This window comes from Candidatus Nanopelagicales bacterium (assembly GCA_041393815.1).
GTDB lineage: Bacteria > Actinomycetota > Actinomycetes > S36-B12 > JAWKJK01 > JAWKJK01.
On record JAWKJK010000001.1, the window covers coordinates 1 to 115,343 of the forward strand.

At 74.1% G+C, this 115,343-nt stretch carries 103 protein-coding genes and 1 riboswitch (1 of these 104 running past the window's edge); of the genes, 54 read left to right on the plus strand and 49 right to left on the minus strand.

The features are described from left to right. The first annotated feature begins 29 nt into the window (after positions 1 to 29). Together R2737_00005 and R2737_00010 are read left to right on the plus strand one after the other, a co-directional pair. Complete coding sequence (locus tag R2737_00005) at positions 30 to 1,538, plus strand: alpha/beta fold hydrolase (protein MEZ5114618.1); 1,509 nt, start codon at positions 30 to 32, stop codon at positions 1,536 to 1,538. A gap of 90 nt (positions 1,539 to 1,628) precedes the next feature. Next, a complete protein-coding gene (locus tag R2737_00010) occupies positions 1,629 to 2,291 on the plus strand; it encodes a hypothetical protein (GenBank protein ID MEZ5114619.1) in 663 nt (220 codons plus the stop codon). Positions 2,292 to 2,403: 112 nt separating this feature from the next. Here the strand turns inward: R2737_00010 and R2737_00015 are convergent, their stop codons facing one another. Beyond that, positions 2,404 to 3,807 (minus strand): DUF222 domain-containing protein, encoded by a 1,404-nt coding sequence (locus R2737_00015; protein ID MEZ5114620.1) that lies wholly within the window; start codon positions 3,805 to 3,807, stop codon positions 2,404 to 2,406. Positions 3,808 to 4,058: 251 nt separating this feature from the next. Between R2737_00015 and R2737_00020 the strand changes: the two genes are divergently transcribed. Genes R2737_00020 through R2737_00030 form a run of 3 tightly spaced genes read left to right on the plus strand, consistent with a single transcriptional unit; the run spans position 4,059 to position 6,529 of the window. Continuing rightward, entirely contained in the window at positions 4,059 to 5,048 is a 990-nt protein-coding gene (locus R2737_00020; protein MEZ5114621.1) for an SPFH domain-containing protein, read from the plus strand. After that, positions 5,048 to 5,257, plus strand: coding sequence for a PTS ascorbate transporter subunit IIC (locus tag R2737_00025; GenBank protein ID MEZ5114622.1), 210 nt, complete (start codon positions 5,048 to 5,050; stop codon positions 5,255 to 5,257). Before R2737_00020 ends, R2737_00025 begins: the two co-directional genes overlap by 1 nt. Before the next feature lie 60 nt (positions 5,258 to 5,317). Next, positions 5,318 to 6,529 carry an FAD-dependent oxidoreductase gene (locus tag R2737_00030; GenBank protein ID MEZ5114623.1) on the plus strand — a complete coding sequence of 404 codons (1,212 nt, stop codon included), beginning with the start codon at positions 5,318 to 5,320 and terminating at the stop codon, positions 6,527 to 6,529. A gap of 23 nt (positions 6,530 to 6,552) precedes the next feature. On the opposite strand, the gene R2737_00035 is transcribed toward R2737_00030, so the two are convergent. The 3 genes from R2737_00035 to R2737_00045 form a co-directional block, all read right to left on the minus strand. Beyond that, on the minus strand, positions 6,553 to 7,893 hold the full coding sequence (locus tag R2737_00035; protein MEZ5114624.1) for an NAD-dependent succinate-semialdehyde dehydrogenase: 1,341 nt from the start codon (positions 7,891 to 7,893) through the stop codon (positions 6,553 to 6,555). Between the two features lie 128 nt (positions 7,894 to 8,021). After that, entirely contained in the window at positions 8,022 to 8,363 is a 342-nt protein-coding gene (locus R2737_00040) for a hypothetical protein (GenBank protein ID MEZ5114625.1), read from the minus strand. Positions 8,364 to 8,388: 25 nt separating this feature from the next. Further along, positions 8,389 to 8,907: a hypothetical protein gene (locus R2737_00045; protein ID MEZ5114626.1), complete on the minus strand. Its 519-nt coding sequence runs from the start codon at positions 8,905 to 8,907 to the stop codon at positions 8,389 to 8,391. A 65-nt stretch (positions 8,908 to 8,972) separates the two neighbouring features. On the opposite strand from R2737_00045, the gene R2737_00050 reads away from it, so the two are divergent. Continuing rightward, on the plus strand, positions 8,973 to 9,176 hold the full coding sequence (locus tag R2737_00050) for a Rho termination factor N-terminal domain-containing protein (GenBank protein MEZ5114627.1): 204 nt from the start codon (positions 8,973 to 8,975) through the stop codon (positions 9,174 to 9,176). Positions 9,177 to 9,257: 81 nt separating this feature from the next. Here R2737_00050 and R2737_00055 read toward each other — a convergent pair whose 3' ends face one another. After that, the gene (locus R2737_00055; GenBank protein ID MEZ5114628.1) at positions 9,258 to 9,689 is read right to left on the minus strand and encodes a universal stress protein; all 432 of its coding nucleotides are present in this window, start codon (positions 9,687 to 9,689) and stop codon (positions 9,258 to 9,260) included. A gap of 343 nt (positions 9,690 to 10,032) precedes the next feature. Here R2737_00055 and R2737_00060 point away from each other — a divergent pair, with 343 nt between their 5' ends. After that, complete coding sequence (locus R2737_00060; GenBank protein ID MEZ5114629.1) at positions 10,033 to 10,791, plus strand: thioredoxin domain-containing protein; 759 nt, start codon at positions 10,033 to 10,035, stop codon at positions 10,789 to 10,791. Here R2737_00060 and R2737_00065 read toward each other — a convergent pair whose 3' ends face one another. Beyond that, complete coding sequence (locus tag R2737_00065; GenBank protein ID MEZ5114630.1) at positions 10,792 to 11,520, minus strand: DUF4386 domain-containing protein; 729 nt, start codon at positions 11,518 to 11,520, stop codon at positions 10,792 to 10,794. A gap of 207 nt (positions 11,521 to 11,727) precedes the next feature. Between R2737_00065 and R2737_00070 the strand changes: the two genes are divergently transcribed. Beyond that, positions 11,728 to 11,919 carry a hypothetical protein gene (locus R2737_00070; GenBank protein ID MEZ5114631.1) on the plus strand — a complete coding sequence of 64 codons (192 nt, stop codon included), beginning with the start codon at positions 11,728 to 11,730 and terminating at the stop codon, positions 11,917 to 11,919. Between the two features lie 137 nt (positions 11,920 to 12,056). Here R2737_00070 and R2737_00075 read toward each other — a convergent pair whose 3' ends face one another. The 4 genes from R2737_00075 to R2737_00090 form a co-directional block, all read right to left on the minus strand. Beyond that, positions 12,057 to 13,646: an MFS transporter gene (locus R2737_00075; protein ID MEZ5114632.1), complete on the minus strand. Its 1,590-nt coding sequence runs from the start codon at positions 13,644 to 13,646 to the stop codon at positions 12,057 to 12,059. Between the two features lie 161 nt (positions 13,647 to 13,807). Then, entirely contained in the window at positions 13,808 to 14,788 is a 981-nt protein-coding gene (locus R2737_00080) for a WYL domain-containing protein (GenBank protein ID MEZ5114633.1), read from the minus strand. After that, positions 14,785 to 15,726: a WYL domain-containing protein gene (locus R2737_00085; protein MEZ5114634.1), complete on the minus strand. Its 942-nt coding sequence runs from the start codon at positions 15,724 to 15,726 to the stop codon at positions 14,785 to 14,787. The genes R2737_00080 and R2737_00085 overlap by 4 nt, the downstream gene beginning before the upstream one ends. Before the next feature lie 324 nt (positions 15,727 to 16,050). Then, positions 16,051 to 16,953 (minus strand): hypothetical protein, encoded by a 903-nt coding sequence (locus R2737_00090; protein MEZ5114635.1) that lies wholly within the window; start codon positions 16,951 to 16,953, stop codon positions 16,051 to 16,053. 281 nt (positions 16,954 to 17,234) lie between these two features. Here R2737_00090 and R2737_00095 point away from each other — a divergent pair, with 281 nt between their 5' ends. The 9 genes from R2737_00095 to R2737_00135 all read left to right on the plus strand — a co-directional run bounded on the left by R2737_00095 (position 17,235) and on the right by R2737_00135 (position 35,899). After that, on the plus strand, positions 17,235 to 24,374 hold the full coding sequence (locus R2737_00095) for a hypothetical protein (GenBank protein ID MEZ5114636.1): 7,140 nt from the start codon (positions 17,235 to 17,237) through the stop codon (positions 24,372 to 24,374). Further along, on the plus strand, positions 24,371 to 27,517 hold the full coding sequence (locus R2737_00100) for a hypothetical protein (protein MEZ5114637.1): 3,147 nt from the start codon (positions 24,371 to 24,373) through the stop codon (positions 27,515 to 27,517). Before R2737_00095 ends, R2737_00100 begins: the two co-directional genes overlap by 4 nt. Positions 27,518 to 27,555: 38 nt before the next feature. Further along, positions 27,556 to 27,981: a type VI secretion system tube protein Hcp gene (locus R2737_00105; protein MEZ5114638.1), complete on the plus strand. Its 426-nt coding sequence runs from the start codon at positions 27,556 to 27,558 to the stop codon at positions 27,979 to 27,981. A 50-nt stretch (positions 27,982 to 28,031) separates the two neighbouring features. Further along, complete coding sequence (locus R2737_00110; protein ID MEZ5114639.1) at positions 28,032 to 29,372, plus strand: hypothetical protein; 1,341 nt, start codon at positions 28,032 to 28,034, stop codon at positions 29,370 to 29,372. A gap of 7 nt (positions 29,373 to 29,379) precedes the next feature. Next, on the plus strand, positions 29,380 to 30,735 hold the full coding sequence (locus tag R2737_00115; protein ID MEZ5114640.1) for a hypothetical protein: 1,356 nt from the start codon (positions 29,380 to 29,382) through the stop codon (positions 30,733 to 30,735). Beyond that, on the plus strand, positions 30,732 to 32,129 hold the full coding sequence (locus R2737_00120) for a CHAT domain-containing protein (GenBank protein ID MEZ5114641.1): 1,398 nt from the start codon (positions 30,732 to 30,734) through the stop codon (positions 32,127 to 32,129). Before R2737_00115 ends, R2737_00120 begins: the two co-directional genes overlap by 4 nt. Further along, entirely contained in the window at positions 32,126 to 33,556 is a 1,431-nt protein-coding gene (locus R2737_00125; protein MEZ5114642.1) for a hypothetical protein, read from the plus strand. Before R2737_00120 ends, R2737_00125 begins: the two co-directional genes overlap by 4 nt. 45 nt (positions 33,557 to 33,601) lie before the next feature. Further along, on the plus strand, positions 33,602 to 34,624 hold the full coding sequence (locus R2737_00130; GenBank protein MEZ5114643.1) for an FUSC family protein: 1,023 nt from the start codon (positions 33,602 to 33,604) through the stop codon (positions 34,622 to 34,624). Positions 34,625 to 34,720: 96 nt separating this feature from the next. Continuing rightward, the gene (locus R2737_00135) at positions 34,721 to 35,899 is read left to right on the plus strand and encodes a multidrug effflux MFS transporter (protein ID MEZ5114644.1); all 1,179 of its coding nucleotides are present in this window, start codon (positions 34,721 to 34,723) and stop codon (positions 35,897 to 35,899) included. Between the two features lie 12 nt (positions 35,900 to 35,911). Here R2737_00135 and R2737_00140 read toward each other — a convergent pair whose 3' ends face one another. After that, complete coding sequence (locus tag R2737_00140) at positions 35,912 to 36,403, minus strand: SRPBCC domain-containing protein (protein MEZ5114645.1); 492 nt, start codon at positions 36,401 to 36,403, stop codon at positions 35,912 to 35,914. Continuing rightward, positions 36,400 to 36,750 carry a metalloregulator ArsR/SmtB family transcription factor gene (locus R2737_00145; protein MEZ5114646.1) on the minus strand — a complete coding sequence of 117 codons (351 nt, stop codon included), beginning with the start codon at positions 36,748 to 36,750 and terminating at the stop codon, positions 36,400 to 36,402. The genes R2737_00140 and R2737_00145 overlap by 4 nt, the downstream gene beginning before the upstream one ends. A 104-nt stretch (positions 36,751 to 36,854) precedes the next feature. On the opposite strand from R2737_00145, the gene R2737_00150 reads away from it, so the two are divergent. Further along, positions 36,855 to 39,023 (plus strand): glycoside hydrolase family 3 C-terminal domain-containing protein, encoded by a 2,169-nt coding sequence (locus R2737_00150; protein MEZ5114647.1) that lies wholly within the window; start codon positions 36,855 to 36,857, stop codon positions 39,021 to 39,023. Here the strand turns inward: R2737_00150 and R2737_00155 are convergent. Beyond that, positions 39,001 to 40,023, minus strand: a complete 1,023-nt coding sequence (locus R2737_00155; protein ID MEZ5114648.1) for an NAD(P)-dependent alcohol dehydrogenase — start codon at positions 40,021 to 40,023, stop codon at positions 39,001 to 39,003. The two genes, R2737_00150 and R2737_00155, sit on opposite strands and share 23 nt — an antisense overlap. Before the next feature lie 114 nt (positions 40,024 to 40,137). On the opposite strand from R2737_00155, the gene R2737_00160 reads away from it, so the two are divergent. Continuing rightward, the gene (locus tag R2737_00160; protein MEZ5114649.1) at positions 40,138 to 41,196 is read left to right on the plus strand and encodes a hypothetical protein; all 1,059 of its coding nucleotides are present in this window, start codon (positions 40,138 to 40,140) and stop codon (positions 41,194 to 41,196) included. A 44-nt stretch (positions 41,197 to 41,240) separates the two neighbouring features. On the opposite strand, the gene R2737_00165 is transcribed toward R2737_00160, so the two are convergent. Continuing rightward, entirely contained in the window at positions 41,241 to 42,224 is a 984-nt protein-coding gene (locus tag R2737_00165) for a hypothetical protein (GenBank protein MEZ5114650.1), read from the minus strand. Between the two features lie 57 nt (positions 42,225 to 42,281). Here R2737_00165 and R2737_00170 point away from each other — a divergent pair, with 57 nt between their 5' ends. Continuing rightward, positions 42,282 to 43,043 carry an SDR family oxidoreductase gene (locus tag R2737_00170; GenBank protein MEZ5114651.1) on the plus strand — a complete coding sequence of 254 codons (762 nt, stop codon included), beginning with the start codon at positions 42,282 to 42,284 and terminating at the stop codon, positions 43,041 to 43,043. Between the two features lie 14 nt (positions 43,044 to 43,057). On the opposite strand, the gene R2737_00175 is transcribed toward R2737_00170, so the two are convergent. Both R2737_00175 and R2737_00180 read right to left on the minus strand, forming a co-directional pair. Then, a complete protein-coding gene (locus tag R2737_00175) occupies positions 43,058 to 44,023 on the minus strand; it encodes a pirin-like C-terminal cupin domain-containing protein (protein ID MEZ5114652.1) in 966 nt (321 codons plus the stop codon). A 67-nt stretch (positions 44,024 to 44,090) separates the two neighbouring features. After that, entirely contained in the window at positions 44,091 to 44,774 is a 684-nt protein-coding gene (locus R2737_00180) for a TetR/AcrR family transcriptional regulator (GenBank protein MEZ5114653.1), read from the minus strand. A gap of 114 nt (positions 44,775 to 44,888) precedes the next feature. Here R2737_00180 and R2737_00185 point away from each other — a divergent pair, with 114 nt between their 5' ends. The 6 genes from R2737_00185 to R2737_00210 all read left to right on the plus strand — a co-directional run bounded on the left by R2737_00185 (position 44,889) and on the right by R2737_00210 (position 50,801). Continuing rightward, a complete protein-coding gene (locus tag R2737_00185; GenBank protein MEZ5114654.1) occupies positions 44,889 to 45,896 on the plus strand; it encodes an NAD-dependent epimerase/dehydratase family protein in 1,008 nt (335 codons plus the stop codon). Positions 45,897 to 46,026: 130 nt separating this feature from the next. Next, positions 46,027 to 47,286, plus strand: coding sequence for a hypothetical protein (locus R2737_00190; GenBank protein ID MEZ5114655.1), 1,260 nt, complete (start codon positions 46,027 to 46,029; stop codon positions 47,284 to 47,286). A gap of 58 nt (positions 47,287 to 47,344) precedes the next feature. Further along, positions 47,345 to 47,463, plus strand: a riboswitch (SAM riboswitch). A 15-nt stretch (positions 47,464 to 47,478) separates the two neighbouring features. Further along, on the plus strand, positions 47,479 to 47,967 hold the full coding sequence (locus R2737_00195; protein ID MEZ5114656.1) for a hypothetical protein: 489 nt from the start codon (positions 47,479 to 47,481) through the stop codon (positions 47,965 to 47,967). Next, entirely contained in the window at positions 47,964 to 49,007 is a 1,044-nt protein-coding gene (locus tag R2737_00200) for an HD domain-containing protein (GenBank protein MEZ5114657.1), read from the plus strand. The genes R2737_00195 and R2737_00200 overlap by 4 nt, the downstream gene beginning before the upstream one ends. Positions 49,008 to 49,032: 25 nt before the next feature. After that, on the plus strand, positions 49,033 to 49,458 hold the full coding sequence (locus R2737_00205; GenBank protein ID MEZ5114658.1) for a cupin domain-containing protein: 426 nt from the start codon (positions 49,033 to 49,035) through the stop codon (positions 49,456 to 49,458). Further along, positions 49,455 to 50,801 (plus strand): amidohydrolase family protein, encoded by a 1,347-nt coding sequence (locus R2737_00210; protein MEZ5114659.1) that lies wholly within the window; start codon positions 49,455 to 49,457, stop codon positions 50,799 to 50,801. Before R2737_00205 ends, R2737_00210 begins: the two co-directional genes overlap by 4 nt. Positions 50,802 to 50,831: 30 nt before the next feature. On the opposite strand, the gene R2737_00215 is transcribed toward R2737_00210, so the two are convergent. Both R2737_00215 and R2737_00220 read right to left on the minus strand, forming a co-directional pair. After that, a complete protein-coding gene (locus R2737_00215; GenBank protein MEZ5114660.1) occupies positions 50,832 to 51,593 on the minus strand; it encodes a hypothetical protein in 762 nt (253 codons plus the stop codon). Continuing rightward, positions 51,590 to 52,288 (minus strand): TetR/AcrR family transcriptional regulator, encoded by a 699-nt coding sequence (locus R2737_00220; GenBank protein MEZ5114661.1) that lies wholly within the window; start codon positions 52,286 to 52,288, stop codon positions 51,590 to 51,592. Before R2737_00220 ends, R2737_00215 begins: the two co-directional genes overlap by 4 nt. A gap of 84 nt (positions 52,289 to 52,372) precedes the next feature. Between R2737_00220 and R2737_00225 the strand changes: the two genes are divergently transcribed. Beyond that, a complete protein-coding gene (locus tag R2737_00225) occupies positions 52,373 to 53,329 on the plus strand; it encodes an NAD(P)-dependent alcohol dehydrogenase (GenBank protein MEZ5114662.1) in 957 nt (318 codons plus the stop codon). Between the two features lie 17 nt (positions 53,330 to 53,346). Here R2737_00225 and R2737_00230 read toward each other — a convergent pair whose 3' ends face one another. The 3 genes from R2737_00230 to R2737_00240 are packed head-to-tail and all read right to left on the minus strand — an operon-like array spanning position 53,347 to position 56,646. Further along, the gene (locus R2737_00230; protein ID MEZ5114663.1) at positions 53,347 to 53,772 is read right to left on the minus strand and encodes a VOC family protein; all 426 of its coding nucleotides are present in this window, start codon (positions 53,770 to 53,772) and stop codon (positions 53,347 to 53,349) included. Continuing rightward, positions 53,772 to 56,096, minus strand: coding sequence for an ATP-binding protein (locus R2737_00235; protein ID MEZ5114664.1), 2,325 nt, complete (start codon positions 56,094 to 56,096; stop codon positions 53,772 to 53,774). Before R2737_00235 ends, R2737_00230 begins: the two co-directional genes overlap by 1 nt. Before the next feature lie 7 nt (positions 56,097 to 56,103). Then, positions 56,104 to 56,646, minus strand: coding sequence for a heme NO-binding domain-containing protein (locus tag R2737_00240; protein MEZ5114665.1), 543 nt, complete (start codon positions 56,644 to 56,646; stop codon positions 56,104 to 56,106). Between the two features lie 79 nt (positions 56,647 to 56,725). On the opposite strand from R2737_00240, the gene R2737_00245 reads away from it, so the two are divergent. Next, positions 56,726 to 57,895, plus strand: coding sequence for a DUF3089 domain-containing protein (locus R2737_00245; protein MEZ5114666.1), 1,170 nt, complete (start codon positions 56,726 to 56,728; stop codon positions 57,893 to 57,895). Positions 57,896 to 57,922: 27 nt separating this feature from the next. Here the strand turns inward: R2737_00245 and R2737_00250 are convergent, their stop codons facing one another. The 6 genes from R2737_00250 to R2737_00275 all read right to left on the minus strand — a co-directional run bounded on the left by R2737_00250 (position 57,923) and on the right by R2737_00275 (position 64,456). Then, positions 57,923 to 58,525: a nitroreductase family deazaflavin-dependent oxidoreductase gene (locus R2737_00250; GenBank protein ID MEZ5114667.1), complete on the minus strand. Its 603-nt coding sequence runs from the start codon at positions 58,523 to 58,525 to the stop codon at positions 57,923 to 57,925. A 42-nt stretch (positions 58,526 to 58,567) separates the two neighbouring features. Next, positions 58,568 to 58,966, minus strand: coding sequence for a DCC1-like thiol-disulfide oxidoreductase family protein (locus tag R2737_00255; protein MEZ5114668.1), 399 nt, complete (start codon positions 58,964 to 58,966; stop codon positions 58,568 to 58,570). A 20-nt stretch (positions 58,967 to 58,986) separates the two neighbouring features. Continuing rightward, positions 58,987 to 59,898, minus strand: a complete 912-nt coding sequence (locus R2737_00260) for an ABC transporter permease subunit (GenBank protein MEZ5114669.1) — start codon at positions 59,896 to 59,898, stop codon at positions 58,987 to 58,989. Next, positions 59,895 to 62,447, minus strand: a complete 2,553-nt coding sequence (locus tag R2737_00265; GenBank protein ID MEZ5114670.1) for an alpha/beta fold hydrolase — start codon at positions 62,445 to 62,447, stop codon at positions 59,895 to 59,897. Before R2737_00265 ends, R2737_00260 begins: the two co-directional genes overlap by 4 nt. 141 nt (positions 62,448 to 62,588) lie before the next feature. Continuing rightward, the gene (locus R2737_00270) at positions 62,589 to 63,650 is read right to left on the minus strand and encodes a cobalamin-dependent protein (protein ID MEZ5114671.1); all 1,062 of its coding nucleotides are present in this window, start codon (positions 63,648 to 63,650) and stop codon (positions 62,589 to 62,591) included. Beyond that, the gene (locus tag R2737_00275; GenBank protein MEZ5114672.1) at positions 63,647 to 64,456 is read right to left on the minus strand and encodes a GGDEF domain-containing protein; all 810 of its coding nucleotides are present in this window, start codon (positions 64,454 to 64,456) and stop codon (positions 63,647 to 63,649) included. The genes R2737_00270 and R2737_00275 overlap by 4 nt, the downstream gene beginning before the upstream one ends. A 127-nt stretch (positions 64,457 to 64,583) precedes the next feature. Here R2737_00275 and R2737_00280 point away from each other — a divergent pair, with 127 nt between their 5' ends. The 6 genes from R2737_00280 (at position 64,584) to R2737_00305 (ending at position 72,510) form a co-directional block, all read left to right on the plus strand. Continuing rightward, complete coding sequence (locus R2737_00280; protein MEZ5114673.1) at positions 64,584 to 65,756, plus strand: histidine kinase; 1,173 nt, start codon at positions 64,584 to 64,586, stop codon at positions 65,754 to 65,756. After that, positions 65,753 to 66,403 (plus strand): response regulator transcription factor, encoded by a 651-nt coding sequence (locus R2737_00285; protein ID MEZ5114674.1) that lies wholly within the window; start codon positions 65,753 to 65,755, stop codon positions 66,401 to 66,403. The genes R2737_00280 and R2737_00285 overlap by 4 nt, the downstream gene beginning before the upstream one ends. Before the next feature lie 167 nt (positions 66,404 to 66,570). Beyond that, positions 66,571 to 67,326 (plus strand): ABC transporter ATP-binding protein, encoded by a 756-nt coding sequence (locus R2737_00290; GenBank protein MEZ5114675.1) that lies wholly within the window; start codon positions 66,571 to 66,573, stop codon positions 67,324 to 67,326. 5 nt (positions 67,327 to 67,331) lie between these two features. Continuing rightward, a complete protein-coding gene (locus R2737_00295; protein MEZ5114676.1) occupies positions 67,332 to 69,842 on the plus strand; it encodes an ABC transporter permease in 2,511 nt (836 codons plus the stop codon). Between the two features lie 168 nt (positions 69,843 to 70,010). Beyond that, positions 70,011 to 71,051: a GGDEF domain-containing protein gene (locus tag R2737_00300; protein ID MEZ5114677.1), complete on the plus strand. Its 1,041-nt coding sequence runs from the start codon at positions 70,011 to 70,013 to the stop codon at positions 71,049 to 71,051. A 145-nt stretch (positions 71,052 to 71,196) separates the two neighbouring features. Continuing rightward, on the plus strand, positions 71,197 to 72,510 hold the full coding sequence (locus R2737_00305) for a serine hydrolase domain-containing protein (protein ID MEZ5114678.1): 1,314 nt from the start codon (positions 71,197 to 71,199) through the stop codon (positions 72,508 to 72,510). A gap of 186 nt (positions 72,511 to 72,696) precedes the next feature. Here the strand turns inward: R2737_00305 and R2737_00310 are convergent, their stop codons facing one another. Continuing rightward, positions 72,697 to 74,004: an aminotransferase class III-fold pyridoxal phosphate-dependent enzyme gene (locus R2737_00310; protein MEZ5114679.1), complete on the minus strand. Its 1,308-nt coding sequence runs from the start codon at positions 74,002 to 74,004 to the stop codon at positions 72,697 to 72,699. Between the two features lie 124 nt (positions 74,005 to 74,128). Between R2737_00310 and R2737_00315 the strand changes: the two genes are divergently transcribed. Beyond that, positions 74,129 to 75,421, plus strand: a complete 1,293-nt coding sequence (locus tag R2737_00315) for a serine hydrolase domain-containing protein (GenBank protein MEZ5114680.1) — start codon at positions 74,129 to 74,131, stop codon at positions 75,419 to 75,421. Between the two features lie 104 nt (positions 75,422 to 75,525). Next, entirely contained in the window at positions 75,526 to 76,896 is a 1,371-nt protein-coding gene (locus R2737_00320) for an aminotransferase class I/II-fold pyridoxal phosphate-dependent enzyme (GenBank protein MEZ5114681.1), read from the plus strand. On the opposite strand, the gene R2737_00325 is transcribed toward R2737_00320, so the two are convergent. The 4 genes from R2737_00325 to R2737_00340 form a co-directional block, all read right to left on the minus strand. Further along, entirely contained in the window at positions 76,862 to 77,338 is a 477-nt protein-coding gene (locus tag R2737_00325; GenBank protein ID MEZ5114682.1) for a CoA-binding protein, read from the minus strand. The two genes, R2737_00320 and R2737_00325, sit on opposite strands and share 35 nt — an antisense overlap. A gap of 21 nt (positions 77,339 to 77,359) precedes the next feature. Beyond that, positions 77,360 to 78,166: an alpha/beta fold hydrolase gene (locus tag R2737_00330; GenBank protein ID MEZ5114683.1), complete on the minus strand. Its 807-nt coding sequence runs from the start codon at positions 78,164 to 78,166 to the stop codon at positions 77,360 to 77,362. A 70-nt stretch (positions 78,167 to 78,236) separates the two neighbouring features. Continuing rightward, positions 78,237 to 78,521 (minus strand): ubiquitin-like small modifier protein 1, encoded by a 285-nt coding sequence (locus R2737_00335; GenBank protein ID MEZ5114684.1) that lies wholly within the window; start codon positions 78,519 to 78,521, stop codon positions 78,237 to 78,239. Further along, entirely contained in the window at positions 78,521 to 79,597 is a 1,077-nt protein-coding gene (locus tag R2737_00340; GenBank protein MEZ5114685.1) for a hypothetical protein, read from the minus strand. The genes R2737_00335 and R2737_00340 overlap by 1 nt, the downstream gene beginning before the upstream one ends. Before the next feature lie 74 nt (positions 79,598 to 79,671). Between R2737_00340 and R2737_00345 the strand changes: the two genes are divergently transcribed. Both R2737_00345 and R2737_00350 read left to right on the plus strand, forming a co-directional pair. Beyond that, complete coding sequence (locus tag R2737_00345) at positions 79,672 to 82,164, plus strand: amidase (GenBank protein ID MEZ5114686.1); 2,493 nt, start codon at positions 79,672 to 79,674, stop codon at positions 82,162 to 82,164. 22 nt (positions 82,165 to 82,186) lie between these two features. Continuing rightward, positions 82,187 to 82,861 (plus strand): DUF6629 family protein, encoded by a 675-nt coding sequence (locus tag R2737_00350; protein MEZ5114687.1) that lies wholly within the window; start codon positions 82,187 to 82,189, stop codon positions 82,859 to 82,861. Here R2737_00350 and R2737_00355 read toward each other — a convergent pair. The 6 genes from R2737_00355 to R2737_00380 all read right to left on the minus strand — a co-directional run bounded on the left by R2737_00355 (position 82,827) and on the right by R2737_00380 (position 89,681). Further along, positions 82,827 to 84,281, minus strand: a complete 1,455-nt coding sequence (locus R2737_00355) for an alpha-L-fucosidase (GenBank protein MEZ5114688.1) — start codon at positions 84,279 to 84,281, stop codon at positions 82,827 to 82,829. The two genes, R2737_00350 and R2737_00355, sit on opposite strands and share 35 nt — an antisense overlap. A 30-nt stretch (positions 84,282 to 84,311) precedes the next feature. Further along, positions 84,312 to 85,652: a hypothetical protein gene (locus R2737_00360; protein ID MEZ5114689.1), complete on the minus strand. Its 1,341-nt coding sequence runs from the start codon at positions 85,650 to 85,652 to the stop codon at positions 84,312 to 84,314. A 119-nt stretch (positions 85,653 to 85,771) separates the two neighbouring features. Continuing rightward, positions 85,772 to 87,055 carry an MFS transporter gene (locus R2737_00365; protein MEZ5114690.1) on the minus strand — a complete coding sequence of 428 codons (1,284 nt, stop codon included), beginning with the start codon at positions 87,053 to 87,055 and terminating at the stop codon, positions 85,772 to 85,774. 32 nt (positions 87,056 to 87,087) lie between these two features. After that, entirely contained in the window at positions 87,088 to 88,029 is a 942-nt protein-coding gene (locus R2737_00370) for a hypothetical protein (GenBank protein MEZ5114691.1), read from the minus strand. Continuing rightward, positions 88,026 to 88,412 carry a VOC family protein gene (locus R2737_00375; protein MEZ5114692.1) on the minus strand — a complete coding sequence of 129 codons (387 nt, stop codon included), beginning with the start codon at positions 88,410 to 88,412 and terminating at the stop codon, positions 88,026 to 88,028. The genes R2737_00370 and R2737_00375 overlap by 4 nt, the downstream gene beginning before the upstream one ends. 75 nt (positions 88,413 to 88,487) lie before the next feature. Continuing rightward, on the minus strand, positions 88,488 to 89,681 hold the full coding sequence (locus R2737_00380) for a hydroxymethylglutaryl-CoA reductase (protein MEZ5114693.1): 1,194 nt from the start codon (positions 89,679 to 89,681) through the stop codon (positions 88,488 to 88,490). A 24-nt stretch (positions 89,682 to 89,705) separates the two neighbouring features. On the opposite strand from R2737_00380, the gene R2737_00385 reads away from it, so the two are divergent. Next, complete coding sequence (locus R2737_00385; GenBank protein ID MEZ5114694.1) at positions 89,706 to 90,704, plus strand: patatin-like phospholipase family protein; 999 nt, start codon at positions 89,706 to 89,708, stop codon at positions 90,702 to 90,704. A gap of 36 nt (positions 90,705 to 90,740) precedes the next feature. On the opposite strand, the gene R2737_00390 is transcribed toward R2737_00385, so the two are convergent. Both R2737_00390 and R2737_00395 read right to left on the minus strand, forming a co-directional pair. Then, positions 90,741 to 93,488, minus strand: coding sequence for a hypothetical protein (locus tag R2737_00390; GenBank protein MEZ5114695.1), 2,748 nt, complete (start codon positions 93,486 to 93,488; stop codon positions 90,741 to 90,743). Between the two features lie 12 nt (positions 93,489 to 93,500). Beyond that, positions 93,501 to 94,178 carry a hypothetical protein gene (locus R2737_00395; GenBank protein ID MEZ5114696.1) on the minus strand — a complete coding sequence of 226 codons (678 nt, stop codon included), beginning with the start codon at positions 94,176 to 94,178 and terminating at the stop codon, positions 93,501 to 93,503. 220 nt (positions 94,179 to 94,398) lie between these two features. On the opposite strand from R2737_00395, the gene R2737_00400 reads away from it, so the two are divergent. The 5 genes from R2737_00400 (at position 94,399) to R2737_00420 (ending at position 99,118) form a co-directional block, all read left to right on the plus strand. Continuing rightward, the gene (locus R2737_00400; GenBank protein MEZ5114697.1) at positions 94,399 to 94,785 is read left to right on the plus strand and encodes a DUF6394 family protein; all 387 of its coding nucleotides are present in this window, start codon (positions 94,399 to 94,401) and stop codon (positions 94,783 to 94,785) included. Between the two features lie 19 nt (positions 94,786 to 94,804). After that, positions 94,805 to 96,550 (plus strand): potassium channel family protein, encoded by a 1,746-nt coding sequence (locus R2737_00405; protein ID MEZ5114698.1) that lies wholly within the window; start codon positions 94,805 to 94,807, stop codon positions 96,548 to 96,550. Positions 96,551 to 96,570: 20 nt separating this feature from the next. Beyond that, a complete protein-coding gene (locus tag R2737_00410) occupies positions 96,571 to 97,302 on the plus strand; it encodes an SHOCT domain-containing protein (GenBank protein MEZ5114699.1) in 732 nt (243 codons plus the stop codon). Positions 97,303 to 97,415: 113 nt separating this feature from the next. After that, positions 97,416 to 98,882, plus strand: a complete 1,467-nt coding sequence (locus tag R2737_00415; protein MEZ5114700.1) for a glycosyltransferase family 2 protein — start codon at positions 97,416 to 97,418, stop codon at positions 98,880 to 98,882. Beyond that, positions 98,879 to 99,118 carry a hypothetical protein gene (locus R2737_00420; GenBank protein ID MEZ5114701.1) on the plus strand — a complete coding sequence of 80 codons (240 nt, stop codon included), beginning with the start codon at positions 98,879 to 98,881 and terminating at the stop codon, positions 99,116 to 99,118. Before R2737_00415 ends, R2737_00420 begins: the two co-directional genes overlap by 4 nt. Here R2737_00420 and R2737_00425 read toward each other — a convergent pair. Next, entirely contained in the window at positions 99,097 to 100,035 is a 939-nt protein-coding gene (locus tag R2737_00425; GenBank protein ID MEZ5114702.1) for an ion transporter, read from the minus strand. The genes R2737_00420 and R2737_00425 overlap by 22 nt on opposite strands. Positions 100,036 to 100,250: 215 nt before the next feature. Between R2737_00425 and R2737_00430 the strand changes: the two genes are divergently transcribed. Continuing rightward, positions 100,251 to 101,369 carry a Glu/Leu/Phe/Val dehydrogenase gene (locus R2737_00430; protein ID MEZ5114703.1) on the plus strand — a complete coding sequence of 373 codons (1,119 nt, stop codon included), beginning with the start codon at positions 100,251 to 100,253 and terminating at the stop codon, positions 101,367 to 101,369. Here the strand turns inward: R2737_00430 and amrA are convergent. Genes amrA through R2737_00450 form a run of 4 tightly spaced genes read right to left on the minus strand, consistent with a single transcriptional unit; the run spans position 101,342 to position 104,229 of the window. After that, positions 101,342 to 101,923, minus strand: coding sequence for an AmmeMemoRadiSam system protein A (amrA, locus tag R2737_00435; protein ID MEZ5114704.1), 582 nt, complete (start codon positions 101,921 to 101,923; stop codon positions 101,342 to 101,344). The genes R2737_00430 and amrA overlap by 28 nt on opposite strands. 27 nt (positions 101,924 to 101,950) lie before the next feature. After that, complete coding sequence (gene amrB / locus R2737_00440) at positions 101,951 to 102,787, minus strand: AmmeMemoRadiSam system protein B (protein ID MEZ5114705.1); 837 nt, start codon at positions 102,785 to 102,787, stop codon at positions 101,951 to 101,953. Next, positions 102,784 to 103,905: an AmmeMemoRadiSam system radical SAM enzyme gene (amrS, locus tag R2737_00445; GenBank protein ID MEZ5114706.1), complete on the minus strand. Its 1,122-nt coding sequence runs from the start codon at positions 103,903 to 103,905 to the stop codon at positions 102,784 to 102,786. The genes amrB and amrS overlap by 4 nt, the downstream gene beginning before the upstream one ends. 9 nt (positions 103,906 to 103,914) lie before the next feature. Then, on the minus strand, positions 103,915 to 104,229 hold the full coding sequence (locus R2737_00450) for an antibiotic biosynthesis monooxygenase (protein ID MEZ5114707.1): 315 nt from the start codon (positions 104,227 to 104,229) through the stop codon (positions 103,915 to 103,917). A 112-nt stretch (positions 104,230 to 104,341) separates the two neighbouring features. Between R2737_00450 and R2737_00455 the strand changes: the two genes are divergently transcribed. Then, positions 104,342 to 105,181 carry a carbohydrate kinase family protein gene (locus R2737_00455; GenBank protein MEZ5114708.1) on the plus strand — a complete coding sequence of 280 codons (840 nt, stop codon included), beginning with the start codon at positions 104,342 to 104,344 and terminating at the stop codon, positions 105,179 to 105,181. Positions 105,182 to 105,230: 49 nt separating this feature from the next. On the opposite strand, the gene R2737_00460 is transcribed toward R2737_00455, so the two are convergent. Beyond that, a complete protein-coding gene (locus R2737_00460; protein MEZ5114709.1) occupies positions 105,231 to 105,851 on the minus strand; it encodes a TetR/AcrR family transcriptional regulator in 621 nt (206 codons plus the stop codon). 121 nt (positions 105,852 to 105,972) lie between these two features. Between R2737_00460 and R2737_00465 the strand changes: the two genes are divergently transcribed. The 5 genes from R2737_00465 to R2737_00485 all read left to right on the plus strand — a co-directional run bounded on the left by R2737_00465 (position 105,973) and on the right by R2737_00485 (position 111,343). Further along, the gene (locus R2737_00465) at positions 105,973 to 106,713 is read left to right on the plus strand and encodes a type 1 glutamine amidotransferase domain-containing protein (protein MEZ5114710.1); all 741 of its coding nucleotides are present in this window, start codon (positions 105,973 to 105,975) and stop codon (positions 106,711 to 106,713) included. Beyond that, a complete protein-coding gene (locus R2737_00470) occupies positions 106,706 to 107,365 on the plus strand; it encodes an NAD(P)-binding domain-containing protein (protein ID MEZ5114711.1) in 660 nt (219 codons plus the stop codon). Before R2737_00465 ends, R2737_00470 begins: the two co-directional genes overlap by 8 nt. Further along, positions 107,362 to 108,558 (plus strand): low temperature requirement protein A, encoded by a 1,197-nt coding sequence (locus R2737_00475; protein MEZ5114712.1) that lies wholly within the window; start codon positions 107,362 to 107,364, stop codon positions 108,556 to 108,558. Before R2737_00470 ends, R2737_00475 begins: the two co-directional genes overlap by 4 nt. A 164-nt stretch (positions 108,559 to 108,722) precedes the next feature. Beyond that, on the plus strand, positions 108,723 to 109,661 hold the full coding sequence (locus R2737_00480) for an ABC transporter ATP-binding protein (protein ID MEZ5114713.1): 939 nt from the start codon (positions 108,723 to 108,725) through the stop codon (positions 109,659 to 109,661). Beyond that, positions 109,658 to 111,343, plus strand: coding sequence for an ABC transporter permease (locus R2737_00485; protein ID MEZ5114714.1), 1,686 nt, complete (start codon positions 109,658 to 109,660; stop codon positions 111,341 to 111,343). Before R2737_00480 ends, R2737_00485 begins: the two co-directional genes overlap by 4 nt. 21 nt (positions 111,344 to 111,364) lie before the next feature. On the opposite strand, the gene R2737_00490 is transcribed toward R2737_00485, so the two are convergent. Together R2737_00490 and R2737_00495 are read right to left on the minus strand one after the other, a co-directional pair. Continuing rightward, positions 111,365 to 111,496: a hypothetical protein gene (locus R2737_00490; GenBank protein MEZ5114715.1), complete on the minus strand. Its 132-nt coding sequence runs from the start codon at positions 111,494 to 111,496 to the stop codon at positions 111,365 to 111,367. A gap of 152 nt (positions 111,497 to 111,648) precedes the next feature. Further along, positions 111,649 to 111,912 carry a hypothetical protein gene (locus R2737_00495; protein MEZ5114716.1) on the minus strand — a complete coding sequence of 88 codons (264 nt, stop codon included), beginning with the start codon at positions 111,910 to 111,912 and terminating at the stop codon, positions 111,649 to 111,651. Positions 111,913 to 112,009: 97 nt separating this feature from the next. On the opposite strand from R2737_00495, the gene R2737_00500 reads away from it, so the two are divergent. The 3 genes from R2737_00500 (at position 112,010) to R2737_00510 (ending at position 114,722) form a co-directional block, all read left to right on the plus strand. After that, positions 112,010 to 112,498, plus strand: coding sequence for a DUF1622 domain-containing protein (locus R2737_00500; protein MEZ5114717.1), 489 nt, complete (start codon positions 112,010 to 112,012; stop codon positions 112,496 to 112,498). Between the two features lie 739 nt (positions 112,499 to 113,237). Beyond that, positions 113,238 to 113,777, plus strand: a complete 540-nt coding sequence (locus tag R2737_00505; protein ID MEZ5114718.1) for a DUF222 domain-containing protein — start codon at positions 113,238 to 113,240, stop codon at positions 113,775 to 113,777. Between the two features lie 348 nt (positions 113,778 to 114,125). After that, positions 114,126 to 114,722, plus strand: a complete 597-nt coding sequence (locus R2737_00510) for an HNH endonuclease signature motif containing protein (protein MEZ5114719.1) — start codon at positions 114,126 to 114,128, stop codon at positions 114,720 to 114,722. Between the two features lie 140 nt (positions 114,723 to 114,862). Here the strand turns inward: R2737_00510 and R2737_00515 are convergent, their stop codons facing one another. Then, positions 114,863 to 115,343, minus strand: partial view of an alpha/beta hydrolase gene (locus R2737_00515; protein ID MEZ5114720.1) — the 3' portion only. 317 nt of this gene lie beyond the right edge of the window; only the last 481 of its 798 coding nucleotides appear in the window; the start codon falls outside the window, past its right edge; the stop codon is at positions 114,863 to 114,865.

Genomic DNA, 115,343 nt, shown 5'->3' on the forward strand with positions numbered 1-115,343 from the left:
GTCGTCGCCACGCGTGGTAGGGAGTTGCGATGATCGGTCGCCGTCGCGTCGTCGTCCTGAGTGTCTCCGTCGCGTGCGTGGCGGGAGTCGCCGTCGTACCACCGACCCTCGCGGCAGCGGAGCAGGCGCCGCGGGCGACCGCGTTGCGGTGGGCCCCCTGCGCCGACGAGGCGCTGGCGGACGGCGGGTTCGAGTGCGCCTCGATGAAGGTGCCCCAGGACCGGCGCAGGCCCGCCGGCCCGACGTTCACGCTGGCCCTGGTGCGGCATCGGGCGAGTGGTACGTCGGAGGAGCGGATCGGCTCGCTGATCTACAACCCCGGGGGCCCCGGCGGTTCGGGCCTGGACACGATCGCGGGCAACTGGGACCGGCTGCCGGACGTGGTGAAGCAGCGCTTCGACCTGGTGTCGTGGGACCCGCGCGGGGTCAACCAGTCCAGCCCCTCCCTGGCGAAGGAGGGCTGCCGGACGGCCTGGCCCCAGCGGCCCCTGACCGGCCCGGTGGACTGGGCGGCGGTGACTCGCCGCTTCATCACCGACCTCGGGGCCGTCAACCGCCAGTGCGAACGGAAGGTCGGTGCGGCCCTCGAGCACATGGGCACGATGGAGGCGGTGGCGGATCTCGACCGGATCCGCGCCGCGGTCGGTGACGAGAAGCTGACGTACTGGGGGCTGAGCTATGGCACTCGGATCGGCTACGTCTACGCGCTGCGCTACCCCGACCGGGTCCGCGCCATCGTGCTGGACGGTTCCATCGACCCGGCCTCGACGGCACTGAGCCTGACCGAGGGAGGCGTCGGGCCGGACCAGGCGTACGGGTCCTTCGCCGACGTCTACCCGGAGTCGAACCGTCGCTGGCTGCGGGTCATGTCGGTGCTCAACAGGCGCACCGTGAAGCTTGCCGACGGCCAGGTCCTCGACCGGTCCGTCGCGCTCGACTTCGTGTACGGCTTCATCGCCCAGCAGAGCGCCTACCCGGTGGTGGCGACCTTCGTGGACGCCTGGCACGCGGCGATCTTCGGCACGGGCGCGGCGCAGCAGGAGGGCCGGGAGGCCGGGGCGCAGGCGGTGGAGTTCCAGCGAGCTCTGCCCAACAGCAACGCCGGCGGTGTCTTCTCGGTGGTCAACTGCCTGGACTACGCCGACCGCCCGTCGACGGCACAGGTCATCGCCGCGGTCCGCCAGACGAAGCGCTGGGCGCCGCGGTACGGGGCCGCGTTGGCGCTGATGTTCGGCGCGGGGTGCTCCGGGCTGAGCGTGAAGCCGGACCCGATCCCGGTCATGACCGGGGCCGGTTCGTCGCTGCCGGTCCTCATCCTCGGGTCGTCCCGGGACGGGTCGACCGTCGTGCAGTGGACCGCGCGGATGTCGCGCGCGTTCCCCCGGTCCCGCACCGTGACGTACGCCGGCGGCCAGCACGTGACGTGGGGCTACGCCGGGTCCGAGTGCGTGAACGAGGTCGCGAACGCCTACGTCCTCGACCTCACTCTGCCGCCCACCGACCGGGCCTGCCCGAACTCGCTGGAGGTCGCGCAGTAGCCGAGCAGGGGGCTGTTCCCCTGGTGCGTGCGGGTCTACCCTGCCGAAGTCGCCGTCGATGGGCGACGGCCGGCGCCCCAGGGGTAGACCATGCGCGGACTCACGACACCGATCCTGCTGACCCTGACCGGCGCCCTCGCGGGCTTCGTCGCCGCCGGCGCTCTCGTCACCGGATCCCCGCCGACGATCGCCACCGTGCAGCAGGTGGCGGCCTCCGCACCGCAGGCGACCGCGTCGACGTACCGCGCCTGCGCGAACAAGAAGACCGGTGCGATGCGGCTGCTCGTCGGCGGCGCGAAGAAGTGTCGGGCGGCCGAGGTGGCGCTGCAGTGGAACCTCCGCGGACCGGCCGGGCCGACGGGGAGCCCGGGTCTGGCCGGGGCGGCAGGTCCGGCCGGACCCCAGGGCCCGGCCGGCGAGCCAGGACCCGCGGGGCCGGCCGGGCCGGCGGGGCCGGCAGGCCCGGCGGGTGTCTCCGGCTACCAGATCGTCACCGAGTCCAAGCCCTGGGCCGCCGGTACCACCTCCGCCTGGGGCAGCGCCACGGCGACCTGTCCCACCGGGATGCGAGCCGTCGGCGGGGGTGGGTCGTTCTACACGTCCAGCGGCGTCTGGATCAACACCAGTGCCGCCAGCGTCTCGTCGTCGGGCCCGACCGACGGCGGGGCCGGCTGGCTCACGTCCTACAGCGTGACCTCGACCGTGGCGACGGCCGGGTTCCGCGCCTACGCCGTCTGCGTCAACGCGACGTAGTACCCCGTCGGACGACGCCACCCCGCCGGAGCAGGGCTGGACGGCCCGGCTCTCCCGCGGTGGGTGGGCCGGCCCCGTCGCCCGTCAGACGGTTGCGGTCAGCCGGCTGTCGTCAGACGGCGAGCAGGGTGGGGCTGGGTGCGGGGTGGGTGGGGCCGAGTTGGGTGCCGTCGGGGCGCAGGGTGGTCAGGTCGTCCTCGGGGTTGCCGGTGAGTTGGTAGCCGCCTTCGTGGACGAGGTGGTGGCAGTGGGTGCAGAGGCATGCCATCTGGGATACGTCGGTGGGTCCGCCGTCGGCCCAGTGGTGCAGGTGGTGGGGTTGGCAGCGGTCGGCGGGCATGCCGCAGCCGGCGAAGCGGCAGCCGCCGTCGCGTAGCAGGAGGTAGCGGCGTTGGTCGCGGGTGGCGATGCGTCGGGTGCGGCCCAGGTCGGTCACCACGCTGTCAGCGTTGAGCAGCAGGCGGCGGATCTCGGCGTCGCCGCAGGCCAGCCGCCGGGCCTGGGCCGCGGTGATGCCGGCGGGCTGGTGTCCGTTGCCGAGCAGGACCGGGGCGTGGGACCGGGCCCGGTCGGGCGGTTGTCGGTCGGTCGGCGCGGGCGGCTGGGGTCCGAGGTTGCCGGGCGGGCTGCCGCCGGCGTGACCGGTGGGGTGGTGGTCGGCTGAGCCGCCGGCCGGGGCGAAGGCGTGGCCGAGGTCGGTGGCGGGGACGATGACGAGGATCTGCGGGGGGACGCCGTCGATCGCGGGGACCGCGTTGCTGGCGGCGGCGACCTCGACCAGGTGGCACAGGGCGTCGACGAGCAGGGCGGGCCGGCCGGGGCGGGGCGCCCCGGTGTCCGCGCTGTCCTCCTTGCGCTGGTGGGCGGCGACGGCTTCGCAGCGGCGCTTGAGCAGCCGTCCTTCGGCCAGCGGCAGGGAGCCTTGGAACAGCACGCTGCCGCCCAGTTCGGTGAAGACCAGGTGCCGGTCCTCCCACGCGGAGTTCTCGTCCTCCAGAGCGGTGTCGGGGTCGATGGCGTCGCACCAGCGGGCCAGCTCCTTGGCGAACCGGGACGGGCCGGTGGCCCCGGCGACGGCGGCGAAGGCGTCGGCGACGGACGGGAACGCCTCGCGGCGGCGCCGCCGCCGCGGCCCGGGCCCCTCCAGCGCGGAGGCCAGCAGCGTGAGGTGCCGCACCCGGATGTCCCCGGCGGCGAAGCCCGGCGCGAACTCGGGCCGCTGCTCGCACTGGCGTGCCGCGGTCAGCCGCGCGGTCACCTCCCCGCGGGAGGCCCCGGACCGCCGGGCCAGCCAGGTCGCGGCCGAGCGGGCCCCGTCGTGGGCCCACAGCGCGGAGGTCTCGACCCGGCGCTCCATACCGGCCAGCACCGCCTCGGCCCGGGCGACCAGCTGCGCCAGCACCACCGCCGCGTCCGCGGCCAGCACCGCCGGGACGTCATCCGGGCCGGCCTGGCCCAGCGTGGTGATGTCGGTGCGCAGCCGGTCCAGCGTCTGCGCGAACTGCTGCGGTGTCACGATCCCCCCGTCCGAACAACTGTACGAAGCCTACTCCCGGCCTCCCGCGAGCGCAACCCCCGAAGCAAGGAAAGTCGTTGCGGCGCAGAAGGTCCCTGGCGTTCGAGTCAGCGTTCGGCGGTGCCAGACGACCCCGAGCGGCCCGTTCGGCCGTCGGGCCCTGGCGCCGAGTGATATCGAAGTGATATCACCTTGCTGTCGGTCGAGTCCCGTGCCGGCCATCGCCGGCCGGACCGATAGGAGGTGGCGTCATGACCGTGGAACGCGTCGTCAAGGTCCGCAACGGCTGGGTGATGCTGGTCGTCGACCTGCTGGCCCTGGTCCTGGGGGTCGGGCTGATCGTGTGGGGTGCGGTGATGCTCGCCTCCGCGGCGACGTCCGAGACCGGGTCGGCTGCGGCCGGCGGCTGGGTGCTCGGTTCCGGGGTCGTCGTCGTGGTCGTCGCGGGGATCCTGATGGCGGGCTTCTTCTCGTTGCAGCCCAACGAGGCGCGGGTGCTGGTGTTGTTCGGTCGCTACGTGGGAACCGTCCGGGCCGCCGGCTTCCACTGGGGAAACCCGTTCTACTCCAACGCAGAAGCCGGCGCCCCCCAGCAGCAGGAGGAGACGAAGGAGAAGGGCCAGAAGGCGAAGTGGCCCAGTCGGTTCAAGGTCTCCTTGCGAGCGCGCACGCTGCTGGGCGACAAGCTCAAGGTCAACGACCAGCGCGGCAACCCGGTCGAGATCGCAGCCATGGTCGTGTGGCGCGTGCACGACACCGCCCAGGCCGTCTTCGACGTCGAGAGCTTCCCGACGTACGTCGTGACGCAGGCGGAGACCGCGCTGCGGCACGTGGCCACCGCGTACCCGTACGACCAGGGTGACGACCCCGAGGCCGACCTGGTGACCCTGCGCGGCAACCCGGACGAGGTGTCCGCGGCGCTGCGGCAGGACCTGGCCGCGCGTCTCGCCGTCGCCGGGGTGGTGGTGGAGGACGCGCGACTGACGCACCTCGCGTACGCGCCCGAGATCGCGCAGGCCATGCTGCGGCGCCAGCAGGCGGAGGCCGTCATCGCCGCCCGTCGCAAGATCGTGACGGGCGCGGTCAGCATGGTCGAGATGGCACTCGGCGAGCTGACCCAGGCTCACGTCGTCGATCTGGACGACGAGCGCAAGGCCGCGATGGTCAGCAACCTCATGGTTGTGCTGTGCGGGGAGTCGGACGTCACGCCGGTCCTCAACACCGGGACGCTCTACACCTGATGCCTCCGCGCAAGCAGTACCCGCTCCGGCTCGATCCCGCGCTGTGGGTCGAGCTGGAGCGCTGGGCCGCCGACGACCTGCGCAGCGTCAACGGACTGATCGAGTACCTGCTGCGAGATGCCGTACGGCGCCGTCGTACGGGGCCGTACGAGGGTCCGTCCGCCACCGGGGACGATCCCCCGCCCGCCGGACGTGCCGGACGTCCTTGAGTCGACAGGCACCGGAGGTGGTGACACGGTGGGGAGACGGAGGGACTCGAGGAGGTCGTCATGTCCGATGCCGGACGCGTGGTCATCGTGGGAGCGGGACTAGCCGGAGCCAAGACCGCCGAGGCGTTGCGCGAGCGGGGATTCGACGGCGGGATCACTCTCGTGGGGGACGAGCCGCACCGCCCCTACGAGCGCCCGCCGCTGTCGAAGCGCTACCTGCAGGGCAAGGACGACCGGGACAGCGTGTTCGTCCATCCGGAGTCGTGGTACGACGAGCAGGGGATCGACCTGCGTCGGGACACCGAAGCGGTACGGCTGGATCCCGGCTCCCGCGAGATCGAGCTCGCCGGCGGCGAGGTGCTGCGCTTCGATGACGCCGTCCTCGCCACTGGGTCACGCCCGCGGTTGTTGGACCTGCCCGGTGCCGACCTGGACGGAGTGCTGACGCTACGCCGGCTCGAGGACAGCGACCGGCTCAAGGACGTTCTGGCGCAGGGCGGCCGACTCGCCGTCATCGGTGGCGGCTGGATCGGACTGGAGGCAGCCGCGGCGGCCCGCGAGGCAGGTCGTGACGTGTCCGTCCTGGAGGCCGCGAGCCTCCCGCTGCTGCGGGTGCTCGGTCCGGAGATGGCGAGCGTCTTCACCGACCTGCACCGCCGCCATGGCGTGGACCTGCGGACCGACGTCCGCATCGACGCGCTGGAGGGCCAGGAGCGGGTTCAGGGGGTCGCTCTCTCCGACGGCACCCGGGTCGCCGCCAACCACGTGCTGGTCGGCGTCGGCGTCGTGCCGAACACCGAGGTCGCGGAGCGGGCCGGGCTGCGCGTCGAGGACGGGATCGTCGTGGACGAGCACCTGCGGACCGAGTCCCCGCATGTCTATGCGGTCGGGGACGTGGCGCGCGCCTGGCACCCGCTACTCGGCCGGCTCGTCCGGGTCGAGCACTGGGCGAACGCCCTCAACCAGCCCGCGGTCGCCGCGGCCAACATCCTCGGTGAGCCCGCCGTCTACGAGCGCCAGCCGTACTTCTACACCGACCAGTACGACCTGGGGATGGAGTACGTCGGGTACGTCGAGCCGGGCGACTACGACGAGGTCGTGGTGCGCGGGGACCTCGACGCGCTGGAGTTCATCGCCTTCTGGCTGAAGGACTCTCGGGTCAGGGCCGCGATGAACGTCAACGTCTGGGACGCGGGCGACTCGATCCGCGCGCTGCTCGCAGGCCCGCCCGTGGATCGCGACCGGTTGGCCGACCCCGCGACCCCGCTCTGACGGAGGCCGCCGCGTCGCTGGTACTAGCCCGCCACGCGGATGAGCTTCTTGTTCAGGAACTCCTCGATGCCCAACGTGCCCAGTTCCCGGCCGAAGCCCGAGCTCTTGGTCCCACCGAACGGCATGTCGACACTGTCGAGTCCGACACCGTTGACGAAGACCATGCCCGTGTCGAGCGCGTCGGCGACGCGGCGGGCCTGCTCGGGATCGGTCGTGAACACGTACGAGCCGAGCCCGAACGAGGTGTCGTTGGCCAGCGCGACGGCCTCCGCCTCGTCCCGGACGCGGTAGAGCTGAGCGACGGGGCCGAAGAGCTCCTCGCGGTAGACAGGGTTGTCCGGCGTCAGGTCGGTCAGGACGCCCGGGGGGAAGTGCGCACCATCGGGACTGCCGTCCGTACGCAGCACTGCCCCGTGCTCGACCGCCCGAGCGACCTGCTCGCCGAGGGTCCTGGCCGCGCGATCGGACGACAGCGGGGCGCCGGAGTAGCTCTGCCGCAGCGCTTCGTAGAACCTCTCCGAGAACTCGTCGTACAGGTCCGCGGCGATGAGGAACCGCTTGCCTGCGTTGCATGCCTGGCCGGTGTTCTCCAGCCGGGCCGCCACCGCTGCGGAGACCGTCGCGTCGAGGTCATCGGTGCTCAGGACGATGAAGGGATCCGAGCCGCCGAGCTCGAGAACCACCTTCTTCAGATACTTCCCGGCCAGGGCTGCGACCGCGGAACCGGCGCGCTCGGACCCGGTCAGGGACACGCCCCGGACGTACGGGCTGGCGATGATCGACTCGATCTGGTCGACGGTGGCGAACAGGTTGGTGTAGACGCCGTCCGGGGCGCCAGCGTCGCGGAAGATGGCCTCCACGGCGAGCGCGGACTCGGGGCACTGCGGCGCGTGCTTGAGCAGAATGGTGTTGCCGACCAGGACATTCGGTCCGGCGAAGCGAGCGATCTGGTAGTAGGGGTAGTTCCACGGCATGATGCCCAGCAGGGCTCCGACGGAACAGGGCCGGATGACTGCGGAGCCGTCGCCCTCGGCTACGTCGATCGGCCGGTCCGCCAGCATCGCCTCGCCGTGGTCGGCGTAGTAGGCGTAGATGGCCGCGCTGAACTCCACCTCGCCCACCGCGTCGGCGGTCGGCTTGCCCATCTCTCGCGTGATCGTGCGCGCGAGCTCGTCGGCACGCTCGAGGTGGAGCTCCCCGACCCGGCGGACCACGGCGGCGCGCTCGGCCACCGGCAGTGCCGCCCAGGCCGGATGAGCCTGGTGAGTCCGAAGGACGGCCTCGGTGACCTCCGCGTCCGTGGCCGAGGGGTAGGTGGCCAGGGTCTCCCCGGTACGCGGGTCGACGACGGCGAAGATGTCCATGGGTCTCCTCGGGCGCGGGCGGCAGTTCGGCGACAGGTGGCGGCGGGTGGTGCCACCACTACTACCTCACCCGGACGTCGTCGGTGTCCGGGGTAGCGAAACTGGCGGGGCCAGCGACGAGGAAGGTCCTAGTCCGCGCGCGCCCGAGCCCGGGCGACGCGGGTCGCGCAGAGGATCGCGACGACCGCGACCACGGCCGAGATCGCGACCACGCGGTTGACGTCGACGGCCGGGACCCAGGCGACCTTTCCGTTCTTGATCACGAAGGCGCCGGTCGGGCGGGCGGCCAGACCCAGGCCACCACCCTCCCCCTCCTGGCCCTCCTTGTCCGTGCCGGTGCCGCCCCCGCCGCCGCCCATGACCGACGCGGCGGTGATCACCGTGATGCCGTCCTGCTGGTACGCCTCGGCATACACGCGGCTGCCGGTGAGCGAGTCGTGCGCCTGCTGCAACAGTTCCTGGTACTTCATGGCGTCCTCTCGGATTCGACCGTGGCTACTGGTCCAGCGCGCCGGACAGGGTGGCGCCCCAGGCCTGCGCCCGCTCGATCTCGCCGGGCTCGAGCGGGCCCTTCATGTCGGCGACGAGGAAGTGCTCGGCGGGGGCCACCCTGTGGCCCCCCAGCCTGGCGAGGGCCTTCTCGATGCTGGTCGACGCGTGGTCGAACCGGACGACTGCCTTCGGATGCGACCCCCGGGTGTCGTAGGCAGCTGTGCGCACACCGGCGTCGACGGACAACAGGTCGAGCCACTCCCGGACCCCGATCCCCTGACTGACCAGGGGCCCGTCCGCCTTCTCCGCGGCGTCCTTGCGGGTCGACGGTCGGGGCAAGCTCCAGGCGTGGTTCGGCGAACCGACCACGAGCAGAGACACGTCGCTCCCGATGTGCTGGGGCGCTACCCCGACTTCCACGGCCTCGGCGTCCCTCCCCGCCGCCACGAGGCCGGCTGCGATCGCCCGCGCCACCTGCTGGTTGTCCCCGAACATCGACTCGTACACCACGAGCGCTCTCACAGCGTCCGACGCTATGCGGTGTCGCGCGGTGCTGGACACGGTCCGAGGTCCTCGACGACGTCGAAGTGCGGACGCGGTTCCACGCGATCCACGAGGGAATCGAGAGTCTGCGACTGGACCTGGAGCGGAGGTTCCGCGGCCGACCGGCCACCGAGCGGTTCGAGGAGATGACCGTTGAGGAGTTGCACGACCTGGCATCCGAGCGGCTGATCGAGGGTCGGTCGTCGATGAACAAGGCGGAACTCATCGCCGCCCTTCGCGCACGCTGATCCACGCCGACGGGACGACGCGGTAGGGGGCTGCCGGCCAGAACGCGGTCCCCTGCCGCTGCCGGGCGGCAAGGGCGACGGCTACGGCTCGCTGCGCCGCACGACGACCACCGGGCACGGGGCGTGGTGGACGCAGTACGTGGCCACCGAGCCGAGGTGCATGCCGGGCAGTTCACCGTGTCCCTGGGCACCGACCACCAGCAGTTCTGCGCCCTTGGCGGCCGCGGTGAGCGCGATCGCCGGGCGCACCTGCGCGGTCGATACCCGGAGGGGCACGTCGGTCCCGCCCGGCAGTGCCTTCTCGACGGTGAGTTCGAGCATCTCGCGCGCGTCCCGCTCGTAGTCCGCTCCGGTGTAGGTCGGAGTGACGAAGATCGTCCAAGGGATGCTGAACGCCGTGATCACACGCACCTCGGCGCCGATGAGCCGAGCGTGATCCACGGCCCACTGCAGGGCGAGGATGCTGAGGTCGGACCCGTCCGCTCCTACGACGATGAACGGCTTGTCTGTCATCACGCGCCTCCTCGAGGTCGCTGACACCTCCAGTCTGCGCCCGTCCCAGCGACCGCGTCGACGGGCGCAGGTCCCTATCCGGGCGGCGTCGGTGCGTCACATGGCGGTGCCGAGCGGCGCGGCGGGGCGAGGCAGAATGGCCGGGCGGCGAGGTGGACCGACCGGGTTCGCCCCACGACGACGGACAGGTGCACCGCGGATGACCACGCCCGACAGCCCCGACCGGCCCGAGGGCCCGATCCCCCCGTCTGCGCCACCGCCGGGGCAGCCGGGATCATCGCCGTCTCCCGCGGCCGACGCGTCGTCGTCGCTGCCCCCGCTCCCGCCGCCCGGCGGAACGCCGGTGCCGAAGGGCATGGCGATCTCACCCAAGGCCCTGGTTGCGGCGACGGCGATCCCGCTGTCGGTCGGCGCCCTCGCGATCGGGCTCCTGGTCGGCTACCTGTGGGGTCACGCCACGGCGAGCCCGTCGACGCCGGCGGCCGCCGCGACCGTGACGGTGGCCCCCGTCCCCGAGGCCGCCGCCACGACGCCCGAGTCGGAACCGACCCCGCAGGAGACCTTCTCCGCCGCAGATACCTCACCGTTCACGGCCGCTGCGCCCCGCAACGTCAACGAGTACGGCGCCGTCGTCCTGACCACGAACCCGCAGGCGCCGCTGGCGGACGTCTTCATCGACTTCCAGTGCCCGTACTGCAAGGCCCTGGAGGACTCGTTCGCCGAGCCGTGGTCGGGCCTGGTCGCCGACGGGAAGTGGCAGATCGCCTACACGACCCTCGCCTTCCTGGGCGAGCCGTCCGTGCGCGCCGCGAACGCGGCCGCGTGCGTGGTCGACGAGGCCGGACCGGAGGCGTGGGCCGAGTTCGCTGCGCAGGTGTACGCGATCCAGGACCCCGCTGAGCCGCCGACCCAGTTCGACAACGCGACGCTGGTGAAGCTGGCCACGAAGGCGGGTGCTCCCGGCGCGGCCGAGTGCATCAACTCCGGGGCCTTCAACGACTACGTCACCGAGGCCACGCAGCGCGGTTTCGCGCGCGGCGTGGGGGGCACCCCCACCGTCCTGGTCGACGAGGTCCAGGTGTCCCCGAGCCAGATCTCGTAGTCACCCGCCCGCGCGGGTGGTCGCGCCGGCACCCGCCGGCGTACCCGACGATGAACCCGGCGCCGCCGGGACGGGAATGGCGCGGAAGCCGCGCACGATCAGCCACACCGCGAGCACCATCTCCTGCAGGCCGATCGGGGCGGCCAGCGCTGCCTGCACGGCGACGTCGAGGTTGACGCCGCCCATCTCCAGCAGCCCGCGCAGCAGGATCAGCGCGGCTCCGGCCAGCCCCCACAGGGACAGCCACACCGGCACCAGCCGGCCGCGGTACAGCAGTGCGTACAGCAGGAGACCGCCGACCCCGAGCATCACCAGGGAGCCCACCAGGTAGGCCTGCTCGCGCACGGCCAGGGACACGTCGAACGCGCTGATGTCGGCCAGGTCCGACTCGGGTAGTCCGCGCACGCTGGCGACGGACACCAGTGCCGCCAGGCTGGCGGCCAGGAGCACCCCTGCCTCGAGGGTCCGCGCCACCACGTAGCCCATCGCCATGCCCTCGTGGACCCGGCGCAGGACCGGGAACAGCAGTGCCGCGATACCTCCGACGGAGGCCACGAGCACCAGCTCCAGGAGGATGCCCGCGACCACGGGCGCATCGCCTCCGGTGGCGACGTCGAGGGCGCCGCCCGACTCCGTGATGGGCTGGATGAGGCTGCCGCCGAGGATCGCCGTCACGCTGGCGACGATGAAGAGGATCCCGACGACCCGCGCGGTGGTCCGGTCGCTCACCATGCGTCCTCCCGGGAACGAAGGCCGGATGTGCCCCCCAGCCAACCCGCAGCCGCCGCGGAGGCCCAGAGGAAGAGGTCCCGCATGCCTGCGGCGACCTTCGACCCGTGCGCCCGGCAGGGTCGCGGGCGGACACTGGGCGCGGGCGGGGGCCGACCCCGGTGCACTGCCGGAGCGCCGGTCGCTGCCATGTCGTACGGAGGCAGCATGAGCAACGGCGGCAACACGTCCGTGGCCGCGGGCGGCGGTGCGATCTACGGCCTGGGCATCTTCGGCAGCCTGGTCTACTTCTGGCAGCAGGCGGACGGCTTCTGGGAGTACCTGCTCGCGATCGTGCAGGGGCTGCTCTGGCCCGCGTGGATGGTCTACTACGCGTTCGCGGCGCTCGGCGCCTCCTGACCGACGGGTCCGTCGCGGCTCCGGCGGGTGATCTCCGCGGTCGTCGGCAGTGCGGGGACGCCGGGCGGTGGCCCAGATGAGAACGAGCGCGGCCGCGGTTGATCCGGGGCCTCGCGCCCCCATCACCGAAACCGCTGCTACGGGCCGCCTCCGGAGCCGGGTTGCAGCGGTTTCGGTGCACGCTGCTGGCGTCGGCGGGCCCAGACGAACGCGCCGGCCGACAGGAAGGACACGACCGCGCCGGACCAGCTCTGCGCGTCGAGGCCGTCCATCATGGCGACCTGCTGCATCCGGCCGATCTCCTCGACCCTCCCCACCGGGACCGCGTAGATGGCCGCCTCCTCCTCGGACGCCGCTCCGTCGCGGAGGTCCTCGGCGATGTCCGCGGCCTGGCCCGGCTCGAGCCCGGCCGCGTCGAACTGGCCCGCCAGCGAGGTGGTGAAGGCCGTGTAGACGAACGAGGACACGATCGCGATGCCGATCACCAGGCCGATGTTGATGGCGGCGCTGCGGAACGCCGCCGCGCTGCCCTCCTCGCCCGGAGGTGCCGAGTCCATGATCGCGTTGGTCAGCGGCACCCCGGCCGCGACCGTGAACATGCTGTAGAGGCAGGTGACGACGATCGCCCACCACAACGGCGAGTCGACGTTGACCGCCACCGCCAGTGCGAGCGACACCCCGGTGCCGCACAGTAGGGCCGCGCCGCTGAAGGTGATCCCCCGGCGCTGCACCATCCGGCCAGCGGCACGGGCGCCCACGACCGCGCACAGCTGGGCCGGAACCATCGCCATCGCCGTCCAGAACACGTTGAGCCCGAACACGTACTCGAACGCGAGGGTCATGTAGTACCAGAGCTGGGTGAAGCACCACAGCGCGACGACGACGAGCAGCAGGACCACGCCACCGCGCCGCAGGGCCGCCAGCGACAGCGACGGTGACGGCAGCCGTCGGAAGGCCCAGACGAGCAGGGCGATCCCCACCGCGGCGACGCCGAGTCGGACCACGGTCGCGACCGACACCGAGCCGTCGACGTGCATGTTCGAGATCGCCTGCACGACCGCCAGGCAGACCACTCCGGCCAGCAACGGCGTGAGCAGCTCCCGGCGTGGTCCCCCGTCGCCGGCGGGGATGAGCCGCAGCGACGCGACGACCGCGGCGACCGCCGCGAGCGCCCAGATCCCGGCGACCGCCCGCCAGGTGACCATCTCGAGCAGGACGCCGGCGAGCACCGGGAGGACGAGGTACACCGCGGGGCTGACCATCGTGAACGTGGCGAAGGCGCTGGCGCGCGCGCCCTCGTCGTGGATGCGCGCACCGATGACGCTCAGCGCCACGACGGCGAGGACGGTGGTGCCGGCCGCCTCGAGCGCAAGGCCCACGATCACGACGGGGTAGGTCGGCGCCACCATCACGACCAGGTTCCCGACGGCCATCACGACTCCGCCGATGACCATCGTGCGGCGCTCGCCCAGCCAGGCCCCGAGCACCCCCGCCACGAACAGCACGAGCAACGAGGCGATGTTCGGCACCTGCCGGAGGAGGGACGACGTCCCTTCCTCGGAGTCGAAGGTCGCCATCATCGGGCCGACGACGTAGTTGTACGTGGCCGGGATGACGCAGGTCGCGCCGACGGCGACGCAGACGCCGAGGACCAGCATCCGCTGGTCGTGGTCGAGCCGGACCCGCTCCGGGGACTCCGGCGCCGTGGACCCCGTCCCCGATCTCATCGGCGCCCCCACCGGTCGGACTGGCTGCCCGAGAGACGTTCCCGCGGCGGTCAGGCCCGGAACGCCGTCACCGCCACGGTAGGCGTAGTGACGCGGCCCGCGGATGGGCCGTCTGGCACCCCTCCGACGCCGCGCTCGTGGCCCGCGTACGGGCGCCGGGGTTACGCCAGCCCATGGTGCGTGAGCAGCGCCTCGGCCAGGTCGGGTCCTGCGTCGGTGAGGTCGGCGGGCTCGAGCCAGATGGCGTCCGGTCCGGCGAGGAGCTGCAGCAGGCCGACGCGGTCCCGCACCGGAGGCAGCAGCCGGGCCCGCAGCTCCAGGTCGTCCCGGTCGGAGTCCACGACCGTGACCCGCTCCGCCAGCATGTCCACGGCCCACCGACGGTCGTGCGGGACCACCAGGTGCACCTCGGTCTCCCGCCGGTGCTCGGCGATCCGAGCGTCCACGTCCTCCGGCAGGTCGAAGTCGTCGTCGAGGACCTCGTACCCGCGGATCAGCGACACCAGGTAGGTGCGCGGGCTGCCCTCCTCGTCCAGCGGGCCGGCGTCCAGCTCGAAGCCGCGCCGGGTCGACACGACGCGGTACGGGTCGACCACCCGCCGGACGATGCCGGGAACCCAGAACCGCTCGTACTCCAGCGCCACCCGCTGCCGTCGTCGGGCGGCGTCACGCAGGTCCGCGGCGGTCATGGATCCGTACGGCGTGCCGGCCTCCATGCCGGCGAGGACGGTCCGCTCCAGCGTCTCGACCGCGGCGGCGAGGTCGGCGTTCGCCGGCTCCAGCGCGAGCAGCTCGGCGGCGGCCCGGTGGAGCGGTCCGAGGGTCGTGGCGGTGAAGTACTCCAGCCCCAGGTCCGCCAGCGGCTCCTCGGAGTCCAGCCGCACGATCTCCGCGGCCGCCACGTCGGCGTCGGACCCGTCGCTGCCGAGGAACGACAGCGCGACGTTGCGGTGGTCCAGCAGGACGGTCTGCGACACCACGTCCGCGACGAAGAAGGCCAGCAGCTCCTCGCGCAGCACGTCCTCGGGGACGTCCAGCTCCCGGGCCAGGGTGGCCAGCGGCAGGCCGTCCGGGTGGTTGGCCAGCACGTCGAGGGCGCGCGGGATGCGGGCGAAGCGCTGGGCGTACCTGCCGACGGTCATCGCCGCCCTCCCTCGGCCACGGCGCGCAGGTCGGCCCGCACCTCGTCGCGCAGCGACTGCGGCCCGGTGAGCCGGACCCGGGTGCCGAGCTGGTACAGCCGGGAGCGGAACGCGGCCCGGTTCGTCACCGGGATGGTGAGCTCGACCTCGCCCGCCTCGCCTCCCGGCCGCACGTACGTCGCCTGGCCGAGCATCTGCTCCACCCGGTCGCGGTACGGCCGCGCCGTGACGACGGTCGCGTCCACCGGGGGATCCACTTGCCAGCTGACCGGGTCCAGTCGGGGGCGCGCGGGTGGGGCCGCGGGGACGGCCGCGGTGCCCGGCGCGTCGATGCGTACGTCCTGCATCCGCGCCACGGCGAACACCTTGTCCTGCGTGTCGTCGTCCTCGCGGGCGGTGAGGTACCAGCCGGACTGGGTGGAGTAGACCTTCGTGGGGTGTGCCACCCGCCGCTTCCCCTTGTAGGAGAAGCGGATGAGGCAGTGCCGTGCGGCGGCCCGCCGGGCCAGCTCCAGCTGCTCGCTGCCCGCGGCGGCGGACACCGCCTGGAAGTCTCCCTCGCCCGCCGGTGCCCCTGGCGTCTCGACGAAGTCGTCGACGAGGTCCGCGAGCTCGGCCGCCCGCGCGGCCCGCAGCAGTTCGGCCCGCTGCCGCGGGGTGAACTCCACCCGCAGCCGATTGTCGACGGCGGTGAGGACGTAGCGCGCGTCCTCGCCCTGGGCCGCGACGTTGCGGATCAGCCAGCCGAGCTCCTCGAGCTGGCGCAGGTCCCGGCGCAGCTGGTCCAGCCGGTCCTGCTCGGCCTCGGCGCCGTAGCGGACCACCTCGAGCAGGCGGGTCGCCGGCACCGGCTGGCCGTCGGCGCGGGACAGCACAAAGAGCAGGCTGGTGAGCCGTTCCATCGGGGCCCGCTGGTCCCGTCCCGATGCCGCCGCCACGTCGTCCCCTCACGTCCTCCGTCGCCTGGACCCATGATCCCCGCGAGACACCACAACGGGCCGGGATTCGCGGTCCCCGGCGGGCCCCTTCTGGTGTCTCGCGGGGATCTTCGCAGGCGGCGCGTGCCACCGGGATGCTGCGGTACGGCCTCCAGGAGTTCCAGGGACAACGGCCTGACCAAGATCCTCGCAAGATCGCAGTGGTGGCGGGAAGTCGGGGCTCCGGGGCGCCGCTACTGCGATCTCGCGGGGCAGCCTGGCGACGGGGTGGACACCCGCGGCCGGCAGGTCGCCCGCGTCACCGGGTCGGCGTGACGCCCGGACTCACCACGTGGGGATCGGGCGGAACGGTGCGGGCGTCGCGGTCGCCGTCTCGTACGCCAGCGACACCAGGCCCATCCGGTTGGTGGCGCGGGAGGCCGGGTCGAGCGTGACGTACCGCATGCTGATCGGGAAGGCCAGCACCTGGGAGGCCGGGTAGGCCGGAGCCAGTGCGGCCCGCAGCACCACGCCGGCCTGCGCCACCGGGTCCCACACGTTGCGGAACGCCGGGGTCACCGTCAGCACGGCACCAGTGGCCAGGGCGGCACCGGCGTAGACACCGCCTCCCGGCCCCTGCACGAAGGTGACGCGGTCGACCGGGGCTATGACGAGGAACGGCGAGGGCGGGGCGAGAGCGCGCACCACCCCGTGCAGGGCCGGCAGTGCGACCTCGTCGAGGACCTCCTCGCGACGAGCCACCGGGGTGGTCGGGTCGATCCCGAGGTGGCGCGTGAGCAGCGCCTCGCGGGCAACCCACAGCGGGTCTGCCGGCAGGATCTGGCCCGAGGCCCACGCGTTCAGGCTCGCGATCGCGGCGTTCGCCCAGCCGACCGCGGTTCCCATCGCGGCCTCGACGACCGCCACCAGACCCGCGGTCGACGGATCGGGGACATCCGGATCCGTTGGCTCCCACACGAAGTAGCCGTCCAGGCGGCCGATCGTCCCGCTCCCCACGACAGGGTCGTTGGGGACCAGTGCCTCATCGGTCTTGAACGCCGTGACGGCGGCACCGGTCCCGGCGTCGAACTGCCCGGTCTGAGGGCACGCGTAGCCGAGGTCGACCAGCGACTGCTGCACCAGCGACACGGCGTCGGCGTGGGTGTCCCCCGCCATCAGCCGGTAGCCGGCGTCGGCGCACGCGACCAGGGTGGCGTTGCCCCCGAAGCGACGAGAACTCAGTGGCATGACGCCTCCCGAGCGGGCACGGCCGACCGCTGCAGGACAACGGCGTCCGACCGCGTGCACGGACGCGGTTCGCGGTGTCGACGGCGGTGCTCCTCCAGCGGTCACTGTTCCACCGCGGGGTCCCGGCGTCCAGAGGCCGAGCCGTGCTGCTGGCGGGTGACCGGGTCTTGACGCGCCGGGTCGACGGGTGGAGCGTGAGTGCACTTCGACGAGGGACTCGAGGTGGTCGCCATGACCGTGGCGCGAACCGACCCGTGCGCTCGCAGGTACGGGGGATCGTGATGGCCAGCCTGCTGGATACGTTGCGCAGCAACGGAATCGACGATCCTCTGGCCCGCGGGCTGGTCGACCAGCTCGACGCGCTCGGGGTCGAGGACGTGACCACGCAGACCACCGGTGACGTGACCGTGGTGCGCGCCACGGTCCGATCGCTGGCCGACCGCGGGCTGCCCGAGCTCGGCACGCTGCCGGTGCAGGCGCCGGGTCTGTCGTCGGGACTGCGCGCGCAGGTCGCCGTCCGCCACCCGGGCGGGACCGTCGCCGAGTGGGCCGTGGACCTCGACCTTGACCCGGTCACGCTGCTCGTCCCGGGCGTGCGCCCCGCGCGCGAGAGCAGGGAGCCGGCCCGTGCCTCCCGGCTGGTCGACGACCCCGGCCGCAGCCAGGTCCGGATCGTCGGTCGGGGCGTCCTGCGGATCGCGGCCGCCGCCGGCACCTCACCGCAGGTCTCCCTGATCGACCGCCTGGACGAGAACGACCCGTTCGGCCCCAAGGGCCCGGTCGTGACGATGGACTTCGAGCCGGCCAGCTTCTTCCTCGGCTCGTCGACCTTCGGCCTGACCGTTCACGAGATCACCTACGACCAGTCGCCCAACGTCAGCCCGCCGCCGCAGGCGCCCGACTGGCGCGGGATCGCGCTGAAGCGGGCGACCCTGTTCCTGCCACCGGGCGCGCCCCTGCTCGGCGACGTCAGCCTCGGGGTCGAGGACGTCTTCCTCGGCGATCCGGCGGGGGTCCAGGGCATCGCCGCGCTGGAGTTCGGAGGCGCGGCGGACACCCCGCTGGCGCTGGTGGTCGAGCAGGAGACCGCGCCCGGGACGTGGACCCCGTTGGCCGTGTCCACCCTGTCCGACCCGGCGATGCGGGCCGACGCGCTGTCCGCTGCGCTGCAGGGCAGCCACCCGCCGCCGGCGCGGGTCCGGGCGCGCCTGACCACCCCGCCCGTCGGCGCGGTGAGGTGGACCCTGCCCCGCGGGGCCACCGACCCCGACGGGTTCGACGTGCTTCCGGGCGACGTCCTCAGCGTGCGCGTGGACGAGGGCGCCCCCACGACCTGCGCCTTCACCGGGACCTGGGCCGGAGCGCCCACCGTCGACGCCGCCCTCGGTGCCTTGTCGTGGGCCAATGTGACCAGCGTCCGGGGGCGATCGGCCGACCTGGCGGCGGTGGTCTTCCGCCGCAGTGCCGGGCCGGGGACCTTCGCCTGGCGCTGGGACGGCGGGGCCGAGGACTCCGCCGACACCACCTCGTTGCCCGCGGGCGCGGACGTCGGCAGCCACGTGCTGGAGCTGCGCCAGAGCGGGTTCACGGTGCGCCGCATCCGGGTCGACGTGAGCTCGCCCGGCACGCCCCCGGGCGGTCCGGCGCCGGTGCTCGTGGGCAGCCGTACCGGTGTGTTCAGCGCGGCCGGTGGGGTCAGCACGCCGGTCGCGGTTCTCGACGTGGTGGGGACGTACGCCCTCGGCGCCTGGTACCTCGACGGCCGATTGTCCCGCAGCGAGCCGGCGGCGACGGTCTCCGGCGGCTCCGTGACCGTGCCGCAGGGAGAGCTGGCCGAGGTCGTCACCGACGCGGTCGACCCCGGCTCGACCGCACCCCCGGCGCCCGGCACCGACCCCGTCGAGACCCGCGCCCACGTCCGCTTCGTGTACGACTCCGACGAGCTCAGCCCCGCGACGTCGTTCTGGCTCGGCGACCGGACGCGCACCCTCGACCGGCTCGCCGCCTGGGTGTCCAGCCTGGGCGCAGGCGCGAAGTTCGCGGTCGTCGGCCGCTGCGACGACCTCAGTGCCAAGGTGCCGATCACCGCGACCAGCGACACGTACAACCGCGACCTCGCGGTGGACCGGGCCAAGGCGGGCCGAGATCTGCTGCGGGACGCCGGTGTGCCCGAGTCGGCCATCGCCCTGCGGGGAGAGCAGTCCGGGTGGATCGGGGCGCCGCCGACCGGTGCCCTCCCGCCCGAGGCGTCCGCGGTGTCCTGGGTGGCCCGTTCGACCACGAACTACCAGTCGTGGGACCGGCCCTATCCGCGTGACGACGACCATCGCAAGCCGTTGCGGCGCTGCGACATCTACGCGTACGACGTCACGCCCACGGCGTCGGCCGAGCCGCCCGCGCAGGACGGCAACACCCTCGACCCGGTCCGGCTGCGGGCGCTGGTCCCCGGTGATGACCCGACCACGGTCAGCGGCGCACCCGTGCCCAGCGTCCCGCGCGGACGGCCGCAGTACCGGGTGCGGATCGAGGTGGAGTGGAACGACCCCGCTGCACGCGGACTCGGCGACGCGGTTCCGATCCGCGCCGAGGCGATCGTGCAGTGGCCGGGGACGGCGGTGCGACTCCCCGGCAACCGCACCGCAGAGCTCACCCGCCCCGACGACGCCCCGCCGGGGACGCCCCCGGTGTGGACGCTGCGCGGCCGCTGGGCCCACGACGCGGCTGCCGGCTCGGACGACTTCACCCTGAGCATCGATGTCACCGGGACCCCGACGGGCATCGCGCAGATCACCGACCGGACGCTGGCCGCGTCCCTCGGGCTGGCCCCGGCCGTCGTCGGCGCCGCCGACAACCCGCACGGCGGGGACGCCGCACTCGTCGGTGCCCTGATCGCGGCGCTGGGTGCCGCCGCCGGGACACTGCTGCGCGACGGCAGCAAGACCGTCGTCACCGGCATCACCATCGACCACCTCGAGCGGGGCCCGTCGGGCAGCGGCAGCCGCACCCGGCTCACCGTGGACTACACGGTGTCGCTCAGCGTCGACGTCGCCGGCGCCGGGCTGCCGCTGCACGTCTCCACCCGTCCGGACAAGCCGATGAAGCTGCGCTACAAGGGCGTGGGCGTCGAGGTCGACACGGCGGCCGCCGACTGGTGGGACGGCGTGGGACTGGTCGTGAACCAGTCGGTGCCCGAGGTCGTGGACCCGGGCAGTTGGCAGCTCGGAGCCCCGCTGGACGACCTCCTGCGGGTGACGGGCGCGCGCTCCGGGGCGCAGAGTTCCTGGCTCGAGGTCGACCTGGCGCTGTCGCTCGACCTCGGCGTGGTGACGCTCAGCAACGCCACCGTGCGGGTCGTCTTCGGCCCCAGCGGGATCCAGGGGGTCGAGCTGCGCGGCCTCCGGGCCGGCGTCAACATCCCCGCGACCCTCGTGGGCGAGGGAGCGCTGGACGTGAGCGACCACGTCATCCACGCGGGCCTGCAGGTGGACCTCATCCCGCTCAAGATCGGGGTGCTCGCGGACCTCGCCATGGGGGACCAGGGCCACGTGGAGCTGACCGTGGGCGTGCGGTTCCCCGCGCCCATCCCGTTCGCGAACTCCGGCCTCGGGCTGTTCGGCGTCATCGGCCGGTTCGTCAGCAACGGGCGCCGAGCGGTCGACGCGGGCAACCCGGACCCGGTGGAGCGGGAGCTCGGCTGGCTGGCCAAGCCGTACCCCAAGTACACCCCGCAGGCCGGGCAGTACGCGCTCGGCCTCGGCGCGGTCATCGGCACCGCGCCCGACCTCGGCTTCACGTTCCACGCCCTCGGCATGCTCACCGTGGAGTTCCCGCGACCGGCCGTGATCCTCGGCGTCATCGCGGACATCATGCGCGAGACCGCACCGGTCCCGAGCGACGTCGTCCCGCGACCCGGCTACGGCCTGTCCATCATCGGGCTCGTCGTCATCGACGAGCACGCGGTCACCATCGCGCTGCGCGGTCACTACGAGATCCCCGGGGTCCTCGTCCTCGACGTCCCGGTCGCGGCCTGGTTCCCCTACTCGCCGCCGACCGACTTCTTCGTCCACGTCGGCACCGACGGCCAGCCCGGCCGGGCCGGCGCGCCGGTGACCCTCACCCTGCTGCCCGACGTACTCGACGTCCGGGTGTGGGCCTTCGTCCTGGTCCACGGCAACGGGCTGTCCCCCGGCCTGCAGGGCAACGCGGACTTCGTGTTCGGCGGGTTCGCGGTCGGCTTCGGCGCGGGCTGGGAGATCGACTGGTCCGCCGGACCGATCCGGCTGACCGCGTCCGCCACGGTCCTGGCGGGCTTCGGCACCGACCCGCTGTTCCTGGCGGCCGGCATCTGGGTGCGCGGCGAGCTCGACCTGGTCGTCCTCAGCGTGTCCGCGCGCGGCGAGCTCACCCTGAAGACCGACGGCCACCGCACCGACCTGCACGGGGAGTTCTGCGGGGAGGTCGACTGCTTCTTCTTCTCGATCTCCGGCTGCGTGTCGATCGACGTCACCGCGACCCTCGGCCCCACCCCCACCCCGAAGAGCCCGGTCGCCGGGGCCGACCTGGTGGCCCGTCGCGGGCACGCCACCGACAAGGCCGCTCGCCCGGGCGAGCAGGTACCCGTGGTGTGGACCGACACCGTCCCCGTCATCCACTTCGCGCACACCGTCGCGGTCGGCGTCAGCGCTGGCGACTTCGCGGTGGGTCAGCCGATGCCCGGCCCGGTGTGGAGCGGGTCGCGGGACGTCCAGTACGCCTTCCGCCTCACCGGGGTCCGGTTGGAGCCGCAGAGCGGTCCGCCGCTGTCCCCGCCGGCGGGGACGCAGTTCGACTCCGTCTGGTGGTGGCCGGGCGTACGCGACCCGGCCAAGCCGCCGTGGCTGTCCGCCAGCGGCAGCGAGCCGCGGGACCTGGCACTGCTGTCCTGGCAGCCCTGGACCGGCCTGCTCCCGCTCACCGAGCCGGACGGATCCCCCGGCGACCCCGGCCCCGTCGTCGGGGACGTGTGCGACCCGGTGCGTACGGTCGAGACCGTCTGCGTCACAGGCGAATCCGGTCGCCCGGCCGGTGCCGGACAGGCGCTGCTGTCGCAGGACCCGGCCGACCCGCCGGGACCCGACGGCCCCCAGCGCCTGCGGCTGCGCCAGCCCGGCGACGCGCCCTGGGTGGACCTGGTCGCCGCGGCCGCCTCCGCCGGAGTCGTGGCCGACCCCGGTCACCTCGCGCCCCTGGACCACCCGGTGGCGCTGGCCACCGGGCCCACCCGTGGCACCGGCTGGCGGCTGGCCGGTCTGGTCCGCGGCGGCCAGCAGCTCGGCTCGCTCCCGGCGGTGGGGGCGTACGAGGGCCCGCTGCACGAGCCGAGCCTGGTGCTCGAGGTCTGCCGCGTGCCCGTGGTCGAGAAGGAACGTCCTGAGGACATCGGTACGGGCGACTGCGTCGACTTCGCCGACGTCGACCCCGACACCCTGCGCGGATTGGCCCGTCGCCACGGCACCGAGCTGGAGCGCGACGGGGTGGTCGTACGCGACCTGGCCGACCGCCCGCTGCAGGCGGTGGACTTCGACGGGGACGGCCGCTGGGCGCTGCTGCTGGTGTCGACCGGGCTTCGGGTGGAGCTCCCGGACGCGGTGGACGAGGTCACGGTCCGCGTGGTCAGCGGCCAGGAGTGGAAGGTCCTGGCGTTCGACCCGACCGGGGCCGAGGTGGCCTCTGACGGTGCCATCGGCGATGGGTCACTGACCCTGTCCGCCGCCGGGATCGTCGCGCTGGAGGTGTTCGGGGAGGGTGAGGGAGGCCTCGCGCAGGTGTGCGCCGGCAGCGACGACCCGCTGTCGGACTTGTCCGGGCTGCTGTCGTGGGCGCCGGGCCGGGAGGCCGGTGCGCCTCCGGCCGTGGTCGGCCTGCTGCCCTCCGGCGAGGAGGTGGCCTGGAAGGCGTCGGTCGAGCGCGGGCGCCGCTGCTCCACCGTGCGCTACGACGCGCCGATGCCGGGACCCTGGGTCGGCTTCCGCGTTCCCGCCGTGCCCGGCCGCAGCGTCACCGTGGTCGGCTCCTGCGGGGTCCGGTGGCGCGACGCGGTCGCGGTGCACCAGGCGGAGTTGCAGCGCCGCGGGGTGCAGGCCGGGCTGCTCGCGCATGCCACCGGCGCGCCCGGCCAGGTCCGCGCGACCGCGACGGCCACCGGTGCCGGCGGTCTCTCCGGGCTGGTGAACCTGCCGCTGGAGGCCGTGCTCGGTGCGCCCGAGCGCACCCTGCTGCGACCGGACACCGAGTACCGGCTCACCGTGTCCTGGCAGTGGCAGGGCTGGGAGCGGTCGGACTCCTCCCCGCAGCCCGGGCCTCCGGCGGACGGAGCGTGGGTCGACGGGACCGACGAGGTGTTCGTGTTCCGGACCGCGGCCCTCGCCAGCCTCCCCGCACCTCCGCCGCCGGTCGACCTCATCGGCGAGGGGCGGTTCGACCCCCGAGGGGTCGCCCGCTACGTCACCGGCGGCCAGCCGGCGGGACCGCTGCCGCACCTGCTGGACGACCCGATCCGGGTCACCTTCAGCGTCGACTACCTGCCGAAGCTGTTGGACGGGTACGGGTTCGACACCCGCGTGGAGGTGCGTCCCACCGACGTCGACCCGGGTGCCGTGCCGCCGGGCACGCACCCGCCGGACCTGGTGCGCGACGTCCGGATGACCGCCTGGGTCGAGGACGGCGTCCTCATGCCGGTCGAGCGACGGGTGCTGGAGGTCCTGGCCGACGTGCCCTGCCCGCTGCCGCCGACGTCCCTGGGCGGGACCGCGGTCGAGGTCGACGCTCCGCTGGAGCCGCTGAAGGCGTACGACCTGCTCCTGGTCGCGCACCCGCGCGCCGGCGGCGCGGACGTCGTCGTCCAGCGCTGGCACTTCCGCACCTCGGCCTACCGCGACATCGACGGGCTCCTCGACGCCGTGGGGCTCCCGGTGGGGCGGACCACCGCGGTCGCGCCGCAGGACGTGCTCCTGGACCGGCAGTGGCCGGCGCTGCCCGCAGCGCCCTTCGACGACCAGGCCCTCGACACCGCGCTGTCCGCGCTGGGGGTCGAACCGTGGCCGCTGTCGCCCACTCCCCGGACGACCACGATCTGGGTACCGCCCGACCCGGGCGCCGGCCGCGGCGACTGGGCCCTGGCCGGGGTCCTGCTCGAGGCGCCGGAGCCGATCGCGCGGTCCGGGCGGGTGGCCGTGACGGCCACCGCCGGTGCCGCCGCCCTGTCCGTGGTCCGCAGCACCGGCAGCGGCACCCGAGTACTGCTCGCGCCGGCCATGCCCGTGGTGGTCGGCCCGGACGATGCGCTGTCGGTGACGCTGACCGACGGTCTGCGCGGGCGCACCCGCTCCGGGGCGGCGCAGCTGCTCGGGGGCCCGCGCACCATCCGGAGGGAGCAGCCGTGACCCGCCTCGCCCCCGCCTGGGCCCTGACGGCCGCGGCCGTCTTCGCCGACGCCGACCCGCACCTGCGGCCCGGCGTACACCTGCGGGTGCTGCCCAGCACCCGGATCGGGCTGCCGGTCGCCCCGATGCTGGTGGAGCGCAGGCTGCTCGGCCGGGCCGAGCGACTGCTGCGGCCGGCGGACGTGGTGTGGACCGACGCCGCCGGCGCCCCGCTGGCCGTCCCGTTCGACGCCGGTGCGGTCGGCCCGGCCACGGCCTGGCTGCCGTCCCAGCCGGGGAACCCGGTCGTGTACGCGCAGGTCGTGGTCGAGCCGGACCAGCGGCCCGGGCGCGGGCCGGTGCGGTGGCCAGTCGACCTCGAGCCCGTGGTCGGCCGGCCGCGGACGCCGGTGCGGTGGCCGGTGACCCGCCGCGGGCTGCGGGTCGACGCGGTGGTCGCCAGCCTGCTCGGGCCGGCGGTCGTCGCGAGCGCGGAGGGGGAGCCGTACGCCGTCGCCGCCACCGGGATGGACCGGCTCGTCGTCACCGGCTGGGGCCGGGTCCTCGGGGTCCGGCTGCTGCGCGCCGGCGACCTCAAGCCGGAGCACGGCGCCGAGCCGTGGTGCTTCCTGGACCTGCCGGTGGAGGGCGGGGCTCGCTATGCCGGCTTCCCCGACGCGTGGGGCCGGGCCAAGGAGCGGGTGACGCGCGGTGCGCCGCAGCGGCTCGGGCTGCACGACGAGCCCGGGGCGGCGGACCCGCCGTCCTGCCCGCCGGTCGGGCCCGGGGAGGAGTGGGACCGGGTCGAGACGCTGTGGGCCGAGCGGCTCGAGCGGCAGCTGGTGGCGTGCGTCGACGACCTGTCCGCCCCGCCGGACGAGCTGCTGATGCCGCCGGAGACCCTGGCCGGCACCAAGGTCGGGGCGGCCTCGCTGCGGGTGCCGCCGCTGGCCGGGACCCTGCAGGCCGCGCTCGACCCCGGCCAGGGCCGGCTGCTGGGCCTGGTCGACCTGGACGAGGCGCCCCCGGGCGCGCCGGGCGACCTGGTGGCGTACCTGGTGCGGGGCGCGTTCACCGCGCGGCGGGCGGCGCTGGGGCGGATGTTCCGCACCGTCCTGCGCGGGGGTCCGGACGACCCCACCGACTTCCCGCTGCCGCTGCCCGGCATCGTCCGCGACGAGAAGGAGGGACCGTTCGCGGACCTGTGGACCGTCGCCGTGGTGGTGATCGGGGCGTCGCCGAGCGCGGTCCCCCGACCGACCGTCGGGACACCGGAGGACCTCGGCTGGGTGCCCGAGGTGCCGCCCTCGGCCCGCCGCCACGTGGTGCTGCCGCTGTCGGGCCTGGTTCCGGGTGCCTCGGTCGCGGTGGCCCGAGAGACCCCGTGGCTGGACGGCCTGAACCCGCGGCTGCCGGAGCTGTTCGGGGCCGGCGCCCCGGACCGCGCGGTCCCCGTGGTGCCCGGAGTGCTGACCGACGTGGGGCCGGCCGCGGCAGCGTCGGCGTCCGGCCAGGGGGAGGTGCACGACCGGGCGGCGCCGCCGCCGGCCACGGACTACCGGGTGGCGCAGGCGGACTGGTTCGGCCGGTGGAGCCCGTGGGCCTCGGTGAGCGTCGCCGCCGGCGTCCGACCGCCGGTCCCGGTGCCGGTCCTCGAGGCGAGCTACCTCGACCCGGCCTCGCCCGGGCAGCCGGGGACGCTGCGGGTCACCTGCATGCAGCCGCGCGACCCCGACCTGCCGCCGGGGTCCTCCCCGCTGGACCACCTGGTCGTGCAGGCCGAGGTGGGAGCCGGCGGGCCGGTGTCCGGGACCGCGCCCGCGGTCCGCGGACCGGCGCCGGACGACGCCGAGGCGCCCCCGGTGGTGGTGTCCATCCCGGTGCCCCCGTTGGCGCCGGCCGAACGGCGCCTGGTCACCGCGACCGGGTTCTGGGTGGACATGGCCGGCGCTCGGTCCGCGGACAGCCCGCCGACCAGGGCCGTCGCGGTGGATCCGCGCGGGCCGGCGGTGCTGGCACTGCCGAACACCCTGGAGTACGCGTCCCGCCCGGATGCGTTGGGACGCAGTCGGATCCGGGTGTCGTGGCCCGTGTCGAGCGGAACGGCCTACCGGGTGTACGCCAGCGACGAGACGACGCTGCGGCGACGCCTGGACTCGCTGGTGGCGTCGGGCGCACCCGGTGCGGCCGCGGCCAGGTCCGCACTGGCGGCCGCCACGACGGCGCCGGACCGCGCGGCCGTGCTCCGGGACCACGCCGCGCTGTTCGACCGGACCTGCTTCGAGCTGCTGACCCGCGCCCCGCTGCTCGCGACCGCCGCGGGGTCCCTGTCGTACGAGTACGAGGTGTCCGGCTCGCTGGACGTGCTGGTCCTGCTCAAGGTGGTCCCGGTGTCGGTGCTCGCCCTGACCCCGCTCCCGGAGTACGGCGGTGAGGCCGACTTCGGCGCGTCGACCCTGCTGGTCCGGGGGGTGCCCAACAGCGCGCCCCCGCCGCAGCCGACGCTCACCGCCGCACCCGACGACGCCGACCCCGGCTCGGTGCGGCTGACGGTGTCGGTCCCCGCGGGCCAGACGGCGCCGGTGGCGGTCCGGCTGCGGCGCAGCCGGGTCAGCGGCGCGGACGCGCTGGCCATGCCGGTGGTCGCCACCGACGCGCCGGCGGCGTTCCCCGCCACGCTCGTCGACGCCGGGGCCACGCCCTGGGACCCGGGCCTGCGGCTGGCCCCGTGGTCGCGCTACACCTGGCGGGCGGAGGTCCAGGGCGCCCCCGAGCCGGGCAGCACCGTGCCCGGGGCGTGGAGCGCGGCGAGCGCGCCGGTGTCGTGGCAGGTGGTCCCTCCCGCGCCGCAGGACCTCGTCGCCGGGACGGCCAACGCCGATGCCGGCGGGGTCGCGGTCACCTTCACCAGCGCCGACAGCCTCGACGGCGGGCCGGCGGGTGCGTACGTCGTCGACGTCTACCGGCGCAGCCCGGCGACCGCGGCCGCACCCGCCGGGTACGACGCGGTCGGCAGCTTCCCGGTGGCGGCCCTGCGGCAGCCCGACGGCAGCCTGCGGATGGTCGACACCACCGCGGGGGTCCCGACCGGCACGGAGTACCTCGCCGAGGTGCGCGACCCGATCGGGCGGCGCAGCGCCCGGGTGGTGGTCGCCACGGTGTGACCCGGGTCAGATCGGCCCGGTCGGAACGGAGGTCCGGGATGGATGCGGTGATCGTCGCCTCGATCGTGGGATCGGTGCAGGGCGCCTTCCCCGGGAGTTCGACGGTGCCCGGACACGTGGGCGCCATCACGCTCACCGGGGTCGACCTGTCGGTGCAGCTGGCGAACGGCAGCCGAGACTTCGGGCCACTGACGATCACCAAGCCGATGGACGCCGCATCGGTGCGGCTGCTCGGTGCCTGGGACATCGGCGAGCAGCTCGCGGTGACCGTGACCGTGGTGGACCCGGTCACCGGCGGGGACCTGATCCGCTACGCCCTGACCGGTGCCCGTGTCACGGCGGTGTCGAGCTGGACCGACGAGTCCACCACCGCCGCGGGGATGGAACGGGTGTCGTTGGCGTACAACGGACTGGAGCTCACGCACGTGCCGAGCGGCTCCACCCAGGTGGTGTCGGTCCCCTAGCCCCACGATCGCGCCCCACGGCGCGGAACCCCGAACAGGAGGAGGTCGACGTGCCCGGACCGCTGCCCGCCGGACCCTGGAAGACGCTGCCCGGACCCGGCGGCACGTCGGTGCCGTTCTACATCGTCACCTTCGACGAGGACGGCACGTGCACCAGCCCGGCCACCCGTGACCACCTGGTGGGTGCCGCCGCCGGGGCGACCGACGTGTTCCTGTTCTCGCACGGCTGGAACAACGACTGGGCCGCCGCCACCGGCGCGTACGACCAGTTCGTGTCGCGCTACGTCCCGCTGCGGCGGGCGTTCTGGGATCCCCCGACCCGCCCGTACCGCCCGGTGCTGGTCGGCGTGTTCTGGCCCAGCGCGGTCCTGGTCTGGCCGGACGAGAGGGGTCCGGACTTCGCCGGCGCCGAGGGGCCGGACGACGTAGCCACCGCGCAGGCGCTGGCCGAGATGGCCGCCGTGGCGGCCCGTGTGGACCCGGCGTCCACCGCGCGCTTCTACGAGCTGGCCCAGCGGGACGGCCTCACCGACGACGAGGCGCACGAGCTGGCCACCATCCTCGCGCCGGCGCTGGCCGGACCCGGGGACGAGGTGGGTCCGGCCGCGGCACCGACGGCGGAGGACCTGGTCGGGGTGTGGCGGGACGTGGGGCGTCGGTCCGGCACCGCGCCCGCGCGCACCGGCGGCTTCATCGACGACGAGCCCGCAGGTGCCGCTGCACCCCAGGTGGCCGGGCTCCTCGACTGGCTCAAGCCGCGGGACATCATCCGGGCCGCGACCGTGCTGCTGATGAAGGACCGGGCCGGTCGGGTCGGTGCCGCCGGCGTCGGTGATCTGCTGCGTCGCCTGGTCGACGCCTCCCCGGACTCGCGGGTGCACCTGGTGGGTCACTCGTACGGGGGCAAGGTGGTGCTCTCCGCGCTGACCGCGGGGCCGGCGCCCGGCCGTCTGGTGGAGTCCGTGCTCCTGCTGCAGCCGGCCATGTCGGCCCTGTGCTTCGCCCCCACGGTGCCCGGCGGCGGGACGGGCGGGTACCGCCCCGCGCTGGACCGGGTCCGCCAGCCGCTGATGACGACGTTCAGCGCGCACGACTTCCCGCTCACCAAGGCGTTCCACTGGGCCGTGCGCCGCCCGTCGGACCTCGGCGAGGCGGTGATCGCCGGGCTGCCGGTCCCTCCGTCCCGCTACGCGGCGCTCGGCGGGTACGGGCCGCAGGGGGTCGGCGCCGAGGTGGACGTCGTCGCCCCCCGCGCCGCCCCGAACCCGTACGACGTGGAACCCGGTGGGCGACGCATCATCGCGGTCGAGGCCGACGACGTCATCTCCTCCCACGGCGACGTCCAGAACGACGCGACCGCGTGGGCGCTGCTGTGCCAGGTCATGGGGTGAGTCGCGGGTGGCGATGATCGTCCGCTCCGAGCACGACCTGCCCACGGTGCGGGTGCGGATGTCGCGCACCTACGACCGGCCGAGCGTGGACTTCGAGGCGGTCCGCGGGCGCGGCGAGGTCCGGCAGGTCGCCACCGTCCCCGTGCGGGACCTCGGCCTGCCGGACCGGGTCGAGGGCACCCGGTCGGTGTCGGAGGCGATGTTCTCGCTGCCCCCGGCGGTGCTCGACCGGCTCCGCGACGCCGCCGGCGACCTCGGCGACTCGCCTGCGGAGCCGCACGAGGCGCTGTGGCTGGAGCTGCCGCCTCCCCGGGGCGCGCTGCCGCTGGTGCCCTGGGAGCGGCTGCTCGCGCCGGTGGGGCGACCGCTGCTGCGCCTGCCCAACCACGTCCTGCGGCCGCAGGCCTCGGACACCACGCTGGACGTGGCGATCTGTGCGAGCACACCGACGGACGAGACGCCGTTCCACGCGGCCGCCGAGCTCGTCCGCGCTGCCGGCGTGTGGCGCGACCGGGCGGGGCACGAGGTGACCGTGCACCTGTTCACCGACGTCGACTCCGTCGACGAGACCGCTTCTGCTGCGGCCGGTCTCGGCGCCGGCGTCCGGGTGCACGACCCGCGCGAGGGTCGCCGCGGTGACCGGGAGGGGTCGTACGCCACTGCCGGCCCGTGGCTGTCGTGGGTCCGGGAATCGTTGCAGGGCAACGCGGTCGACGTGGTGCACGTCCTGGCGCACGGCTTCCTGTCCGGCGACCGGGGTGCCCTCGCGCTGGCGAGCACACCGGATCGCGACAGCGGTGCGCCGACCCGGTTGGTGGACTCGGCGGAGCTGCTGGCCTTCCTGGGGCGGGTCGGTGCCTGGTCGCTGGTGCTGTCGGGCCCGCAGCGCAACTACTCACCGGCCGGGCTGCGGGCGCTCGGCGACGCAGTGGCGCTGGCCCTGCCGGGCGTGTGCCTCGTGCACGACCTCGGCGACGACCCGGACGCCAGCCAGCTCGCGGCCACGGTCGGCATGGTCTACGCCGGTGTGGTCGGGCCCGCGCAGCCGCTGCCGGCGGTGACCAGCTGGGTGCACCCGCAGTTCGTGGAGTTCCCCGAAGAGGAGCGCTACGCGCGCGGCATGACCGAGGACGGTCGCTCCGCGCTGCTGGGGGAGGCGACGGCGCGGGTCCTGGACTCCGCGGTGACGCCCGCCTGGGTGGCCGCCGGCGCCCGATCGCTGGAGGCGCAGCAGGCCGAATGGCTGCCGTCGGGCTCGGCCGCGGACATGGACCCGGCCGCGGTGACGGCGCTGGAGTCGGTGTCCAGCCTGCTCGACCGGCACGTGCGCGCCGAGGTCGACGATGCCGGCGGTGCGGGATGAACCGCCTGGTCTTCCAGCTGGCCGACTCGGTCGCCCCGGGCGACGGGTCCGCGTACGTGGCACTCTCGCTGGCCGAGCCGCGGGTCTTCGGCAGCCCGGCGCTGCCGTTCCCGGTGACCGCGAACGACCCGCCGTACGCCGCGCTGGTCGGCGGGGTGCTGCCCGAGCACGGCGTCCTCGACGCCGGGCGCGCGCTGTACGACGCGCTGCTGGTGCACCCGCACCTGCAGCAGGCGCTGCAGTCGGCGCTGCAGACCCAGCCACCGGCGAGGTTCCCGGTGCTGGTGGAGATCGCGACCGGCGCCGGGGCCGAGGCTCTGCCGTGGGAGACCCTGTGCGCGCCGTCCGGGGACTTCCTCGGCCTGGACGAGCGGTGGGCCGTCGGGCGGGTGGTGGCCGGTCCCGGGCCCACGCCGACGGAGTGGTTCCTGCGCGCCCCGCTGCGGGTCGCCGCGGTGCTGTCCTGCCTCGGGGTGGAGGCTGCCGGGGAGTGGGCCGCGCTGCGCGATGGCCTGGCGGCGGCACCGGGCCTGGGCACCGAGGTGCTCGCGGTGGTCAGCGAGGAGTCCCTGCACGCCCAGATCACCGCCGAGGCGCTGCCGGGGGTGCGGGTCGAGCTGGTGCCGTCGGACGTAGGCGACCTGCAGCGGCTGGTCGCCGAGTTCCACCCGCACGTCCTGCACTTCTTCTGCCACGGCTCCACCGAGGGCACCGCGCACCTGCAGGTCGCGGTCAAGTCCGACTGGGTGACCGGGACCCCGGAGCGCAGCCTGCTGGTGGAGGCCCGGGAGATCCGCGCGTTCACCCGACCCACCGACGACCCGCCGTGGGTCGTCGTCCTCAACTGCTGCCGCAGCGCGGCCGGGTCGGAGACGGCGCAGCTGGAGTCCCTGGCGCTGAAGCTGGTGTACGACGCCGGCGTCCCGGCGGTGGTCGGCATGCGCGAGCCGGTGCTCAGCGACGACGCCTCCGTGTTCTCCGCCGCGTTCTACCGGCGGCTGGCCACCGACCTGGCCGCCCGGCTCGACGGCACCGTGCCCGCGGAGCAGCCGTGGGACTGGGCCGCGCTGGTGGTCGAAGCCCGGACCCGTCTGGCCCGACGGATGCCGGGTCTGACGCTGTCGGCGGCGGCGGCCGCGACCAAGGAGTGGAGTCTGCCGGTGGTCTACACCCGTCCGGAGCCACTGCTGGTCCGGCCGGGGCACCCCGGCGAACCGGCCCCCGGGCCGCAAGTGGCGCCGGCCGACCCGGAGCAGGCGGCTCGCGCCGCCCGGCTGGAGCTGCAGGCCCTGCAGGCGCTGGCCGGGGGCCTCCCGCCGGAGGCCCCCGACGGCCTGCGCTCCGACATCGCGGCCCGCATCGCCGAGCTGACGGCCGGGTTGGGACCGTCGTGAGCACCGGTGCCGGCGGCGGACGCGGGCGCCGCACGGTCCGGCTGGACGCGTTCTCGGGTGCCGACGGCCCCGTGGTGGGGGAGGTCCGCGCCGACCCGGCCGCCTGGGCGGTGCGTCCGCCGGACGGCTTCAAGCGCCGCGACCTGCTGCCGTCCCCGGCGCGGCCGGACGACTGGGCCGACCCGCGGATCGGGTGGGGCCTGGTCCTGCCCGACGACCCCGCCGTGCCGGTCGAGGCCCGATCACGGGCGGACGACGCACCGGAGCCGATCCGGGCGCTGGCGCAGGCGCGCGGTGGTCGGGTCCTGCGCTACGGCCTCGGCGCGGCGGCCGGCTCGTGGACCCTGCGGGACTACGCCGGGGGGACCGACCTGCCGGTGGCCGCCTCCGCGCCGGGGGGCGTGCCCTCGCAACTGCCGATGTACCTCCTGCTGTACGGGACCCCGGCGCAGATCCCGTGGCAGCTGCAGTACCACCTCGGGCCCGTCCGGCACGTGGGCCGGCTCGACCTCACCGGTGACGCACTCGACCGCTATGTGACCTGCCTGCTGGACGACTGGTCCGACGCGGCCCCGCGGTACGACGCGCCCGTGGTGTGGGCCGTCGACCATGGCGGCGGTGACATCACCACCCTGATGCGCACCACCGTGGCGGAGCCGGTCGCGCACCTGCTCTCCGCGGACTCCGACATGCCGGGCGCCACGTACGTCGACGGGTCGCTGGTCCCCGCGACGACGCAGGCGCTGGTCGATGCCGTGGTGGCCAACACCCCGGCGCTGGTCGTGACGTCCAGCCACGGGATGACCGGCCCGCTGTCCGACCCGGTGCGGATGGCGGCCGACCTCGGGCTCCCGGTCGGTGCCGAGCACCAGCCGCTGCGCCCGGAGGACCTGCTGGCCCGGTGGCAGCCGGACGGGGCCGTCTGGTTCGCGCAGGCCTGTTGCTCGGCGGGGGCGGAGAGCCCGAGCGCGTACCGCGGACTGTTCGAGCCGGGCTCCCTGGTGGACGGGGTGCTCGAGGGCGTGGCGGGCGTCGGTCCCTGCGTGGCCCCGCTGCCGCGGGCCCTGCTCGGCGCCAGCCGGCCGCTGCGCGCCTTCATCGGACACGTGGAGCCGACCTTCGACTGGACCCTGGCGTCCCCGGAGAACGGCGAGCCGCTCGCCGCGGACCTGCAGGCCGTGCTGTACGAGCGGCTGTGCCTCGGCCAGCCCGTCGGGCTGGCGATGGAGCGGTGGTACCAGGCGATCGGCAGCCTGCTGCTGGGCTACACCCGCGCCGTGTCGACGTTCAACGCATCCACCGGCGAGGAGGCGGCGCGCGAGCTCGACCGCGCGCTGTCCGCCCGGGTCGCGGCCTACGACCGCGCGGGCACGGTCCTGCTCGGCGACCCGACCGTGCGCATCCCGGTGCCGGGCCCCGTGCCCTGAGCCGACGGGGCCGGATCGCCACCCGACCCGTGGTGGGATGGTCGCGTGGCGGCGCGGTCGCGGGTCCTGCGGGTCGGGGGGATGCTCGCCGGGCTGGTGGCGCTGCCGCTGGTCCCGGGCCTCGCCTTCACCGTGATGGGCCTGCAGGGTGCCTCGACCGTCTGGACGCTCGGACCCATCACCGGGCTGCTGGCGGTGCTCGCGGTCGGCCTGCGGACCGCGCTCGGCGTGGCGGTGGCCACCTCGGTGCTGACGGTCGCCGCGGTCGCGGCCTCCGGGACGCCGTGGGCCGCCGCCCTGGTCATGCTCGTGGCCGCCGGGGCCACCGGGCTCACCAGCGTCCGGGGCCTCAGCGGGTCTCTGGTCATGGCTCCGATCACGGTCGCCTACGTCCTCGCCGACCCGCCTGCGGTGCTCCCGGACCGACCTCCCCTCGAGGGCGCCGCCGTCACGGGGGGCGCCATGCTGCTCGCGATCGTGTGGGGGGCGGCACTGGCCCGGGCCGCCGGCAGCCGCGTCCACCTGCCGACCGCGACGCCGGTCCCGCCCCGGGTCGCGGTCGGCTACGCCGTCGTCCTCGGCCTGGCACTCGGCGCGGCTGCCGCCGTCGCGTCCGCGCTCACCCTCCGGCACGGCGGTGCCTGGCTGATGCTGACCCTGCTCGTCGTGCTGCAGCCACACCTCGACGACGCGTGGAGCCGTGTGCTGCAACGGGTCGCGGGCACGCTGGCCGGTTTCGGCATCGCGCTCGTGCTCGGGCTGACGGTGCCGTGGCCCGGTGTCGCGTACGTCGTCGGCGGGGCCTGCCTGGTCGGCGCGCTGTCGCTGCGCGTGATCCACCGGCCCTACTGGCAGTACGTCACGCTGCTGACCCCCGCTGTGGTGCTGATGGACGGCGCGGGCACGTCGGTCGTGGCGACCGACGTCACCCGGTTGACCTTCACCCTCATCGGCGCGGGATCCGCGCTGGTGGTGATGGCGGTCCTGCTGCCCCTGCGCGCCCGGCTCAACGCGCCCTCCCCGCCGGATCCGCCGGCTCCGACCAAGATCCCCGCGAGTCACCAGTAAGGGCCGGGATCCGCGGTCCTCGGCGGGCCCCTTCTGGTGTCTCGCGGTGATCTCCCTGGCCCGCGGGGGTGGGGGGAGCCCTCGGTACGGTGAGCCGTGCTCCGACGGCGGCTGCTGGTCCTGCTGGCCGCGCTGACGTCGTTCGGTCCGATGTCGATGGACCTGTACCTGCCCGGCTTCCCGGCGATCGCGGAGCGCTTCGGCACCGACCAGAGCGCGGTCCAGCTCACCTTCTCCGCAGCGCTGCTGGGACTGGGGGCCGGGCAGGTGCTGTGGGGCCCGCTGTCCGACCGCTACGGCCGCCGCCGCCCGCTGCTGGTGGGCCTGGCGGTGTTCATCACCGCGTCGCTGCTCATCCCCTGGTCACCGTCGCTGCCGATCATGGTCGCCCTGCGGCTGGTGCAGACCCTCGGAGGCGCCGCCGGGATCGTGATCGCCCGGGCCACCGTGCGCGACATCTACAGCGGCACCGAGCTGGCCCGGGCGCTGTCCGCGATCGTCACCGTCTTCGCTCTCGCGCCCGTCGTCGCCCCGGTGCTGGGCTCGCTGGTCCTGCTGGTCGCGTCGTGGGAGTGGATGTTCGTCCTGCTCGCCGGGTTCGGCGCCCTGTGCGCGGCAGGCGTGCTGCTGATGCCCGAGACCCTCCCACCGGACCGTCGCTCCACACATGGGCTCGTCGGCGCCCTGCAGCAGTACGGCGACATCCTGCGCAGCGGGCGCTTCCGGCTGGCCGCCGCGGTGGCCGCCCTGGGCTCGGTCGCGCTGTTCGCGTACATCTCGTCGTCACCGGCCGTCTTCATCGAGGGGTACGGCATCGGGCAGACCGCGTTCGCGCTGCTGTTCGCGGGGCTGGCGCTGTGCTTCGCGGTCGGGGCCCAGGTCAACCTGCGGCTGCTGCGCCGGTACGGCGTCTCCGCGCTGCTGCGGGTCTCGGTCGCGACCCAGGTGGTGGCCGCCCTAGGCGTGCTCACGGTCGCACTGCTGACCGCGCCGATGGCGGCGATGGTGGTCCCGCTGGCCCTGGCGATGATGACCGTGGCCGGCGTGAACAGCAACGCGCTCGCGCTGGCGCTGGACCCGTTCCCGAAGTCGGCCGGCTCGGCGGCGGCGCTGGCCGGTGGCATCCAGCAACTGACCGGCGGGCTGGCGGCGGCGCTCATCGCGGCCCTCGCGGTCGCGCCCGCCGTCGGCATGGGCCTGGGCATGGTCCCCGCGTCGGTGGTGTCGCTGGCCCTGCTGGCCGCCGGCGCGGCTCGCACCCGGCGCTCCGGCTGAGGACGCGGCCGCTCAGCCCTCCGCCAGCAGCCCGTCGATCTGGTTCATCGCGGCGGTGATGCCCTCGACCATGCCCATCGCCATCACCTGCGCCATCGCCTCGGCGGACGGGTACGTGCTCACGATCGTCATCCGGGTGCGTTCGTCCTCGAGCGGCTCGAGCGTCACGACGCCCCGGGTGACCGGGAGGTCCGGGTTCGGGTTGCCGTCGGCGTCGGCGAACCCGTCCTCGAACTCCAGCGAGTGCGGCGCCTGGACGGTGAGCACCCGCCACCACCCGTGGTGCGTGTCCCCCTCGGGGCCGGTCATGAAGTAGCGCACGGTCCCCCCGGGCGCCAGGTCGTGCTCGACCACGGTCGCCGGGTACGTCGGCGGGCCCCACCAGCGCTCCAGCAGCCGGGGGTCGGCCCACATCCGCCACACGCGCTCGACAGGGGCGGCGTACTCCGCGGTCATGGTCAGGGTGCGCGCCTCGGCGTCCTGCACGGCGGCGGTCACGGTCATGCGGAATCTCCCTCGGTCATCTCGGCGAGGACGTCGCCGAACCGGTCCAGTCGGGCGCGCCACACCTCCTCGAACTGGTCGAGCACCTGCTGTGCGGCGTGCACGGCGGCGATGTCGCTGCGCACCAGCACCTCGCGGCCCCGGCGTCTCTTGGTCACCAGCGCCGCCCGCTCGAGCACCGCCACGTGCTTCTGCACGGCGGCGAAGCTCATGTCGTAGTCCGCCGCGAGGGCGGACACCGAGTGCTCGCCGTGCAGGGACCGAGCCAGGATGTCGCGCCGCGTCGCGTCGGCGAGGGCCCGGAACATCCGGTCCACCTCGGCGTCACTCAGCAGATCTACAACCATAAGGTTGTACGTTAGCCCAGAGCGCGGTGGTTGTCCAGGACCGGGTCCCCCTACCCCGTCGGTGCCATCCCGAGTAGGAAGGGAGGGACGGGGAGGGGGTCGACGTGGACTTCGCGGACGCGGTCGACGCGGTGGCCTCCGGCGAGCGCGCCCCTGAGGACGCCGCCGGCGACCTGCTGGACCGGCTCGACGACGGCGAGCAGCTCGGCCTGTTGGACGGCGACACCGGGGTGGTCCCCGGGCTGCTCGAGTGGGCGCGGCACGGCTACAACCGGACCCCCGTCGTCGCGGGCGAGGTCCGGCGGCTTGGCATCCCGGGCATCCGGTTCGCCGACGGCCCGCGGGGCATCGTGCTCGGGTCGTCCACCTGTTTCCCGGTGGCGATGGCGCGCGGCGCCACCTGGGACCCGGAGCTGGAGGAGGAGGTCGGGGCGGCGATCGGCGCCGAGGGGCTGGCACAGGGGGCGAACCTGTTCGCCGGCGTCTGCGTGAACCTGCTCCGTCATCCCGGCTGGGGCCGGGCGCAGGAGACGTACGGGGAGGACCCCGTCCTGCTCGGACGGATGGGCGCCGGCCTGACGCGCGGAGTCCGGCCGTGGCTGATGGCCTGCGTGAAGCACTTCGCGCTCAACAGCATCGAGGACTCCCGGTTCCGCGTCGACGTGGTCGTGGACGACGACGTGCTGCGCGAGGTCTACCTGCCGCACTTCCGCGAGGTCCTGGACGCGGGGGCCGAGGCGGTCATGTCCGCGTACAACTCCGTCAACGGGACCTGGTGCGGGGACAACAAGGACCTGCTGACCGGGGTGCTGCGGGACGAGTGGGGGTTCGACGGCTTCGTGATGTCGGACTTCGTGTTCGGCCACCGCGACCCGGTCGGCTCGGTCGCCGCGGGGCTCGACCTGGAGATGCCGTTCCGCCAGCAACGGGCCGGCATCCTCCCGTCCGCCCTGGCCGACGGCCGACTGTCGCGCGACGACGTTCGCCGCGCCGGGCGCCGGCTGCTCGCGGCCCAGCTGCGGTGGGCGGCTGCCGCGCCCGCGGCGCCCCCGCCCGGCGACGTGGTCGCCTGCGCCGACCACCGGATCCTGGCCCGGCGGGTGGCCGTGCGCTCGATGGTTCTGCTGCGGAACGAGCCGGTCGGCGGGTTCCCCGTGCTGCCGCTCGATCTCACTGCGCTGCACAGGGTTGCGGTCATCGGTCGCCTCGCGACTGCGGCGAACCTCGGCGACGCAGGATCGTCCGCGGTGCATCCACCCTCGATGTCGTCACCACTGGACGGCCTGCGGGAGGCGGTGTCCGAGGGCGTCGAGGTCGTCCACCACGACGGCCGGGACCCGTCGTCCGCGGCACGGCTCGCGGCCTCGGCGGACGCCGCGGTCGTCGTCGTCGGCTACACCGCCGCCGACGAGGGCGAGGGCATGGTCGCGATGGACGGTGCCACCATGCGGCTCCTCCGAGGCCCGATGAGGCTGCCGTACGTCGGGTCTGCGGCCGCCGCTGTCATGCGGGGGTTCGGCTCCGCCTCCGGCACCCGCGGCGGCGACCGGACCGGGCTGACCCTGCACCCCGACGACGAGGACCTCGTCCTGGCCGTCGCCGCGGCCAACCCCCGCACCGTCGTGGTCGTGGTGGCCGGCAGCGCCGTGCTGGTGGAGCGCTGGCGCGATGCGGTCCCGGCGATCCTGCTCGCGTGGTACCCCGGGATGGAGGGTGGTCGAGCGCTCGGCTGCGTCCTGACCGGCGCGGTCGAGCCGGGCGGTCGCCTGCCGTTCGCGGTCCCCACCGACCCCGCGCACCTGCCGCCGTTCGACCCGACGGCGACCACCGTTCGGTACGACCGGTGGTGGGGCCAGCGCCGGCTCGACCGGGACGGGCACCCCGCCGCCTACCCGCTCGGTTTCGGTCTGGGGTACACCACCTTCCGCGTCGACTCGCTGAGCGTGGTCGACGTGGACGCGGAGGAGTCCACGGCCCGGGTCGAGGTCTGCGTCACGAACACCGGCGACCGGCCCGGTGCCACGGTGGTGCAGGTGTACGCCTCCGGCGACGCCGGACCGGCGCGACCGCGTCGGCAGCTGCTCGGGTTCCGCCGGGTGGCCGCGGATCCGGGCGCCTCGACGACGACGAACGTCGACCTGACGCTGCGGCCGCTGTCCTGCTGGGACCCCGCGCGGAGGGCCTGGGAGCACGTGCCCGCCGACTACCTGCTGGAGGCCGGGCAGTTCAGCGGCGACCCGGACGCCGCTGTCACCCGGCTCCCGCCGATGTGACCAGCACCAGGCGCCCGCGGGCGGTCCCGGACTCCAGGTGCTCCAGCGCCGTCGCCGCCTCGTCCAGCGGGTACGTCTGCTCGACCACCGGGCGCAGTCGTCCGGCCGCCGCCAGCTCCGCCAGCACCCGCATGCCGTCCTCGCCCGGGGCCGCCTCGCTCGGCCGCGGCAGGTGCGGGTCGCGCATCGACCCGGCCATGAACCGCATGCCCAGAGGAAGGCTGCCCAGCCACCGACGCCCGCGACTCCCGTACGCGTCGTGCCCGATCCAGGCGTAGCGTCCGCGGTCGGTGAGGACCCGCTTGACCCGTGAGTAGGGGTGGTTGCCGGGGATGTCGATGATCGCGTCGTAGCGGACCGGACCGGCGGTGAAGTCGTCCCTCCGGTAGTCGAGCACCTCGTCCGCGCCGATCGACGCCAGCAGGTCGTGTCGGTCGCCGGCGTCGACCGCGGTGACGTGGGCGCCGTCCGCCTTGGCGATCTGGACCGCCAGCATCCCCACCGCGCCGGCGCCCCCGTTGACGAGCACCCGGTCGCCGTCGCCGACCCGGCACTCCGAACGGACGGCCATCAGCGCGATCAGCCCGGCGGTCGGCAGGGCGGCGGCCTCCTCGTACGTCAGCGTCGCCGGCTTCGGCTCCAGGCGTCCCTCGGGAACCGCGACGTACTCCGCGTAGGCGCCGCCGTTGCGCCACTGCATGCCGGCGATGACCTCACCGAAGACGGCGTCCCCGGGCGCATACCGGGTCGCGCCCGGTCCGACTTCCGCCACCACGCCCGCGGCGTCCGTCCCCGGGATGGGGTTGCGCGGCCGCCGCACGCCGGCGCCCATGAGCCGCAGCACGTACGGGACGCCGCGCACCATGTGCCACACGTCGGCGTGGACCGACGCGGCGTGCACCTGAAGCAGGACCTCACCCGGACCTGCGACCGGTCGCGGCACGTCGCCGGTGCGCAGCTGGCGGGGCGGTCCGTACGACGACTGGAGGACGGCCTTCACCCGGTCATCCTCTCCCGGGTCGTCGACGAGGCGGAGGCATTCCGCCCGGCGCCCATCGGTCCTAGGGTTCGTCCCGTGCCGGGGCCGCGCGGCCCCGGGGGTGGGGGTGGCGGCATGTCCCGACGGCATCGCGTGCGGTGCGGCACGGCTCTGGCCGCACTCCTCCTCCCGCTCGTGGTGGTGGGACTGCCGACGTTCGCGGGACCGGCGTGGGCGGCGGACACCACCGGCACCACGGACCCGGTGGCGCTGGTGGCCGCCGCGGGCGCGAGGTCGGACCAGGTCCTGGCCGACCTCGGCGGCACCATCACCGACTACGTCGGGACCAAGTTCGGCGAGACGACCCGCACCCAGTTGGCCCCGGGCGGCTACCCGGCACTGGTGTGGTCCGACGGCGGGGGCGGCGACTTCTTCGTGCTCGGCTGGGCCATCCGCAGCGGGACCACGGTGACCGACTACGAGCCCTACCAGCCGATCGACCGCACGGTGCTCACCTACCCGAACATGCGGGGCGTGCGGTGGACCACCACGTCCGGCATCCTGCAGTGGCAGACGCCGGGCGCGGTCCTCCCCGTGCCCCCGCCGACCGCGACGATCGAGTCCACCCCGGACGCCGTGACCGTCTCGTGGACGAGCCCCTACTCGACCACGTCGAGCACCCAGTCCTGGCGCATCACCCTGGTCCCCGACCCGGTCGAGGCCGACGGCTACGTCCTGTCCGACCTGGAGGTGGGCGCGCCCGACCCGCCGATCGCCCCCATCGGCGGCCGGTCGTACCGGGTGACCTACGCCGATCCGCAGCTGTCGCCCCCGTTGAACCTGGCCGACGCGGTTCCCAGCGGCTACGCGGCCCGGGCCGAGCAGGCGCTGGGCCACACCCAGGACTGCCGCGGGGCGGTGACGCGGACGCTGAAGGCCGCCCGCGCGGCGGCGCCGTCCCGGTCGACGTCGGCCATGACCACCTACCTGCGGCGCTATCTGCGGTCGGACTCGGCGTGGACGTGGTCGTCGGTGCCGACCGGGGACATCCGCAACATCCCCGAGGGCGTGTCGCTGACCGACACCAACCGCTACTCGGGGGTGCGGACGACCTGGCGGCTGATCGCCGGACCGGGTCACTCCGTCGCGAAGGTGGTCCGTTCGGCGCGGGTCGCGCTCGCACCGGTGCGCTGACGACCGTCGCGCAACGTCACCGGCCTCGCGTCACCGGCCTCGCGTCACAGGGTGGCGTAGAACGGTGCCAGCCGCTCGCGGATGCGCTCCTCGACGTAGCCGGTGGACACGGCGGTGGCGACCCCTGGGGCGAGCAGGTCCAGGAGCGGGTCCCGAACCGAGTCCGCGGTGACGCCGAGGTCGGCGAGCACGTCGGCGGCCGGCCGGGAACCGTTGCGGCGGAACCACTCCTCCGCGCCGGCATCGATCATGTCCGCGACCGGTCCGTCCGCCAGCATGGAGCTGAGCACGTCGGCGGCGAGGTCGACGGCAGTGGCGACCTCGACGTCGCCGGTCAGTTCGCGGGCGTCCGTCAACGGGCGGTGCGCGTTGCTGGCCCAGACCTCGTCGGCCACGGTGCGCAGGACGTCCTCGTCGAGCGCGGACTCCAGGTATCTGCGGCTCTCCCGGATGTTGTCGGAGATGTTGGCCTCGACGAACGAGGTGAGCTGGCGGTCGATGCCCTTCTCCAGCCGCGGGGCGGCGGTCTTCACGGCCGCCTGGCCGATCCGGACCAGGGACGACGCGCCGGGCACCTTGCGGGCCACCACGTTCTCGGTCAGGACGTACGCCTTGAGCCCGTGGTAGAGCACGTGGGCGAGCAGGTTGGAGTACGCCTGGCTCGTCGTCACCTGGCGGATCACCTCGTTGCGCACACCCGACATCGCGACGACGACGCCCACCGCCCGGTCGTAGTCCGCGCGGCTGACGATGTCCGCGACGGTGAGGTCGTCGGGCAGCGCGGCGTCCACGGCCTCGACCAGCGCGGTCGCGGCGCCGTCGCGCACGGCGGGGTCGCGCAGTGCGCCGACCGCGGCGCGGCGCAGCGCCACCGAGGAGTCCGCCGTGGCGAGGTCGGCGACGGGGACGGTGGCCAGCCAGCCGAACAGCGCGTCCACCTCGCCGGAGACCTGCTCGCGCCACGCGTCGCCGGTCCACCGCGCCAGCTCGAACGCCACGTGCGCCTCGAGCAGCTCCTGCGGGTCCACGGCGGTGACCCTAGACCGCGACGGCGCCAGCGCCCGGCACCGGGGAGGATGGGGCGCATGACGGTGTCGCGGGCTCGGCGGGTGCTGGTGACGGGCGGGTCGCGTGGCGTGGGCGCGGCGGTCTGCCGGGCCTTCGCCGGGCTGGGCGACACGGTAGCCGTGCACTGCAGCGCGAATCCCGACCGGGCCGAGGAGGTCCGTGCGGCGCTGCCCGGACGCGGTCACGTAGTGGTGCGGGCCGACCTGCGGGACGCCGACGCCGTGCGCGCCATGGTCGACGAGGCGGCGGAGGCGCTCGGCGGGCTCGACGTCGTGGTCAACAACGCCGGGGTCTTCCACCACCACCGCATCGACGACACCACGTACGAGGAGTGGCAGCGCGCGTGGGCGGACACCCTGGGCGTCAATCTGGTCGGTGCCGCGAACGTGACCTGGTGCGCGCTGCGGCACCTGCCACGGGACGGTTCGGGCCGGGTCATCAACGTGGGCTCGCGCGGTGCGTGGCGCGGCGAGCCCAACAGTCCGGCGTACGGCGCGAGCAAGGCCGCGATCGTCGCTCTCGGCCAGTCCCTGGCGAAGTCGTTGGGACAGTATGGAATCGCGGTCACTACCGTGGCACCCGGATGGGTCGACACCGAGATGGCGGCGGAGTCGCTCGAGGGCGAGGCTGGTGCGGGGCGGCGGGCGGAGAGCCCGCTCAACCGGGTGGCGGCCCCCGAGGAGGTCGCCGCGGCGGTGGTCTACCTGGCCTCGGCGGAGGCGCAGTGGGCCACCGGCGCGGTGCTCGACCTCAACGGGGCGTCGTACCTGCGGATGTGACTCGGCGCAGCGACTCAGGCGCGGAAGGGCTGGATCGCCCCGGCCGGGACCGTGCCGAGGCGGCCGGCCTGGAAGTCCTCGAAGGCCTCGATGAGCTCCTCGCGCGTCGACATCACGAACGGGCCGTAGTGGGCGACCGGCTCGCGCAGCGGGACGCCGCCGATGAGGAAGACCTCGAGGTTCGGCGACCGCGACTCCTGCACCGGGTCGGCGGCCATGACCACCGTGTCCCCGGGCCCGAACAGCGCGAGCTGTCCGGTGCGGATCGGCCGGCCCTCGTCGCCCACGGTGCCGCTGCCGGCGAGCACGTAGCCGAGGGCGTTGAACTCGCGCGGCCACGGCAGGTCGAACCGGGCGCCGGGCGAGACGGTGATGTGCGTGATGGCCAGGGGCGTGTGCGAGATGCCGGGGCCGTCGTGTCCGTCGACCGAGCCGGCCAGCACCCGCATCAGGGCGCCCCCGTCGGCGGACGACACCAGCCCCAGGGCCTCGCCCTGCAGGTCCTGGTACTGCGGCGCGATCCGCTTCTTCTCGCGCGGCAGGTTGATCCACAGCTGCAGGCCGTGGAACAGGCCACCGGACAAGACCAACTGCTCCGGCGGGGTCTCGATGTGCAGGATCCCGTCGCCGGCGGTCATGTACGAGGTGCCGCCGGGTTCGATGGTGCCACCGCCGCCGTTCGAGTCCTGGTGGACGAACCGCCCGTCGATGAGGTACGTGAACGTCTCGAACCCGCGGTGCGGGTGCCACGCGGTGCCCTTCGGCTCACCCGGCGCGTACTCGACCTCGCCCATCTGGTCCATGTGGATGAACGGGTCCAGCGCCGCGGGGGAGACCCCGGCGAAGGCGCGTCGCACGGGGAAGCCCTCCCCCTCGAAGCCGCCGGGCGCGGTGGTCACCGAGACGACCTTCCGCGGCCGGGCGTCGGGGACGGAGCTGACGCGGGGCAGGGTGAGGGTGTCGACGGTGACGGCGGGCATGGGGTCCTCCTCGGGCTGCCGGGTCGGCATTTAGTTTCGCATTCAACTAACGCCGCCGCACGTCCGGTCATTCCCTGCGCCAGCCGTCGAGCATCCGGTCCACCTCGGCCTCGTACCAGGGACGGGCGTCGGGGTAGACCCAGTCCAGCTGGCCGAGCACCTCCAGGGTGACCATGCCGTGGAAGTGCGCCCAGGCGCTGAGGAAGGTCCCGACGGCCTGCGGGGGGAAGCCCGGGCCGGCCTGCTCGGCGAAGGCGCGCTCCCCCGGTGTCGGGCGGCGCCGGGGCGCCGGCAGGTCCACCTCGCCGTCCCGCCAGCCGTCGACCAGCGGCAGCAGGAATGCCTCCCCGATGCGCTGGTTGGCCTGGACCGTGGGGCCGCCCTCCGGCGCCGCGTAGCCGGGGATCGGGGTGCCGAACACCAGCAGGAAGCGGTGCGGGTTGTCCAGCGCCCAGCGCCGGTAGGCGAGCATGCCGGCCCGCAGCCGCGGCAGTGCCGGGCCGGGGCGGGCGGTCAGGGCCGCGACGGCGTCGGCGAGGTCGTTGTACGCGTCCGCGATGAGCTCGGTGAGCAGGTCGTCCAGCCCGTCGTAGTAGCGGTACAGCCCGGCGGGGCTCATCCCGATCGCCCGGGCGACGCCTCGGATCGACAGCGCGCCGGCCCCCTCCGTGGCGACCTGCTCGAGGGCCGCGCGCTTGATCTCGTCGCGGGTGGACTCGCGCTGTTGCGCCCGTCGGGTGGTCGTCGGCATGGGGACCAGCGTGCCGGGTCCGGGTCTCAATTGCAAACACTGTTGACAGTGCGAACACTGTTCGCAATACTGCACACAGTGTTCGCACCCGCACTGTCTCCCGAGGAGCCCGCCATGACCGGAACGTCACCACAGCCCACCGGCACCCTGCACGTCGTCCTCGGCGCCTCCGGCGGCGCCGGCAACGCGATCGCCCGGGCGCTGCACGAGGCCGGGCTGCGGGTGCGGGCGGTCAACCGAGGGGGCGACGCCGACCTGCCGGACGGGGTGGAGCGGATGGCCGCGGACATCACCACACCCGACGGTGCGGCGCGCGCGCTCGCGGCTGCCGACGTGGTGTACCTGGCCGCGCAGCCGGCCTACCACCGCTGGCCGCAGGAGTTCCCCGGGATGCTGCGCAGCGTCCTCGGCGCGACCCCCGACGGCGCGACTCTCGTCATGGTGGACAACCTGTACGGCTACGGGCCCGGCGCCAGCCCGATGAGCGAGGACACCCCGGAGCGGGCCACCGACCGCAAGGGCGAGGTGCGGCGCAGGATGACCGCGGAGCTGATGGCGGAGCACGACTCCGGGCGCATCCGGGTCGTGATCGGCCGGGCGTCGGACTACCTCGGGCCGCGCGCCGACAACTCCGGTGTCACCGCCCTCGCCATCGAGCCGGCGGCACAGGGCAAGCGGCTGCGGTGGGCCGGCAGCCTGGACCAGCCGCACTCCGTCGCGTACCTGCCCGACGTGGCCCGGGCGTACGTCCTGCTCGGCACCACGCCGGAGGCCGCCGGCCGGGTGTGGGTGCTGCCGCACCGGCCCGCGGTCACCGGCCGGGAGTTCCTCGCCCTGGTCAACGCCGCGCTGCCCGAGCCGCTGCCGACCGGGAAGCTGTCCACGACCATGCTGCGGCTCGCGGCCCCGTTCCACGCGATCTCGCGGGAGATGCTGGCCATCGGCTACCAGTGGACGCAGCCCTTCGTGGTCGACGACTCCCGGTTCCGGGCCGCGTTCCCGCAGTACCAGGACACCCCGCTGCCCGAGGCCGTCGCGACCTCGGTGTCCTGGTACCGGAACGCCCACACCCCCGCCTCCGCGGCCGCCGCGGCCCCCGCCCGCACTACTGCGACGGAATGAGTCCGGGCGTCGCTTGGAGCCCGGAATCGGGCTCACAAGCAACGCCCAGACTCATTCGGCCGCGGGTGGGGGGCGCGGGGGATGCGGGGACCGGGCCGCGCGGCGGGGGCGGGGAGGGCACAGTGGGCGGGTGAGCCACGACGCCGCCGGTCCAGACGATCCCGACACCCCGTCCGCCGCCGGCCCCGGGTCCGCCGCGGAGGCGGTGACGGCGTACGCGCGCACCTTCCTGGCGCGGATCCCGCCCGGCCACGCGGTCGTGTCGCCGCTAGGCGCCTGGCTGCTCCGGGCGATGACCCTGGACGCCGGGGCCGCCGGTCCCCGCGGCGACTCGGTCACGGGAGGGAGCCAGGCGGCGGCGGTGGCGCTGGGCCTGCTGGCCGACCCGCACCCGCTGGTCCGGGCCAGCGCCGCGCTGTGGACCGCCCCGGACGTGGAGACCGAGCGGCTCGCCGCCTTCCGCGCGACCCTCGGTTCCGCGACGACCGGCCCGATCCCGTCCCAGCGCGACGCGGACGCCTGGGCGGCCGAGGCCACCGACGGGATGGTCCCGGCGTTCCCGCTCGCGCTGGACCCGCTCACCGTCCTCGTGCTGGCCAATGCGCTGGCGACCCGGGTGTCCTGGTCCCGCCCCCTCGGCACCGTGCCCGCTGCCGAGCTGGCCGGGCCGTTCGAGGACCTGGTCGCCTCGGCGCTGACGACCGCGTACCGGGACGGCCAGCGCACCCTGCTCGCCGCGACGGACCTCGGCCTGCTGGCCGCGCACGTCGCGCAGCCGACGCCGACGGCGGACGGCAGCGGGCTGGCCGTCGTGAACGTCCTCGGACCCCCGGACGCCACGCCTGCCGACGTGCACGCCGCCGCGCTGGACGTCGCCCGGCTCGTGGCCGCCGGGGGCGGGCCGGCCGTCGAGGTCGACCCCTTCGACGCGCCTTCCGCGGGGCCGGGCTGGACGGTCGAGACGGGCACCGCCCAGCTCACCGGCGACGATGACCGGGACCGTGTCGTCGACGCCTCCGCCCGGCTCCCGGCCTGGTCCGCGACCACCGACCTCGACCTGCTGCCCGGCGACGGCTCGGCGTACGGCATCGACGAGGCGGTCGCTGCCCTGACCGGCTTGCTCCCGCCCGAGGGCGGGCCGTACGCCGCGGCCGCGCGCCAGTCCGCATACGCCGCATTCACCCGCGAGGGGTTCGAGGCGGCCGCGGTCAGCGCGATCGGGCTGGCCCGCGGCGCCCCGCCGAAGCGGCTGCGCGAGGTCCCCAGCCGGACGCTGGTCGCGCGCTTCGGCCGCCCATACGCGGTCTGCGCCGTCGCGACCGGACCCGGGCCCTGGCACGGCGTGCCCGTCTTCAGCGCCTGGGTCGAGCACCCCGACGACGCCGCCTGACCCGGCGCGCCCGGATCCCGCTCGCCGGTGTCGGACCGTCGGCGTACCGTGGTCGGTGGATCCAGACAGGCAGCGCCAAGCCCTCCGGCTGGCTGCCGGGCAACCGCGCCGACTCGCGCACGGTGCCCCCGGAGGAAGATCCGCCCCGCCGCCGGCCGGCGCGGGGAAGGGCGAGCACGAGGGCGGTGCGCCGTGGGCGACAACAGGACGTACGACGACGTGGCGGGCGGGACGAGCGGGTACGACGACGAGGTGTTCGTGTTCCGGACCAGCGGATCCGCGGTCCGGGCGGTGCTCGACCCGGAGCACCCGGACGACCCGGACTGGGAGCACGAGCCGGAGCGGGACGACCTGACGTCCGCCTGCCCGTACTACTGGCCCGGCCACCACGTGCACTGGATCCAGGCCAAGCTCGGCCTGCGGACCCCGGCCGTGCCGGTGCGGGTCCTCGAGGTCGCCGGGCTGGACGTGCAGGTGGTGCTGGAGGACACCGGTGTCGAGGAGGTGTGGCGCCTGCACGACCCGTCGCTGCTGGCGCTGGAGCTGATCGCGCGGCCCCGGCTGGTCGTGGGACTGCACGAGCACAACCTGGTGAGCCTGGGCGGGCGGCTGTGGTACCCGTGCCGGGACCTGGCGCAGTGGCGGCCCTGCCCGCCACCGGAGGGAGAGGGGACTGCATGACGGAGCCGACGGGCACCACGCTGGGGCCGCGGTTCGTGGCCGCGGTCGACTACGCCACCGCGGTGCACTCCGCGCAGCGGCGCAAGGGCACCGACGTGCCCTACGCATCGCACCTGCTCGCGGTCGCGGCGCTGGTCCTCGAGGCCGGCGGCGACGAGGACGCGGCGGTGGCGGCGCTGCTGCACGACGCCGCGGAGGACCACGGCGGTCGACCGAGACTGGCCGACATCCGGGACCGCTTCGGCGAGCGGGTCGCCGCCGTCGTCGAGGGGTGCAGCGACAGCCTGACCGAGGAGCCCGGCGCCAAGGAGCCGTGGCCGCAGCGCAAGGCGCGGTACGTGGCCCACCTGCGGGACCCGCACGTCAGCGACGAGGTGCTTCTCGTCGCCGCAGCGGACAAGGCGCACAACGCCAGCGCGACGGCGGTGGACGTTCGGCTGGACCCGGGCGCGTGGGCACGGTTCAACGCCACGCCGGGGCAGATCGTGCGCTACTACGCCGACTGCCTGGCGGCGTTCGAGCAGCGTGGGGTCCCGGAGGTGCTCACCGCACGCCTGCGGGCCGCGGTGGACGACCTCGACCGGCTGCCGCGCATCCCGGCGTCCGCCGGCGCGCTGGTGTGGGACCGGGCCGGCCGGCTGCTGGTGCTGAACCCCACGTACAAGAAGGGCTGGACAATCCCCGGCGGCATCGTCGAGGACGACGGCGAGACCCCGTGGCAGGCGTGCGTGCGGGAGGTGCGCGAGGAGACCGCGCTGGAGGCCCGCCGGGGTCGGCTGGTGTGCGTGGACTTCCGGCCGCCCCGGCCCGGCCGCCCGGGCGGGCTGCGCTTCCTGTTTGACCTCGGGACGTACGACGACGACGCGCTGGCCGCGATCGCGCTGCAGCCGGAGGAGGTCTGCGAGCACCGGCTGCTCCCGGTGCGTGGGGCGCTCCCGCTGCTGAGCGGACCGGTGCGTCGACGGGTGAGGGCCGCGCTGCGGAAGGGGAAGCGCCCGCGCTACCTCGAGGACGGCCGCTCGGTGGACCGGGTCCGCTGACCGGTCCCATGGGTAGGGTGCGACGGTGCCCGACGAGGTGGCGCCGCAGGTGCGCGCGCTGATCGACAGACTCGGCCTGCAGCCGCACGTCGAGGGCGGCTGGTGGGCGCAGACCTGGCTCGGTGAGCCGGACGAGGACGGGCGTCCCGTGGGCACCGCGATCGTCTACCTGCTCGCCCGCGGCGAGTCCGCCGCCTGGCACCGCGTCGACGTGGTCGAGGACTGGCACTTCCACGCCGGCGACCCGCTGCTGCTGCGGGTGGGGTCCGAGGAGGTCGTGCTCGGGCCGGACGTGCTGTCGGGTCAGCGGGTCCAGCAGCTGGTCCCGCCCGGGGTGTGGCAGTCCGCGCAGACGACGGGGGACTGGAGCCTGGTGGGCTGCTCGATGGCCCCGGGCTGGTGGGAACCGGGCTACGAGCTGGCTCCGCCGGGGTGGGAGCCGTCGTGGTGACCCCGCTGCACGATCCGCGCCCCGCCACGCAGCGGCCGGTGGACCTGCTGATCGCGCACGCGACCGTGGTGACCGTCGACCCCCACGACCGGGTCGTCGAGGACGGCGCCGTCGCCGTCAGCGACGGTCGGATCGCCTGGGTCGGCCCCACCGCCGAGGCCGCGTCCGCGGTGGCGGCCGCGGAGACCGTCGACGCGCGCGGCGGGATCCTGCTGCCCGGCCTGGTCAACGCCCACACCCACCTGGCCATGACGCTGTTCCGCGGGCTCGCCGACGACCGGGACCTGCAGGCGTTCCTCGGCGTGGTGGTCCCCGCGGAGTCCGCGGTGCTGTCGCGGGACACGGTCACGACCGGGGTCGAGCTGGCGGTGGCGGAGTCGTTCCTGGCCGGGTCCACCGCGGCACTGGACATGTACTTCTTCCACGAGGCGGCGCGGAACGTGGCCTCCCGCAGCGGTTTCCGGCTGCATGCGGGCCCCGTGCTGGTCGGACCGCCGGGCCCGGACGGGCGCACCTTCGCCGACCGGATGCGCTGGGCGGAGGCGGACCTCGCCGCCACGGACGGCCCGCGCTGGCTGATGCCGCACAGCACCTACCTGCTGGACCCCGGGCAGCTGGCCGAGATCGGCCTGCTGGCCCGCCGCTACGACGCGCGCGTGCACATCCACGCCGCGGAGAACGCGGCCGAGGTCGCCGACGTACGGCATCGGTTCGGCGGGACCCCGATCGACGTGCTGGAGGGCGCCGGGCTGCTGGATCCGCAGCTGACGATGGCCCACGCGGTGGTGCTGACCGACGACGAGGTCGCGCGCATCGCCGCCGCCGGGTCCGTCGTCGTGCATTGCCCGGCGTCGAACCTGAAGCTGGCGTCCGGGTTCTGCCGCACGTCCACGCTGGCCGCCGCCGGGGTCACCCTGGCGCTCGGGACCGACGGCGCGGCGAGCAGCAACGACCTCGACCTGTTCCGTGCGCTCCGGCTGGCGGCGGTGGTGGACCCGGCATACGTCGGTGACGCCGCCCGGATGCCCGCCTCGACGGTCCTGCGGGCGGGGACGGCGGGCGGCGCGGCGGCGCTCGGCATCGCCGACCGGGTGGGGTCGGTGGAGGTGGGCAAGCAGGCCGACCTGCTGCTGCTGGACGGCGACTCCCCGGCCCTGACCCCGTGCCCGGATCCGACCTCGGCGGTGGTCTACGCCGCGTCCCGCGCCGACGTGCGGTCGGTCTGGGTCGACGGTCGGGCGGTGCTCGCCGATCGTCGGCTCACCACGCTGGACCTGCCGTCGGTGCTGGCCGCGGCGCGGGCGCTGGGACCGATGGTCCAGGCCGCCGCGGGCCGCGGCTGAGCCGCGCGCCGGAACCGCACCCGACCACGGCTACCGGGCGCGGGGAACCGGTTCGGGCACAGCGTCATCCGGCCACCAGTCGCCCAGCCGCTTCGCGGCGGCGTCAGCACCCGACGACTCGACGCGCGCGGTGGTGCCGGACTCGCCGGCGGGGAGCGGCGCGGGGGCGTCCGCCATCAGCACCGCCCGACCGTCGGGTCCGACCGCGGGGCGGCGGGACGGCGCGCTGCCCACATAGGCCCAGACCGGGTCGAGCACGGTGCCGTCGACCAGCTCCACGGTCCCCGCGGTGACCCGCATCAGCCGGTAGCGGGACTCCGGCCGGGCGCCGCGGCCCTCGACCCGGTCCAGGGCGGGCCACTGGTCCGCGGCCACCATGAGCACGGCCATCCACTCGACCCGGCCGGGCGACGCGACCAGGGTCGCGGGGACCGCGCCGTCGCGGGCCCGCCGCCCGTCCGCCCACGCCGCGGCCAGGCCATGGGCGCGGGCACGCAGCAGCACCGCAGGCAGGGGGAGGCCGGCTTCGTCCGGGTGGGACATCTGCGCGATCTTGCCGGGGGACGCGTTGGAGCCGTACGCGAGCACCGGGACACGCTCGGCCAGGGGAGCCGCCCCCTCAGCGGCGAGATGGTCGTCGAGGTCGCCGTGCTCCGTGCGCCACCGGCCGGGCCCGGAGGGGTCCGAGGCCACGGAGTGGACGCGGCCCGCCGGATCGACGAGCACGCTCACGTCGGGTCTGCGGCCGGGGTACGGCGTCGCCGGCCAGTCGCCCATGTGCGTGCCGGTCATCGGGCTGCGCGCCCCCGTCGGCCCGTCGTGCCGGCGCGGGCCGCCGCGCGCATCCGGTCCAGTCCGTCCAGCACCAGGTCGAGCCCGACGTCGAAGTCGGCCGCGGGGTCGTGGCCACCGTCGCGGACGTACCTCCCCATCTCGGTGAGGTGCGGGAACGCGTCCAGCTCCGGCCGGGCGAGCATGTCCGCCGCGACGTCGGACATGTCCGACTCCTCGAACGGCCAGGCGACCTCCTGCAGGGTGTAGCCGTACACGTAGCTGTCGAGGATGCGGAACGCGTGGTAGGCGACCTCGACGGGGAAACCGTTGCGGCGCATGGTTCCCAGCACGGCGTTGAGGTAGCGCAGCCGGTCCGGGCCGGGGTCCGGTCGCGACTCGAGCAGGGCGGCGGCCCACGGGTGCCGCAGCAGGACCTCGTGCGTGGAGTGCGCGCTGCGCCGCAGCCCCTCGCGCCACTCGCTGCCGGACTCGGGCACCTCGAACTCGGCCGCGACGAGGTCGGCCACGCCGCCGAGCAGGTCGTCCTTGCTCGCGATGTGGTTGTACAGCGACATCGCCTCGACCCCGACCTCACGCCCGAGCCGGCGCATCGACAGGGCGGCCAGGCCCTCGGCATCGGCGATCGCCACGGCCGCGCGCAGCACCCGCTCGCGGGTGAGGGGGACGCGGGTCCGGGTCGTCGGGGCGGTCACGGGCTCTCCGGGGGGTTGACGTACTTACATCGTAAGTGGCACGGTGGACGCAGCCGGAACTTACAGCGTAAGCAGGGAGTCGTCATGCGAGCGATCGTGCGGGACCGGTTCGGCGGCCCGGAGGTGCTGCGGCTGGCGGAGCTGCCGCGGCCGGTGCCGGCGCAGGGCCAGGTGCTCGTCCGGGTGCACGCGGCCTCGGTCAACCCGGCCGACCGCTTCTTCCTCGCCGGGACGCCGTGGGTCACCCGGCCCATGTCCGGCATCCTCAGGCCGCGGCACCGCGTGCTCGGCCGCGACGTCGCCGGGGAGGTCGCCGAGCTCGGCCCGGGCGTGACGACGTGGCAGGTCGGGGACGCGGTGTACGGCGAGGCCGACTTCGGCTCCCTCGCGGAGTACGTGCTGATGCCGGCCGACCGGCTCGCGGCCGCGCCGACCCGGGCGGGGTTCGTCGAGTCGGCCGCCGTCCCGCTGGCGGGCGTGACCGCGCTGCAGGGACTGCGCGACGCCGGGCGGCTGACGGCCGGCGGCCAGCTGCTGGTCAACGGCGCGGCCGGCGGCGTGGGGACGTTCGCCGTGCAGATCGGCTCGGCCCTGGGTGCCGAGGTGACCGGGGTCGTGCGCTCGGACGCGGTGGACCTGATGACGTCCCTCGGAGCCGACCACGTGGTCGACTACACCCGGGAGGACTTCACCGCGGGGTCGACCCGCTACGACGTGATCCTCGACCTCGCCGGCAGCCAGCCGGTCCGTGCCTGCCGCCGCGTCCTCTCCCCGACCGGCCGGTACGTCGCCTCGACCGGGCGGATGTCGCGGGTCGTCGCTGCAGCGGCGTCGTCGGTCCTGCACCGCTCGCAGGTGACCGTCTTCCTGGCCCGGTCGACGGCCGCGGACCTCGCCACCCTGGCGACGATGATCGACGAGGGAACGGTGACGCCCGTCATCGACCGGGTCCTGCCGCTGGACGACGCGCCGAAGGCGTTGCAGCACCTCATCGACGGCCATGCCCGCGGCAAGACGGTGGTCCAGGTGGTCGAGGGGTAGCCGGTCCCTCGATCCGCTCAGCCCGGCGGCTCCAGCTCCTCGAACAGGGTGAGCTGCAGGCCACCGGGGCCCTCCAGGCGGGAGTTCCGCGAGTCCCACGGCGTGCGGGTCGGGGGTGCCAGCAGGTCGGCCCCGCCGGCCACGAGACGGTCCGTCGCGGAGTCGACGTCGGCCACCTCGAAGGCGACCCGGATCCCACGGCTGACGTCGCGGCCGACCTCGAGCCGGTCGATCAGGCGGGCCTGCTCGGGGTTGACGAGCTCCAGCGTCGCCCGCCCCGCCTGCAGGGCGAGCACCCGCGCCCCGCCCTCGGAGTCCACCGCGAACTCGACCGGGAGCCCCAGCACGTCGCGGAAGAACCGCTCGGCGGCGGCGAGGTCGTCGACCTCCACCACCAGCCGCAGCTGACGGACCTCCGGGGGCCGTGCGTCCGACGGCGGCATCAGGCCGTCCGGTCCGAGATGGCGTGCCGCGCGAGCATCCGCGTCAGCGCGTCCAGCGTCACCGGCTTGGTCATGAAGTCGTCCATGCCGGCGTCGAAGCAGCGCTGGCGGTCCTCGTCCAACGCCCCCGCGGTCAGCGCGATGACCGTCAGGTGCTCGTCACCGCTCTCGCGCGCCCGCAGCGCACGGGTGGCGTCGAAGCCGTCCATGGTGGGCATGTGGCAGTCCATCAGCACCAGGTCGGGCGAGTCGGCGGCGATGCGCTCCAGCGCCTCCCGCCCGTCACCCGCGCGCACCACCTCCACGCCGGCCTTCTCCAGCATCTTCGAGACCACGACGGCGTTGACGAGGTTGTCCTCGACCAGCAGGACGCGCAGGCCGTGCAACGACGGCGGGGTGGCCTCGGCTGTGCTCTCCGGTCGTGGCATCGGTTCTGCCGCAGCCGGATAGGGCACGGTGACGGTGAACGTGCTGCCCTCCCCGGGGACGCTGCGGACGGCCAGCGTCCCGCCGACCACCTCCACCAGCTGCCGGCTGATGGCCAGCCCGAGGCCGGTTCCCCCGTACTGCCGGGTCGTCGACGCGTCGGCCTGGACGAACGGCTCGAACAGGTGCGGCACTCGGTCCGGGTCGATCCCGATCCCGGTGTCCCGCACCGTGATCGAGACCTGCCCGTCCTCGGCCGGGCCCACGCTCAGCTCGACACCGCCCTCCTCGGTGAACTTGACCGCGTTCCCGGCCAGGTTCAGGACCACGGCGCGCAGCTTCTCCCGGTCGCCGACCACGCTGGCGGGGGTCCCGCCCCGGACCTTGGTCACCACGTCCAAGTGCTTGGCCCGCGCGCCGGCGGCGACCAGCGAGGCGCACTCCTCGACCAGCTCCACCACGCTGAACGGGATGGACTCGACGACGTGCGCCCCGGCGTCCGCCTTGGACAGCGTGAGGATGTCGTTGACCAGCGACAGCAGGCGTTCCCCGGCGGTGCGGGCCGTGCCCAGCATCTCCTGCTGCTCCGGCGTGAGCTCCGTGTCGAGCATCAGGTCCGTCATCCCGAGGATGGCCGTCAGCGGGGTGCGGATCTCGTGGCTGGTGTTGGCCAGGATGTCGGCCTTCGTCCGGGCCAGGACCAGCGCCGCGTCGCGGGTGGCGAGCAGCTCCTGCTCCAGCGCCTTGCGGGCGCTGATGTCGACCACGGACGCCAGGGTGTGCGGGCGGCCGTCGATGGCCAGCGAGGTGAGGGTGATCTGCAGGTCGATCTCGGTCCCGTCCGCCGTGACACCGGTCAGGTCCCGGCCCTGCCCCATGACGTGCGGTGCGTCGGGCAGGCCACCGGCGGTGAGTCCCTCCCGCAGGGCGACGTGCCGGCTGCGGGTTCCAGGAGGGACCAGCTCCTCGATGGACCGACCCACCAGGCCGCCGAGCGGTCGGCCGAACAGGCGGTCGGCCTCCACGTTGGCGTAGCGGATCTGGCCCGCCGGGTCGACCATCAGCATGGCGTTGGGCGCGCTCTGGAGGATCCGCGTGGCGACCCTCCGGGTCTCCTCCGCCTGGGTGGTGTCCCGTGCCGTCGCGAAGACCACGCCACCGTCGGGGTCGGAGGTGAAGGCCCACTCCAGGGTCCGCCAGCCGAGCCCGGGTGCCTCCACCTGGAGCACGACCGTCTCCACCCGGTCGGTGCCGACGACGGAGGCCAGGGTCGTGTCGAGCCGGTCTCGGCTGGGCTGGTCGAGCCAGTCGCGCAGGTCGGCGCCGCGCAGCCCGTCGGCGGCACGGCCGAAGAAGACCTCGCACGCGTGGTTGACCCGGCGCATCCGACCGGTGGGGTCGAGCATCAGCATCAGGTCCGGTGCCACCTTGAAGAAGCGGCGGACCTGCTCCAGCGGCGCGGCGGCCTCCCGCTGGGCCCGGTCGAAGGCCTGCAGCAGGTGGATCATGTCGACGATCGGGTCCTGGACCCCGAAGTCGTCGAGGCGGAAGCCGGCGCCGTCGAACTCCTGCGTGGAGGAGATCCACGGGGACCAGGCGACCAGGAAGCCGCCGGTCTCCGGGTCCTCGATCACCTGGCCGCGCAGCCGGAGGCCCTCCGCACCGACCCGCGCGACGAAGAGCTGGTCCCGCAGCCCCGACATCCGGCCGGCATCGAGCCGGCCGTAGAGGGGGTCGACCGTGAAGACCTCGGCGAAGTCCTCCCCGACCGGGGTCCGCCCGAGCAGCTTGACCAGGCTCGGACCCGCGTGCGCCACGACCAGGTCCCGGTCCAGCACGCACAGGAACGGGAACAGCCGCGTGAGCAGCGGCAGCTCGGTCGCGAAGGGGGTGGTCATCCGGCGGTCACCAGGTGAGGGAGAAGACCTCGTGGTCCAGCCCCTGGTCCTTGCCGGTCAGGTGCTCCACCGAGACCGGGACGCCGAAGCGGTCCCCCACCCCGACCAGCAGGCCGCTGACGAACGGCACGAGCCCCTCGCGCTCGCTGTAGTAGTGGACCTGCAGGCCGCCCTCGGTCTCGTCGGTCACCTCGAACCTCGGTGGCCGGTAGCCGGGCACCAGCAGCCCCACGCGGACGTGCAGGTTGTTGAGGTTGCGGAGGAACGAGGGCAGGTCGTCGCCCGCCGCGTCCAGCAGGGTCCGGTAGTGGTCGACCGCGAACTGGGCCACCCAGTACCGGCCGAAGGCGTGCAGCAGCGCGGCGGGATCGGCGCCCAGCTCCTCGCACGCGGCGCCGACCAGGCCGTACGTCAGCTCGTCCGGGTAGGGCGCGTTGCTGACGGTGACGAGGTCCGGGTGGCCGGCTCGCTCGGTGATGCGGACCCAGGTGTCATGGTCGTACTCCTGCGTGACCATGGCCTCCATCCCCAGCTGGACCATGCCGTACATGCGCGCCCTTCCGCTCGCCCCGCGGGCCAACAGTAGGGGCTGGCCGCGCGAGGTCGTGGCGTCGGCGCACACTGGACCCGTGCCCGCCAGCCGATGGTCGCGTCGGTGGACCGCCGCGGCCGTGGCGCTGGCCCTGGCCGTGCCGGTGGGCATCGCCGGTGTCGCGGTGCCCGGGGCCGAGGCCGCTCCCGCCGCAGCCGTTGCTGCCGCGTCCGGTGCGGTGCCCTCGGAGCGGGCCCGCTACCCGGTGCCGACCAAGACCGTGTGGCTGTGCCGGCCGGGGATGCCGGACAACCCGTGCGAGGACGACGTCGGGCTGACCGTGGTCCAGCCGGACGGCCGGACCCGGACCGGCTCGTACGCGCCGGCCCGCAGCCCCCGGTTCGACTGCTTCTACGTCTACCCCACGGTGTCCCGCGCGCCGACGACGAACGCGCCCAAGCGGGTCACGCCGGAGCTGGTGTACGTCGCCCGGGCGCAGGCGGTGCCGTTCCAGTCGGTCTGCCGGCTGTACGCCCCGGTCTACCGGCAGATCACGTCGGCGGGGCTCGCCGCGGGTGCGTTCACCGACCCGGCGGCCCGCGCACTGGCGCAGCGCGACGTCGTGAGCGCCTTCCACGACTACCTCAACCGGTTCAACCAGGGCCGCCCGTTCCTGCTGCTCGGGCACTCCCAGGGCGCCATCGCGCTGACCCAGCTGGTCCAGGAGGAGATCGACGGCAACCGGGACCTGCGGCGCCGGATGGTGTCCGCGATGCTGATCGGCGGCGGGGTGTGGCTGGCCCCCGGCAGCAGGACCCGCGGGACGTTCCAGAACGTTCCGCCGTGCCGCCGCCCCGACCAGGCCCGCTGCGTGGTCGCCTACAACACGTACGCCGGGCCGCCGCCGGCCGACGGCTTGTTCGGCCGCGACGTCGACGGGCGCCGGACGGTGTGCGTGAACCCGGCCCGCCCCGCCGGCGGGTCCGCCCGGCTGAGCCCGGTCGTCCCCCGGCCGTCGTCGGCGGGTGCGCAGGACGTGGTCGGGTACGCCGAGTTCGTGCGCTCGGTCGACGGCCGGTGCCGGTCGAACGGGTCGCACACCTGGCTGGACGTCAGCGAGGTGCCGGGGTCGCTGCTGCCGGAGGAGGTCTGGCAGGCCGGGTCGTCCGGCTCGTGGGGGCTGCACCGGCTGGACGTCACGCTGGGTCTGGGCGACCTGGTGGACCTGGCGCGCCGCCAGGCCCGCACGGTCCTGCGCACGTCGTAGCGGGCCGCCCCGGGCCGGCCCGGCTGGCTATCGGGTCCGACGACGGAGGAGGCCGCGTCCGGCCAGCGGGGCGAGGACGGTGGCCGCCAGCGGCCAGACCGCAGCCAGGTCGCCCGGGCCGCCGTCACCGGTCCGCGCGGCCCCGAGACCGATGCGCACCAGCGGCAGGTTCTCGGTCAGCGTCGCGAGCGCGTCGTCCGGCATCCCGGGACGGAAGCCGTCGAGCCGACCGGCGAAGCCGCTGGCCACCAGCACCTCCCTCAGCCGTGGCAGTCGGTCCGGGTCGTCGTCGGGCACCGGGGTCGCGGTCGCCTCCCACCAGCCGACCGGGGCGCCGAGCTGCTCGCCGGGCAGCCATACCTCGACCTGAGGGTGGGCGAGAACGTTGCGGTACCAGTCGGTCCGGCGCCCGAACCCGGCCGTGCAGTAGACGTCCCCGTCGTACCGGGCATAGTTGACCGGCGTCCGGTAGCGCGCGCCTGAGGTGCGCCCCGTGTGCGTGATCACCATGATCTGGCCGCCGAGCCACGGCCGGTTGAGGAAGCGGCCGAGGTCCAGCCGCCAGGCCAGCAGCATCCCCCTGTTGAAGACCCGGAACGCCTGTCGCAGCGCCTCGTCCCGCTCGGACATGCCTCCCAGCCTGGCACGGACGGGTTCGCCGTGTCCGCGGCGTCACCCGTCCGTGCGGCAGGCGGGCGTCGCGCCGGGGAGCCGGCCGCGGTACCGGGCCACGGCCCGGTACGCAGCCGCCGCGACCCACGACGTGGGCGGCACGAATGCCGCCATCCCCAGGGCGGTCGACCAGGGCCGGCGCGCCCGCAGCAGCACGGCACCGACGGCCCGGGCACCCCCGTACGACCGCGTCCCCTCCGCAGTGGACTCGACCCACCAGGCGGACCGTGCCAGGTCCGCCGCCGTCAGCCCCAGCGGTCCGGGGTCGACCTGCTGGGACTCCCGCACCGTCCACCCCGAGGGCAGCCACCGCTGCAGCGCATCGGCGGACCGCCGGCAGAAGCCGCAGTCGCCGTCGATCACCAGGACGGGGTCGGCCCCGCGTCCCGGCACGGTCACGTGGCGACCGTCCGCGCGCGTCACGACACGATGTCCTTGCGCCGGAAGTGCCGCCACGCGAGGGCGAGCAGCACCGCGCTGTACGCCACGGAAATGACCACGCCGCGGGCCATCTCGTCCCACACGATCGGATCGTTGATCGCGTCCAGCCAGGCCCCGAGGTAGTGCGTCGGCAGGTACTCGCGCACCGGCCCGAGGTCCTCCACCTGGTCCAGGATGCTCGACAGGATCACCAGCAGCACCGCGCCTCCGACGGCCCCCAGCGGGGCGTCGGTGTAGACGCCCAGGGTGAAGGCGATCGAGGCCACGACCAGGAGCGCCAGCGCGAGGTAGCCGGTGATGATCGCGAGCCGGAACACCGCCTCCCCCGCGGGGATCACGGCACCGGTGGGCGTGCGGGCGGAGTCCCAGCCGAACAGCAGCCCCCCGACCAGGAACGCGGACACCGGAAGGATGACCAGCCCGCTCAGGGCCAGACCGAGCGACACGACCAGCTTCTGCCGCAGCAGGCGCCCGCGGTTGACCGGCAGCGCGAGCAGGTAGCGCAGCGATGACCACGAGGCCTCGCTGGCGACCGTGTCCCCGCAGAACAGCGCGACCACCACGATGATGAGGAAGGTCGACGACGCGAACACGATGAACAGCGCGAAGTTGACCGCACCGTTGGTCGCGAGGTCCACCAGGCGGGTCCCGGCGACCGGCTCGCCGCCGCGGTCCCGGGCGAACAGCAGCGCGAGTACGACGGGGAACAGGGCCAGCCCGGCGAGCACGAGCTTGGTCCGGCGCCGGCGCCACTGCCGGACCAGCTCGACGCGCAGACCGAGGGTCCGGTCGGCCGACCAGCCCGGCGCGGACCCGTCGGCCGCGGACACCCCCGGCGGCGGCGCGGCGCGCAGCCGGTCGTGAACCCCGCGGTGCGTGGAGGTGCTCATTCCGCCGCTCCGATCAACGTGAGGAACACGTCCTCCAGGTTGGTGGCGCCCGCGTCCAGGTCCTCCGACGTGACCAGCTGGTCCAGGGCGCCGGCCGCCACCACGCGGCCCCGGTTCATCACGACCACGTGGGTGCAGGTGCGTTCGACCTCCGCGAGCAGGTGGCTGGACACGATCACGGTGCGCCCGGTCTCGGCGTAGGTGCGCAGGACCTCGCGCATCTCGCGGATCTGCGGCGGGTCGAGGCCGTTGGTCGGCTCGTCGAGCACGAGCAGGTTCGGCAGGCCGAGCATCGCCTGAGCGATCGCCAGCCGCTGCCGCATGCCCTGGCTGTACGTGCGCACGCGGCGGTCGACGTCGTCGCCGAGTCCGGCCACCTCGAGCGCGGTGTCGAGGTGGGCCTCGGCCAGGGGCCGGCCGGTCGCCCGCCAGTAGAGCTCCAGGTTCGCCCGTCCGGACAGGAAGGGCAGCAGCCCGGGACCCTCGACGAACGCGCCGAGACGCGACAGCACGGGCGCACCCGGCGTCACCCGGTGACCGTAGACGCGCAGCTCGCCCTCGGTCGGGTGGATCAGGCCCATGAGCATCCGCAGCACCGTCGTCTTGCCGGCGCCGTTGGGCCCAAGCAGGCCCAGCACCTGCCCCTGCTCGACCCGGAACGACACGTCGCTGACCGCGCGGAAGCCGCCCGCGTACTCCTTGCCCAGGCCGCGCACGACCAGCGGCGTCCCGAGCAGCTCGGGGTCCACGTCGAGGGACTCGCGCAGCCGCCGGCGTCGGACCAGCCACGCCACCGCCGTCCACGCCACCGCGACGGTGGCCAGCGCCGCCACGGCCAGCAACAGCCCGGTGTTGTCGCGCGGCAACGGCTCCACTGCGACGAGGGGGAGGGAGACCGCGGCCGGTCCCGCCAAGGAGACCTCGTACGTCCGCGCGTCGGCGGGCATGGCGTACGCCTGGTCGGTGGTGGAGAGGACGACCGCGATCCGGTGCCCCACCGGGATCTCGCGGACGACCGCGGGCAGCACCACGGTGACCTGCTGCTCCCCACCCTCGGCGAGTCGCAGTGGCGCCACGAGGCGCTGGGGCAGAACGGCTCCGGCGCCGTCGGGAGCGACGTCCAGCAGCTTGGCGAAGAGCGTCACGTCCGGGGCCTCGGTGCGGATGCGCAGGTCGACCGTGGCGGACCCGACCAGCGTGAGGGGCTGCGTCAGCGGCTCGGTGACGAACGTGGCGCTCTGGCCGGGGATGTCGGGCAGCGCCGTCGTCGACCGGCGCAGGAGCGTGCCGATCAGTTCCCCGAGACCGGGCAGCGACGAGATCTGGGCCGGGTTCCCCCCGGCGGGGGCCACGACCGTCTGCGGCGGCCCCGTGAGGGGGAGCTCCGTGCGGGGCGCCTGCGGCGTGGGCCCCGCGCCCGGGAGGCCCGGGGCGACCAGGACCTGCGGTGGTGCCCCGGTGCGCGCGCCGAACAGCGACGCCGGGGCGCCGGTCACCTCGAACCGCGGGCTCGACGGGGCAGCGTCCCCGGCCAGGTAGCGGTCGAACCACGCGTAGGTCAGCTCATCGATCCGCTCGGCCTCCGGATCACCCCCGTCGTGGCCGCCGGCGTACCAGACCGTCGTGACCGGGGTCCCGGTGGCCGCGATGCCGGCGGCGTTCGCATCGCCCTCCGACAGCGGGAACAGCGAGTCCGCCTGCCCCTGGACGAGCAGGGTCGGCGCGGTGATCCGGTCGAGGACGGTGGCCGGGCTGGACTGGCGCAGCAGTGCCAGGATCTCGGCGGTCGGGAGCCCCGACGCGGCGCTGTCGTCGTACGCGGCGCACACGTCGGGCGCGAACCGGCCGCACTGCGTGGGCTGCTGGCCCGCCGGGGTCCCGAGCGCCGACCCGGAACCGAAGAAGACCCCTGCCCACAGCTTCTTGAAGACCCCGGGCTGGTCGATCGGGGGGAACGCCGCCGGCGTGGACGGCGGCCCGGACGCGGCGAACTGGGGGAACAGGGACTCCGCCAGGTCGTGCCACGTGATCCGCGGGTTGACGGCGTCCACGCGGTCGTCGTAGCCGGCCAGCAGCAGCGCCAGCGCACCGCCGTACGACCCCCCGGCCACGCCGACCCGTGGGTCCCCCGGCGCATCGAGGACGACGTCCGGCCGGGCGGACAGCACGTCCAGCAGCGCCTGCGCGTCCGCGACCTCGTACTCCGGGGAGTTCAGGTGGATGCGTCCGCCGGACGCGCCGAAGCCGCGGGCGCTGTAGGTCATCACCACGTACCCGCGCTGCGCCAGCGTGCGCGCCTGCTCGGTGAGGTCCGCCTTCGACCCGCCGAACCCGTGTGCCAGCAGCACGGCCGGGAGCGGCCCGGGCAGGTCCGGGGCGAAGACGGTCGCGTCGATCGACACCGGCTCTCCGTCCGGCTCCGGACCCACCGGGACGACGAGGTCCTGCTGCGCCACCGACGGCCCCGAGTCGCGCGTGAGGAGCAGCGCGCCGCCGACGACGGCCAGCACGGCGACGACGACGACCGCGATCACGGTGCGTCGCTTCATCCGAGCCTGCCCTCCGTCGCGGGGCCCGCGGTCGCGGTCCCGGTTGCGTCCTCCACCCTCGCATCCACCGGAGGGTCCGGCACGGCGACGGACGGGTGGGTGCGGGCTAGGCGCGCGCGGTCGATCCCGGGGCGCGGTCGCTCACCCGGGCACCGGTCCCACGCAGGCCGCCAGGCCGGCGCGCGCCGCCTCGCGCAGCAGGGGCAGGTCGTCGGACAGCGCCTCGAGCAGGAGCTCGAACGCCGCCGGTACGAACCACAGCGGCAGGTCGCGGGCGGCCAGGACGGACTCGAACCACGACACGTACTCCAGCACCACCCGCTGGTCGCCGGTGGTGACCGTGGCCGCCAGGATGCGCAGCGTGCTGGACAGGTCCTCACGGGTGGCCCGGATGGCCGCGTCCTCGCCGGTCAGGAACGGCCAGCGCGCCAGCGCCCGGGCCACCGCGCTCTCCACCACGGACTGGTGGTCGCGTTCGGCGATCCGCAGCTCGGCCTGCACCCGTTCGCCGACCGCGCTGCCGCGCGGCGGGGCTGCCGGTGCGGCCGCGAGCGCGACGACGAGGTCGGCACCGCCGGACAGGTCCCCGCCCCACAGGTCGCCGCCCAGGGTGCGTGACCACGTCTCGTCGGGCCCGAACCCCCGTCCGCCGCACACCACGGTCATGCCGATGGCCCGCAGCGCCGTGATGGTGCGCAGCGCGCCGGGCAGGGACATCGGCATCGAGCAGCTCACCCCGACCACGGGCGGGGGGTCGTCCCCCAGCATCTCGGCCAGGTCGGTCGCCGGCACCGACGGGCCGACGAACGTGACGTCCAGGCCCCGCAGCCGCAGCACCTCCGACGCCATCCGGCCCGGGAGCAGGTGCCACTCGCCCTCGGTGCAGGCGACCACCGCACGCCCCCGTGAGCCTTCGGCCGGTGCTCCGGGCGCGCGCATCGCCGCGTCGGAGACCGCCTGGAGCGCGGACTCGGTGATCGCCGACGTGCGGTGCTCCATGGCGACGCTCCACTCGCCGCGGACCCAGCCGTTCCCCACCTCGACCTGGGCGGGTGCGAGGAGGCCGGTGATGACCTGCTCCGCGGGGACACCGGAGTCGAGCAGGTCCAGGCACACGTCGATGGCACCGCGGCGCTCGCCCCGGAGGACGGCGTCGAGGTAGCGGACCCGAGCCTCGTCCAGCAGCCCGGCGTCGACCCTCACTGCCACTGGATCACGTCCCTCCCCGAGTCCTTGGCGCGGTACATCACGGCATCGGCCCGCTTCAGGGCGTGCTGGCCGGGCAGCTCGTGCGGATCCGGTGGCTGCACCACGGACACCACGCCGGCGCTGAACGTGACGTGCTGCGGACTGGCCGCCGGCCAGGTCTCCCGGACCCGTCGCAGCACGGCCACGGCGTCGTCGAGCGTCGTTCCCGGCAGCAGCAGCACGAACTCCTCACCTCCGAGCCGGCCGACGATGTCGCGGTCGCGCACCTCCGCGCGCAGGTGCGCCGCGAAGGCCTTCAGGACCTCGTCCCCGGCATCGTGACCGAGGGTGTCGTTGACCCGCTTGAAGTGATCGAGGTCGAGCAGCGCCAGTGCGTCCCCGACCGCCGCGCCGTTGATGGCCTGGGTGAGCGGCCGACGGCTCCACAGTCCGGTCAGCGCATCCAGGGTGGCGTTCTCGGTGAGGATGTCGGCGCGCACCCCCCGGTCGACGACGGTGCGCGCGTCGGAGACGGCGGGCACGAGGAACCGGTTGAGCAGCAGGCGCACCTGCGGATCGGCGGTGACCGGGAGCAGGGGATCGGACTCGCCGAGGGACAGGTCGATGGGCACCGCGTCCGGAGGGTTGTCCTCGGCCGGGGCGACCCCGGCGCCGAGGGCCCGGGTGAGGTCGACCAGCGCCCGCTGCGCCGTGCGACCGTCACGCGCCCGCAGGATCTGCCTCGTCGCCCGGAGGGCGGCCGTGAGAGCACGGCGCTCGACCTCGTCCGGCGCCTCGGACGGGGCTGGGGACTCCGTCATCACTCCCCCCCTGACTCGCCTGCTGTGAGGCTACGCCTCGCCGTCGGCCGGTTCCTCCTGGGGAAGGAGGCGCATCCTCCCGCAGGACGACGCCGACGCCGCGGGGGCCGCCGTACGCTCGGAAGCGATGAAGCGACGCGTCCCGCCCTGGGTGTCCGACACCGTCATCGGCGTCGGGTTGTTTGTGCTCGCGCTGGCGTCGCTGCGGGACTACCAGGACCTTGGCGTCACCGACGTCTTCCTCCGGCAGACCGACGTGTTCGGCTACCTGCTGATCGCCGTGCAGACCCTGCCGCTCGTGCTGCGGCGCCGCTACCCGGTCGTGGTGCTGGCGGTGGTCCTGGCCGGGTTCTTCCTCGACCGGGGGCTGGACTACCCGGGCACCATGGCCACGCTCGGGCCGCTGTTCGCGATCCACGCCGTGGGCCTGGAGTTGAGCCCCCGTCGTTCCGCCGTCATCGGCGGCGCCGCGATCGCGGTCGTGTCCGGCTACACGCTGTACGGCGCGGTGATCCTGGAGTCCGTCGGCTACGACGACGCGGCGATCGTGCTGCTGACGGCACTCGTCGCGCTGTACCTCGGCCGCGAGGGGCACCAGCGCCGCACGGTGAACCGGCTCCTGCAGGAGCGTGCCGAGCGTGCCGAACGGGACCGGGAGGAGGCGGCCGCCGCTGCCGTCGCCGACGAGCGGGCCCGGATCGCCCGAGAGCTGCACGACGTCGTCGCGCACCAGATCGTCGTGATGACGCTGCAGGCGGAGGGCGCCGCGCGGCTGGACAAGGACGGCGATCCACGGGTGCGGGAGGCGCTGGCGACCATCAGTGGCGCGGGTCGCGAGGGACTGGCCGAGATGCGCCGGATGGTCGGGCTGCTGCGCGCGGAGGGGGAGGACGAGCCGAGGGAGCCGCAGCCGGGGCTGCAGGAGCTTCCCCGACTGGCGCAGCACTTCGCCGAGTCGGGGCTCCCGGTCGACGTGCACGTCAGCGGCGAGCCGCGCCGGCTGCCCGGCGGCGTCGACCTGAGCGCGTACCGGATCGTGCAGGAGTCCCTGACCAACGCGCTCAAGCACGGCGGCCCCGGTGTGCACGCCGACGTCACGGTCTCGTACGGGGCTGACGCGGTCGACATCACCGTCGTCGACGACGGCCGGGGGGCCGCCACCCCGCTCAACGGCTCCGGCGGGGGGCACGGCCTGGTCGGCATGCGGGAGCGGGTCGGCCTGCTGGAGGGGACGCTGGAGACCGGCCCGCACGCGGGCGGCGGCTTCCAGGTGCACGCGACCCTGCCGGTGCGGGCATGACCCGCCTCGTCATCGTCGACGACCAGGTGATGGTGCGTACGGGCCTGCGGATGGTGCTCGACGCCGAGGACGACCTCGAGGTCGTGGGGGAGGCCGGGAACGGCACGGATGCCGTCGCGCTCGTCGCGCGGGAGGTGCCCGACGTCGTCCTGATGGACGTGCGGATGCCGGGGATGGACGGCCTGGAGGCCACCCGGCGGATCACCTCGGCGCACCCGGAGGTCGCCGTCATCGTGCTGACGACGTTCGACCTCGACGACTACGTGTACGGCGCACTGCGCGGTGGCGCCTCCGGCTTCCTGCTCAAGGACGCCCCCGCGGACGACCTGGTCGCGGCGATCCGCGTCGTGGCGCAGGGGGATGCGCTGCTGGCCCCCTCGATCACGCGTCGGCTGATCGCGGAGTTCGCCGCCCGGCCCGAGTCGACGCAGCCGGACGGGCTGGACTCGCTCACCGACCGCGAGGTCGAGGTGCTGCGCCTGGTGGCCCGCGGGCTCACCAACGCCGAGATCGCCGGGGAGCTGTTCCTCGGCGAGACCACGGTGAAGACCCACGTGTCCCGGCTGCTCACCAAGCTCGGCCTGCGCGATCGCGTGCAGCTGGTCGTGGCGGCGTACGAGTCCGGGCTGGTCCACCCCGGCGCCTGACCGCGCCGTCGGTCCCCCGCGGTCCGACCGGGTCCTCCGTACGGAGGACCGGGCCCCGCGTCGCGTCGTCCCGTGGGAGCAGAGCAGAACCGTTCCACCGCCGGACGCGGCCGGGCACCGCTGCGGAACACCCTGGAGTCACGAGCCACACCAGGGAGGAACCCACCATGACCCTCGCACCGGAGATCGCCGTACGGACGGGCATCGCCGCCCGCATGGCGGACGGACGCAAGACCTACGGCCTCGGCGGCGCCGAGGTGCACGCGCTCGACGGCGTCGACATCTCGTTCGCCCGCGGCGCCTTCACCGCGATCATGGGCCCCTCGGGGTCCGGCAAGTCCACGCTGCTGCACACTCTGGCCGGCCTGGACACCCTCGACGCCGGCCAGGTCTGGATCGGCGACGAGGAGCTCGGCAGCCTCGACGACCGCGGCCTGACCCGGCTGCGCCGGGACAAGGTCGGTTTCGTGTTCCAGGCGTTCAACCTCATCCCGACGCTGACGGCGCGGGAGAACGTGCTGCTGCCGCTGACCATCGCCGGACGCAAGCCGGACATCGCCTGGTTCGACACGGTGATCGCGACCGTCGGCCTCGGCGACCGGCTCGAGCACCGGCCCGCGCAGCTCTCGGGCGGCCAGCAGCAGCGGGTCGCCGCGGCCCGCGCGCTGGTGTCCCAGCCGGAGATCGTCTTCGCCGACGAGCCGTCGGGGAACCTGGACTCCCAGTCGGGTGCCGAGCTGCTGTCCTTCATGCGGATGGCCGTGCGCGAGTTCGGTCAGACCATCGTGATGGTCACCCATGACCCCAACGCCGCCGCGTACTCCGACCGCGTCGTCTTCCTCAAGGACGGGCGGGTGGTCGACCAGATGGACCAGCCGACCGCCGACTCCGTGCTCGACCGGATGAAGACGCTGGGGGCGTGACGACGATGCTGCAGACCGCGCTCAAGGGGACGCTGGCCCACAAGGCCCGCCTCGCGCTCACCTCCGTGGCGATCCTGCTGGGGGTTGCGTTCGTCTCCGGCACCTTCGTCTTCACCGACACCATCCAGGCGCGCTTCGACTCCCTGTTCGCCGACGTGTACGCCGGCGTCGACGCATCCGTACGCGCCGAGGGACCCGAGTTCGGCGGCGACGTGACCACGGCGCCGGCGGCCCTGCCGCAGTCGCTGGTGTCCGACGTGGCCGCGGTCGACGGCGTCGCCGCCGCCGAGGGCTACGTCCAGGCGTTCGGCCAGGTCATCGCGGACGGCGAGCCGGTCGGCGGTCAGGGTCCGCCCACGTACGTCTACTCCTGGATCCAGGACCCGCAGCTGAACCCGTTCCGCATCGGCGCCGGTGACGGCCGCGCGCCGCAGGCCGACGGGGAGGTCGTGGTCGACGTCGCCACCGCTCAGGCCGCGTCCCTGGCCCTGGGTGACCGGATCGACCTGCAGTTCGCCACCGGTGCCGAGTCCTTCGAGCTCGTCGGCATCGCGTCCTTCGGCGACGCCAACAACCTCGCGGGCGCCACGATCTCGGTCATCACGCTCGACGACGCGCAGCGCATCCTCGACCTGCCGGGCCAGGTGACGTTCATCGACGTGGCCGGCGCCGAGGGCACGGACCTGGCCGCGCTGGCCAACCGCATCGCGACCGTCCTCCCCGCCGGTGCCGAGGTCGTGACCGGGGACCAGCTGATGGCGGAGGCGATCGACGGCTTCACGGAGGGGCTCGGCTTCCTCTCGACAGCGCTGCTGGCGTTCGCCGCCGTGGCCGTGCTGGTGGGCGCGTTCATCATCTACAACACGTTCCGGATCATCGTCGCCCAGCGGACCCGCGAGCTGGCGCTCCTGCGCGCCGTCGGGGCCTCAGCGCGCCAGGTCGTCGGGGTCGTGCTGGCCGAGGCGCTGGCGGTGGCGCTGCTCGCGTCCGCCGCCGGTGTGGTCGCCGGCGTCGGCTTCGCCCAGCTGCTCAAGGCAGGGATGGACGCGGTCGGCTTCGGCCCGCCGGACGGACCGCTGACGATCGAGCCGCGTACGGTCGTCGTCGGCATGCTCGTCGGCGTGGTCGTCACCCTGCTCTCCGCGCTCGTGCCGGCGCTGCACGCCTCCCGCGTCCCCCCTGTCGCGGCGATGCAGCAGACCGGCGTGACCCACAGCGAGAAGCCGGTCCGCAGCTGGCTGCGTGTGGCCGTCCTCGCGGCGGGCCTGGTGGTCGCGATGGCCGGACTCGCCGTCGAGCAGGGTGCCCTGATCGCGCTCGGTTGCGTCCTGACCGTCGTCGGCGTCCTCGCGCTCGCCCCGCTGCTCGCCCGCCCGATCGCCGCCGTGGTCGGCCGGCCGATCCCCGGTGCCGTCGGACAGCTCGCGCGCGAGAACGCCGGGCGTGACCCGCGTCGTACGTCCGCGACCGCCTCCGCGCTCACCGTCGGCATCGCGCTCGTGGTGTTCACCGCGATCTTCGCGTCCTCCACCAAGGACTCGATCGCGGCCTCGGTCGAGGACGCTTTCCCGGCCGACCTGATGGTGTCGTCGTCGAACTTCTACCTCGGTGTCTCCCCGCAGGCGCAGGCCGCCGTGGTGGCGACCCCCGAGGTGGAGGTGACCTCCCCGCTGCGCGTTGGTGCCGTACGGGTGGACGGCGTGGAGACCGCGATGACCTCCTTCGAGTCCTCGACGATCGACCGCGTCTACGACGCCGGCTCCACCATCCCGCTGTCGCAGGCCGGGGACGGACTGCTCGTGCACCAGGCCCTGGTCGACGACGGCCGGGTGGCCGTGGGCGACGTCCTCACCGTCGAGTCGCCGACGGGTGCCAGCGCCGAGCTGACCGTCGTGGGCTCGTACCGCGACGGCACGCTCGACTCGTACGCGGTCGACCAGTCCGTGTGGACCCGGCTCGGCGGGACCGACGACGCCGCGACCGTCCTGGTCGGGCTGCGCGAGGGCGTGGACCTGGAGACCGGCAAGGCCGCGGTCGAGTCGGCGCTGTCGTCCTTCCCGTCGCTCACCGTGGCGACGGTGTCCGAGCAGATCGCCAGCGTGGTCGCCCAGGTGGACGCGTTCCTCGTGCTGTTCACCGCGCTGCTCGGGATGGCACTGCTGATCGCGGTGCTCGGGATCGCCAACACCCTGGCGCTGTCCATCGTGGAGCGGACCCGGGAGATCGGGCTGCTGCGCGCGGTGGGGATGTCCCGGCGCCAGGTGCGCTGGATGATCACCAGCGAGGCCGTGGTGACCGCGCTGTTCGGCGCCGTGGTCGGCTCGGTCCTCGGGCTCGGGCTAGGCTGGGTCGTGGTGACGGCGCTGTCCGCGGACGGCCTGACGGCGTTCTCACTGCCGGTCGCGCAGATCGCCACCTGGCTGGTCGTCTCCGCGCTCGCTGGCGTGGTGGCCGCGGGGCTCCCGGCCCGCAAGGCCGCCCGCCTCGACGTGCTGCGCGCCATCGCCTACGAGTAGTCACACCCCTGTGGTGCCGGTGGCGTGAGCTGTGGCTCACGCAACCGGCACCACTATTCGGGGTGGGGCGGGTCGGACCGTCCGCGGGCTGACCCGCGATCACCGGGGTCGCGGGCCTACCCTGGGAACGGAGCGGGCAGGCCCTGCGCCACTCCGGGGAGGCGGCCCGTGGGCACCAGCCACGACCACCGGCGGCTGTACCGCCGCGAGGTCGGCAAGCGGGAGACGCCGATCATCCTGCTGTACGCCGGACTGATCGTCCTGGTGCTCCCGGTCCTGAACTACGTCATCCCGCCGCGGGGCGCCTGGTACGAGTACGTGATCACCGCGGTCGTCGGTCTGGCGTTCTGCCTGCTGTCGCTGGCGATGCGCCGGCCGGGGTTCCCGGCAGGCGCCGTCCCCTGGGTGTTCGCGTCGTGCACGGTGGGGTTGATCGGCCTGCTCCTGCTGACGTACCTGTGGGATCCCCGGGTGGTGAACCTGGTGTGGATCACCGGCGTGCTGCTGGCCTTCGGCCCGGGCACGGAGGCTCCGGCACCGTTCTTCGTGGCGGCGTCCGTCGGTCTCGTCTCCTTCGCCGTGGCGCTGGTGGCCTGGTCGGTCCCGGATGCTGCCGACTGGCTGCTGGTCGCGGTGGCGAGCCTGGTCATCTCCTACGTCCTGCTCCGCCGGCGTCTGCGTACCCTCGACGAGCTGGCCGACGCCCACGCGGCCAGCGAGCAGCAGGCGATGACGGATCCCCTCACCGGCCTGCTCAATCGTCGGGGTCTCACCGCCCAGCTCGGCGTCGTCGCCGCGACGGCACAGCGGTACGGGGACTCGCTGTTCGTGGTGTTCGTGGATGTCCGCGGGCTGAAGGCGGCCAACGACGCCCACGGTCACGACTTCGGGGACGAGGTTCTCGCCGCGGCGGCACGGGCGCTGCGGCGACAGGTGCGGCAGGGCGACCTGGTCGCCCGCTGGGGCGGGGACGAGTTCGTGGTGGTCGGCCTGGGCGCGGCCCCTGCCCCCGCCCGGCTGGAACAGCTTCTGCAGGACGCCGTCCGCGAGCAGGGACCCGACCCGGAACGCTGGTCCGGGCGCATGAGCGTGGGCCTGGCCGCCGCCGGTCCGTCGGTCCCGGCGGTGCTCGAGGCCGTCGCACGCGCGGACGCCGACATGTACCGGCGCCGCGGCGCCGCGGACGTCGGGGCCGCGGATCCCGCCTGACGTCGCGCGCTCCCCCTGTGGTGCCGGTTGCGTGAGCTGTGGCTCACGCAACCGGCACCACGACGCGGGGGGTGCGGGATAGCGTGCCGTCCGGAGGCGGGACCGTGCGGTCGCGCGAGGGGTGGGGTACGGAATGCGTTACGTCATGCGCGCACGCACTGTCGCCGGTGTCGTCGCGGTCGGGCTGCTGGCCGCGGCCTGCAGCTCGTCCACGACCACCGGCGGCGGGTCGTCCACCACGCCGGAGACGTCGGGCTCGTCCGCCGGCTCCGCGTCGGGGCCTGCCGCACCGGCCAGCACCTGCGTGCAGGACCCGGCCGCGGCGTACGCGGCGCAGCAGTCCCCGGAGTCGCTGACCGCGGCCCTGCCCGAGGACCTGGTGTCGTCGTTGGACGCCGCGGTGGAGGCGACGCTGCCGGACGTGTCGGCGCCGGGCATCGTCGCGGGCGTGCGCACGCCGGAGGGCACCTGGGTGAAGGCGTACGGCTCTGCCGACTGGGCGGGCACGACGCCCATGACCGACGACGTCCACCAGCGCATCGGCTCGGTCACCAAGACGATCACCGGCACGGTCATCCTGCAGCTGGCCCAGGAGGGCAAGCTCAGCCTGGACGACACGATCGACCAGTACGTGGAGGGCATGCCCAACGGCGACACCGCCACGCTGCGCATGCTCGCCGACATGACCAGCGGGATCGCGTCGTACACGTTCAGCAGCACGTTCACCGACTCGTACTTCGCCGACCCGGAGCAGGTGTTCACGCCGGACCAGCTGCTCGACGTGGCCCGGTCCCTCGATCCGCTGTTCGAGGCCGGGACCCAGTACAACTACTCCAACACCAACACCATCCTGCTGGGGAAGGTCATCGAGAAGGTGACCGGCCAGGACGTCGCGGATGTCTTCCAGGAGCGGGTGTTCGGGCCGCTGGGCCTGACGGGCACCTCGTGGCCGGGGGAGTCGCCTGACCTGCCCGAGCCGCACGCGACTGGCTACAGCCTGCAGGGCAGCGGCACCCCCGAGAACCCCGCCGACGCGACGTTCTGGAACCCGGCCTGGGGCTGGACCGCCGGCGAGGCCATCTCCACCGTGAGGGACCTGCTGGTCTACGGCCGCGCCATCGGCACCGGCCAGGGGCTGCTGGACGAGGCGACCCAGACCGAGCGGCTGACCTCGTTCCCGGGCGAGGCGGGCTACGGCCTCGCCATGGGCTGCGTGGCCGGCTGGGTCGGGCACACCGGCGAGCTGCCCGGGTTCAACACGTCGGTCTTCTACGACACCGGGTCCGACACCACGGTGATCGTCATGGCCAACAGCGACATCGCTTCCGGTGACTGCACCGAGTCGCCGGTGCTGCCGGACAACCCGACCGGGATCGAGTGCCGCTCGCCCGCGACCCGGGTCTTCGTGTCGCTGTCGGAGGCGCTCGGCAGCCCCTTCACCCCACCCCCGCTCGCCTGACCCCGAGGCCCCGGCCCGTTCGGACCGACGAGCCGCCCCTGACTCCGCCGCGGTTCCCCGGCCGAATGAGTCCCTACGTTGCTTGCGGGCCCGAAAGGGCTCCGCAAGCAACGCCCAGACTCATTCCGTCGGAGAAGGGCGCGGGCGCCACGCGAAGGGGCCACGCGAAGGGGCCACGCGCGGGAGTTACGCGCTGGGGTGCGTGGCGAGGGCGTCGGCGACCGCGGCGACGGCGGCGTCGACGTCGGCATCGGTGACCTCCAGGCTGAGGGCGATGAACCCGCGCGGAGCCAGGTAGAACCCCCGCTCCAGCAGGTCCAGGAACAGCAGCTCGCGCCGGCGCGGGTCCGCCGCGTCGAGGTCGGCCGCGGAGCGCACCGGTCCGGGCACCGGGTGCAGTCCGACGATCGATCCCGCGCCGGTCGCGGTCCAGCCGTAGGGGGCGCCCGCCGCCGACAGCGCCCTTCGCAGCCGGTCGCCGCGCGCGTTGACCTCGCGGACCAGGTCCGGGGTGAGCACCTCCGTCATGCCCGCGAGGCCCGCGGCCATGGACAGCACGTTGTTGTTGAACGTGCCGGCGTGCGGGAGCGCATCCGCGCGGGACGGGTCGAAGCGGGCCATCAGGTCCGCGCGGCCGCCGAAGGCGCCGAACGACAGGCCGCCGCCGAGGTACTTGCCCAGCGTCATCAGGTCCGGCCGGATCCCGTACGCGGTCCCCGCCCCCTCCCACGCCAGCCGTGACGTCATGACCTCGTCCAGGACCAGCAGGATCCCCAGCGCCGCGGTCTCCTCCCGCAGCATCTGCAGGTAGTCGCGGTCCGCGGGGATGCAGCCGCCGGAGCCCAGCACCGGCTCGACGAGCACCGCCGCCAGCCGGGATGCGTTGGCGCGCAGTGCCTCCCGCGACCCTTCGATGTCGTTGTACGTCATCACGACGGTCTCGTACGGCGCGTTGACGGGGGAGCCGCCGTGCCCGAAGTAGAGCAGCCCCCCGTGGTAGCCGCCGTCCACCACCGCGATGCCGGGGCGCCCCGTGGCCACCCGGGCCAGCGACACCGCCATCAGGTTCGCCTCGGTGCCCGAGTTGGTGAAGCGCACCAGCTCCAGCGGCGGGAACCGGTCCACGATCGCCCGCGCCAGCCGGGCCTCGTACGCGTTGTGCGCCGCCAGGCTGAGGCCCCCGTCGAGTGCGGCGTGCACGGCGGCGCGGATCGCCGCGTTGCTGTGGCCGTACAGGCCCGCGGTGTACTCCCCGAGCAGGTCGACGTACTCGATCCCGTCCGCATCGACGACCCGCGCCCCCGCGCCGGACACGATCCGAAGTGGGAACGGCCCGTGGTACAGCACGGTCCGGGTGTTGCCGCCCGGCATCACGGCGGACGCTTCGTCGTGCATCCGAGCCGATGCTGGCCGGCGGGCGGCGTAGCTCTCCCGGGCCAGGTCGACAGCTGCGTCGAGGTCGGTCTGCGCTCCGGTCACGGTGTTGGCGCTCACCGGACGAGCGTAGGTCGACAGGGAGTGCTGCGGACGTGTGAACTTCGGTACTCGTTGCCCTGCGCCGGGGAGCCGGCATGGCAGGCTGCCGCTGACGCCGGAGGAGGGGCTTATGCGCGTTGGGGTGAGGCCACGAGGGTCCGGACGTGCGGGGGCCGTACTGGTCGCCGCCGTCGTCCTGCTGGGCGGGTGCTCCAGCGACCTGCTGACGACCACCGCGCCGGCGGGGGAGTCGCCGGGGACGGCAGGCGAGGGCGGGGGCGGGACCGGCATCTCCGAGGACGCCGCGAACGTCGACCCTGCGCTGGTGGACGAGTTGGCCCGGCTGTCGGAGCGGGCGGTATCGGAGTACGACCTGATGGCGCTCCTGGTCAAGGTCACCCAGGGCGGTCGCGACGTCTACGAGGCCGCCTTCGGCGAGACCATGACGGGCGTGCCGGCCACGACCGACATGCACTTCCGCAACGGCGCGTTCGCGTTCACCTACATCGGCCAGGCGTTCGCGCGGATGGCCGACGAGGGTCTGCTGTCGCTGGAGGACCCCCTGTCGACGTGGCGGCCCGACCTGCCCGAGGCCGACCGGATCACGATCCGCATGCTGCTCAACATGACCTCCGGCTATGCCGACTACGTCTACACGCCGGACGTCCTCGACGGGACCCAGGCGGACCCCTTCCGGCAGTGGACCGGCCCCGAGCTGACCGAGATCGGCGTCTCCCGGCCGATGTGGTTCGAACCGGGCACCAACTGGGCCTACTCCCACACCAACTACGTGATCCTCGGCGACGTGCTGTCGAAGATCACGGGCAGGTCGACGGCCGAGGCGCTGGAGGAGTACGTGGTGCAGCCCATGGGTCTGACCCAGACCACCGGCAACGACGACACGCCCCTCATCCCCGAGCCGGTGCTGCAGTCGTACACGTCGGAGCGACGGACATTCCTGCAGGTTCCCGCCGACGTCCCGTTCTACGAGGACTCGACGTACTGGAACCCGTCGTGGACCACGGCTCCCGGGGCGGTGCAGACCAGCACGATCGACGACGTGACCCGGTCGATGGAGATCGTCGGTTCCGGCGCCCAGGTGTCCCCCGAGATGTACGAGCAGCAGACGGGCGCCAACCTGGTCGGACAGGGGACCCCGCCCACCGAGCAGTGCCCGAGGTGCGGGCCGCTCACCGAGGAGCGCAACTACGGCCTCGGCGTGATCCGCTACGGCCCCTGGATCGCCAACACCAAACTGTTCGCCGGGTCCGGGGCCACCGGTGGCTACCTGCCCGAAGGTGAGTGGGCCATCACGGTCGTGACGACATACCTGCCGTCGGCGTTCGGGCCGGACGGCGGGTTCGACAACGCCAGCGCCACCATCTGGGCGGAGCTGGCCGCGGCGGTCTCCCCGGACAACGCCCCACGGGTCTGACCGCTGGCGGGATCCCGGGTCACCGGGTTCTTGGGAGGAGGATCCTCAGAACGATCTTCCGCGGAAGATCGTTCTGCGTTCACACGGAGTGCAGGGGAGGTTCGGTGACGCGCGGGCTCGCGGACCGGGAGTGGCTGCCGGAGGCCAGCGGTCAGGTCGTGCGCTCCGTCGCGGACGAGGTTGCCGCGCTGGAACCCGTTGCGGTGCAGCGTCGGGTGGTGCAGTGGACCCTCGACAGCGCACGCATCCATGACGTCGAGACGCTCAACCTCAACCCCGCCACCAACCGGATGAACCCGCGCGCGGAGGCCCTTCTGTCCGCCGGCCTGGGGTCGCGCGCGTCGCTGGGCTACCCCGGGGCGAAGTACGAGACGGGCCTCGAGGCCGCGGAGCGGATCGAGGTCGCGGCGGCGGAGCTCGCGGCCGAGGTGTTCCGCGCACGCCATGCGGAGGTCCGGGTCGGTTCCGGCGCGCTGGCGAACCTGTACGCCTTCATGGCCACCTGCCGCCCCGGGGACACGATCATCGCCCCGCCGGAGGACATCGGCGGGCACGTGACCCATCACTCGGCCGGAGCCGCCGGTCTGTACGGGCTGCGCACCGTCCCCGCGCCGGTGGATGCCGCCGGCTACACGCTCGACCTCGACGCGCTGCGCGAGGTCGCCCGACGGGAGCGGCCCGCCCTCATCACCGTGGGAGGCAGCCTCAACCTGTTCCCGCACCCGGTGGCCGACGTGCGCGCCCTCGCGGACGAGGTGGGTGCGCGGGTCCTGTTCGATGCCGCGCACCTGTGCGGGATGGTCGCCGGCGGCACCTGGCCCGACCCGCTGGCCGATGGTGCGGACCTGATGACGATGAGCACGTACAAGAGCCTCGGCGGCCCGGCCGGCGGGCTGCTCGTCACCCGCGACGCCGAGCTCGCCCGGCGGGTGGAGGCGATCGCCTACCCCGGACTCACCGCCAACTTCGACCTCGGCCGCACCGCCGCCCTCGCCGTCACGCTGGCCGACTGGGTGGCCGTCGGCGCGGACTACGCGCGGGCCATGGTCGCCGCCGCTCGTCGCCTCGCCGGCGAACTGGCCGACCGCGGCGTCCCCGTCTTCGCGGCGGACCGAGGCGCTACCCGGTCCCACCAGTTCGCGGTGGAGGCGCAGGCGTACGGCGGCGGGCAGGCAGCGGCACAGCGGCTGCGCCGCGCGAACCTGCTCGCGTGCGGCATCGGACTGCCGCTGGACCCGGTGCCCGGGGACACCAACGGGCTGCGAATCGGCACCCCCGAGGCGGTGCGGCTGGGCATGACCGACGCCGACATGCCGACGCTGGCGGGCTTCATCGCGGCCGCACTCGACCCCGACGGCGACCCGGAGAGCGTGGCCCCCGACGTCACCGCGTGGCGGGCCGACTTCACCACCATCCACTGGACCGCCGACGGCGGTCCGGTCACACCGTCCGGGGCACCTTCTTCGTCCACGTGAGCATCCGGCACATGAACCGGTGCCCGCCGTCGGACGTGGGCCCGAACATCAGCGGACAGCCCCCGTCGATGACGGTCATGCCCTGCTCCCGGCCGTACGCGACCGCGTCGGGCGACACGCTGCCGCCGCCGAAGGCGCGGTGCATCCACACCTGGGTGATGCCGAGGTCGGCGGCCTCCTTCACGGTGCCCATCGCGCGGTCCGGCCGGGTGCCGATGACCACAGCCTCCACGCCGCCGGGGATCGAGCGCAGGTCCGGGTAGGCGGTGTCGCCCTCCACGGACGACCGGTTCGGGTTCACCGCGAAGACGTCGTACCCCCGCTCCTTGAGCCGCTGGTAGACCACGTTGCTGCCGTGGCCCTTGGGCTCGCCGGACACTCCCGTCACCGCGATCCGCTTGCAGGACAGGAAGGTGTCCGCGGCGTCCTTGATGCTGGTCATTCCCTCTCGCAACTCCTTCGATCAGCCCCCGAGCAGGAAGCCGAGGCTCAGCGCGGCGGTCACGTCCCCGGCCGAGGCGCCTAGGTGGCCCTTGCCGCGCAGCAGGACCAGGCGTCCGCCGGGGATCCCGTCGGCGGTGCGCCGGAACAGGTCGGGTGAGTACAGCGGGTCGCGCTCACCCCCGATGACGAGCGTGGGCGCGGTGATCCGACCGAGGCCGTCCAGCACGTCGAACGCGTCCTCCGCGGCGATCGTCGCCAGCAGGTCGGACGGATCGTCGGGGGTCAGCTGCGACGCCATCGCCCACATCGCTCCGGCGACGAGCGGACCCGTCGCGCCCGGCGCCACCGCCCGACCGAAACGAGCCCAGGCGCCGCGCGCGTCGCCCGCCGCGATGCTGTTCCCCAGGTCCCGCTGCGCCTGCTGGCCGCCCGGTCCGAGCCGGTACGCGGCCGACACGACGACCAGCCGCCGCACCAGCTCCGGGTGGTCCACGGCGAGCTGCAGTGCCAGCGAGCCACCCGTGGAGACGCCGTGCACCGCGACCGGTCCGCCGCCGAGCTCGTGCTGGATCGCCTGCGCGTAGTCACCGGCCAGGTCCGACATCGTCGTGCCGGCCGGGATGCCGGGGCGGCGATTCACCAGGTACACCGTGACGTGCTCCGACAGCAGCGCGACCCGTCCCAGTTCCGTCCGCCGTTCGAAGCCGGTCGGGTTCTTGTGCTCGGGGGTCAGGCCGGAGACCGCCAGCAGGGGAGGTCCTTCGCCGACACGCAGGTACGGCACTCCTGACGCGAAGTGCCCCGCAGCGACCGGCGCGGTGCGCACCCGTCCAGCACAGCGTCGAACCAGGCCGCCCGCAACGGGTCGGACGTCCCCGAGCGGCGAGACGCTCGTCTCAGCCGCCGGCGACCGAGGGCAGGACGTCGATGGTGGCGCCCTCCGCCACCGCGGTAGCGAGACCGGCGCCGCCGCGCACGTCCACCCCGTCGACGTAGACGTTGACGTAGCGACGCAGCGCGCCGGTCTCGTCCCGCAGCCGCCGTCCGAGGACGGGGTGCTCGGCGGCCAGCGCGTCCAGCACCGCGCGGAGGTCGGCACCGTCCGCCGCCACGTCGAGCGAGCGGCGGCCGCCGGTGAGGTCCGCCAGCGCCGCGGGCAGGCGGACCAGGGTCTGCGGCATCAGGGCAGTTCCACGGCCCGCAGCGACAGTACGTCCGGCAGGTGGGTGGCAACGGTGACGAACGTGTCGCCCTCGTCGGCGCTGGCGTAGACGCAACCGTCGCGGGTCCCGAGGTAGACGCCGGTGGGGTCGGCGGCGTCGACGCAGGCGGCGTCGCGCAGCACGACCGTCCACGTCTGGTCCGGGAGTCCCGGGCCGCCCTCGGTCCAGCTGGCCCCGCCGTCGCGGGTCCGGTGGACCCGCAGCCGGCCGTCCGGTGGCACCCGCTGCCGGTCCGCGGTGATCGGCACGACCCACGCGGTCCCCGGCACCCGCGGGGACGACAGGATCGGGAACCCGAAGTCGCTGGGCAGGCCCTCCGCGATCGAGGTCCACGTCGCCCCGGCGTCGTCGGACCGGTAGACCCCGCCGTGGTTCTGCGCGTACAGAGTGCCGTGCCCGGTCGCATCGACCGCGACCTTGTGCACGCACTGGCCGTACTCCGGCGGCTCGGGCAGGAACGGCGCCCCGATCCCGCGGTTGTGCGGCGTCCAGCCGGTGGCGCCGTCCTCGCTGACGTACACGCCGCCCGTGCTCATGGCCACCACGACTCGGTCGCTGGCCGGGTCGGGCAGGACCGTGTGCACGGCGGCACCGCCGAACCCCGGGTGCCAGTCCGGTCGGTGCGGGTGGTCCCACAGCCCGCGGACGAGGGCGAACGTCTGCCCCCCGTCGTCGCTGCGCCACAGCGAGGTCGGCTCGCAGCCGGCCCACACCACGTCCGGGCGGTCCCCCGAGTCCGGCTGCAGCTGCCACACCCGGGCCAGGGCCGCGTCGGTGTCCTCGGGGAACCGGATCGACCCCTGCTCGGTCTCCTGCCAGGTCGCGCCGAGGTCGTCCGACCACATCACGGTCGGACCCCAGTGCGACATCTGGACGCCGGCGAGGATCCGCACCGGGTCGCGCCGGGTGTCGAGGGCCACGGCGGCCACCTCGTCGGGCAGCAGGTGCGGCTCGGACAGGGTCCAGGACCGCCGGTCGTCGCTGCGGGCCAGCCACAGCCCCTTACGCGTACCGATCGCGAGCAGAGTGGTCATCGCGGCACGGTATGCCCTTCCTCCGACACCGCGACAGCCCTGCCGGGCGAACGGTTCTGTGGTACGCCCTGTGCATGGAGACCGCGATCCCCCCGCCGATCCCCGGCCGGGTGCTCGACCCGCCGCCGAAGCCGACCCCGGAACCGGTGGCCCGCCTCACGGCGGACGGCGGAGCGGTCGGCACCGGGGTGGGCGTGGGTTACCGGACGTTCCAGCGCTTCTCGCACGCGCAGGTGCCCCTGCTGGCCGCGGGGACCACGTACTACCTGTTCCTGGCGATGTTCTCGATCATCACCTTCGCGTACGGCCTCACCGCCGCCCTCGGCGCCGACCAGATCTCGTCGTACCTCACCGAGGCCCTCGACCAGGCCTTCCCGGGCCTGCTCGGCGACGGAGGGGTCGACCCGACGACGCTGGCCGCGATCGGCCGGTCGACGTCGATCATCGGCGCCGTCGGCCTGCTCTACGGTGGTTCCGGCGGGGCGCTCGCGGCGAAGCGGTCACTGCACCTGATCTACGGAGCACCCAAGGACACCCGGAACTTCCTGCTCGCCCGGGTGATCTCGCTGGGGTGGCTGCTTGCCCTGGGGCCCCTGATCGTGGTGTCGTTCGTGTCCTCGACGCTGCTGACCAACCTGTCGGACACCCTGCTGGAGTTCTTCGACATCCAGTGGGAGGGGCCGGGGTTCCTGCTCACCGCGCTGGCCGTGGCCCTGACCCTGGTCGTCGACTTCGTCATCGTCTACCTGATCCTCGGCCACTTCGGCGGGATCCGCCCCGCGCGGCGAGCCCGGGTCGTCGGAGCGGTGGTCGGCACGGTGGCGATCGAGGCACTCAAGGTGGTCATGGCCCTGCTGGTCGGCTACACCATCAGCAAGCCCCAGTACGGTGCCTTCGCCGCCCCCATCGGGGTGATGTTCGTGCTCTACCTGCAGTCGGTGTCGCTGTACTCGGTCGCCGCGCTGACGGCGGGCATCGCCGAGCAGGACCGCCCGGCTGACACCGCGACCGACCAGGCGCCGGAGCCGGAGCCGCAGCCGCAGCCGGAGCCGCAGCCGCAGCCGGAGCCGGAGCCGCAGCCGGAGCCGATGGCGTTGACCGCGATCACGACCGGTCCCCGCCCCACCGGGCCACCCGTGCGCCACAGTGATCCCGTGCAGCCGACGACCGTGAGCATGGTCCGCGACGACGCCCTGGGAACCGATGACCTGACCGGGCTGCTCGACCGGCTGCATCGCCGTGAGGTGTCCGCGGCGGAGCTGCGGGACGCCGCCCTCGCCCGCGCGCGCGACGCGGACGCGCAGCTCAACGCCGTCACCGCCTGGATCGACCTGGACGACCCGGCGCTGCCGCCGGTCGACCCCGATGCCCCGTTCGCCGGGCTCCCGTCGCTGCTCAAGGACAACGAGGACCTGGCCGGCTTCCCGACGTCGCACGGGTCGTGGGCCACGCCCACCTCCCCGCGGCCGGCGTCGTCGCCCTGGGTCGCCCAGTACCTCGCCCTCGGCCTGGTGCCGTTGGCGAAGACCACGCTGCCGGAGTTCGGCCTGACCGCCAGCACCGAGTCCAGCCGGTACGGCGCCACCCGCAACCCGTGGGACCCCACCAGGTCGGTGGGCGGGTCCAGCGGAGGCTCCGCGGCGCTGGTGGCCGCGGGGGTCGTGCCGATGGCGCACGCCAACGACGGCGGCGGGTCGATCCGCATCCCCGCGGCCTGCTGCGGCCTGGTGGGGCTGAAGCCCTCGCGCGGCCGGCTGGTCGACCTGCCCGAGCTCGGCCGGCTGCCGGTGCACATCACCACCCAGGGGGTGGTGACCCGCACCGTGCGCGACACCGCGCGCTACTACGCCGAGGCCGAACGACTGCACCGGGACCCGGCGCTGCCGGAGATCGGGCACGTCGAGGGCCCGGGGTGGGAGCGACTGCGCGTCGGCCTGATCACCGAGGGGCTGCGCGGGCTGCCGATCGAGCCGGAGACGGCGGCCGCCGTGGCCGACTGCGGGCGGCTGCTGGAGTCCCTCGGCCACCGGGTGGAGCCGCTGGAGCTGCCGGTCGACCCGGGATTCGGCCCGGACTTCCTGCGCTACTGGACGTTCCTGTCCTGGGCGCTGGAGAACGGCGGGGACCGGATGCTCGGCGAGGGGTTCGACGGCAGCAGGGTCGAGCCGTTCACGCACGGCCTGAGCCGGACATTCCGGCGCGGCGCGCTCGGGCTGCCGGTGTCGCTGCGCCGGCTGCGCCGGCTGGCCCGCGACCACGAGTCCGTCTACGACCGCGTCGACGTGCTGGTGTCCCCGGTGACCGGACATCCGGCGCCGGAGCTGGGCTACCTGGGCCCGGACGTGGAGTTCCGCACCCACCTGGTCCGGCTGCCGCGCTTCAGCTCCTTCACCCCGTTGCAGAACGTCACCGGGTCGCCCGCGGTGTCGCTCCCGCTGGGCCGGACGTCGACCGGTTTCCCCGTCGGGGTGCACGTGGCCGCGCCGTTCGGCCGGGAGCGCCGGCTGCTGGAGCTGGCGTACGAGCTGGAGGCGGCGGCGCCGTGGGCCAACGGCCCTGCCGGCTGAGGGGTCGCCTGCCCTAGCGTCAGTGGGGGAGGTGGCGTACGTGTGCCTGTCGCCCGAGGTCGACCTGGTCGCCTCAGCGGCGATCGGCGTCGTCGCGGTCGACGCGCTGCGGCACTGCCCCTCCAAGCGGGCGCTCCCGCTGGCGCTGCTCCCCGCGGTGTTCGCCGTGCACACGGCCACCGAGGTGTTCGTGTGGTGGGGGATCGGGGGAGACGGACCGGTGCAGGCGTACCTCTGGGTCGCGTACGTCCTGCTCCCGGTGCTCGTCCCCGTCGCGGTGCTGCTCGTGGAGCCGGTGCACTGGCGCCGCAACGCGCTCGTCCTGCTGGTGGCGGCCGGGTCCGTCGCGGCGCTGGACCTGGGCCGGGGGCTGGTCGCCGGTGGTGGGACCGCGCAGCTGTGCACCGCGTACGTACGCTACGACGTCGTCGGCTCGCACATGCTCGCGTCCGGCCTGTACCTGCTCGCCGTCTGCGGGGCGCTCCTGCTCGCAAGCAACCGCCAGCTGCGGACCTGGGGGCTCCTCAACGTCGCCGCCGTCGGCGTGCTGCTCGTGGTCTCCAGCGCGGGGCTGCCGTCGCTGTGGTGCCTGTGGGCGGCGTGCTCCAGCGTGCTGATCGCCCGCTACCTGCGGGCCGAGCAGCACGCGGCCGTCGACCCGGTCAGGAGACGGACTGCACGGCCGACGCCGGCGTGAGCCGGACCGCGTGCGCGGGCGCGGTCGGCAGCCGGTCGGGCAGCGTGACCTCCACGGAGTCCGCGTGCTCGACGACCGGGACCTGTCCGTAGCCGAGCAGCACGGCGCCGATCAGGCCCTCCGCCCGCAGTCCCCTGATGCGGACCTGCTTCTGGCCCGGCGTGCCCAGCAGGACCGCGTACACCGACTCGCCGGTCCGGGTGAAGCGGACGTCCGTCCCGTCCGCGGTGCTGCCGCTGGACACGTCGAACGGCCGGGTGCCGAACACCGCCTCCCCGTTGACGGCGAGCCAGGAGCCCAGGCCGAGGACCACCTCCTGCTGCCATTCGGGGATGGTGCCGTCGGCGCGCGGCCCGATCCCGAGCAGCAGGTTGCCGTTCTTGCTCACGATGTCGACGAAGGTGCGCACCAGCTCGGTGACGGTCAGCGCCTGGCTGACGTCCTCGTTGCGGTTGAACGCGAACGCGTGGCCGATGCCGCGCGTGGACTCCCACTTCTTCGCCTCGATGCTGTCCTTCTGCGCGTACTCGGGGGTGGCGAAGTCGTAGTGCCCCGCGGTCGGGAACGTGAGCGAGCGGGTCTTGTCCGGCAGCAGCCGCCACGCCGCCTGCGCGACCAGCCCCGCGACCCGGGTCACCGCGTCGCCCACGTACGACCGGCTCGACTGCCGCCACCGGTCGTTGATGACCCCGTCGGGGACGGTCTCGTAGTACTCCTCGAACAGGCCGGGCAGGTTGCCCCCGGCCGGCCAGCACACGTCGTTCCACAGCACGGCGGGCTCGTACCCGTGGATCAGCTCGCGCACGTGCGCCTCGGCGTAGTCGACGTAGTCGCCCTCCGGCGTGGCCAGCACCATATCCGGCGCGGACTTGATGACCGCGTCGTTCCACGGCCAGTCATATCCGCCGGAGTAGTACAGGCCCATCCGCATCCCGGCCCGCCGGACCGCCTCGGTCATGTCCCCGACCAGGTCACGGGAGGAGTGGTACTCGCCCATCCGCGGGTGCCGCTGCTCCGAGGGCCACAGGCAGTAGCCCTCGTGGTGCTTGGTGGTGAGCACGACGTAACGGGCGCCGCCCCGCGCGCACAGCTCGGCGAGCTCGTCCAGGTCCGCGCCTGCCGACTGCCGGTCGAACTCCTCCGCGAAGGACGGGTACGGGAATCCCGAGCCATAGGTCTGCGCGTGGTATTCCTGCGTGGGACTGCCGTCGATGCGCATCGTGTTCGCGTACCACGCCGCATAGGGGTTGTCCCGCAGCAACTTCTCCGGACCCTCGCGCATCATCGTCTGGATGTCCGCGGTGCGCGCGGCCCAGCCGGGGACGGAGTAGAGCCCCCAGTGCAGGAAGATGCCGAGCTTCGCGTCGTCGAACCAGGCCGGCAGCGCCCGGCCCTCCAGGGCAGACCAGTCGTCGCTCACGGCGGTCACGGTACTGCCCCGGCGAAGGCGCTACAGGTAACCGCCGACCTCCGGCGGCGAGGTGGACGGCAGGCGCGACGGGGTGCCGTTGCCCGTGCGGGTCACCTGACCGAAGAACGTGCGCCCGCCGAACTCGGACTGCAGCACGTCGTCGACGTCGTCGCACGCCGCGGCCATCAGGTCCAGGGCCCGGCACAGATGGGTCTTCTCGAACGGGTTCGCCATCACCTGGAACCCGGCGGTCACCACGTCGTCCTGGACGCCGAACCGTAGGTAGGGGACCTCGGTCTGCAGCCCGATCAGCCGGGCCCGCAGCTCCGGGCTGTCGGTCACGTCGAGCAGAACCGGGCTGAACAGGTCGACCCGCTGCCACTGCGGCTGGACCCGGACGAAGATCATCGCGCTGCCGGACCGGATCGGGATGTCGCCGTCCTCGTCGACGACGAGGTCGCCGGGGTCCCGGTGCAGGTTCTCCGCGATGGCCGCGGTGACGGCCCGCATCAGCACGTCGTCCGCGGTGTCCGAGGGAGCGGCCAGTCGCAGGCCGCTGACGTCGACCGTGTCCTCGCCGTTCAGCCCGCGGGCGGTGAGGAAGACCGGGTGCGGGGCGGCGTACACGTCGCGCAGGGTCCGGACCAGCCGGTGCGCGAGGTCAGCGGCCTGGTCGCGGGGCACGGTCAGGTGGAAGTTGTGCTGCTCGCCCTCGGCCTCGGGCGGCTGCCAGCCCAGCGCGGCCATCCGGCCCAGGGCGGTGCCGGTGAGCCGGTGGCCGGACGGCAGGTAGTGGTTGCTGACCGCCTCCACCTCGAACGCGGCGTCGTCACCGTCCACGGCCCACTGCACGTAGTAGCCGCCGGTCTCGTCGCTCCCGTCCGCGGTGGTGGGCAGCTCGACGACCACGTGGTCGTCGGCCGCTCCGCCCTCGAGCACCCGGGTGAGCCGGCGCTCGAAGGCGGCCCAGGCGGCGGTCACCTTGGCGTCGATGGACGGAGCGCCGTCTCCGCCGGGCGCGGGTGACGACCCGGTCGGCGCAGCACGAAGCTCCTGCGCCACGGACTCCCGCAGTCCCGACGCGTTGCGGCAGGTGCGCAGGTAGGCCTTCTGCTCGGCCGCGGTGCGGATGTCGAGCCGGGTGTTGCCCAGGCCCCGGGAACGCAGCCGGACCACCACCCGGGAGCGCAGGTCCGGGTCGCGCGCGACCCAGCCGTCCCGGATCGCCGGCCAGGCGCGGCCCACCAGGTCCGCGGTCGGCCCCTCGGGGTACGCACCGGCCAGCCGCTCGACCGCCCCGCGTCGGGGGATCCCCAGCGCCGCGGCCAGGTCCCGGATCACCGACCCCGGCAGCCCGGACCAGTCGAACACCGTGGTCACCCGCCCTCTGTCTGCCTCGGTCCCACCCTGGCACGAGCGCCCGTCCGGACGCCTGCGGGGGCGGACGCCTTCGGGGGCGGACGCCTTCGGGGGCCGGATGCCCGCAGCCAGCGGCGACCTCAGGCCGGCGTCGGCTGGTGGATCCGACCCCGGGCGGCCGGGATGGCCAGGGAGGCCAGCGACGCCGCGAGCGCCAGCGCGGCGGCGAGGAACCACGAGGTGGCGTAGTCGCCCTGCGCCTGGCGCAGTGCCCCCGTGACGGCCGCGGCGACCGCCGCGCCGACCATGTGCGACGCGAACACCCAGCCGAACACGATCGGGCCGCGCTCGGTGCCGAAGATGCGCTGGCACAGCACCACCGTCGGCGGCACCGTGGCCACCCAGTCCAGGCCGAACAGCATCATCACCACCAGCAGCGGGGGCTCCACCTGCGGGCCGAGGATGAGCGGCAGCGAGAGCAGCGCCACGCCGCGCAGCGCGTAGTACGCGGCGAGCAGGATCCGCGGGTCGAACCGGTCGGACAGCCAGCCGGACCCGAGGGTCCCGGCGATGTCGAACACGCCGACGACGGCGAGCAGTCCCGCCGCGGTGGTCGCCGCCATGCCGTGGTCGTGCGTCGTCGGGACGAAGTGCGACGAGACGATGCCGTTGGTGGTCCAGCCGCACACGAAGAAGGTGCCGGCCAGCAGCCAGAACGCCCGGCTGCCGGCCGCCTCGCGCAGGACGGTCAGCGCCGACCGCGCGGCGGACCACCCGCTCCCTGTGGTGTTGCGGCGCGTCTCGTCGGTGCTGAGCTCGCCCGTCGCCCCGTACGGGCGCAGCCCCACGTCCGCGGGCCGGTCGGCGAGCACCAGCGCCACCAGCGGGACCAGCGCCAGGCAGGCCAGCGCGATGCCGAGCGACGCGGACCGCCAGCCGTGCATCTCGATGGTCCAGGCGATCAGCGGGAGGAACACCAGCTGACCGGTCGCCCAGGCGGCCCCGAGCCAGCCGACCACGAGCCCGCGCCGGCGGGTGAACCAGCGGCCCGCGACCAGTGCGCCGAGGACCAGGGCCGTGGCGCCGGTCCCGAGGCCCAGGCACAGGCCCCACAGCACCTGCAGCTGCCACTGCGACGTCATGAGCACGGTGAGCCCGCTGCCGACCGCCATCAGCCCCAGGGCGAGGACGACGATCCGGCGGATGCCGAAACGCTCCATCAGCGCCGCGGCGAACGGCGCGGTCACGCCGTACAGCACCAGGTTCAGCGACACGGCCAGCGACGTGGCCGAGCGGGACCAGCCGAACTCCTCCTCGAGCGGGACCAGCATCAGCCCCACCGACGAGCGGAACGCCGCCGACGCGAGCAGGACCAGGAACGTGACGCCGGCGACCAGCCAGGCGCGGTGGAGGCGGGTCCCCATGGCGCCTCCCTCCGCAGGGGGCGCCCCCTGCGCTACTGGGTCGTCTGGTCCACCAGCCAGTCCTTCGCCGGCGTCAGGCAGGAGATGCTACGGACGGTCTCCCAGTCCTCGGCGCTGCCCGGGTAGAAGTAGCGGATGGCCCAGTCCTCGCGGGCCTGCTTCCGGCAGAAGGCCAGTGCCTTCTTCTCCACCGTGGCGAGGCCGGGCCAGGTGTCGGACCCGACGACCTGCTCCTTGGGGGCCTGGGCGTAGAGCAGCTCGGCCTTGGCGGCGCTGCACTTCACCCGCGACGGGGAGTCCGCGGCGGTGTAGCAGGTGGCGTACCGCAGCGCGTCCTGCGGAGCGGCCGCGGACTCGCGCAGCGGGTTCGGCAGGGCCAGCAGGTCCTGGCCGTCGATCGACAGCAGGCCCACGTCGCAGCGCAGCACCAGGCCGCCGGAGCCGTCCGGGGCGAACAGCAGCGACGAGGAGAACCGCAGTGGGATGCCGGTGGGGTTCACGACCAGGGCCTCGATGGTCGCGTCGCAGTCGGCGAACGTCTCCTGTCCGATCGCCTCCACGATCTGGTCGGACTGCTCCTCGGTCGGGTTGCGCAGCGTCTCCTCCGGGAACGGCGGGGTGACCGAGCGGTAGACCTGCACCGTCTGCGCCCGGTGCGGGCTGTCGCACGGGACCGGGTCGGTGGGGGCCAGCCAGGCGTCGAACTCGGCGTACGAGTAGTCGTAGCAGGCGGCGACGACGGCGGCGTTCGACGGCACCGGCTCCGCGGTGGGTGACTCCGGCACCGGCGACTCCGGGAACGGCGACTCCGGGATGCCGCGGGACTCTTCCGGGGACGCGGACGACCCGGACGCCGAGGACTCACCGGCGATACGCGCCTCGGTGCTCGAGCTGCACCCGGCAGCGAGCAGCGCGCCGGCGGCGGTGACCGCGGTGACGGCCAGCACCGCCCGGGTGCGCGCGGGCCGGGTCACGCCGGCCCCGCGTCCGGGTAGGCAGCGGCCGGGTCGTCCTGGAACAGCCCGAGGGTGTTGCCCTCGGGGTCCCGGACGTAGGCCGACCAGCCCACGCCGGGCACCGGCAGCTTCGCCTGCACCAGCGCGGCCCCGAGCGCGACGGCCCGGTCCAGGGCCGCGTCGATGTCGTCGACCCCGGCGATCAGGACGGGCGCGGCCTGGGTCTCGTTGTGCAGCACCAGCGCGCCGTTGGCGCCCGGTGCCTGCGGGTCGCCGCCGGTCACCAGCCAGTACGGGGCCTCGCCGAACTGCGCGACCTCCCACCCGAGGACGTCGCGGTAGAACGCGGTGGCCCGCACCGGGTCGTCGATGGGGAGCTCGAAGTGCACGATCTTCGCCATGGCCCGACTGTGCACCCGGCGGCCCACCGCCGCCAGGGTCGCAACGTCCCGGTTACTCCGCCACAGAGGGGCCGGCTACCCGTCGGGGTCGAGGCGGTTGCGTCCCAGCCGCTCGTGCGCGTCCACCCAGTCCCCGGCCAGCACGGCGCTGCTCAACGACACCTCGCCGGCCAGGACCACCGCCGCCGCGATCTCGGCCAGCTTGTGCGCCTTGCCCGGGCCGTCGCACCCGAGCATCCGCAGGCACTCCTGCTGGGTGGCCAGCCCGGTGCCGCCGCCCACCGTGGCGACGATGAGCGCGGGCAGCGTGATCGACCAGTAGTAGGAGCCGTCGGGAAGCAGCTGGGTGTAGACGATGCCGGCGTGGCTCTCGGCCACATTGGCGACGTCCTGCCCGGTGGCGATGAACAGCGCGGCCAGCCCGTTCGCCGCGTGCGCGCCGTTGTTGGCCGACTTCACCAGGAAGTTGCCGGTCTGGCTGATCTGACGGCCCCAGAACAACGTGGTCGGGTCCACGCCCATGATGCTGCGCAGCAGGTCCGCGGGCAGGGTCGCCTCGGCCACGACTCGCTTCCCCCGCGTCCGCAGCACGTTGATCTCGGAGTGCTTCTTGTCCGTGTCGATCGCGCCGGACAGCAGGTAGCGCGGCGCGTCGGGGTGGTGGGCCCGGATCCACTCGCAGGCCGCCCAGGTCGCGCGCCCGACCATGTTCTGCCCGGCCGCGTCACCGGTGGTGTAGTCGAAGCGGAGGTAGCGCAGCGGCCCGACGGCGTACTGCTCGATCTCGAGCAGCCGGCCGATGCTGGTCGTCGCCTGCGCCGCGGCGGCGATGTCGTCGTGGTGCTCGACCACCCAGGCGCCGAACTCCGCGGCCTGCAGGGCGTCGTCGAACACGAACACCGGCGCCCGCTGCATCCGGTCGTCGACGACCGTGGCCCGCACCCCTCCGGCCTCGCTGAGAAGCCGCATGCCGCGGTTGTAGGACGCGACCAGCGTCCCCTCGGTGGTGGCGAGCGGGACGTAGAAGTCCCCCTGCGCGTGCTGGCCGTGGATGCGCAACGGCCCGGCCAGGCCGATCGGCACCTGGGCGACGCCGGTGAAGTTCTCGATGTTGCCCGGCAGCGTGGCCGGGTCCAGGGAGTACGACCCGACATGGTGCAGGTCGGCCCCGGTCTCCTCCCGCACGAACTCGCGCCGCCGCGCCGCCAGCTCGTCGGTGTGGTCGGCGGTCCGGTCGCGCGGGACGGGGCGGCGGGTCGGCTCGCTCATGCGGCGGGACCCTACGCTGCCAGGGTGGGGACAACGCAGGGGCCGGTCGGGGGCGGAGCCGGGGGGCCGCGGGTCGGCCTGGTGCTCGGCAGCGGCGGCCTTGCGGGGACGGCGTTCCACGCCGGGGTGATCACCGCGCTGCACCGGGAGTGGGGCTGGGACGCGCGCACCGCCGAGGTCCTGGTCGGGACCTCGGCCGGGTCCACCTCCGCGTCGCTGCTTCGTGCCGGCCTGCCGCCCGCGGACTTCCTGCCCCGGATGACGGGGGAGCCGCTGTCGGCCGAGGGTGCCCGGATCATGGCGGGGATGCCGCCGGCGCTGGTGGCCCCGGCCCGGGCCTCCGCCGGCGGGTCGCGCTGGGCGCCGGCCTCGCCCGGCCTGCTGGCCCGCGCCGCCCGCCGCCCGTGGACCGTGCGCCCGGGCGCGTGGGTGTCCGCGCTGCTGCCCGAGGGGCGGGTGGGCACCGAGGACATGCGGGTCGGCTTCGCGGGCGTCTTCGAGGACTCGTGGCCGGACGAGGCGCTGTGGATCTGCGCGGTGCGCCTCGACGACGGCGCCCGGGTGGTGTTCGGTCGCGACGACGTGCCCGCCACCGTCGGGGAGGCCGTCGCGTCGTCGTGCGCCATCCCCGGCTACTTCGCTCCCGTGGTCGTGGACGGCCACCGCTACGTCGACGGCGGGGTGCACTCGTTCTGCAACGCCGACGTGGTGTCCGGGCTCGGCCTGGACGCCGTGGTGATCAGCGCGCCGATGTCGACCAGCGACCTGGTGCACGCCAGCCGCGATCACGTGTGGCGCTCGGTGGCGCGCGCCCAGCTCGCCGCGGAGGTCCGCCGGATCTTGCGGTCCGGCACCCCGGTCCTGGTGCTCCACCCCGCGGCGTCGGCCCGGGCGCGAATGAGCGGGGGCACGATGGACGCCGGACGCCGGCCGGACATCGCGCGGGAGACGGTGGAGACCGTCACCGCGGAGCTGCGTGCGGCGCACGGCCCGGTGCGTGACCTGCTCAGCGCGGCGCGCTGACCCCGGCCAGCGCGGGCGCTGACCGGGCGCCCCGCCTCACGACAGTGGGCGGCGGTAGCGGGTCGCCAGCGGCCACGGCGTGGTCAGGTCCAGTCGCCCCTCCACCATCCGGGGCAGCAGCTGCAGGTACAGCGCCACCAGCCCGGTCCACCCCGTCTGGTGGGACGCGCCCAGCCCCGCGCCGTCGTCGCCGTGGAAGTACTCGTAGAACAGCACCAGGTCCCGCCAGTGCGGGTCGTCGCGGAACCGGTGCGTCCCGCCGTAGACCGGCCGCCGGCCGGTCCCGTCGGGCAGGAAGACCGACACGATCCGCTCGGCCAGATCGACGGCCACCTCCCCGAGGGTGCGCTGGTGCCCGGAGCCGGTGGGGTGCTCGACCCGGAAGTCGGGACCGTAGTAGTGCGAGAACTGCAGCAGCGCGCGGATCAGGACGGTGTTGACGGGCAACCACACCGGCCCGCGCCAGTTGCTGTTGCCTCCGAACATCCCGGAGCGGGACTCCGCCGGCTCGTAGGACACGACGTACGTCTCCCCGTGGACGTCCAGCCGGAACGGGTGGTCCCGGTGCCAGCGGGAGAGCGACCGGATGCCGTACGGGGACAGGAAGCGGTCCTCGTCGAGCATGTGCTGAAGCACCCGGCGCAGCTTCTCCTCGTTGACCGCGGAGAGCAGGTGCAGCCCCTCCGGCCCGGTCACCCGCGGGTCGGCGATGCGGTCCAGCAGGTCGCGGTTGCGGCGCAGTTGGTCGTTGGCCTCCAGCGCGAGCTCGGGGTGCTCGACCATCAGCCGCTCGGGCACCGTTGCCGTGACCGCGAGCGGGAGCAGCCCGACCATGGAGCGCACCTTCAGCCGCATCGCCACGCCGTCGGGCAGCCGCAGCACGTCGTAGAAGAAGCCGTCCTCCTCGTCCCAGATCGCATCCCCCTGTCCGGTCTGCGCGTCGGTGGCCGCGGAGATCTGCAGGAAGTGCCGCAGGAACTTCAGCACGTAGTCGTCGTAGCTGTGGTCGTGCTGCGCGAGCTCCACGGCCATCTCGAACATGTTCAGCGCGAAGAAGCCCATCCAGGCCGAGCCGTCGGCCTGCTCCAGCCGGCCGCCGGTGGGCAGCGTCCGGGACCGGTCGAACACCCCGATGTTGTCCAGGCCGAGGAAGCCGCCCTCGAAGACGCTGCGACCCTCCGGGTCCTTGCGGTTGACCCACCAGGTGAAGACGAGCAGCAGCTTGTGGAAGGCCCGCCGCAGGAAGTCCAGGTCCGGCTCGCCGCGGGCGTGCTTGTCCTGGAAGTACATGGCGAGGGTGGCGAACGCGTGGACCGGCGGGTTGACGTCACCGAAGTTCCACTCGTACGCGGGGATCTGGCCGGACGGGTGCAGGTAGGCCTCGGACAGCATCAGCTCGACCTGTTCGCGCGCGAATGCGGGGTCCACCATCGACAGCGGCAGCACGTGGAACGCCAGGTCCCACGCGGCGAACCAGGGGTACTCCCAGGTGTCCGGCATGGACAGGATGTGGCGGTTGCGCATGTGCCCCCAGTGCCGGTTGCGCGCCCGCGGGTCCTCCTCGTCCAACCGCTCGACGGGCAGCAGCCGGCCGCCACGGTCCCGCAGCCACCGGTCGACGTCGTACTCGTAGTACTGCTTGGACCAGATCATCCCGGCGAGCGCCTGCCGCAGCACCGCGCGCCGGTCGGCGTCCAGCGACTCCGGGGTGATCGCCTCGTAGAAGTCGTCGGCCTCCGCCCGGCGGCGATCCAGGATCGCGTCGAAGCCGGCGCCGAACCACGCGCCGGGGAGGCCGCCGGTCTCGTCGCCCTCGACCAGGCGCACCCGCACCGCGGCCGACGCGCCGGCAGGCACGCTGAGCTCCCACACCGCCGCGGCCTTGGTGCCGACGCCGTCGGGGTTCACCGTCGGAGCGCCGTGCACGACGTGGTCGTGGATGCCGTCCTTGGGGTAGCGGTGGACCGGCCCGTCGTCGGGATGCAGCGACGTGTTGGACTCGTTGTCGCAGAACAGAAGTCGAGCGCCGTCGTCGACGACGAACGTGTAGGTGCCCAGCCGCGGGTGGTCGGCGAGGACGGTCCGGTCGTCGCTCGCTCGCATCGATGGGCGCGGTGCTCGGTCGCTGCGCCACCAGGTGTTGCGGAACCACAGCGTGGGAAGCACGTGCACCGTGGCGTCCGCCGGGCCGCGGTTGTGCACCGTGACCCGCATCAGCAGGTCGGTCGGGTCCGCCTTGGCGTACTCCACCTCGACGTCGAAGTAGCGGTCCTCGTCGAACACCCCGGTGTCGACGAGCTCGTACTCCATCTCGTCGCGGCCGCGGGCCCGGTTGACCCGGACCAGGTCGTCGTAGGGGAACTCGGCCTGCGGGTACTTGTAGAGCTGCCGCAGGTAGGAGTGCGTAGGCGTGGCGTCCAGGTAGAAGTAGTACTCCTTCACGTCCTCGCCGTGGTTGCCCTCGGCGTTGGTGAGCCCGAACAGCCGCTCCTTCAGGATCGGGTCGCGACCGTTCCACAGTGCCACGGCCAGGCACAGGTCCTGCCGGTCGTCGCTGACCCCGGCGATCCCGTCCTCACCCCAGCGGTAGGCCCGCGACCGGGCCTGGTCGTGGGTGAGGTAGCCCCAGGCGTCCCCGTTGTGGGAGTAGTCCTCCCGGACGGTGCCCCACTGCCGCTCGGCGAGGTACGGCCCCCAACGGCGCCACGGCACCCCGGACCCGTCGGCCTCGGCCAGCCGCGCCTCCTCCGCGGTGAGCGGGACGGGGGTCTCCGGCCGGGTCATGCCCGGATGGTGTCACTCCCCGCAGGGCCCGACCAGCGATCCCGGATTCGGGACGTAGCCGTAGACCATGTTCGCCTTCGGAGTCGTCCAGCCCACGTCGATCGCGACGTTGATGAGCTCCTGGGTCTTCGCCGTCCAGCGCACCGGGCTGCCGGCCTCAGCGGTGAGGATCACGTTGTAGCCGGCGCCGGACCGGTTGCGCACTTTCACGTCCTTGCGCAGGCAGCCCCGATTGCCGGTGAACTGCACGTAGTCCGCGGCCGCGAGGTAGGCCCGCGCGACGACCCGCCAGCGACCACCGCGCACCACCACGTACCAGGCCGGTGCCGGGGTGGCGGGGAAGTTGCGGGCGAAGCAGAGATACCCGTCGCAGCTCGCACCGGTCACCCGGGCCCACGCGGCGGTCTGGTTGTTCCACGGCCGGCGCACGACGGCCGCGACGCCGCCGGGACCCTGGCCGGACACGTACCGGCGCGCGACGGCGTAGCGCTTCTGCTTCAGCGCGAGCACGAACCGGGTGGCGACGGTCGCCTTGCTCGGACCGGTCACGGTCGGCACCGAGGCGGCCGCGACCGTGGGTCGGGCCCGACCGGTCGTCTCCGCCCGGTCCGCCAGGTCCGCCTGCGACGCGGGCGCCGCCGTCAGCACCAGCGCCGGGACGAGCGCGGCCACCACCAGGATCCTGCGCATCCGGGTCACCTCCCGAGGCTCCTGCTCCTACCTCGGGCCTACGCCGCGGGCGCGGTCGGATCCAGGGGCGGAGGTCCCCGCCGCTGCGCCGGGGCATCCGTCTGCCTCGCAGCGCCCGTCGCCGCCGCCGGCGCCGCGCGTGGACCCACCCGGACACCCGGCAAACCCGGCAACGAGGCCCGCCCGTCCCTACGATGGCGAACGGCGAAGGAGGTGCCGGGTGAACCTGGAGAAGGTCATCTTCGGCTTCTTCGTCCTGCTCGCCGCGACCCTCAACTTCGGCTTCTTCATCGGCGACATCGACCGGGTGGAGCTGCACAACCCCTACGAGCTGTTCGCCGCGGTCGCGGTCAACCTGATCGCGACCGTGCTGAAGTTCGGCGACCGCACGCAGATGGGCGCGGTGCACCTGGCGACCAGCCTGGTCGCCGACCTGCAGCTCATCGCCGCCTCGGTGGTGTGGGTCTACTCGTCCAACGTGTCCCCCGGTGGCCTGGACGCGGAGTCCATGGCCGCGGTCGTGTCGCTGTCCGGCGGGGCGCTGTTCGCCAACATCGTCTCGGTGATCCTGCTGGTGACCGAGACGGTGTCCTACCGGCGCCGCTGATCGTGGGGCGAGGCACGGCATGAGCGGGTCGGCGCCGGTCACCACGGCCACCCCGGTCAGCATCGCCGCGTCCTCGGCCGCGGTGTTCGTGGTGCTGCGGCGGATGCGCGCCCCCCTGATCGTGCTCATCGTCATCTTCACCGTGAGCATCGTCGGGCTCACCCTGATCCCGGGGGAGTCGCCCGACGGCCCGTGGCGGATGGGCTTCTTCGACGCGTTCTACTTCATGAGCTACACCGCCACCACGATCGGTTTCGGAGAGATCCCCGAGGCGTTCAACGACGCCCAGCGGCTATGGGTCACCGGGATGATCTACCTGACCGTCGTCGGCTGGGCGTACGCGATCGGCACCATGCTCAGCCTGCTGCAGGACCGGTCGTTCCGGCACGCGCTGTCCGTGCGGCGCTTCCGCCGGCGGGTCGCCCGGCTGCGCGAGCCGTTCTGGCTGATGGCCGGGCACGGCCAGACCGGTGAGGCGATCGGCATGCGGCTGGACGAGGCCGGGCGGCGGTTCGTGGTCGTCGACCTCGACGAGGACCGGGTGCACGTGCTCGACCTCGGCTCCTACCGGGCCGACGTGCCGGGGATCGTCGCCGACGCGCGCAACCCCGAGGTGCTCGGGGTCGCCGGACTGGCGCACCCGTTCTGTGAGGGCGTGCTGGCGATCACCGACGACGACGAGGCCAACCTGGCGGTCACCATGGCCGCCGGTGTGCTGCGCCCCGACATCCCGGTGATCGCGCGGTGCTCCTCACCGGCCGTGGCGCACCGGATGCACACCTTCGCCACGCCCACGGTCATCAACCCGTTCGACCGGTTCGGCGATCACCTGCGCATCGCCCTGCGGGCGCCCACCGAGGAGCAGCTCGCGACCTGGCTGACCGCGGAGCCGGGGACCCCGCTCCCGGACCGGCACGAGGCACTCGGCCACGGACGGTGGGTCGTGTGCGGCTACGGCCGCTTCGGTCGCGAGGTGGTCAAGGACCTTCGCGAGGACGACCTCGACGTGGTCGTGGTCGAGCCGGCCCCGGTGTCCGACGACCCGGGGATCGTCGTCGGCGACGGGACGGAGCCGCACGTCCTCGAGGCGGCGGGCGTCGCTGACGCCGCCGGTTTCGTTGCCGGCACCGACAACGACACCACCAACCTGTCGCTCATCGCCGCGGCCCGCCGGGTCAATCCGGGCGTCGCGATCGTGGCGCGGCAGAACCAGCGCACCAACACCGACCTGTTCGCCGCCATGAACGTCGACCTGCTGATGGTCCCGCAGGCCGTCGTCACCCAGGAGGCGCTCGCGCACATCGCGGCGCCGTTCCTGTGGCAGTTCCTGCAGGAGGTGCAGCACCGCGACGAGGCCTGGTCCGCGGCCTGGCTCGAGCGGCTGGTCGACTGCTGCGGCAACGGCTCCCCGGAGCTGTGGACCGTCTCGCTGACCATGGCCGGGGCCCCGGCGGTGGTGCGGCGGATGCGCGACCGCGAGGTGCGGCTCGGGGACCTGCTGCGCGACCCGCAGGACCGGGACTCCGCGCTCGCCGCGCTTCCGCTGATGCTCGCGCGCGGCAGCGCGTACGACCCCGAGCCCGCGGCCGACGCCGCCCTGACCGTGGACGACGTCGTCCTGATGGCCGGTCGCGGCACGGCCCGCCGGTCGATGGAGACGACGCTGGTCGTGGACACCGCGGCGGACTACGTGCTCACGGGGGACGTCGTCCCGTCCAGCTGGGTCTGGCGCAAGCTGGCCCGTACGCCCGGTCCGGGCCGCTGACGCGAGGGGATGATCCGGTCGTGAGCAGCACCGGCAGGACCGTGCGGTCGATGGTGCTGGCGTTCCTCGGTCTGGCACTGTTCGTGGCCAGCCTGACGGTGCTGTTCCTGTCCATGCGCGCCGTCATGGACATCGGCGGCTACTGCGCCAGCGGCGGCCCGTACGAGATCAGCGCCACCTGCCCCGGCGGCACCGGCTGGGCCGTGCCGCTGTCGATCCTCCTCGGGATCGTGGCGGTGTTCGTCTATCTGCTGGGCTCGATCCGGCTGCCCGGTCCCCGTCTGGTGCTGCTGGCGTGGCCGGCGCTGTTCCTGAGCCTGGGCTGGAACTTCTGGGCGTACGGGCTCAACCCGCCCGGTGTCGAGGACGGTCTGGCGTGGTCGTGGATCATCTGCGGCGTCCTGTTCTGGGCGATGGGCGGGCTGCCGCTGCTCGCGCTGCTGAGCCCCGCCGCGTTCCGGGCCACCTTCTGGGCGGATGCCCCGTCCGACAGCTCGGCAACGGTGAGGGGGTCGTTCGTCGCGGGGATGCCGCCGGTCCGCCTGACCCGGGCCGGCCGCGCCGCCGTCCACCCGGGCACCTCACCGTCCCCAGCCGCCGCGGACCCGACGACCCCGCCGCCGCCCGTGACCGAGGACGACGTCGCGGGCGCGCTGGAGCGGGTGGCCCGGCTGTACGCCGAGGGGGCGCTCAGCGACGACGAGTTCCGCCGGGCGAAGGCCCGCATCCTCGGAGGCGATGATGGTTCCTGACTCGAGCACCGGGTGGAAGGCCGCGATGGTGGTGCTGCACGCGGTCGCGATCGTCGTCGGCCTGTGGGCCGGCCTGTGGGCGTACTCCGCTCTCGTCTCGTGACGGGGCGCGGATGAAGACCCCCTGGCTGTCGCGCGTCGTCGGCCTGCTGATCGCGGGCCTGGCCATCGGTGCCGCGGTGCTGCTGTGGCTGGTGGTCGCCGAGGACCTGCCCATCAACACCCCGACCCCCGTCGAGGAGTTCGTGCTCGGCCGGTTCGACATCCTCTACACCACCGACCCGCCGCCGCCGCGCTACTTCTGGGGTGCGATCGCCGTCGCGGCTCTGGCGACGTCCGTGGTGGCGACGGTCGACTGGTTCTGGGCGCGGCGGTGGCGGCACGCGAACCGGCCCCGGCAGACCCCGCTCGCCCCCAAGCTCGTCATGGCGCAGACCCACGGGGTGTTCCTCGGCGAGGTCACGGTCACCACCCTGATCCCGGCGCACAACGAGCAGGACACCCTGCGCGAGACGCTGCCGGCGCTGCTGGCCCAGTCCCGACCCCCGGACCGGGTGATCGTCGTCGCGGACAACTGCACCGACGACACCGTCGCGGTGGCCCGGTCCTTCGGCGTCGAGGTGTTCGAAACCGTCGACAACACCGACAAGAAGGCCGGTGCGCTCAACCAGGTCCTGGCCTGGCTGCTGCCCGAGCAGGGCCACAACGACGTCGTCCAGGTGATGGACGCCGACACCGCCCTGGACCCCGGCTTCCTCGAGCACGCCGTGCGCCGCTTCACCGACGACCGGGCGCTGATGGCGATCGGCGGCGTCTTCTACGGCGAGCCCGGCGGCGGGCTGCTCGGACTGTTCCAGCGCAACGAGTACGTCCGCTACGGCCGCACGATCCGCCGTCGCCGGGGCAAGGTGTTCGTGCTCACCGGGACCAGCTCGATGTTCCGGCCGCTGGCGATGCGGACCGTCGCCGAGCACCGCGACGTGTCCATCCCCGGGGTCCCCGGCCAGGTCTACGACACGCTGGCGCTGACGGAGGACAACGAGATCACCATCGCGCTGAAGAGCCTCGGCGCGCTGATGGTCTCCCCGGCGCAGTGCCGCGTGGTCACCGAGATCATGCCGACCTGGGGCGACCTGTGGCGGCAGCGGATGCGGTGGCAGCGCGGCGCCGTGGAGAACATCGGGGCGTACGGCCTCACGCCCGCAACGGCCCGCTACTGGGCCCAGCAGATCGGGATCGGATACGGGACCATCGCGCTGGCCGCCTACCTCGCGCTGATGTTCGTGCTCGTGTTCGCCGCGGACACCTGGATCTGGTTCCCGTTCTGGCTGGGCATCGGCCTGGTGTTCGTCGCGGAGCGGGTGGTCACGGTCTGGGCGGGGGGCTGGCGGGCGCGGCTGCTGGCCGTCACCCTCTTCCCCGAGCTCTTCTACGACCTGTTCCTGGACGTCGTGTTCGTCGCCGGGCTGGTCGACATCACGCTGAACCGGCAGGCCCGCTGGGGCCACGTCCAGCGCGCCACCGCCGGTGCGGGTGCGTCGGGACCGGGGGCCGGCAGATCGCGAGAGGGGGCGTCGTGACGGGCCTCGATCCGACCGCCCTCCTCGCCGGGATCCTGTTCCCCGCCGAGTGGCTGACCAGCGAGTGGTTCGCGGTCTGGGCCTCGTTCGTGGCGCTCAACACGCTGCTGTACGTCACCCTCGCGGTCGCGAAGATGCTGCCGAAGGTGCACCCGGCCGACCTGTGGTTCCGGCTGCGCGGCGGGCGCAACCGGCGCCGCGAGACCCGGTCGATCTACCCCGACGCCCCGGTCTGACTCGCGCCGCCGGCCTGGTCCGCGCCGCCGGTCGGCCGCAGGGTCGCCACCTGGTCGCTGAGCCGCCGGATCTCCGCGCGCAGCTCGCCGATCTGCTGCGTCAGCGTCGACACGTCGGAGGGCAGCGCCTGCACCTCGGCCGGCAGCTCGGCCGAGGCGTCGTCCTCCTCGCCCTGGGCCCGGCGCGCCTCGGTGGCGACCTTCTCGTCCTCGGCGTCCTGCTGCGGGGTGATGCGGAAGAAGCTGGCCAGCGAACCGGACAGCACACCGAGGATCGCGATGCCCGTGGTCATGATGACCACGCTGGCCCAGCGGCCCACGTCGGTGACCGGCACGATGTCGCCGTACCCGACGGTCGTCAGCGTGACGTAGCCCCACCACAGCGAGGTCCCGAAGGAGGAGAACTCGGGGTTGACGGCCTCCTCGGCGGAGTAGGCGACGGCGGAGGCGCTGACGACGATGAGCGCGCCGAAGATCGCGACCCGGCCGATCCGCTGGAACAGCCGCCGGGCACCGCGCACCACGATCAGCGCGCGGCCGAGCCGGGCCAGCCGCAGGATGACGATGAAGCTGCCCGCGTGCACGCCGGGGATCAGGTACCACGGCGAGGTCAGGATCACGATCGCCAGGTCGAACCGCCCCAGCCAGGTGCTGGTGTAGCGCACCAGCAGGCGCTCGTGGACCACGAAGTCGGCGACGAACACCAGCCAGGTCCCGATGCCCAGGACGTAGGTCAGCCAGTGGTTGGGCCCCGGGGCCATCACCAGGGGGAGCAGTGCGGCCAGGACGATCGGCAGCCGCATGTAGCGGTCCCAGGTGGCCAGCTTGCGGCCGTCGCCCTTCTTGCGCGGCCGGGCCCCCTGGACCTCCAGGCCGGCGACGTGCACCGTCGTGGGGGGCAGGGGACCGTCGCTCACGCCGAACCATCCTGCCCGCGCCCGCGCCGCCGCCCCGGCAGCGACGCGCTCCCGCGCCGAAACCGTCGCCATCCGCGTCCGGACCGGGTCGGATGCGTCGGTTTCGGTGACCGCCGGCCCTACCGCGGGGGCCGCGGACCGGCGTACATCGGTGCCGTGGGGAGCCCGCGGCGACCCGCCGCGGTGCTGCCCGCTCGGGCGTGGAGGTGGTCCTCGTGCAGACACTCGACTTCCCCGCGGTGGACCGGTACGGGCCGGAGAAGGTCGTCTTCGTCACCGAGCCGAGCACCGGCCTGGAGGCGGTGGTGGTCATCGACAACGTCGCCGCGGGCCCGGCGATCGGCGGGACCCGGATGGCGCCGGACGTCACCGTGGACGAGGTGGCCCGGCTGGCCCGGGCGATGACGCTGAAGAACGCATCGGCGGGACTGCGCCACGGCGGCGCCAAGGCCGGGATCAAGGCCGACCCGCGCATGCCGTACGAGGACAAGGTTCGCCTGGTGCGCGCGTTCGGGGCGGCCATCCGGCCGCTGACCGACTACGTGCCGGGTCCCGACATGGGCCTGGACGAGGGGCTGATGGCGCACCTGCGCGACGAGTGCGGCCGCGCGGTCGGGCTGCCTGCGGTGCTCGGCGGCATCCCGCTGGACGAGCTCGGTGCGACCGGGTACGGCCTGGCGGTGGCGGCCGACGTCGCGCACGAGCTGGGTCTGGTCGACCTGGTCGGGGCCCGGGTCGTGGTGCAGGGGTTCGGCTCGGTCGGCATGGCCGCGGCCCGCTTCCTGGTCGAGCGCGGCGCCCGCGTGGTGGCGGTGTCGGACAGCCGCGGCGCGGTGGCCGACCCGACCGGCCTCGACGTCGCCGCCCTGGTGGCGCACAAGCGCAGCGGCGAGCCGGTCTCGACGTTCTCGGGCGGCGAGCAGGCGCCCGCGGACGACCTGGTCGCACACGACTGCGACATCTGGGTCCCGGCGGCACGACCGGACGTGTTCCACGGCGGCAACGCCGACGACGTGAAGGCGCGGCTGGTCCTGCAGGGTGCCAACATCCCGGCCACCGCCGAGGCGGAGGCGATCCTGCACGAGCGCGGCGTGGTGTGCGTCCCCGACTTCATCGCGAACGCGGGCGGCGTGATCTGCGCGTCCGTCGAGTACGCCGGTGGGACCGCCGGCCAGGCCTTCGCGGCCATCGCCGAGAAGGTGGCGACCAACACCCGGCTGGTGCTGGAGACCGCGCTGCGGGACGGCGTCGCGCCGCGGGTCGCCGCCGACGCGCTGGCCCAGGCCCGGGTCGAGGAGGCGATGACCTACCGGCGCGCGTTCGCCCGCGCCTGACGGCCGAACTCCTCGGTCGAGTACCGGGAGATCTCCAGCCCGCGCGGCCAGCTGCGCGGCACCATCCCGGCCTTGCGCCACAGCGCGTCCAGGAACCCCTCGGGGTCGGGCAGTTGCTTCCACACGGCGGGCAGGAACGTGCCGCGCTGGTAGCCCGCCTGCACCACCAGGCCATCGACGCCGGGGCGGACGATCTCCCGCAGTTCGGCCCACCCCGTCACCAGGACCGGCTCGGGCACCGACAGCACCGACACCTCCACGTGCAGGTGGTCGACCTCCGCGGCGGCCACCGGCGCGAACCGCGGGTCGGAGAACGCGGCGTCCTGGGCCCGGCGCGCCACGTCGAACCCCAGCGGGTCGGTCGCCACCAGGCTGCCGATGCAGCCGCGTAGCGCCCCGTCCCGGTGCAGCGTCACGAACGAGGCACGCACCTCGCGCAGCGCGGGGGTGAGGACCCCGTGCTCGGGGTGCCAGCGGCGGCCGGTGCGCAGGCCCTCGTCGATGGCGCGCACCGCCAGGTCCAGCGCGAGCTCGCGGTCGGTGTCGGACAGCACGGGCACCTCCCTTCCGGGCTCAGCGGCTCAGGCGCCCACGGCGAACGCGCCGTAGCCCACCACGCGGTACGGGTCCCCGGCGGTGTCGGCCGAGGTGCGCAGGTCGAGCAGCCGGACCCGGGTACCGTCGGCGGCTGCCAGCCGCAGCACCGCGCGCAGCGGTCTCGCGCCGCAGGCGTCGCGGTCGCCGATGTCGTCGGCGTCGACCCGGCACACGGCGTCGGCGGTGCGCGCGTCCAGCTGCTGCGCCACCCGCTGCGGCTCGTAGTGGGACAGATCGGTGCTCACCAGCAGCAGCGTCGCGGGGTCGTCCCACCACGGCCGCAACAGGTCCGCGACCGCCGGGGAGTCGCGACTGCCCACCAGCAGCGGCACGATCGGCACCCCCGGGAGCGCCTGCTGCAGGAACGGCACCTGCACCTCCAGGCAGTGCTCCGGCGCGTGGGCCCGGTCGTCGACCTCGACCAGCAGCCCGTGCTGCGGCGCCAGGTCCCGGCCCCGGGCGAGGACCGCGTCGCGCGCCGCGGCGTCGACCGTGGCGTCCCCGAGCGGTGTCTCCCACGCGTCCGCGGAGGACACCGCGACACCGGGCACGGGGACGTAGTGCGCGGGCCCCAGCAGGACGACCCGCTCCACCAGGCCCGCGAGCGCGGGCAGCAGCCGGTAGCCGACGCCGGCCGTGGGTCCGGAGAAGACGTACCCCGCGTGCGGTACGACCAGGGCCCGCATGCCGCTGGCGGACGCGATGTCGACGGGGCCCCGCGGGGCGGGCGCGGACAGGTACGCGGCGATGTCGGCGGTGAGCCGGCCGGGGTCGGCCGGGTAGAAGCGCCCGGCGACGGCGGCCGGGCGTACCCCCGTCATGAGCGGCCTCCCGTGCCGTGGTGGTCCCAGCCCGGATCGGCGAGGTGCACGGGGACCCGGCGCGGTCCCCATCCGCCGGGCGGTCCGTCGAAGATGCCGGCGATGCGGGTGCCGCACCCGGTGCAGCGGCCGTCGTCGGTGAGCCGGTAGTCGCCGATCACGTACCAGTCGCGCTCGATCACCACGGCGCCGCACCCCGGGCACATGGTGGAGCCGCCGAGCGGGTCGTGCACGTTGCCGGTGTAGGCGTAGCGCACCCCGTTGCCGCGCGCGATCTCGCGGGCCCGCGTCAGCGTCGCGGGGGGAGTGGGAGGGATGTCGCGCATCTTGAAGTCGGGGTGGAACGCGGTGAAGTGCATCGGTACGTCGGGGCCGACCGTCGCCACCACCCACCGCGTCATCCGGTCCAGCTCGTCGTCGGAGTCGTTGAGCCCGGGGATGAGCAGGGTGGTCAGCTCGGTCCAGATGCCGTGACCGACGAACCACTCGATCGAGTCGAGAACCGGTGCCAGGTGCGCGGAGCAGACCCGGTGGTAGAAGTCCTCCTCGAACGCCTTCAGGTCCACGTTGACGGCGTCGATGTGCTCGTACATCTCCGCGCGCGGACCGGGCGAGATGTAGCCGGCCGTGACCGACACGGTGAGCAGCCCGGCCTCGTGGCTGGCGATCGCCGTGTCGCGCGCGTACTCGTAGAAGATCGTCGGGTCGTTGTACGTGAACGCGACGCTGCGGCAGCCGAGGTCGAGAGCGGTGCGGGCGATCGTCGCGGGCGCGGCGGCGTCGGCCAGCGTGTCCGTCTCGCGCGACTTGGAGATGTCCCAGTTCTGGCAGAAGCGGCAGGTCAGGTTGCAGCCCGCGGTGCCGAACGAGAACACCGACGACCCCGGCAGGACGTGGTGGAGCGGCTTCTTCTCGATCGGGTCGACGCAGAACCCGCTGCTTCGGCCGTACGTCGTGAGCACGATCGTGTCGCCCTGGCGCCGGCGGACGAAGCACAGGCCGCGCTGGCCGTCGTGCAGGGCGCACGCGCGCGGGCACACGTCACACTGCAGCCGCCCGTCGCCCAGCGCGTGGAACGCTGTCGTCGGGTACGCCGACTCGCGCACTGCCGTCGCCATCGGGTGCACCTACTCCCCCGCGCTCGTCGCGCGGTCGGCGATGGGGACGTCCCAGTGGTGGATGTCGCGGGACACCAGGACGAAGCGGACGTGGGACAGCATCCGGTTGAGGTACTCCGAGCCCTCGCCGGTGGCCTCCGCCGCCTCCTGGGAGTCCCACACGGTCGACACCAGTGCGCGGTGGTCGTCGCGGTCGACCATCACGGTGGTGGAGACGTAGCCGGGCATGGTGCGCAGCACCGGCAGGATCTCGTCGCGGTACAGGGCCAGGGCCTCGTCGACCTTCCCCGGCACGATGCTGGCCTGGATGGTGCGGGCGTGCATGGTTCCTCCCCGCCCGGGAGCACCGCCCTCGCCCGGGGCGGCCTCCGGGCACTTCCAGTCTCCCCCCGTGGCGGGATCGGGGGAAGGGTCGCGGGTCGGTAGCGTCGTCGCCGTGACGGGACGCCCGGACGGGGGACGTGGCCTGCTGCTGGTCGCCGGCACCCTGCTGGTCGACGAGGTGCTCACGCTGCGCCGCCCGCCCGCCGCGGGCACCCAGCAGCGCGCCGTGGCCCGTCGGGTGTCCGGGGGCGGACAGGTGTGGCACACCGCGCGCGCCGCGGCGGTCGCGGGGGCCGACGTCGCCGTCACCGGGCACCGGGGTGATGACGCGGAGGGCGCGGAGCTGGCCCGCCGGCTCACCGCGCTGGGGGTCCGGGACGCGCTGGTCGCCGTCGGTCGGTCCCGCCGGGCCGTGGTGCTGGACTCCCCGCCGCACGAGCGGGCGATCGTGTCGCTGCCGGAGGAGGCCGCGGACGCGCTGCCGCCGCTGAAGGACGAGGACCTGCTTGCGCGCGTCGGGTGGGTGCACCTGGACGGGTACGGCCTGGACGCGCGGTGTGGTCGGCTGCTGCTGTCGCTGGCCTCGTGGGCCGACGCGCGCGGGGTGCCGGTGTCCCTGGAGCCGCCGTCCCTGGCCGGGCTGGCGGCCCGGCGCGAGCGGCTGCCGTCGCTCCCCCGGCTCTCGCTGCTGAGCGGTCGCCCGGAGGAGGTGTCGGCGGTCCTACCGCTGCTGGCCGCGTCGCCGCGGGTGGTCGTGGAGCACGACGGGCCGCGCCCGGTCACCTGGAGCGGTCACGCCGGTTCGCTGCGACTCCCCGTTCCCCGTCACGACGACATCGACACCCTGGGCGCGGGGGACCGGTTCACCGGCGGCCTGCTCGCCGCCGTGCTGCGCGGCGCGGACCCGGCCGCTGCGCTGCGTGCCGGGATCGAGGCTGCCGGCCTGCCCTGACCGTCCGTCAGGGCGGGTTCGTCAAGGCGGGTTCGTCAGGGCGGGTTCGTCAGGTCGGGTCGCCGCCGCAGGCGCGCCACACCAGCGCGGCCGCCCGGCGCGCCCAGTCCCGCGGCACCGGCCGACCGCCGAGGGCGAAGGCGTACCAGGACCCGGTCGGCAGGGAACCCGCCACGTCGAGGTCCGCGTCGGCGTCGAGCAGACCCGCCTCGACCCCGCGGTCCAGGCAGGACCGGATCCTGGTCCGCCGCGGGCGCACCAGGTGCTCGCGGTAGCGGCGGGCGAACCGGGGGTCGACGCCGTCCTGCAGCATGACGCCGGCAAGGGCCAGGGCCGAGGCGTCGGTGATGCAGTGCCGGAAGTGCTCGAGCTCGGCGACGAGGTCCTCGTACGGATCGTCGGTCGGCGTCGGGGGGTCGACTTCGGCGAGGGCCGCCACCGCGGACACGGCCAGGTCGAGCTTGGTCGGCCAACGTCGGTACACCGCGGCGCGCGTGGTGCCGGCATCCTCGGCGACCGCGGAGATGGACATCCCCTCCAGCCCGGAGACCGCCAGGCGGCGCAGCGCCGCGGCCAGGACGGCCGTGTCGATCGCGTCGTCACGCGGCCGACCCACCACGGGGGTCTGGCCGCGCCGCTTCGGCCCGGTGGCCGATCGCGCGGTGGTCACGCGCCGATCGTAGGGGTCGCGGATGGATACGCGACAGTCCTGTATTGCAATGTTCGGAGAGCCCGCCTAGGGTCGGCACCACTTCCGAGACGCAATTGCATCGAAAACTGAGGAGGATGGCGTGGTCGCCAGCATCAGCACCCAGGCACCGGCCAAGCGGGTCGTCATGGTGGTGTCCAACCCGTCGGTGTCGGCCCAGACCGGCTGGCCGATCGGCTTCTGGTGGTCCGAGCTCACCCACCCCTACTGGGAGTTCGTGGAGCGCGGGTACGAGGTCACGATCGCCAGCCCCGACGGTGGCGCGGTCGTGGCCGACGCGTACAGCGACCCCGAGGACCCCTCCGGCTACTCCGCGCACGACGTGGTCAGCCTGGGCTTCAAGCACAGCCCCACCCACCGGGCCCTGCTGGACGCCACCGTCCCCCTGTCGGACATCCACGCCCGTGACTACGACGGCGTCTTCCTGGTCGGCGGCCAGGCCCCGATGTACACGTTCGTGGACAACCCCGAGGTGCACCGGGTCATCGCCGAGTTCGTCGAGGCGGGGCGACCGACGGCGGTCGTCTGCCATGCGACCAGTGCCTTGCTCAAGGCGCGGACCTCCGACGGCCGGCTGGTCGTGGAGGGCAGGACGTGGACCGGGTTCGCGAACTCCGAGGAGCAGTTCGCCGACGACGTCGTCGGTCAGCGGATCCAGCCGTTCTGGATCGAGGACGAGGCCCGCGCGCTCGACGGGACCAACTTCGTCGTGCACGGCCGGTTCGTCCCGTTCGCCGTCCGCGACGGCAACCTCATCACCGGCCAGCAGCAGTACTCCGGTGCTGCCGCCGCCCGCCTCGTCATCGAGGCCCTCGGTGTCTGAGTCGGGCCGGACCTCACCGCTTCGGATCGCGGTGCTGGGTGCCGGACGCGTCGGCGGGACGCTGGGTCGCCGGTGGGCCGAACTCGGGCACGACGTCGTATTCGGGGTCCGGGACCCCGGGCGACCCCGCCCCGACCTCGGTCCGGCGCCGCTACTCGCGTCGCCGGCCGACGCGGTGCGCGGTGCCGATATCGTCCTGGTCTCGCTGCCGTGGGCCGCGACCGAAGACGTGCTGAGGTCCGTCGACGTCGGCAGCGCCGTCGTGGTCGATGCCACCAACCCGCTCGCCGCCGGCGCGCGCGAGCTCCAGGACGACCCCCGGCTCTCCGGGGCCGAACTGGTCGCCGGCTGGACCGGCAGCCGGCGGGTGACCAAGGCGTTCAACACCACCGGGTCCGCGAACATGGCCGACCCGCGCTACCTGGGTGCGACACCGGTGCTGCCCATCGCTGGCGACGACGCCGAGGCCAAGGTGTTGGTCGCCGAGCTGGCACGCTCGCTCGGCCTTGACCCCGTCGACGCCGGACCACTGGCGGCCGCGCGCGACCTCGAGCACCTGGCCGCGCTGTGGATCCGGCTGGCGTACCCGCTGGGCAACGGTCCGGACATCGCCTTCGCCCTCCTGCGCCGGACGCCGGCGGACGACCGATGAGCACGCCGACCGATCCGGCCACCACCTCCGACGGCTCCGGCTCCCGGCGGCTGCTCCGCCCGGTGGTGATGCGCGACCGCACCGCCGCGCACCGGGCGGCCACCCCGCTGGAGCTGCTGTTCGACCTGTGCTTCGTGGTCGCCGTCGCGGTCCTCGCCGCCGACCTCCACCACGGCCTCGCCGAGAACCACGCGCTGTCCGCCGTCGTGACCTACGCGGTCCTGTTCGTGCCGATCTGGTGGGCCTGGATGTCCTACACCTGGTTCGCCACGGCCTTCGACAACGATGACGTGCTCTTCCGCATCCTCACCCTCGCCCAGATGGGCGGGGTCCTCGTGCTGGCGGCCACGCTGCCCACCGCGGCGGCCGGCAACCCCGTCCCGTTCACGTTGGCGTACACCGCGATGCGGCTGCCGCTGGTCGTCCAGTGGCTTCGCGCCGCGCACGACGACTCCGCGCACCGGGTCTTCGCCCAGCGGTACGCGATCGGCACCCTCGCCGCCCAGGCGGTGTGGCTGCTGGCCCTCGCGGTCCCGCTGCCCTGGCGCCTGGCGGTCTGGGCGCTGGCGCTGGCGGTGGACCTGCTCACCCCGCCGTGGGCGGTCAAGGCGGCTCCGGGCCGGGTCTTCCACGTCGGGCACATCGCCGAGCGGTACGGCCTGTTCACCATCATCGTGCTCGGCGAGACCCTGCTCGCCGTCGCCGTGGGTGCCCGCGACGTCGTCGATGCCGGCACCGTCGACCTGACGTCCGTTACCATCTGCGCCGCGGCGCTCGTGATCGCCTTCGCCCTGTGGTGGATCTACTTCGACGCGCTCGGCCGCGAGGCGCTGGAGCGCAACCGACGCGCCGCGTTCGTCTGGGGCTACGGCCACCTGCTGCTCTACGCCGCCATCGCCGCCATCGGCGCCGGTGTGCAGGCGCAGCTCGACGACCACGGCGGTGAGCTTCCGGCCGGGGCCGCCTTCTTCGTCGCCGTACCCGCCGCGGTCGCGCTGGCCTCGATGGCGTGGCTGCAGCTGTCGGCGAACCTGAGGCGCGCCTCGGCCCTGACGCTGCTGGTCGCCTCCGTCGTGGTCCTCCTCCTGCCCGTGGTGCTGCGGTCGGCACCGGCGTGGGTGGACGCCCTGGTCGCCGCCGCCGTCGTGGTCGTGGTGGCCGTGGAGACCCGGGGGGCTGCCGCCCGCCGGTGACGACGTCGTACCCGGGCATGCCCGTGCCATGGCACGGGATCTCCTCTGACGGCGCCGGGCGCGTGGGCCTCCAGCCCGCTCGCTGCCGCCCGCGGGGCCCGCCGGCCCGCGGGCACTGGCGCCGAACCCCCTCGGCCGCCCCGCCCGCCGTGTAGGAAGGGACCGTGGCCGCCGTCGAGGTCGTGGACCTGGTCAAGACGTACGGGGAGCTCGCCGCCGTCGCGGGCGTGAGCTTCCGGATCGAGGAGCGTGAGGTCGTCGCGCTGCTCGGGCCCAACGGCGCAGGCAAGACGACGACGGTGGAGATCCTGGAGGGCTACCGCCGCCGCGACTCCGGGTCGGTCGACGTGCTCGGGTTCGACCCCGCGACGGGCGGCCGGGCCTACCGCGCGCGGATCGGCATCGTGCTGCAGGAGGCGGGGTTCGAGGACGCGTTCTCCGTACGCGAGCTGGTGCGCCTGCAGGCCGGCTTCTACCCGAGCCCCCGTCCGGTCGACGACGTGATCGAGATGGTCGACCTGGTGGACAAGGCGGATGCGCGGGTCAAGACGCTGTCGGGCGGGCAGCGGCGCCGGCTCGACCTGGCGCTGGGCATCGTCGGCAATCCCGAGGTGCTGTTCCTCGACGAGCCGACGACCGGGTTCGACCCGTCGGCCCGCCGCCGCGCCTGGGAGCTCATCGACCGGTTGCGTGACCTGGGGACGACGATCCTGCTGACGACGCACTACATGGACGAGGCCGAGCACCTCGCCGACCGGTTGCTCGTCATGGCCCGGGGTCTGCTCGTCGCCGAGGGCACCGCCGACGAGCTGGCCGCCGACGCCGGCGCGGAGACCCGCATCAGCTTCCAGCTGCCCACGGGACTGTCGGCGTCCGACCTGCCGTCGGTCGGGGCGGGCACGACCCTGGTGGGCGACGGGGTCGAGCTGCGGTCGCTCACCCCGACGGCCGACGTCCACGCGCTGACCGGGTGGGCCCTCGAGCGGGGCGTGGACCTCGTCGACCTGGGGCTGGCCCGGCCGGACCTGGAGGACGTCTACCTCCGCCTCACCGACGGGGCCGGATCCCCGGAGCTGCCGAGCGAGGGGGAGCCGGAGTCGTGAGCACCTCCGCGTCGGTGCGTCCGCCCGCCGCCGCGCCCGCCTGGCCGTCCACGACCGGCCTGGTCGTCCGGCAGACCCGGCACGACCTGGTCGGGATCCGCCGGACACCTGTGGTCCTGTTCTTCGCGCTGGCGTTCCCCGTCGGCTTCTTCATCCTGCTGGCCTCGGTCATCGGCAACGAGACCATCGACAGCAGGTCCGGCATCCGCTACGCGCAGTTCCTCGCGCCGGCGTTCGCGGCGTTCGGCATCGCGATGGCGACCTTCGCGTTCCTGGCGATCGGGCTCGCAGAGATCCGTTTCAACGGGGTGCTGCGGCGGCTGTCCGGGACCCCGCTGCCGGCCTGGGTCCTGCTCGCCGGCCGGGTGCTGGCGGGAACGGTGCTCGCCTTCGGATCGGTGCTGCTCCTCGTCGCGGTGGGGATGGCCTTCTACGACGTCCAGATGGTGTGGCGCACGCTGCCCGCCGTGATCGTGACCGTCCTCGTCGCGGCGATGTCGTTCAGTGCGCTGGGGCTCGCCGTGGCGGCCTGGGCCCCGTCGATGCAGGCGGCGACGGCCCTGGCGAACGGCATCGTGATCACGCTCGCGTTCATCTCCGACCTCTTCATCGTCGGCACGCTTCCGGGCTGGCTCGACACCCTGGGCTGGGTGTTCCCGCTGAAGCACCTGGTGAACGCGCTCGGCGACGAGTTCAACCCGATGCTCGACGGCAGCGGCTTCTACCCGGGGCACCTGGCCGTGATCGCGGCCTGGGGTGTCGCTGGCGCCGTCCTCGCCTGGTGGGGCGTCCGTCGCGCGGCCACGGGAGCCGGCGGCGGGGCGGCGGACCTCGGCACCGCGCCGGCGTCCGCATCGGGCCGGTCCGCGCGGTCGGCGACCCGAGACGGGACCCCGCGCCACACCGGGCGCGTACCCGTCGGCGGCCTGGTGCTGGACCAGGTGCGGCACGCGAACTCGGGCATCTGGCGGGACTGGAGCGCGGTCTTCTTCGGCGTCGGATTCCCGCTGCTGCTCGCGGTCCTGCTGACGACCGTGTTCGGCGGCAAGGAGGCCGAGACGGACGAGGGCGTACGGCTCGGCCAGCTGTTCGCGGCGACCATGACCATGTACGGCGCGGCCGTCATCTCGTACGTGACCCTGCCCGAGGGGCTGGCGGAGATGCGTCAGGCGGGCGTGCTCCGCCGCTGGTCCGGCACGCCGCTGCCCAGCTGGGCGCTGCTGGCCGGTCGGGCGGTGTCGGCGGTGTGGGTGGCGCTGGTCGCCATGGCTCTGGTGTACGCCGCCATGGTCCCGGTGTTCGGGGTCGTGATTCCGCCGACGTGGATCGTGGGCGTCGCGATCCTCGTCGTGTCCACCCTGTCGTTCGCGGCCCTCGGCATGGCGGTCGTGTCGCTGGTGCGGTCCACTCAGGCGGTGCTGGCGGTGTGCCTCGGATCGCTGATCACCCTGGCGTTCTTCAGCGACATCTTCATCATCGGCGCCCCGTTCCCCGACCTGCTGAACACCGTGTCCTGGATCCTCCCCCTGCGGCCGGCCGTGAACTCCCTGGTCGACGCCATGGCCGCGGACGCGGCGTTCCCGGCGCTGAACCCCGGCTGGATGGCCACGGTCATCGCGTGGGGCATCGCCGGCGTGGTCGTGACGATGCTGCGCTCTCGCGCGAGTCGCGGCACCGACTGAGCGCCCGCACCGTGCGCGGGCTCAGCCGAGGGCGCACTCCCCGCCGTCGCAGCACGGCTGGATGTAGTGGCAGCGCGGGCACATGTCCTTCCCGCCGCGGCGCTGGAGGTCGGCACTCTCGCAGGCCGGGCACGGCCCGGGGTCGCCCATCACGACGGCCACCGTACGCAGCGACGAGCGACATCTTGGGAAGGCGCGCATCCGGAAGGCGGCGCATCCGGATGGCGCGCTTCTGGATGGCTTGCTTCCGGATGGCGCGCTTCCGGATGGCGCGCATCTGCGACAGGCGCAGCGCGGGCGAACGCCTACCCGCCCGACCGTGACCCCATGACGCCGCGGCGGGACCGCCACGACATCACCGACCACCGGGATGCCGACGAGAGCAGCGACCCGATGCTCGCGAACGAACCGACCGACAGCACCGATACCGCCGACCCGACCGAGCCGATGGACAGCACCGACCCCACGGAGCCGATGGACAGCAGCGACCCCGTCGAGCCGATCGACAGCAGGGAGTCCCGGGAGCGGTAGGACCAGCGCGACGTGGACATGGGGCCATGCTCGGACATGGGCCCATGCTGGCGCAGGTACGGGCCAGCCGGGCGGTGTTCCGCGACGGGCGTGCGCGACAGGCTTCCGGGCCTCTGACCGTGCCAGCATCGGACGGTGGACTACTCCGAGGCGATGGACCTGCTCAGTCGGGTACTGGAGGCCGTGGGTGCCGCGATCATCGTCGCGGGAATGGTGTTGGCGGCGGCGACCGGTGCCCGTGCCTACCGGGCGGCCTCGCTGCAGCAGCGGTCCGGCGGGCCGCTCAACCTCGCGGCGGGGGATGGCTCGCGTGGCTCGTCCGGCGCAGACGGTGGTCCCACGTCGGGGTCGTCCGGCCCGGCCGGGGGCACGGGGCCGGGTACGGCCGCCTTCGTCGTCGCCCGGCGGACGCTGGGCCGCGGCATCCTGCTCGGCCTCGAGGTCCTGGTCGGTGCGGACATCATCCGGACCGTGGCCGTGTCGCCCACCTTCGACAGCGTCATCGTGCTGGGCCTCGTGGTGCTCATCCGCACGTTCCTGAGCTTCTCCCTGTCCGTCGAGATCGACGGCGCCCCGCCCTGGCGCCGGGCGAAAGGGGCTGCCGCCGCGGCGAGTCGGGAGTAGGCCGGTCACGCCGGGTCGACCGGAGCGCAGCCGGGCCCGGGATGTCAGCAGGTGGGCCAGGGGCGTCGGGCAGGTGGGCCCGGGACGTCAGCGGGCCCCTCGAGCTCATACCTCGAGGGGCCCACGGATGCTGCGAGGGTGGCACGAGCAGGTCCGCGAGCGGCGCAGGCGCGCCGACGCTGCCGAGAACCGGGGCCATGTCCCACCCGAGGCCGTGCCCAGCAGGAGTTCCCGGAGCCGGCCCATCAGGAGCGCCCGGAGTTGGCCCGTCGGGAGCTTCCGGAGTTGGCCCGTCGGGAGCGCTCGGAGTCGGCCCATCGGGCGCGCCCGGAGGAGCCGCGGGGGTACCTCCACCGAGGTCCGTTGCGCCCACCCATGAGCGGTCGCGGAGCAGGGTTGCCGCCGAGCCATGGGCGTCCACAACGGGCTTCCGCGGTCCCGCGGGAGTGTCTGACCTCCGCCGTAGCGTCGGGTCATGGCCGATCACCTCACCTTGGTGTTTGACGTCCGACCCGAGTCCTCGCCGACCGCGCCCGGTGGGACCGGCGCTACCCGCCGCGCGGGCGCATCCCTCGTCCGTCCGCGCCGCGTCGACGCGCGTGATGCCGAGGCTGACGTCGGTGGCCCTGATCTCGGTGGCCCTGACCACCTCGGCGGGGCTGACGGGGCCGCCGCTGATGCGCTGGGCGCCGATGTGCCTGCCGTCGATGTGCCTGCCGTCGATGTGCCGGGTGTCGATGTGCTGGATGACGGTGCGTTGGAGGAGCTGGTGGTGGGGGAGGCGGGGCGGATCGCGGCGGCGACGTGTGCGTGGCTGCTGCATCTGGGCGAGTTCGACCGCCGGGCGGTGTGGTCCCACTCCTTCGGGGTGCGGTCCACGGCGCACTGGCTGTCGTGGCGGTGCGGGATCGGGTCGGGCACGGCGGCCGAGCACGTGCGGGTGGCGCGGGCGCTGAGGCGGATGCCCAGGACGGTGGCGCAGTTCGCGGCGGGCCGGTTGTCGTACTCCCAGGTCCGCGCGGTCACCCGCGCCGTCGACGAGGTCGGGGAGGACACCCTGCTGGACCTGGCGGTGCAGTGCACCGGGGCGCAGGTGGAGCGGCTGGTGGCCGGGCTGCGCCGCTCGCTGCGCCCGCAGGAGGAGTCCGCGCGGCACCGGGCCCGGGAGGCCCGCTGGTACGTCGACACCGACGGCATGGTCGTGCTGAGGGCGCGCCTGGCCGGGGAGGAGGGGCGCTGGTGGTGGCCGCGTTGGACGCCGCCTACGCCACCGCCCTGAACGAGCCGGACCCGGCCGAGCCCGGCGATGAGGACGACGGGCCCACGAGGGGCGCACGACGGGGCGCAGGACGGGCGCACGGCCGGCACGGGGAGCGGGCGGTGCGGTCCCGCGCGGACGCGGTGGTCGCGCTGGCCCAGGCCTACGCCGACGCCGTCGCCGACGCCGCCGGGGTCGACCCGACCGGGCAGCGGGCACCGGTGCAGGTCGTGCTGCACGCCGACCTGCCCGCCCTGGCCGAGGCCGCCGCCTGGACCGAGGCACCCGCGGCCGGCACCGACGCCGGCACCGACGCCGGCACCGACGCCGGCACGGACGCCGGCACTGGACGCCGGGACGCACGCCGGGATGGACGCGGAGACCGGGAAACGATCTTCCGCGGAAGATCACCAACGGCGGGGCAGATCCAGCTTCGACATCGGGCTGGGCGCCCACCCCGTCCTGCTCGCCCGGGTGCTGTGCGACCAGCAGATCCGGCTGATCGCCGAGCTCGGCGACGGCCGCGGGATCGACCTGGGCCGCACCCGCCGCCGCACCACGACCCGGCAGCGCGCCGCGGTGCTACGACGCGACGGCGGGGCGTGTCGCTACCCCGGCTGCGCAGCGCGCCGGCACCTGCACCTGCACCACGTCCGGCACTGGATCCACGGCGGAGCCACCGACAGCGACAACCTGATCACCCTGTGCGGCTTCCACCACCGCCGCCTGCACGAACAGGCCTACAGCATCGCCACCCCCGACCCCGGGCGGTTCACCTTCTGGCTGCCCGACGGCCGCCCCCTACCCGAACACCCCCCAGTCCAGCCGACCCCCGGCGCGCCCCCGCTGACCCGCGACGACTCCCTACACCCCGCCGCCTACGAACTACGCAAAGCGGCCGCCCGCTACGCCCGCGGCCAACGACTCCACCTCAACGCCGCCGTCGGAGCACTCCTCGGCGCCTGACACGGGGCCTGGCCGACGGTGGGCGTGCGCGGCAGGGGGGCGTGCGCGGCAGGGGGCGTGCGCGACGGTGGGCAGGCGCGACGGTCAGGCTGCACACCGTCGCCTTCCGAGGGCCCCGGGACCGAGCCAGGCGTGCCGAGCTAGACGTACGGCGGGCGCAACGGGGCCAGGAAGTCCACCAGCGCGCGCGACACAGCGTCGGGATCCTCCACCGCGCTGAGGTGGCCGACGCCCGGCACCTCCACCAGCGTGCCGCGAGCCAGCCGCTGTGCCATCGCGTCCTGGTCCGCGCGCGGGCTCAGCGCGTCCTCCGCGCCGTACAGCACCAGGGTCGGCACCGTGAGGGACGTCAGCAGGTCGAAGGAGTCCGGCCGCGCCGCCATCGCCCGCTGCGCCCAGGCCACGGTCGCGGCGGGGGCGGCGTCGACGTACCCGGTGACCCTCTCGACGACGTCCGGCCGGGTGGCCACCGTGGTGGCCCCCAGCAGCGCGGGCAGCACCGCCGTCCGCAGCGTCGGACCGGCCGACCCCGCCGCAACCACCTCGGCGGCCATCCGCTCGCGGTTCTCCGCCGCGGCCGGCGGGTCGGCGGCGGCCTTGGTGTCGGCCAGCACGACGCCG

Coding starts and splice junctions, on each gene's coding strand:
- R2737_00005 (MEZ5114618.1), top strand. CDS start 30: ATGATCGGTCGCCGTCGCGTCGTCGTCCTGAGTGTCTCCGTCGCGTGC.
- R2737_00010 (MEZ5114619.1), top strand. CDS start 1,629: ATGCGCGGACTCACGACACCGATCCTGCTGACCCTGACCGGCGCCCTC.
- R2737_00020 (MEZ5114621.1), top strand. CDS start 4,059: ATGACCGTGGAACGCGTCGTCAAGGTCCGCAACGGCTGGGTGATGCTG.
- R2737_00025 (MEZ5114622.1), top strand. CDS start 5,048: ATGCCTCCGCGCAAGCAGTACCCGCTCCGGCTCGATCCCGCGCTGTGG.
- R2737_00030 (MEZ5114623.1), top strand. CDS start 5,318: ATGTCCGATGCCGGACGCGTGGTCATCGTGGGAGCGGGACTAGCCGGA.
- R2737_00035 (MEZ5114624.1), bottom strand. CDS start 7,893: ATGGACATCTTCGCCGTCGTCGACCCGCGTACCGGGGAGACCCTGGCC.
- R2737_00040 (MEZ5114625.1), bottom strand. CDS start 8,363: ATGAAGTACCAGGAACTGTTGCAGCAGGCGCACGACTCGCTCACCGGC.
- R2737_00055 (MEZ5114628.1), bottom strand. CDS start 9,689: ATGACAGACAAGCCGTTCATCGTCGTAGGAGCGGACGGGTCCGACCTC.
- R2737_00070 (MEZ5114631.1), top strand. CDS start 11,728: ATGAGCAACGGCGGCAACACGTCCGTGGCCGCGGGCGGCGGTGCGATC.
- R2737_00075 (MEZ5114632.1), bottom strand. CDS start 13,646: ATGAGATCGGGGACGGGGTCCACGGCGCCGGAGTCCCCGGAGCGGGTC.
- R2737_00080 (MEZ5114633.1), bottom strand. CDS start 14,788: ATGACCGTCGGCAGGTACGCCCAGCGCTTCGCCCGCATCCCGCGCGCC.
- R2737_00090 (MEZ5114635.1), bottom strand. CDS start 16,953: ATGCCACTGAGTTCTCGTCGCTTCGGGGGCAACGCCACCCTGGTCGCG.
- R2737_00095 (MEZ5114636.1), top strand. CDS start 17,235: ATGGCCAGCCTGCTGGATACGTTGCGCAGCAACGGAATCGACGATCCT.
- R2737_00105 (MEZ5114638.1), top strand. CDS start 27,556: ATGGATGCGGTGATCGTCGCCTCGATCGTGGGATCGGTGCAGGGCGCC.
- R2737_00120 (MEZ5114641.1), top strand. CDS start 30,732: ATGAACCGCCTGGTCTTCCAGCTGGCCGACTCGGTCGCCCCGGGCGAC.
- R2737_00140 (MEZ5114645.1), bottom strand. CDS start 36,403: ATGACCGTGACCGCCGCCGTGCAGGACGCCGAGGCGCGCACCCTGACC.
- R2737_00145 (MEZ5114646.1), bottom strand. CDS start 36,750: ATGGTTGTAGATCTGCTGAGTGACGCCGAGGTGGACCGGATGTTCCGG.
- R2737_00160 (MEZ5114649.1), top strand. CDS start 40,138: ATGTCCCGACGGCATCGCGTGCGGTGCGGCACGGCTCTGGCCGCACTC.
- R2737_00170 (MEZ5114651.1), top strand. CDS start 42,282: ATGACGGTGTCGCGGGCTCGGCGGGTGCTGGTGACGGGCGGGTCGCGT.
- R2737_00175 (MEZ5114652.1), bottom strand. CDS start 44,023: ATGCCCGCCGTCACCGTCGACACCCTCACCCTGCCCCGCGTCAGCTCC.
- R2737_00180 (MEZ5114653.1), bottom strand. CDS start 44,774: ATGCCGACGACCACCCGACGGGCGCAACAGCGCGAGTCCACCCGCGAC.
- R2737_00185 (MEZ5114654.1), top strand. CDS start 44,889: ATGACCGGAACGTCACCACAGCCCACCGGCACCCTGCACGTCGTCCTC.
- R2737_00200 (MEZ5114657.1), top strand. CDS start 47,964: ATGACGGAGCCGACGGGCACCACGCTGGGGCCGCGGTTCGTGGCCGCG.
- R2737_00215 (MEZ5114660.1), bottom strand. CDS start 51,593: ATGACCGGCACGCACATGGGCGACTGGCCGGCGACGCCGTACCCCGGC.
- R2737_00225 (MEZ5114662.1), top strand. CDS start 52,373: ATGCGAGCGATCGTGCGGGACCGGTTCGGCGGCCCGGAGGTGCTGCGG.
- R2737_00230 (MEZ5114663.1), bottom strand. CDS start 53,772: ATGCCGCCGTCGGACGCACGGCCCCCGGAGGTCCGTCAGCTGCGGCTG.
- R2737_00235 (MEZ5114664.1), bottom strand. CDS start 56,096: ATGACCACCCCCTTCGCGACCGAGCTGCCGCTGCTCACGCGGCTGTTC.
- R2737_00240 (MEZ5114665.1), bottom strand. CDS start 56,646: ATGTACGGCATGGTCCAGCTGGGGATGGAGGCCATGGTCACGCAGGAG.
- R2737_00250 (MEZ5114667.1), bottom strand. CDS start 58,525: ATGTCCGAGCGGGACGAGGCGCTGCGACAGGCGTTCCGGGTCTTCAAC.
- R2737_00260 (MEZ5114669.1), bottom strand. CDS start 59,898: ATGAGCACCTCCACGCACCGCGGGGTTCACGACCGGCTGCGCGCCGCG.
- R2737_00265 (MEZ5114670.1), bottom strand. CDS start 62,447: ATGAAGCGACGCACCGTGATCGCGGTCGTCGTCGTCGCCGTGCTGGCC.
- R2737_00275 (MEZ5114672.1), bottom strand. CDS start 64,456: ATGACGGAGTCCCCAGCCCCGTCCGAGGCGCCGGACGAGGTCGAGCGC.
- R2737_00280 (MEZ5114673.1), top strand. CDS start 64,584: ATGAAGCGACGCGTCCCGCCCTGGGTGTCCGACACCGTCATCGGCGTC.
- R2737_00285 (MEZ5114674.1), top strand. CDS start 65,753: ATGACCCGCCTCGTCATCGTCGACGACCAGGTGATGGTGCGTACGGGC.
- R2737_00290 (MEZ5114675.1), top strand. CDS start 66,571: ATGACCCTCGCACCGGAGATCGCCGTACGGACGGGCATCGCCGCCCGC.
- R2737_00295 (MEZ5114676.1), top strand. CDS start 67,332: ATGCTGCAGACCGCGCTCAAGGGGACGCTGGCCCACAAGGCCCGCCTC.
- R2737_00305 (MEZ5114678.1), top strand. CDS start 71,197: ATGCGCGCACGCACTGTCGCCGGTGTCGTCGCGGTCGGGCTGCTGGCC.
- R2737_00325 (MEZ5114682.1), bottom strand. CDS start 77,338: ATGACCAGCATCAAGGACGCCGCGGACACCTTCCTGTCCTGCAAGCGG.
- R2737_00335 (MEZ5114684.1), bottom strand. CDS start 78,521: ATGCCGCAGACCCTGGTCCGCCTGCCCGCGGCGCTGGCGGACCTCACC.
- R2737_00340 (MEZ5114685.1), bottom strand. CDS start 79,597: ATGACCACTCTGCTCGCGATCGGTACGCGTAAGGGGCTGTGGCTGGCC.
- R2737_00345 (MEZ5114686.1), top strand. CDS start 79,672: ATGGAGACCGCGATCCCCCCGCCGATCCCCGGCCGGGTGCTCGACCCG.
- R2737_00365 (MEZ5114690.1), bottom strand. CDS start 87,055: ATGGGGACCCGCCTCCACCGCGCCTGGCTGGTCGCCGGCGTCACGTTC.
- R2737_00375 (MEZ5114692.1), bottom strand. CDS start 88,412: ATGGCGAAGATCGTGCACTTCGAGCTCCCCATCGACGACCCGGTGCGG.
- R2737_00380 (MEZ5114693.1), bottom strand. CDS start 89,681: ATGAGCGAGCCGACCCGCCGCCCCGTCCCGCGCGACCGGACCGCCGAC.
- R2737_00390 (MEZ5114695.1), bottom strand. CDS start 93,488: ATGACCCGGCCGGAGACCCCCGTCCCGCTCACCGCGGAGGAGGCGCGG.
- R2737_00395 (MEZ5114696.1), bottom strand. CDS start 94,178: ATGCGCAGGATCCTGGTGGTGGCCGCGCTCGTCCCGGCGCTGGTGCTG.
- R2737_00405 (MEZ5114698.1), top strand. CDS start 94,805: ATGAGCGGGTCGGCGCCGGTCACCACGGCCACCCCGGTCAGCATCGCC.
- R2737_00415 (MEZ5114700.1), top strand. CDS start 97,416: ATGAAGACCCCCTGGCTGTCGCGCGTCGTCGGCCTGCTGATCGCGGGC.
- amrB (MEZ5114705.1), bottom strand. CDS start 102,787: ATGACGGGGGTACGCCCGGCCGCCGTCGCCGGGCGCTTCTACCCGGCC.
- amrS (MEZ5114706.1), bottom strand. CDS start 103,905: ATGGCGACGGCAGTGCGCGAGTCGGCGTACCCGACGACAGCGTTCCAC.
- R2737_00450 (MEZ5114707.1), bottom strand. CDS start 104,229: ATGCACGCCCGCACCATCCAGGCCAGCATCGTGCCGGGGAAGGTCGAC.
- R2737_00475 (MEZ5114712.1), top strand. CDS start 107,362: ATGAGCACGCCGACCGATCCGGCCACCACCTCCGACGGCTCCGGCTCC.
- R2737_00495 (MEZ5114716.1), bottom strand. CDS start 111,912: ATGTCCGAGCATGGCCCCATGTCCACGTCGCGCTGGTCCTACCGCTCC.
- R2737_00510 (MEZ5114719.1), top strand. CDS start 114,126: ATGGACGCGGAGACCGGGAAACGATCTTCCGCGGAAGATCACCAACGG.